This is a genomic window from Cupriavidus sp. C3SS-1 (genome assembly GCF_057073755.1).
This window is the reverse complement of sequence record NZ_CP172699.1, coordinates 3,105,561-3,216,927: the sequence shown is the minus strand read 5'-3', so window position 1 is coordinate 3,216,927 and position 111,367 is coordinate 3,105,561. Positions and strand designations below refer to the sequence as shown.

General features: G+C 64.8%; 116 protein-coding genes, 7 tRNA genes and 3 rRNA genes (2 of these 126 only partly in view). 88 read left to right on the top strand and 38 right to left on the bottom strand.

Annotated features, from left to right (window positions below):
- The 3 genes from ACIGJC_RS15070 to ACIGJC_RS15060 form a co-directional block, all read right to left on the bottom strand.
- Positions 1–95 carry the start of a hypothetical protein gene (locus ACIGJC_RS15070; protein WP_483709753.1) on the bottom strand. It extends 133 nt beyond the left edge of the window, so 95 of the gene's 228 nt are visible here — the first part of the coding sequence; it begins with the start codon at positions 93–95; its stop codon lies off the left edge, out of view.
- 186 nt (positions 96–281) lie between these two features.
- Positions 282–929: an exonuclease gene (locus ACIGJC_RS15065; RefSeq protein WP_483709752.1), complete on the bottom strand. Its 648-nt coding sequence runs from the start codon at positions 927–929 to the stop codon at positions 282–284.
- Between the two features lie 30 nt (positions 930–959).
- On the bottom strand, positions 960–1,610 hold the full coding sequence (locus ACIGJC_RS15060) for an MBL fold metallo-hydrolase (protein WP_483709751.1): 651 nt from the start codon (positions 1,608–1,610) through the stop codon (positions 960–962).
- A 260-nt stretch (positions 1,611–1,870) separates the two neighbouring features.
- On the opposite strand from ACIGJC_RS15060, the gene ACIGJC_RS15055 reads away from it, so the two are divergent.
- Complete coding sequence (locus ACIGJC_RS15055) at positions 1,871–2,617, top strand: septal ring lytic transglycosylase RlpA family protein (RefSeq protein ID WP_483709750.1); 747 nt, start codon at positions 1,871–1,873, stop codon at positions 2,615–2,617.
- Positions 2,618–2,708: 91 nt separating this feature from the next.
- Here ACIGJC_RS15055 and rsmI read toward each other — a convergent pair whose 3' ends face one another.
- Positions 2,709–3,605: a 16S rRNA (cytidine(1402)-2'-O)-methyltransferase gene (gene rsmI, locus ACIGJC_RS15050; RefSeq protein WP_483709749.1), complete on the bottom strand. Its 897-nt coding sequence runs from the start codon at positions 3,603–3,605 to the stop codon at positions 2,709–2,711.
- 11 nt (positions 3,606–3,616) lie between these two features.
- Between rsmI and ACIGJC_RS15045 the strand changes: the two genes are divergently transcribed.
- The 18 genes from ACIGJC_RS15045 (at position 3,617) to ACIGJC_RS14960 (ending at position 17,224) form a co-directional block, all read left to right on the top strand.
- Positions 3,617–4,000 (top strand): YraN family protein, encoded by a 384-nt coding sequence (locus tag ACIGJC_RS15045; protein WP_483709748.1) that lies wholly within the window; start codon positions 3,617–3,619, stop codon positions 3,998–4,000.
- A gap of 85 nt (positions 4,001–4,085) precedes the next feature.
- On the top strand, positions 4,086–4,673 hold the full coding sequence (locus ACIGJC_RS15040) for a phosphoheptose isomerase (RefSeq protein WP_483709746.1): 588 nt from the start codon (positions 4,086–4,088) through the stop codon (positions 4,671–4,673).
- A 31-nt stretch (positions 4,674–4,704) separates the two neighbouring features.
- Positions 4,705–5,523 (top strand): BON domain-containing protein, encoded by an 819-nt coding sequence (locus ACIGJC_RS15035; protein WP_483709744.1) that lies wholly within the window; start codon positions 4,705–4,707, stop codon positions 5,521–5,523.
- 129 nt (positions 5,524–5,652) lie between these two features.
- Entirely contained in the window at positions 5,653–5,979 is a 327-nt protein-coding gene (locus tag ACIGJC_RS15030; RefSeq protein ID WP_483709742.1) for a c-type cytochrome, read from the top strand.
- Positions 5,980–5,988: 9 nt separating this feature from the next.
- Positions 5,989–7,248 (top strand): FCSD flavin-binding domain-containing protein, encoded by a 1,260-nt coding sequence (locus ACIGJC_RS15025; RefSeq protein WP_483709740.1) that lies wholly within the window; start codon positions 5,989–5,991, stop codon positions 7,246–7,248.
- Between the two features lie 92 nt (positions 7,249–7,340).
- Complete coding sequence (locus ACIGJC_RS15020; RefSeq protein WP_483709738.1) at positions 7,341–8,240, top strand: EamA family transporter; 900 nt, start codon at positions 7,341–7,343, stop codon at positions 8,238–8,240.
- 73 nt (positions 8,241–8,313) lie between these two features.
- Complete coding sequence (locus tag ACIGJC_RS15015; protein ID WP_483709736.1) at positions 8,314–8,730, top strand: ArsR/SmtB family transcription factor; 417 nt, start codon at positions 8,314–8,316, stop codon at positions 8,728–8,730.
- A 69-nt stretch (positions 8,731–8,799) separates the two neighbouring features.
- Complete coding sequence (gene soxC, locus ACIGJC_RS15010) at positions 8,800–10,149, top strand: sulfite dehydrogenase (RefSeq protein ID WP_483709734.1); 1,350 nt, start codon at positions 8,800–8,802, stop codon at positions 10,147–10,149.
- Positions 10,133–11,167, top strand: a complete 1,035-nt coding sequence (locus ACIGJC_RS15005) for a c-type cytochrome (protein ID WP_483709733.1) — start codon at positions 10,133–10,135, stop codon at positions 11,165–11,167. Before soxC ends, ACIGJC_RS15005 begins: the two co-directional genes overlap by 17 nt.
- A gap of 117 nt (positions 11,168–11,284) precedes the next feature.
- Positions 11,285–11,611 (top strand): c-type cytochrome, encoded by a 327-nt coding sequence (locus ACIGJC_RS15000; protein WP_483709731.1) that lies wholly within the window; start codon positions 11,285–11,287, stop codon positions 11,609–11,611.
- 167 nt (positions 11,612–11,778) lie between these two features.
- On the top strand, positions 11,779–12,234 hold the full coding sequence (gene soxY, locus ACIGJC_RS14995; protein ID WP_011299383.1) for a thiosulfate oxidation carrier protein SoxY: 456 nt from the start codon (positions 11,779–11,781) through the stop codon (positions 12,232–12,234).
- Positions 12,235–12,280: 46 nt separating this feature from the next.
- Positions 12,281–12,592: a thiosulfate oxidation carrier complex protein SoxZ gene (gene soxZ, locus ACIGJC_RS14990; protein ID WP_483709730.1), complete on the top strand. Its 312-nt coding sequence runs from the start codon at positions 12,281–12,283 to the stop codon at positions 12,590–12,592.
- 79 nt (positions 12,593–12,671) lie between these two features.
- Entirely contained in the window at positions 12,672–13,130 is a 459-nt protein-coding gene (locus ACIGJC_RS14985; protein WP_483709729.1) for a DsrE family protein, read from the top strand.
- A 76-nt stretch (positions 13,131–13,206) separates the two neighbouring features.
- Complete coding sequence (soxA, locus tag ACIGJC_RS14980) at positions 13,207–14,034, top strand: sulfur oxidation c-type cytochrome SoxA (protein ID WP_483709727.1); 828 nt, start codon at positions 13,207–13,209, stop codon at positions 14,032–14,034.
- Between the two features lie 18 nt (positions 14,035–14,052).
- On the top strand, positions 14,053–14,727 hold the full coding sequence (gene soxX / locus ACIGJC_RS14975; protein WP_483709726.1) for a sulfur oxidation c-type cytochrome SoxX: 675 nt from the start codon (positions 14,053–14,055) through the stop codon (positions 14,725–14,727).
- A gap of 10 nt (positions 14,728–14,737) precedes the next feature.
- Positions 14,738–15,235: a TlpA disulfide reductase family protein gene (locus ACIGJC_RS14970; RefSeq protein ID WP_483709725.1), complete on the top strand. Its 498-nt coding sequence runs from the start codon at positions 14,738–14,740 to the stop codon at positions 15,233–15,235.
- A gap of 118 nt (positions 15,236–15,353) precedes the next feature.
- A complete protein-coding gene (gene soxB, locus ACIGJC_RS14965; RefSeq protein WP_483709724.1) occupies positions 15,354–17,075 on the top strand; it encodes a thiosulfohydrolase SoxB in 1,722 nt (573 codons plus the stop codon).
- A gap of 73 nt (positions 17,076–17,148) precedes the next feature.
- Positions 17,149–17,224 (top strand) — tRNA-Ala (locus ACIGJC_RS14960).
- A 77-nt stretch (positions 17,225–17,301) separates the two neighbouring features.
- On the opposite strand, the gene ACIGJC_RS14955 is transcribed toward ACIGJC_RS14960, so the two are convergent.
- On the bottom strand, positions 17,302–17,553 hold the full coding sequence (locus ACIGJC_RS14955; RefSeq protein ID WP_483709723.1) for a hypothetical protein: 252 nt from the start codon (positions 17,551–17,553) through the stop codon (positions 17,302–17,304).
- A gap of 121 nt (positions 17,554–17,674) precedes the next feature.
- Positions 17,675–19,210, bottom strand: coding sequence for a DHA2 family efflux MFS transporter permease subunit (locus ACIGJC_RS14950; RefSeq protein WP_483709722.1), 1,536 nt, complete (start codon positions 19,208–19,210; stop codon positions 17,675–17,677).
- Between the two features lie 126 nt (positions 19,211–19,336).
- Between ACIGJC_RS14950 and ACIGJC_RS14945 the strand changes: the two genes are divergently transcribed.
- From ACIGJC_RS14945 to ACIGJC_RS14935, 3 genes are all read left to right on the top strand, one after another.
- Positions 19,337–19,780 (top strand): MarR family winged helix-turn-helix transcriptional regulator, encoded by a 444-nt coding sequence (locus ACIGJC_RS14945; protein ID WP_483709721.1) that lies wholly within the window; start codon positions 19,337–19,339, stop codon positions 19,778–19,780.
- A 6-nt stretch (positions 19,781–19,786) separates the two neighbouring features.
- Positions 19,787–20,716, top strand: a complete 930-nt coding sequence (locus tag ACIGJC_RS14940) for a cation diffusion facilitator family transporter (protein WP_483709719.1) — start codon at positions 19,787–19,789, stop codon at positions 20,714–20,716.
- 395 nt (positions 20,717–21,111) lie between these two features.
- Positions 21,112–21,339: a hypothetical protein gene (locus tag ACIGJC_RS14935; protein WP_483709718.1), complete on the top strand. Its 228-nt coding sequence runs from the start codon at positions 21,112–21,114 to the stop codon at positions 21,337–21,339.
- Positions 21,340–21,369: 30 nt separating this feature from the next.
- Here ACIGJC_RS14935 and ACIGJC_RS14930 read toward each other — a convergent pair whose 3' ends face one another.
- The 3 genes from ACIGJC_RS14930 to ACIGJC_RS14920 form a co-directional block, all read right to left on the bottom strand.
- Positions 21,370–21,996 carry a DNA-3-methyladenine glycosylase I gene (locus ACIGJC_RS14930; protein WP_483709717.1) on the bottom strand — a complete coding sequence of 209 codons (627 nt, stop codon included), beginning with the start codon at positions 21,994–21,996 and terminating at the stop codon, positions 21,370–21,372.
- A 136-nt stretch (positions 21,997–22,132) separates the two neighbouring features.
- Entirely contained in the window at positions 22,133–23,128 is a 996-nt protein-coding gene (locus ACIGJC_RS14925) for a hypothetical protein (protein WP_483709716.1), read from the bottom strand.
- A gap of 159 nt (positions 23,129–23,287) precedes the next feature.
- Entirely contained in the window at positions 23,288–23,689 is a 402-nt protein-coding gene (locus tag ACIGJC_RS14920) for a hypothetical protein (RefSeq protein ID WP_483709714.1), read from the bottom strand.
- A gap of 180 nt (positions 23,690–23,869) precedes the next feature.
- Between ACIGJC_RS14920 and ACIGJC_RS14915 the strand changes: the two genes are divergently transcribed.
- Complete coding sequence (locus ACIGJC_RS14915; protein WP_483709712.1) at positions 23,870–24,757, top strand: DODA-type extradiol aromatic ring-opening family dioxygenase; 888 nt, start codon at positions 23,870–23,872, stop codon at positions 24,755–24,757.
- 2 nt (positions 24,758–24,759) lie between these two features.
- Here the strand turns inward: ACIGJC_RS14915 and ACIGJC_RS14910 are convergent, their stop codons facing one another.
- The 4 genes from ACIGJC_RS14910 to ACIGJC_RS14895 form a co-directional block, all read right to left on the bottom strand.
- Complete coding sequence (locus ACIGJC_RS14910) at positions 24,760–25,881, bottom strand: MFS transporter (protein WP_483711565.1); 1,122 nt, start codon at positions 25,879–25,881, stop codon at positions 24,760–24,762.
- A 192-nt stretch (positions 25,882–26,073) separates the two neighbouring features.
- Positions 26,074–27,351: an MFS transporter gene (locus ACIGJC_RS14905; protein ID WP_483709710.1), complete on the bottom strand. Its 1,278-nt coding sequence runs from the start codon at positions 27,349–27,351 to the stop codon at positions 26,074–26,076.
- 78 nt (positions 27,352–27,429) lie between these two features.
- Positions 27,430–27,840 (bottom strand): VOC family protein, encoded by a 411-nt coding sequence (locus tag ACIGJC_RS14900; RefSeq protein WP_483709709.1) that lies wholly within the window; start codon positions 27,838–27,840, stop codon positions 27,430–27,432.
- A 21-nt stretch (positions 27,841–27,861) separates the two neighbouring features.
- Entirely contained in the window at positions 27,862–28,212 is a 351-nt protein-coding gene (locus tag ACIGJC_RS14895; RefSeq protein ID WP_483709706.1) for a GFA family protein, read from the bottom strand.
- A gap of 145 nt (positions 28,213–28,357) precedes the next feature.
- Here ACIGJC_RS14895 and ACIGJC_RS14890 point away from each other — a divergent pair, with 145 nt between their 5' ends.
- The gene (locus ACIGJC_RS14890; RefSeq protein WP_483709704.1) at positions 28,358–28,969 is read left to right on the top strand and encodes an HD domain-containing protein; all 612 of its coding nucleotides are present in this window, start codon (positions 28,358–28,360) and stop codon (positions 28,967–28,969) included.
- Between the two features lie 70 nt (positions 28,970–29,039).
- Here the strand turns inward: ACIGJC_RS14890 and ACIGJC_RS14885 are convergent, their stop codons facing one another.
- Positions 29,040–32,633 (bottom strand): indolepyruvate ferredoxin oxidoreductase family protein, encoded by a 3,594-nt coding sequence (locus tag ACIGJC_RS14885; protein ID WP_483709702.1) that lies wholly within the window; start codon positions 32,631–32,633, stop codon positions 29,040–29,042.
- Between the two features lie 346 nt (positions 32,634–32,979).
- Here ACIGJC_RS14885 and ACIGJC_RS14880 point away from each other — a divergent pair, with 346 nt between their 5' ends.
- The gene (locus ACIGJC_RS14880; protein ID WP_483709701.1) at positions 32,980–34,257 is read left to right on the top strand and encodes an NYN domain-containing protein; all 1,278 of its coding nucleotides are present in this window, start codon (positions 32,980–32,982) and stop codon (positions 34,255–34,257) included.
- Positions 34,258–34,292: 35 nt separating this feature from the next.
- On the opposite strand, the gene gspF is transcribed toward ACIGJC_RS14880, so the two are convergent.
- The 11 genes from gspF to gspG form a co-directional block, all read right to left on the bottom strand.
- A complete protein-coding gene (gene gspF, locus ACIGJC_RS14875; protein WP_483709700.1) occupies positions 34,293–35,510 on the bottom strand; it encodes a type II secretion system inner membrane protein GspF in 1,218 nt (405 codons plus the stop codon).
- Between the two features lie 12 nt (positions 35,511–35,522).
- On the bottom strand, positions 35,523–37,049 hold the full coding sequence (gene gspE / locus ACIGJC_RS14870) for a type II secretion system ATPase GspE (RefSeq protein ID WP_483709699.1): 1,527 nt from the start codon (positions 37,047–37,049) through the stop codon (positions 35,523–35,525).
- Positions 37,050–37,057: 8 nt separating this feature from the next.
- Entirely contained in the window at positions 37,058–39,466 is a 2,409-nt protein-coding gene (gene gspD / locus ACIGJC_RS14865; protein ID WP_483709696.1) for a type II secretion system secretin GspD, read from the bottom strand.
- Between the two features lie 35 nt (positions 39,467–39,501).
- Complete coding sequence (locus tag ACIGJC_RS14860; RefSeq protein ID WP_483709695.1) at positions 39,502–40,308, bottom strand: type II secretion system protein N; 807 nt, start codon at positions 40,306–40,308, stop codon at positions 39,502–39,504.
- Entirely contained in the window at positions 40,308–40,910 is a 603-nt protein-coding gene (locus tag ACIGJC_RS14855; protein WP_483709694.1) for a type II secretion system protein M, read from the bottom strand. The genes ACIGJC_RS14860 and ACIGJC_RS14855 overlap by 1 nt, the downstream gene beginning before the upstream one ends.
- A gap of 8 nt (positions 40,911–40,918) precedes the next feature.
- Complete coding sequence (gspL, locus tag ACIGJC_RS14850) at positions 40,919–42,310, bottom strand: type II secretion system protein GspL (RefSeq protein ID WP_483709693.1); 1,392 nt, start codon at positions 42,308–42,310, stop codon at positions 40,919–40,921.
- Positions 42,311–42,565: 255 nt separating this feature from the next.
- Complete coding sequence (gene gspK, locus ACIGJC_RS14845; RefSeq protein ID WP_483711564.1) at positions 42,566–43,579, bottom strand: type II secretion system minor pseudopilin GspK; 1,014 nt, start codon at positions 43,577–43,579, stop codon at positions 42,566–42,568.
- Positions 43,580–43,581: 2 nt separating this feature from the next.
- Complete coding sequence (locus tag ACIGJC_RS14840; RefSeq protein WP_483709691.1) at positions 43,582–44,298, bottom strand: PulJ/GspJ family protein; 717 nt, start codon at positions 44,296–44,298, stop codon at positions 43,582–43,584.
- Positions 44,276–44,683: a type II secretion system minor pseudopilin GspI gene (gspI, locus tag ACIGJC_RS14835; protein WP_483709690.1), complete on the bottom strand. Its 408-nt coding sequence runs from the start codon at positions 44,681–44,683 to the stop codon at positions 44,276–44,278. Before gspI ends, ACIGJC_RS14840 begins: the two co-directional genes overlap by 23 nt.
- Positions 44,680–45,180, bottom strand: a complete 501-nt coding sequence (locus ACIGJC_RS14830; RefSeq protein ID WP_483709689.1) for a prepilin-type N-terminal cleavage/methylation domain-containing protein — start codon at positions 45,178–45,180, stop codon at positions 44,680–44,682. Before ACIGJC_RS14830 ends, gspI begins: the two co-directional genes overlap by 4 nt.
- Positions 45,181–45,195: 15 nt before the next feature.
- Positions 45,196–45,669, bottom strand: coding sequence for a type II secretion system major pseudopilin GspG (gene gspG, locus ACIGJC_RS14825; protein ID WP_483709687.1), 474 nt, complete (start codon positions 45,667–45,669; stop codon positions 45,196–45,198).
- A gap of 198 nt (positions 45,670–45,867) precedes the next feature.
- On the opposite strand from gspG, the gene ACIGJC_RS14820 reads away from it, so the two are divergent.
- The 5 genes from ACIGJC_RS14820 to ACIGJC_RS14800 all read left to right on the top strand — a co-directional run bounded on the left by ACIGJC_RS14820 (position 45,868) and on the right by ACIGJC_RS14800 (position 50,041).
- Complete coding sequence (locus ACIGJC_RS14820; protein ID WP_483709685.1) at positions 45,868–46,320, top strand: RrF2 family transcriptional regulator; 453 nt, start codon at positions 45,868–45,870, stop codon at positions 46,318–46,320.
- A 101-nt stretch (positions 46,321–46,421) separates the two neighbouring features.
- On the top strand, positions 46,422–47,642 hold the full coding sequence (locus ACIGJC_RS14815) for a globin domain-containing protein (RefSeq protein WP_483709683.1): 1,221 nt from the start codon (positions 46,422–46,424) through the stop codon (positions 47,640–47,642).
- A 71-nt stretch (positions 47,643–47,713) separates the two neighbouring features.
- Positions 47,714–48,418: a type II secretion system protein N gene (locus tag ACIGJC_RS14810; protein WP_483709682.1), complete on the top strand. Its 705-nt coding sequence runs from the start codon at positions 47,714–47,716 to the stop codon at positions 48,416–48,418.
- A 173-nt stretch (positions 48,419–48,591) separates the two neighbouring features.
- Entirely contained in the window at positions 48,592–49,167 is a 576-nt protein-coding gene (locus ACIGJC_RS14805) for an EF-hand domain-containing protein (protein ID WP_483709680.1), read from the top strand.
- Between the two features lie 382 nt (positions 49,168–49,549).
- Complete coding sequence (locus ACIGJC_RS14800) at positions 49,550–50,041, top strand: Lrp/AsnC family transcriptional regulator (RefSeq protein WP_211946200.1); 492 nt, start codon at positions 49,550–49,552, stop codon at positions 50,039–50,041.
- Between the two features lie 84 nt (positions 50,042–50,125).
- Here the strand turns inward: ACIGJC_RS14800 and ACIGJC_RS14795 are convergent, their stop codons facing one another.
- Positions 50,126–50,821: a GNAT family N-acetyltransferase gene (locus ACIGJC_RS14795; RefSeq protein ID WP_483709679.1), complete on the bottom strand. Its 696-nt coding sequence runs from the start codon at positions 50,819–50,821 to the stop codon at positions 50,126–50,128.
- A gap of 354 nt (positions 50,822–51,175) precedes the next feature.
- On the opposite strand from ACIGJC_RS14795, the gene kefF reads away from it, so the two are divergent.
- Together kefF and kefC are read left to right on the top strand one after the other, a co-directional pair.
- Positions 51,176–51,745 carry a glutathione-regulated potassium-efflux system oxidoreductase KefF gene (gene kefF / locus ACIGJC_RS14790; RefSeq protein ID WP_483709677.1) on the top strand — a complete coding sequence of 190 codons (570 nt, stop codon included), beginning with the start codon at positions 51,176–51,178 and terminating at the stop codon, positions 51,743–51,745.
- Positions 51,742–53,553: a glutathione-regulated potassium-efflux system protein KefC gene (gene kefC / locus ACIGJC_RS14785; protein WP_483709676.1), complete on the top strand. Its 1,812-nt coding sequence runs from the start codon at positions 51,742–51,744 to the stop codon at positions 53,551–53,553. The genes kefF and kefC overlap by 4 nt, the downstream gene beginning before the upstream one ends.
- 19 nt (positions 53,554–53,572) lie before the next feature.
- Here the strand turns inward: kefC and ACIGJC_RS14780 are convergent, their stop codons facing one another.
- The 7 genes from ACIGJC_RS14780 to paaA form a co-directional block, all read right to left on the bottom strand.
- A complete protein-coding gene (locus tag ACIGJC_RS14780; protein ID WP_483709674.1) occupies positions 53,573–54,208 on the bottom strand; it encodes a TetR/AcrR family transcriptional regulator in 636 nt (211 codons plus the stop codon).
- 44 nt (positions 54,209–54,252) lie between these two features.
- Complete coding sequence (locus ACIGJC_RS14775) at positions 54,253–55,047, bottom strand: DUF1835 domain-containing protein (protein WP_483709672.1); 795 nt, start codon at positions 55,045–55,047, stop codon at positions 54,253–54,255.
- A 107-nt stretch (positions 55,048–55,154) separates the two neighbouring features.
- Positions 55,155–56,243: a 1,2-phenylacetyl-CoA epoxidase subunit PaaE gene (gene paaE / locus ACIGJC_RS14770; RefSeq protein WP_483709671.1), complete on the bottom strand. Its 1,089-nt coding sequence runs from the start codon at positions 56,241–56,243 to the stop codon at positions 55,155–55,157.
- 31 nt (positions 56,244–56,274) lie between these two features.
- Complete coding sequence (paaD, locus tag ACIGJC_RS14765) at positions 56,275–56,829, bottom strand: 1,2-phenylacetyl-CoA epoxidase subunit PaaD (protein ID WP_483709670.1); 555 nt, start codon at positions 56,827–56,829, stop codon at positions 56,275–56,277.
- 30 nt (positions 56,830–56,859) lie between these two features.
- Positions 56,860–57,702, bottom strand: a complete 843-nt coding sequence (gene paaC / locus ACIGJC_RS14760; RefSeq protein ID WP_483709669.1) for a 1,2-phenylacetyl-CoA epoxidase subunit PaaC — start codon at positions 57,700–57,702, stop codon at positions 56,860–56,862.
- 12 nt (positions 57,703–57,714) lie between these two features.
- Positions 57,715–58,002, bottom strand: a complete 288-nt coding sequence (paaB, locus tag ACIGJC_RS14755) for a 1,2-phenylacetyl-CoA epoxidase subunit PaaB (RefSeq protein WP_483709668.1) — start codon at positions 58,000–58,002, stop codon at positions 57,715–57,717.
- 22 nt (positions 58,003–58,024) lie between these two features.
- Complete coding sequence (gene paaA / locus ACIGJC_RS14750) at positions 58,025–59,038, bottom strand: 1,2-phenylacetyl-CoA epoxidase subunit PaaA (RefSeq protein WP_483709667.1); 1,014 nt, start codon at positions 59,036–59,038, stop codon at positions 58,025–58,027.
- Positions 59,039–59,278: 240 nt separating this feature from the next.
- Here paaA and ACIGJC_RS14745 point away from each other — a divergent pair, with 240 nt between their 5' ends.
- Positions 59,279–61,483 (top strand): VTT domain-containing protein, encoded by a 2,205-nt coding sequence (locus ACIGJC_RS14745; RefSeq protein ID WP_483709666.1) that lies wholly within the window; start codon positions 59,279–59,281, stop codon positions 61,481–61,483.
- Positions 61,480–62,223, top strand: coding sequence for an endonuclease/exonuclease/phosphatase family protein (locus tag ACIGJC_RS14740; RefSeq protein ID WP_483709665.1), 744 nt, complete (start codon positions 61,480–61,482; stop codon positions 62,221–62,223). The genes ACIGJC_RS14745 and ACIGJC_RS14740 overlap by 4 nt, the downstream gene beginning before the upstream one ends.
- A 5-nt stretch (positions 62,224–62,228) precedes the next feature.
- On the opposite strand, the gene ACIGJC_RS14735 is transcribed toward ACIGJC_RS14740, so the two are convergent.
- Complete coding sequence (locus ACIGJC_RS14735) at positions 62,229–62,882, bottom strand: Vgb family protein (RefSeq protein ID WP_483711563.1); 654 nt, start codon at positions 62,880–62,882, stop codon at positions 62,229–62,231.
- A gap of 37 nt (positions 62,883–62,919) precedes the next feature.
- Complete coding sequence (locus tag ACIGJC_RS14730; RefSeq protein ID WP_483709664.1) at positions 62,920–64,143, bottom strand: helix-turn-helix domain-containing protein; 1,224 nt, start codon at positions 64,141–64,143, stop codon at positions 62,920–62,922.
- Positions 64,144–64,293: 150 nt separating this feature from the next.
- Between ACIGJC_RS14730 and ACIGJC_RS14725 the strand changes: the two genes are divergently transcribed.
- Positions 64,294–64,764: a universal stress protein gene (locus ACIGJC_RS14725; protein WP_483709663.1), complete on the top strand. Its 471-nt coding sequence runs from the start codon at positions 64,294–64,296 to the stop codon at positions 64,762–64,764.
- A gap of 17 nt (positions 64,765–64,781) precedes the next feature.
- Here ACIGJC_RS14725 and ACIGJC_RS14720 read toward each other — a convergent pair whose 3' ends face one another.
- From ACIGJC_RS14720 to ACIGJC_RS14710, 3 genes are all read right to left on the bottom strand, one after another.
- The gene (locus tag ACIGJC_RS14720; RefSeq protein WP_483709662.1) at positions 64,782–65,060 is read right to left on the bottom strand and encodes a DUF1488 family protein; all 279 of its coding nucleotides are present in this window, start codon (positions 65,058–65,060) and stop codon (positions 64,782–64,784) included.
- 498 nt (positions 65,061–65,558) lie between these two features.
- Positions 65,559–66,803: a nucleoside recognition domain-containing protein gene (locus ACIGJC_RS14715; protein WP_483709661.1), complete on the bottom strand. Its 1,245-nt coding sequence runs from the start codon at positions 66,801–66,803 to the stop codon at positions 65,559–65,561.
- A gap of 104 nt (positions 66,804–66,907) precedes the next feature.
- Positions 66,908–67,294, bottom strand: coding sequence for a DUF488 domain-containing protein (locus ACIGJC_RS14710; protein WP_483709660.1), 387 nt, complete (start codon positions 67,292–67,294; stop codon positions 66,908–66,910).
- Between the two features lie 673 nt (positions 67,295–67,967).
- Here ACIGJC_RS14710 and ACIGJC_RS14705 point away from each other — a divergent pair.
- The 53 genes from ACIGJC_RS14705 to dsbD all read left to right on the top strand — a co-directional run.
- A 16S ribosomal RNA gene (locus ACIGJC_RS14705) occupies positions 67,968–69,499 on the top strand.
- Positions 69,500–69,563: 64 nt separating this feature from the next.
- Positions 69,564–69,640: transfer RNA gene (locus tag ACIGJC_RS14700), tRNA-Ile, on the top strand.
- A gap of 11 nt (positions 69,641–69,651) precedes the next feature.
- Positions 69,652–69,727 (top strand) — tRNA-Ala (locus ACIGJC_RS14695).
- A gap of 307 nt (positions 69,728–70,034) precedes the next feature.
- Positions 70,035–72,915: ribosomal RNA gene (locus ACIGJC_RS14690) — 23S ribosomal RNA — on the top strand.
- A gap of 126 nt (positions 72,916–73,041) precedes the next feature.
- Positions 73,042–73,155 (top strand): 5S ribosomal RNA (gene rrf, locus ACIGJC_RS14685).
- The 16S, 23S and 5S rRNA genes sit together here with 5 tRNA genes alongside, the layout of an rRNA operon.
- 322 nt (positions 73,156–73,477) lie before the next feature.
- Positions 73,478–73,563, top strand: a tRNA-Tyr gene (locus ACIGJC_RS14680).
- A gap of 50 nt (positions 73,564–73,613) precedes the next feature.
- A tRNA-Gly gene (locus ACIGJC_RS14675) sits at positions 73,614–73,687 on the top strand.
- Between the two features lie 40 nt (positions 73,688–73,727).
- Positions 73,728–73,802, top strand: a tRNA-Thr gene (locus tag ACIGJC_RS14670).
- Between the two features lie 43 nt (positions 73,803–73,845).
- Positions 73,846–75,036, top strand: a complete 1,191-nt coding sequence (tuf, locus tag ACIGJC_RS14665) for an elongation factor Tu (protein ID WP_464221500.1) — start codon at positions 73,846–73,848, stop codon at positions 75,034–75,036.
- Between the two features lie 86 nt (positions 75,037–75,122).
- A tRNA-Trp gene (locus ACIGJC_RS14660) sits at positions 75,123–75,198 on the top strand.
- A gap of 59 nt (positions 75,199–75,257) precedes the next feature.
- The gene (gene secE, locus ACIGJC_RS14655; protein WP_483709659.1) at positions 75,258–75,638 is read left to right on the top strand and encodes a preprotein translocase subunit SecE; all 381 of its coding nucleotides are present in this window, start codon (positions 75,258–75,260) and stop codon (positions 75,636–75,638) included.
- 10 nt (positions 75,639–75,648) lie between these two features.
- The gene (nusG, locus tag ACIGJC_RS14650) at positions 75,649–76,230 is read left to right on the top strand and encodes a transcription termination/antitermination protein NusG (RefSeq protein WP_039011257.1); all 582 of its coding nucleotides are present in this window, start codon (positions 75,649–75,651) and stop codon (positions 76,228–76,230) included.
- A gap of 160 nt (positions 76,231–76,390) precedes the next feature.
- Positions 76,391–76,822, top strand: coding sequence for a 50S ribosomal protein L11 (gene rplK / locus ACIGJC_RS14645; RefSeq protein ID WP_010810467.1), 432 nt, complete (start codon positions 76,391–76,393; stop codon positions 76,820–76,822).
- Positions 76,823–77,518: a 50S ribosomal protein L1 gene (gene rplA, locus ACIGJC_RS14640; protein WP_483709657.1), complete on the top strand. Its 696-nt coding sequence runs from the start codon at positions 76,823–76,825 to the stop codon at positions 77,516–77,518.
- A gap of 391 nt (positions 77,519–77,909) precedes the next feature.
- A complete protein-coding gene (gene rplJ / locus ACIGJC_RS14635) occupies positions 77,910–78,431 on the top strand; it encodes a 50S ribosomal protein L10 (protein ID WP_483709656.1) in 522 nt (173 codons plus the stop codon).
- Positions 78,432–78,497: 66 nt separating this feature from the next.
- A complete protein-coding gene (rplL, locus tag ACIGJC_RS14630; protein ID WP_011299320.1) occupies positions 78,498–78,872 on the top strand; it encodes a 50S ribosomal protein L7/L12 in 375 nt (124 codons plus the stop codon).
- Between the two features lie 417 nt (positions 78,873–79,289).
- Positions 79,290–83,396 (top strand): DNA-directed RNA polymerase subunit beta, encoded by a 4,107-nt coding sequence (gene rpoB / locus ACIGJC_RS14625; RefSeq protein ID WP_483709654.1) that lies wholly within the window; start codon positions 79,290–79,292, stop codon positions 83,394–83,396.
- A gap of 114 nt (positions 83,397–83,510) precedes the next feature.
- On the top strand, positions 83,511–87,755 hold the full coding sequence (gene rpoC / locus ACIGJC_RS14620; protein WP_483709653.1) for a DNA-directed RNA polymerase subunit beta': 4,245 nt from the start codon (positions 83,511–83,513) through the stop codon (positions 87,753–87,755).
- 227 nt (positions 87,756–87,982) lie between these two features.
- Complete coding sequence (gene recQ / locus ACIGJC_RS14615; RefSeq protein ID WP_483709651.1) at positions 87,983–89,830, top strand: DNA helicase RecQ; 1,848 nt, start codon at positions 87,983–87,985, stop codon at positions 89,828–89,830.
- A 330-nt stretch (positions 89,831–90,160) separates the two neighbouring features.
- A complete protein-coding gene (gene rpsL, locus ACIGJC_RS14610; RefSeq protein ID WP_006576501.1) occupies positions 90,161–90,538 on the top strand; it encodes a 30S ribosomal protein S12 in 378 nt (125 codons plus the stop codon).
- A gap of 204 nt (positions 90,539–90,742) precedes the next feature.
- The gene (rpsG, locus tag ACIGJC_RS14605; RefSeq protein ID WP_010810459.1) at positions 90,743–91,213 is read left to right on the top strand and encodes a 30S ribosomal protein S7; all 471 of its coding nucleotides are present in this window, start codon (positions 90,743–90,745) and stop codon (positions 91,211–91,213) included.
- Between the two features lie 117 nt (positions 91,214–91,330).
- Positions 91,331–93,439 carry an elongation factor G gene (gene fusA / locus ACIGJC_RS14600; RefSeq protein ID WP_483709650.1) on the top strand — a complete coding sequence of 703 codons (2,109 nt, stop codon included), beginning with the start codon at positions 91,331–91,333 and terminating at the stop codon, positions 93,437–93,439.
- Between the two features lie 78 nt (positions 93,440–93,517).
- On the top strand, positions 93,518–94,708 hold the full coding sequence (tuf, locus tag ACIGJC_RS14595; protein ID WP_464221500.1) for an elongation factor Tu: 1,191 nt from the start codon (positions 93,518–93,520) through the stop codon (positions 94,706–94,708).
- A gap of 78 nt (positions 94,709–94,786) precedes the next feature.
- Complete coding sequence (gene rpsJ / locus ACIGJC_RS14590; protein ID WP_006160488.1) at positions 94,787–95,095, top strand: 30S ribosomal protein S10; 309 nt, start codon at positions 94,787–94,789, stop codon at positions 95,093–95,095.
- A 466-nt stretch (positions 95,096–95,561) separates the two neighbouring features.
- The gene (gene rplC, locus ACIGJC_RS14585) at positions 95,562–96,212 is read left to right on the top strand and encodes a 50S ribosomal protein L3 (protein ID WP_483711562.1); all 651 of its coding nucleotides are present in this window, start codon (positions 95,562–95,564) and stop codon (positions 96,210–96,212) included.
- A gap of 12 nt (positions 96,213–96,224) precedes the next feature.
- Entirely contained in the window at positions 96,225–96,845 is a 621-nt protein-coding gene (gene rplD, locus ACIGJC_RS14580) for a 50S ribosomal protein L4 (protein ID WP_483709649.1), read from the top strand.
- Positions 96,842–97,156, top strand: a complete 315-nt coding sequence (gene rplW, locus ACIGJC_RS14575) for a 50S ribosomal protein L23 (RefSeq protein WP_006576245.1) — start codon at positions 96,842–96,844, stop codon at positions 97,154–97,156. The genes rplD and rplW overlap by 4 nt, the downstream gene beginning before the upstream one ends.
- 2 nt (positions 97,157–97,158) lie before the next feature.
- Complete coding sequence (rplB, locus tag ACIGJC_RS14570; RefSeq protein ID WP_483709648.1) at positions 97,159–97,989, top strand: 50S ribosomal protein L2; 831 nt, start codon at positions 97,159–97,161, stop codon at positions 97,987–97,989.
- A gap of 22 nt (positions 97,990–98,011) precedes the next feature.
- Complete coding sequence (rpsS, locus tag ACIGJC_RS14565) at positions 98,012–98,287, top strand: 30S ribosomal protein S19 (protein ID WP_483709647.1); 276 nt, start codon at positions 98,012–98,014, stop codon at positions 98,285–98,287.
- Positions 98,288–98,296: 9 nt separating this feature from the next.
- Positions 98,297–98,626 carry a 50S ribosomal protein L22 gene (rplV, locus tag ACIGJC_RS14560; protein WP_224081396.1) on the top strand — a complete coding sequence of 110 codons (330 nt, stop codon included), beginning with the start codon at positions 98,297–98,299 and terminating at the stop codon, positions 98,624–98,626.
- A gap of 9 nt (positions 98,627–98,635) precedes the next feature.
- The gene (rpsC, locus tag ACIGJC_RS14555; RefSeq protein WP_483709646.1) at positions 98,636–99,433 is read left to right on the top strand and encodes a 30S ribosomal protein S3; all 798 of its coding nucleotides are present in this window, start codon (positions 98,636–98,638) and stop codon (positions 99,431–99,433) included.
- Between the two features lie 2 nt (positions 99,434–99,435).
- Positions 99,436–99,852 carry a 50S ribosomal protein L16 gene (gene rplP / locus ACIGJC_RS14550; protein ID WP_010812391.1) on the top strand — a complete coding sequence of 139 codons (417 nt, stop codon included), beginning with the start codon at positions 99,436–99,438 and terminating at the stop codon, positions 99,850–99,852.
- Between the two features lie 11 nt (positions 99,853–99,863).
- The gene (gene rpmC / locus ACIGJC_RS14545; RefSeq protein ID WP_483709644.1) at positions 99,864–100,058 is read left to right on the top strand and encodes a 50S ribosomal protein L29; all 195 of its coding nucleotides are present in this window, start codon (positions 99,864–99,866) and stop codon (positions 100,056–100,058) included.
- Complete coding sequence (gene rpsQ / locus ACIGJC_RS14540) at positions 100,055–100,333, top strand: 30S ribosomal protein S17 (RefSeq protein ID WP_011299307.1); 279 nt, start codon at positions 100,055–100,057, stop codon at positions 100,331–100,333. The genes rpmC and rpsQ overlap by 4 nt, the downstream gene beginning before the upstream one ends.
- A gap of 275 nt (positions 100,334–100,608) precedes the next feature.
- On the top strand, positions 100,609–100,977 hold the full coding sequence (gene rplN, locus ACIGJC_RS14535) for a 50S ribosomal protein L14 (protein WP_019451025.1): 369 nt from the start codon (positions 100,609–100,611) through the stop codon (positions 100,975–100,977).
- 9 nt (positions 100,978–100,986) lie between these two features.
- Positions 100,987–101,295 (top strand): 50S ribosomal protein L24, encoded by a 309-nt coding sequence (rplX, locus tag ACIGJC_RS14530; RefSeq protein WP_011299306.1) that lies wholly within the window; start codon positions 100,987–100,989, stop codon positions 101,293–101,295.
- A 25-nt stretch (positions 101,296–101,320) separates the two neighbouring features.
- A complete protein-coding gene (gene rplE, locus ACIGJC_RS14525) occupies positions 101,321–101,863 on the top strand; it encodes a 50S ribosomal protein L5 (RefSeq protein ID WP_211949839.1) in 543 nt (180 codons plus the stop codon).
- A gap of 9 nt (positions 101,864–101,872) precedes the next feature.
- A complete protein-coding gene (gene rpsN, locus ACIGJC_RS14520; protein ID WP_483709643.1) occupies positions 101,873–102,178 on the top strand; it encodes a 30S ribosomal protein S14 in 306 nt (101 codons plus the stop codon).
- 27 nt (positions 102,179–102,205) lie between these two features.
- The gene (rpsH, locus tag ACIGJC_RS14515; RefSeq protein WP_010812384.1) at positions 102,206–102,601 is read left to right on the top strand and encodes a 30S ribosomal protein S8; all 396 of its coding nucleotides are present in this window, start codon (positions 102,206–102,208) and stop codon (positions 102,599–102,601) included.
- Positions 102,602–102,610: 9 nt separating this feature from the next.
- On the top strand, positions 102,611–103,144 hold the full coding sequence (rplF, locus tag ACIGJC_RS14510; RefSeq protein WP_171516800.1) for a 50S ribosomal protein L6: 534 nt from the start codon (positions 102,611–102,613) through the stop codon (positions 103,142–103,144).
- An 11-nt stretch (positions 103,145–103,155) separates the two neighbouring features.
- Positions 103,156–103,512 (top strand): 50S ribosomal protein L18, encoded by a 357-nt coding sequence (gene rplR, locus ACIGJC_RS14505; RefSeq protein ID WP_211949841.1) that lies wholly within the window; start codon positions 103,156–103,158, stop codon positions 103,510–103,512.
- 21 nt (positions 103,513–103,533) lie between these two features.
- Positions 103,534–104,052 carry a 30S ribosomal protein S5 gene (rpsE, locus tag ACIGJC_RS14500; protein WP_483709641.1) on the top strand — a complete coding sequence of 173 codons (519 nt, stop codon included), beginning with the start codon at positions 103,534–103,536 and terminating at the stop codon, positions 104,050–104,052.
- A 10-nt stretch (positions 104,053–104,062) separates the two neighbouring features.
- Positions 104,063–104,245 (top strand): 50S ribosomal protein L30, encoded by a 183-nt coding sequence (rpmD, locus tag ACIGJC_RS14495; RefSeq protein ID WP_010812381.1) that lies wholly within the window; start codon positions 104,063–104,065, stop codon positions 104,243–104,245.
- Between the two features lie 22 nt (positions 104,246–104,267).
- The gene (gene rplO, locus ACIGJC_RS14490; protein ID WP_483709640.1) at positions 104,268–104,702 is read left to right on the top strand and encodes a 50S ribosomal protein L15; all 435 of its coding nucleotides are present in this window, start codon (positions 104,268–104,270) and stop codon (positions 104,700–104,702) included.
- Between the two features lie 43 nt (positions 104,703–104,745).
- The gene (gene secY, locus ACIGJC_RS14485; RefSeq protein WP_483709638.1) at positions 104,746–106,089 is read left to right on the top strand and encodes a preprotein translocase subunit SecY; all 1,344 of its coding nucleotides are present in this window, start codon (positions 104,746–104,748) and stop codon (positions 106,087–106,089) included.
- Positions 106,090–106,176: 87 nt separating this feature from the next.
- Complete coding sequence (gene rpmJ, locus ACIGJC_RS14480; RefSeq protein ID WP_008642959.1) at positions 106,177–106,293, top strand: 50S ribosomal protein L36; 117 nt, start codon at positions 106,177–106,179, stop codon at positions 106,291–106,293.
- Positions 106,294–106,312: 19 nt separating this feature from the next.
- Positions 106,313–106,678 carry a 30S ribosomal protein S13 gene (gene rpsM / locus ACIGJC_RS14475; RefSeq protein WP_010812377.1) on the top strand — a complete coding sequence of 122 codons (366 nt, stop codon included), beginning with the start codon at positions 106,313–106,315 and terminating at the stop codon, positions 106,676–106,678.
- 24 nt (positions 106,679–106,702) lie between these two features.
- Positions 106,703–107,101, top strand: a complete 399-nt coding sequence (gene rpsK / locus ACIGJC_RS14470; protein ID WP_010812376.1) for a 30S ribosomal protein S11 — start codon at positions 106,703–106,705, stop codon at positions 107,099–107,101.
- 292 nt (positions 107,102–107,393) lie between these two features.
- Complete coding sequence (rpsD, locus tag ACIGJC_RS14465) at positions 107,394–108,017, top strand: 30S ribosomal protein S4 (protein ID WP_483709637.1); 624 nt, start codon at positions 107,394–107,396, stop codon at positions 108,015–108,017.
- 176 nt (positions 108,018–108,193) lie between these two features.
- Positions 108,194–109,174, top strand: coding sequence for a DNA-directed RNA polymerase subunit alpha (locus ACIGJC_RS14460; protein WP_011299297.1), 981 nt, complete (start codon positions 108,194–108,196; stop codon positions 109,172–109,174).
- Positions 109,175–109,317: 143 nt separating this feature from the next.
- Entirely contained in the window at positions 109,318–109,713 is a 396-nt protein-coding gene (rplQ, locus tag ACIGJC_RS14455; protein ID WP_130393142.1) for a 50S ribosomal protein L17, read from the top strand.
- Positions 109,714–109,821: 108 nt separating this feature from the next.
- Complete coding sequence (gene cutA / locus ACIGJC_RS14450) at positions 109,822–110,154, top strand: divalent-cation tolerance protein CutA (RefSeq protein ID WP_483709636.1); 333 nt, start codon at positions 109,822–109,824, stop codon at positions 110,152–110,154.
- Between the two features lie 83 nt (positions 110,155–110,237).
- Positions 110,238–111,367, top strand: the 5' portion of a protein-coding gene (gene dsbD, locus ACIGJC_RS14445; RefSeq protein WP_483709635.1) for a protein-disulfide reductase DsbD. It continues 787 nt past the right edge of the window; 1,130 of the gene's 1,917 nt are visible here — the first part of the coding sequence; its start codon is at positions 110,238–110,240; its stop codon lies off the right edge, out of view.

The window sequence follows — 111,367 nt, the reverse complement described above, 5'->3', positions numbered from 1 at the left end:
TGGCGGTGCTGGATCTGCGTTTCATGGCGCGCCGGATGCGGCCAATGGATCCGGCCGGCCAGTTCCCTGAAGTGCAGGTCGGTTGGAATACGCATGATCAACTCCTCCTCGATGGGAGCCGCGCAGGCCGGGTGACAGGATCAGGCTGGCAGATGGTGTTGATTGCGCTGGGTCCGCGCATCGCAAGTCGTCTGGTTTCACCCGGTGTCGCCACCTGCATCTTTACTATAGGCGGGCTGGGCGCAGATGCCAGTCCGCGCACATGCAGTGCGGCCCCGGACCTACGGAGCGAGGGGTGGAGGTGAGGGTTCGCTTGCTTCAAAAACCTCGCCAGAGGCCAATCGGGCTTCTCGCGCACGGACTTCAGCGAGCATGTTGCAGAACAAGGCGCCTTGCTCCAGCGCGTCGTCCAGCGCCACGTGGGTATGGGGTAGCGGGTCCTTCCAGGCGTCCGGGAAGGCCGGCTTGATGGTCTTGCGGTACGGCAGGCCAGTCAGCGCGAAGCCCAGCGTCTTGACGTCGAGCGCGGCCCAGCCGAACGGCGAACGGCCCGCGAAGCGCATCATGTACCAGAACATCCACGTGAAATCGAAGCCGGCCGGGAAGGCCACGAAGACCGGCTTGCCAGGCAGGCTCTCGACCCATTCGACGTAGCGCACGAGGGCCAGCTCGGGCGGCTGCAGGTCGCGCCGGCAGGCGGTCCAGGCTTCGGGCTGGGTCTCCCACCATTGCATCTGGACCGGATGGCCCACCGCGCCCGGCAGGGTTTCAAGGTTCGCCGAGAAGGTGCCCACCACGGTCTTGTCGGCCAGCATGGCGGCCGAGGCGAACGACAGCATCGAGTGGGGGCCGGGAATCGGCCCGTCGGCCTCGATGTCGGTGCTGACGTAGATTTCCGGGCGGGTATCGGGGGCTTGTCGTTTGGCCATGGCGCTTGCGCTTGCGGACTGGCCTGCCGGTCAGGCCGCGTCGATGAGGTGATCGGCGACGTACGGGTTGTTGCGGCGCTCTTCGCCGAACGTCGATACCGGGCCGTGGCCGGGGATGAAGGTCACGTCCTCGCCCAGCGGCCACAGCCGCGTGCGGATCGAGCGGACCAGGTCGGCATGGTTGCCGCGCGGAAAATCGGTGCGGCCGATCGAGCCGGCGAACAGCACGTCGCCCACCACCGCGAGCCGGTTCCCGCGCGAAAAGAACACCACGTGGCCCGGCGTGTGGCCGGGGCAGTGGTAGACCTCCAGCGTTTCGCCGCCGAACTGGACGCTATCGCCGTCCTGCAGCCAGCGATCGGGCTCGAACACCTCGGCCTGGCCAAAACCGAAGCGGCGTGTCTGTTCCGGCAACTGTTCGATCCAGAAGCGTTCATCCTCCTGGGGGCCTTCAATCGGGATGCCGAGCTGGCGCGACAGCGCCGCGGCACCGGCGCAATGGTCCACGTGGCCATGCGTCAGGAAGATCTTTTCCAGCGTCACGCCCTGTTCCTTCACCGCCTCCAGGATACGATCCAGGTCGCCGCCGGGATCGCACACGGCCGCCTTGCCGGTGTGCTCGTCGATCAGCAGCGAACAGTTTTGCTGGAAGGGCGTGACGGGGATCAGCAGGACTTTCATGAGTGTCTTTTCGTAGGCCGCGACGGGGCTCGGTCGCATGCGGCGGGTTGTGCCGGCATTGTAGCGCCGGCCGACCTCGAGGCTCGTTCATCGCCACGAATGTGATTATTGAGTTACCTACATCCCGCACTCGCCATCGCCCGCAATCCCTTGCCAGGCGGTGGATTCCGGGGAATTGAGGGGCCGTTCGTGCGAGATCGCACATAATTCGTAACAAAATCAATGGTATAGCTGCAGCGGTACGATGTTAGACTCCCGCGATGAATTGGATTCTGCCGATCACCTCCGGCTGGCAGCGGCTGGCAAAACTGGGCACATGCACGGCATGCGCCGTAGTGCTGGCCGCCTGTGCAACGCCGCCCGAAGGCGGCGATTCTTCGAGCGCCGGCACTTCCGGCGCTGTGCCGACCAAGGCTGCGCGCACCCCGAAAACGGCCCAGGCCGACAAGCCGGATACCGGCAGCTGGAACCTGTTCGGTGTCGAGCAGGAAGACAGCAGCCTGAGCGGCCGGTCGCTGGACGGCCTGCGCGCCGACATGGGCTCGTTCGAGCAGCGCGGCATGGCTTCCTGGTATGGCAAGGGCTTCCATGGCCGCAAGACCGCCAATGGCGAACGCTTCGACATGCGCGCGATGACCGCGGCCCATCCGTCGCTGCCGCTCGATAGCTGGGTGCTGGTGCGCAACCTGCGCAACAACAAGGTGGCCGTGCTGCGCATCAACGACCGCGGCCCGTACCACGGCAACCGCGTGCTGGACGTGTCCTACGGCGCCGCGCGCCGCCTGGGCTTTGTCGACCACGGCGCCACGCAGGTGGAGATCCGCCGCCTGTCGCGCACCGAAGTGGCCGCGCTGGGCCCGCAGTTCGACGCCGGCGGCAATGAAGCCGGCGACGGCGCCGGCGATGACGATGTCGCGGTGCCCGAACTGGCGAACTCGCTCGCGCCCGCCAAATCGCACAAGGCGTCCGCGAAGGGCCACTCGACGGCCAAGCGCAAGCGCCACTGAACAACGCGGGCCGAGCATGCCGCCGCGCGCGCCGGTCCTACCTTCCGCCTGTCTCTGCCTTTCCCGCCTTCCCGGCCTTCCCCGCTTTTCCTCAGTCCCCGCCGCGCTGCGCCAGTGCCAGCTTGTAGAGCGCATCGGTATCCGCGCCGGTGATCGCGGCGGCCAGCTTGGCCGCGCGCTTCGCGGGCAGCTCGGCCAGCAGCAACGACAGGACGCGCTGCGCTTCGGCGTCGGGCGCGCCATCGTCCGCGGTTCCCGCCGCGCCTTCAACCACCAGAACGAATTCGCCTTTGGCGCGCGTGGCCTCGGCGGCCAGCCATGCGGGCGCCTCGCCAACGGTTATCACCGGGGTTTCCTCGAACAGCTTGGTCAGCTCGCGCCCGATCAGCAGCCGGCGCGTGCCCGGCAGGCCGGCGGCCAGCGCGGCCAGCGTTTCGGCAATGCGGTGCGGCGCTTCGTACAGGACCCAGGCGTGGTCAAGCGCAGCGAGCGTGGCGATCGCCTCGGCGCGCGCCTTGGCCTTGCTCGGCAGGAAGCCGACAAAGGTGAAACGGCCCGCGCCGGGTTCGAGCATTTCGCCGGCGACCGACAGCGCCGCCACGGCGGCACTCGGGCCGGGCAGCGGCACCACGGGCAGGCCGGCGGCGCGCGCCGCCTCGACCAGCCGCGCGCCGGGATCGGAAATGCCCGGCGTGCCGGCGTCCGACACATAGGCAATGCGCTCGCCGGCGGCCAGGCGCTGCACAATGCGGCCGGCGGCCTCGCGCTCGTTGTGCTCGTGCACCGCGACCAGCGGGCGCTGCAGGCCAACGCGCGACAGCAGCTGCCCCGTATTGCGGGTGTCTTCGCAGGCAATGGCATCGGCCAGGCCGAGCACATGCAGCGCGCGCAGCGACAGGTCCGCCACATTGCCGATCGGGGTCGCCACGACATACAGCGTGCCGGCCGGGTACGACTGGCCGGCCGCCAGCGAGATCCAGTCACTCATGAGAACTTCCGTTGATTCGATCATTCAAAAGCACGACGCAGGCGCGTGGTGCGCTGGCCGAAGACCGCGCGCTTGCCCACCTGCAGCGGCACGGCTTGCAGCCCGTGGTGCGCAATTATCGCTGCAAAGGCGGGGAGATCGACCTGGTGATGCGCGCACCGGACGACACGCTGGTGTTTGTCGAGGTGCGCCAGCGCAGCGCGGCCGCGTTTGGCGGCGCGGCGGCCAGCGTGACGCCGGCCAAGCAGCGGCGCCTGGTGCTGGCGGCGCTGCACTACCTGGGTACGCTGGCGCAGCAGCCGCCATGCCGGTTCGACGTAGTGGCCCTGGCGCCAGGCCGGCTCGAATGGCTGCCGCACGCCTTCGACCTGGATGCCGCGGGCGACCTTTTCTGAGCGCGGCTGGCGGCCGCGCTGGTTCATAATGCGCGATATCGCGCGGCACGTGCCGCGACAGCAACAACAAGACCCCCATCGAGCGATGAGCATCGAAAGCATTCAGCAGCAATTCCTGGACAGCGCCGACACCAAGCGCCAGGCCGCGGACATGATGGCGCCGCACATCGACGCCGCCATCGAACGCATGGTCGGCGCGCTGACCAGCGGCAACAAGATCCTGGCCTGCGGCAATGGCGGTTCGGCCGCCGACGCCCAGCATTTCGCCGCCGAACTGGTGGGCCGCTTCGAACGCGAGCGGCCCGGCCTGGCGGCGATCGCGCTGACCACCGACAGCTCGATCCTGACCGCCATCGGCAACGACTATGACTTCAGCATGGTGTTCTCCAAGCAGGTCGAGGCGCTGGGCCAGCCCGGCGACATCCTGCTGGCGCTGTCCACGTCAGGCAATTCCGCCAATGTGATCGCCGCGATCGAAGCCGCGCGCCAGCGCGACATGAGCGTAATCGCGCTGACGGGCAAGGGCGGCGGCCAGATCGGCGCCATGCTCGACGAATTCGACATCCACCTGTGCGTGCCGAGCGAGCGAACGGCGCGCGTCCAGGAAGTCCACCTGCTCACCCTGCATTGCCTGTGCGATGGTATCGACGAGGCATTGCTCGGCGAAGCCTGACCCACTTACCCCAAGCACCAGCAAGGACAGCATGAAGAAACTGCCTTTCCAAGCCTCCCGGCTGACCCGCATCGCGCTCACCGCAGCCGTGCTCGCCGTCGGCACCACGCAGCTCGCCGGCTGCCTCCCGGTCATGGCCGGCGCCGTGGCCAGTGGCGTGGCGGTTGCCACCGACCGCCGCCCGACTGCCACGCAGACCGTTGACCGCGGCCTGCAGATGGAGGCCGACAGCACGCTCAGCTCGCGCTACAACGGCCAGGCGCGCGTAAGCGTCACTGTATTCAACCGCAAGGTGCTGCTGACGGGCGAGGCCGCCAACGACAACGTGAAGCAGCAGGTCGACCAGTACGTGCGCGGTCTGCCCAATGCGCGCGTGGTGATCAACGAGCTCGAGATCGCGTCGTCGCCGTCGTTCATGACGACGAGCGAGGACACCTACCTGACCAGCAAGGTCAAGACCCAGCTGATGGCCGCCGAGGGCGTGCCATCCAACTCCATCAAGGTCACCACCGACAAGGGTGTGGTCTACCTGCTGGGCATCGTCACCACGCCCGAAGGCGACCGCGCCACCGAAGTGGCCCGTAACACCAGCGGTGTCACCAAGGTCGTCAAGGCGTTCGACTACGTGAACGAAGCCGAGCGCGCGCGCCTGGACCAGGCCTCCACCTCGCAGAACCCGCAGCTGGATGGCACCGTCGGTACGCCGGCGCCCGTGCAATCGGTGCCGGGCGTGGGTGGCCCCGTCAATGCGCCGGCCGACTCCTCTGCCGCCAATGGCGCTGTTGCAACGCCGGTGACGTCGCCCGTGGCTTCCCCGGTGGCGCTGCCGCCGGGCCGCAACCTGCCCTGAGCAGGTACCTTGCCTCGCCGTCGGGCAGCAACGCCTGCCTGACATCATGCGGATTTCGTTCCGCCCGCCCGCGCGCAATGTGATATGGTAGTCACGCGCCGCCCGCCGGGCGGACCCCGGAGCGTGACCATGACCAGGATCCCCTTGCCCGCGGCGCTGGCCGCGCTGGCCTTGCCGATCGCGTGCGGCACCGCCTCCGCGGCCGACACGGATGCATCGGCGCTGCGCGCGCGCAACCATGCCGCGGCCTGCGCCAACTGCCATGGCCCGCAGGGCCGGCCGCCCGCCGGCAGCCCCATTCCGGCGCTGGCCGGACGCTCCCAATCCGAACTCGTCTCCCAGATGCAGGCATTCAAGGCCGGCAAGCGCCCGGCCACCGTCATGCAGCAGATTGCCAGGGGCTACAGCGACGACCAGATCACGGCGATTGCGGGCTGGTTCGCCGCCGTCAAATAAGGGGACGCCATGCAACGACGTAACTTCCTGAAGGCGGTGGCCGGCGCCGCTGCACTGGGTACGCTGGGCGCGCACGCCGCTGCGCCGGCGAAGGTGGTGGTGGTCGGCGGCGGCTATGGCGGCGCCACCGCGGCGCGCTACCTGCGCGAGTGGAGCCGACACACCATCGACGTCACGCTGGTAGAGCCCGATGCCGCCTTCATCTCGTGTCCGCTGTCCAATCTTGTGATCGGCGGCAGCCGGCGGATAGAGGACATCACCGTGCCGTACGACGCGCTGGTCCGCCGCCATGGCGTGAAGCTGGTGCGCGACCGCGCGCTGGCCATCGACGCCGCCAGGCGCACGGTGCGCCTGGCCAGCGGCGCGACGTTGCCCTATGACCGCCTGGTGCTGTCGCCCGGCGTCGACATGATGAGCGACGCACTGCCGGGGCTGCAGCAGCCCGGCGGCGACCAGATCCTGCATGCCTGGAAGGCGGGTTCGCAGACACTGGCGCTGCGCCGCCAGCTCGAAGCCATGCCGGACGGCGGCACCTTTGCCATCAGCATCCCGCTGGCGCCTTACCGCTGCCCGCCGGGGCCCTACGAGCGCGCCTGCCAGGTGGCGCACTATTTCAGCCGGCACAAGCCGCGCAGCAAGGTGCTGGTCCTCGATGCCAATCCGGACATCACCTCGAAGGCGGCGCTGTTCCGGCAGGTCTGGAGCACACAGTACAAGGGCATGGTGGAGTACCGGCCGCAGTACAACGCCGTCGACGTCGACGCCGCCACGCGCACACTCAGGTTCGACGTGCAGGACGACGAGCGGGCCGACGTGCTCAACGTGCTGCCGCCGCAGCGGGCCGGTGCGATCGCCGTGTCGGCCGGGCTGGCCACGGCCAATGGCCGCTGGTGCGAGGTGGATTTCCTGACCTTCGAATCTATCGCGGTACCGAATATCCACGTGCTCGGCGATGCCATCCAGATTGCGCCGCTGATGCCTAAATCGGGGCACATGGCCAACCAGCATGGCAAGGTCGCGGCCGCGGCCATTGTCGCGCTGCTCTCGGGCGGCACGCCTGACGCCGAGCCGCTCTACAACAACACCTGCTACAGCTTCACGTCGGATCGCGAAGCAGTGCATGTTGCAAGCGTGCATCGCTACGATGCCGCGCAGAAGACTATGGTGACGGTGCCCGGATCGGGGGGACTGTCGGCGGCGCCCAATGTGCCGGAGGGGGATTTCGCCCTGGCATGGGCGAAGGGTATCTGGGCGGATATGTTGAGCTAGCTGGCTCCGCAATAACCGCAAGAACATGCAACGCGGCGCCCGAGCCGGCTGATACGCTTGAGGGTTTCCAGGACAAATTATCCGGGCCCCCAATGCAAGCCAGAGACCGCCTCCTCGCCCTAGCCATCGTCTGCGTCTGGGGCGTCAACTTCGTTGTCATCAAGGTCGGCCTGGCCGGCGTTCCGCCGATGTTGCTCGGCGCGCTGCGCTTCTGTCTGGTTGCCTTTCCTGCCATCTTCTTCGTCCCGCGCCCGCGCGTGCCGCTGCGCATGTTGCTGGCCTATGGCGCGACCATCAGCCTCGGGCAGTTCGCCTTCCTGTTCTATGCCATGGCGGTCGGCATGCCGGCGGGACTGGCGTCGCTCGTGCTGCAGTCGCAGGTCTTCTTCACGGTGGGCATCGCCGCGCTGTGGCTGGGCGAGCCGGTGCGCTGGCACAATGTGGCCGGCATGCTGGTGGCCGCTTGCGGACTGGTGCTGATCGGTTCGGGCGCGGCAACGGGTACGGCACCCGGCGGCATGAGCGTCGCCGGATTCCTGCTGACGCTGTGCGGCGCGGCCTGCTGGGCGAGCGGCAATATCGTGAGCAAGAAGATCGGTCCGGTCGACCTGCTGGGCCTGGTCGTGTGGGCGGCGCTGATCCCGATCGTGCCGTTCGCGCTGCTGTCGCTGTGGTTCGAGGGGCCGGCGCGCATCGCCGCAAGCCTCACCCATGTCTCCGGCGGCGCGGTGTTCGCGGTGCTGTACCTGGCCTTCGCCGCGACCATCTTCGGCTACACCATGTGGGGTAGGCTGCTGACCCGGTATCCGGCCAGCCAGGTGGCGCCGCTCACGCTGCTGGTGCCGGTGGTCGGGCTCCTGGCCGCGCACGGGCTGCTCGGCGAAGACTTGTCGCTGGCGCAGTGGGCCGGCGCCGCCGTGGTGATGGCGGGGCTGTTGCTCAATGTCTTCGGTGGCCGTTTGTGGGTCGGCCGGCGCTTCGCACGCCGCTGAAGAAGCGCGGGTTCTCGTGCCGCCATGCCACTGGCGCACATCATGCTGTTCTGCATCAATGGGTAAACACTATATGCGCAATCACGCATATACGAATATATTGGACGCCATGGAAGAGCTGGATCGCGTGTTCGAAAAGGTGTCGGGTTATTTCAGCCTGCTGGCGGAGCCTACGCGGCTGAAAATCCTGCACGCCCTGTGCGACGGCGAGAAGCCGGTGAATACGGTGGTCGAGACGGTGGGTTCGTCCCAGACCAACGTGTCGCGGCATCTCAACGCGATGTACCGCTCGGGCGTGCTATCGCGCCGCAAGGAGGCGAACCTGGTGTACTACGCCATTGCGGACGAAAGCGTGGTGGAGCTGTGCCGCACGGTTTGCGTGCAGGTGGCCAGCCGGCTGGAGGACAATGCCCTGACCTCCGGCGCGGTGGACCGCTTCATGGCCCAGCCTGAACCGCCACCGGCCCGGCGTCGCAAGGCCGCGCAGTAGCCTGGCTCTTCCTGCAGACCGCATCAGAACAGGCGCGCCGCCGTGGCGAGCGTGCCGGAGGAGACGGCATTGCAGGAACGGAATCCGCGCGGGCGCATCGTGCCAGCGCCCGAACACTTCGTCAGCCCCACGCTGCAGCAGGACATCGACCGGCACGGCCTGGACAGTCCGCGCCGTGACTTCCTGCGCAAGAGCTTCCTTGGCGCAGCCGCCGGCATCGCCGCGGCCGGACTGGGCCGGCGCGCGCTGGCCGCCGACGGCGATCCCGCCATCCTTGAGCCGCAGCCGTGGGCCACGACACTGGGCCAGCCGGTGGCGGCGCGGCCTTACGGACAGCCTTCGATCCATGAGAAGAACCTCGTGCGGCGCGAGTCTCCGGGCCTGACGCGCGTCTCGGCGGCCTCGGTCGCATTCGCGCCGCTGCAGGGGCTGTTCGGCATCATCACGCCCAGCGGCCTGCATTTCGAGCGGCACCACCAGGGCTGGCAGGACATCGACCCCGCCCGCCACCGCCTGATGATCAACGGACTGGTCAAGGCGCCGCGCGTCTATACGATGGACGACCTGATGCGCCTGCCGTCGGTGTCGCGCATGCATTTCATCGAGTGCGGCGCCAATACCGGCATGGAGTGGGGCAACGTGGCGGTGCCGACGGTGCAGTACACCCACGGCATGCTGTCGTGCTGCGAATTCACCGGCGTGCCGCTCAAGGTGCTGCTGGACGACGCCGGCGCCGACCTGCGCCGCGGCAAATACCTGCTGGCCGAGGGCGGCGACGGCTCCGGCATGACGCGCACCATCCCGATGGAGCTGGCCGACGAGATCATCGTCGCCTGGGGCATGAACGGAGAAATGCTGCGCCCGGAGAACGGCTATCCGCTGCGGCTGGTGGTGCCGGGCGTGCAGGGCGTGTCGTGGGTCAAGTGGCTGCGCCGGCTCGAACTGGGCGAGCAGCCCTGGAACGCCAAGGACGAGACCATCCATTACGTGGACATGATGCCGGACGGCAAGCTGCGCCAGTATTCCTCGATCCAGGAATGCAAGTCGGTCATCACCTCGCCATCGGGCGGGCAGCAGATGGTCGGCAAGGGCTTCTACAACATCAGCGGGCTGGCATGGTCCGGACGCGGGCGCGTGCGCCGCGTGGATGTCTCGACCGACGGCGGGCGCAACTGGCGCACGGCACGGCTGGAAGCGCCGGTGCTGTCGAAGTGCCTCACGCGCTTCAACCTCGACTGGGACTGGGACGGGGGGCCGGCCATCCTGCAAAGCCGCGCGATTGACGAGACCGGCTACGTGCAGCCGAAGATGGCGCAGCTGCGCGCGGTGCGCGGCACGCGCTCGATCTATCACAACAACGCCATCCAGAGCTGGCAGGTGGCCCAGAGCGGGGAGGTGTCCAATGTCCACGTGGGCTGACACGACGCGGGCGCTGGCGCTGGCGGCCTGCTGCCTGGCCTCGGCGGCTTGGGCCGGTACGGCAGACACGGCGCGCGCGGCATTGGGCCGCACCGCGACCGCGGCGGAAGTTGCGGCCTGGGATATCGACGTGCGCCCCGATTTCAAAGGACTGCCCAAGGGCAGCGGCACGGTGGCCCAGGGTCAGAAGGTCTGGGACGGCAAGTGCGCATCGTGCCACGGCGACTTCGGCGAATCGAACGAAGTGTTCTCGCCTATCGTGGGCGGCACCACGGCCGACGATATCCGCAGCGGCCGCGTCGCGGCGATGACCGGCAACCAGCCGTACCGCACCACGCTGATGAAAGTCAGCACGGTGAGCACGCTGTGGGACTACATCCATCGCGCCATGCCGTGGAATGCGCCGCGCAGCCTGAGCGCCGACGATGTCTATGCCGTCACGGCGTACCTGCTGAACCTGGGCGAAATCGTCCCGAACGACTTCACGCTGTCGGACACGAACATCGCCGAGGTGCAGCGCAAGATGCCGAACCGCAACGGCATGACCACGGACCACGGCATGTGGCCGGGCCGGGGCCGGCCGGATACGCACAATACGGCGTGCATGAAGAACTGCGAAGCGACGGTGAAGGTAGTCTCGGCCATGCCGGACTACGCGCGCGATTCTCACGGCGACCTGTCGCAGCAGCAGCGTGCCTTCGGGCCGACGCGCGGCGTGGCGGCGCAGGCTTCCGCGCAAGCGGTACCGGTGGCGGCGGGGCCGGTAGCGCCCGGCGCCCGACTAACCGGCCAGTACCAGTGCATGGCGTGCCATGCACTCGACCGTAAAGTGGTGGGACCGTCATTTTCGGATATCGCCGGCAAGTATCGCGGGCAGGGTGACGCCCACGCCGCGCTGGAACGCAAGGTCAAGGCGGGCGGGCAGGGCGCCTGGGGCAGCATGCCGATGCCGCCGCAGCCACAGATACCCGATTCGGACATCCGCGCCATGGTGGGGTGGATTCTTGAGGCAAAATAGCGGGCTGGCCGCTGGAGTGCCCCCAGGCGGCGGCCAGCGTGTGTTGCGCCGCAGCGCGGTCCGGTTGTGGCGTTGCCTTTGCCGTCCCCACGGCTTTACAAAGCTTGGAGCTTAATAATGAAGCAGTTTGTCATCGCAGCGCTGATGCTTGGCGCCGCCGCATCGGCCCACGCGGTCGATGCCGCCAAGGCACAGGAGATTGCCAACAAGAACGCCTGCATGGGTTGCCACCAGGTCGACAAGAAGCTGGTCGGTCCCGCCTACAAGGACGTGGCCGCCAAGTACAAGGGCGACAAGAACGCCCTGGCGACCCTGGTCAAGAAGGTCAAGACCGGTGGTTCGGGCGTCTGGGGTCCTGTGCCGATGCCCGCCAACACCGGTCTGAGCGACGCCGAGGCGAAGACCGTGGTGGAGTGGGTCCTGGCTGGCGCGCCGGCCAAGTAAGCACCGGCCCGCAAGGGCCAGCGCACCGATGCAACAGGCCCGCGGGCATCCGCCGCGCGGCCCTGGACACAGAGCACAGCGGCCGGCCAAGCACCGGCCGCATGCAGCAAGCACCGCCCTGGCGGTCAACCACGACTGGGAACGGAGTAGCCGGAGAGCAAAGCCCAATGAATTCCAAACGAAGAGAAGTACTGCGGGTCACCGCTGTCCTGTCGCTGATGGCCGCAACGGGCCTGATCACCGAGGCGCAGGCAGCCGAGTGGAACAAGACCGCCTTTGACGGCAAGAGCGTGGCCGACGTCATCAAGGCCCTCGGCGGCAGTGGCACCGAGAAGAGCACCGCGATCACCTTCAACGCCCCGGATATCGCCGAAAACGGCGCCGTGGTGCCGGTGGCCGTGACCAGCACGATCCCGGATACCGAGCAGATCGCCATCCTGGTCGAAAAGAATCCGAACACGCTGGCCGCGGATTTCGTGATCCCGGCGGGCACCGAACCGTTCGTCTCCACGCGCGTGAAGATGGGCCAGACCTCCGTGGTGCATGCCGCGGTCAAGGCCGGCGGCAAGTGGTACGTGGCATCCAAGGAAATCAAGGTCACCTTGGGTGGCTGCGGCGGCTGAGCCCCGCGCCCCGCGACACCACGAACATCTGCAACAGGAGAGAACCATGGCAGACCCGATGCGCGTACGCGCCACCGAAAACGGCGGCGTGACAGACGTCAAGATTCTGATGAAGCACGACATGGAAACCGGCCAGCGCAAGGACAGCGCCGGCAAGACCATTCCGGCGTGGCATATCCAGACTGTGATCGCCCAGTGCAAGGGCAAGGAAGTGTTCCGTGCCCAGTTCGGCCCGGCGGTGTCCAAGGACCCGTTCCTGAACTTCAAGTTCAAGGGCGGCGCCAAGGGCGACAAGGTCACCGTGACCTGGGTCGACAACCGCGGCGACAAGCGCACCGACGAAGCGACGATCGCCTGATCATCGACGGATAGGCGGCCCGGCGCGCACGGCTGTCGTCTGCTATGGTTCGGGTCGGAAAATGACCTCGGGAACAATCATGCGGCGAGCATTCATTCGGGCATCGGCGGCACTGGCCGCCATCGGACTGGCGGCCAAGGCGGCGGCGCAGACAGCGCCGGCCGCGCCGGCAGGCAAGGGCAGGCCCGTCAAGGTGGTGTACCAGCTTTCGGAAGGCATCGACCAGGCAGTGCGCGCCATGGGCAACCTGCGCAACCACCTGAACGGCGCACCGGGGGCCAAGATCGTCGTGGTCGCATTCGGCTACGGCGTGGATTTCCTGGTGGAAGGCGCCAAGGATTCGCGCGGCAACACCTTTGAAGGGCCGGTGGGCGCGCTGGCTTCGGCCGGCGTGGAATTCCGCGTCTGCCGCAATACGCTGAACGCACGCAAGATCTCCGAATCGAGCCTGCTGATGGAGTCGAAGATCGTACCGGCCGGCGTGGTGGAAATCGCCCGCCTGCAGTTTGACGAAGGCTACGCCTACATCAAGCCTTGAGGATGCCCCGGGCAAGGGACGGCCCGGCAACAGAAGAATGACCCGGCGCACGAGCGGCCGGGAGGAGAAGCCCCCAATGACCAAGATCCGACGCCTTGCCACGGGCGCCGCGCTGGCCGCGGCCGGTGCGGCTGCGCTGACCCTGGCGGCCGCCGTGCACGCGCAGGGCAGCACCGCCGACGAAATCGCCAAGTACCGCCAGATGCTGGCCGAAGGCAACCCCGCCGAGTTGTGGGAAGCCGCCGGCGAAGAGCTGTGGAAAAAGCCCGCCGGCCCGAAGAACGTCTCGCTCGAACAGTGCGACCTGGGCAAGGGCCCGGGCGTGACCAAGGGCGCCTACGCCGAACTGCCGCGCTACTTCAAGGACACCGGCAAGGTGATGGACCTGGAGCAGCGCCTGGCTTATTGCCGCGTGACGCTGCAGGGCCTGACCCAGGAACAGGCGATGGCCAATCCGTTCTCGTCGTCGGGCAAGCCGTCGGACATCGAGCGCCTGGTCTCGTACCTGAGCGCCGAATCGCGCGGCGTGAAGATGAACGTGCAACTGAGCCACCCCGAAGAGCAGCGCACTTACGCGCTCGGCCAGAAGATGTTCTTCTACCGCGGCGGCGCCTATGACTTTGCCTGCGCCACCTGCCACGCGGTGGACGGCCAGCGCATCCGCCTGCAAGACCTGCCCAACCTGCTGACCGAGAAGGGCGCACAGGCGGCCTACACGACGTGGCCGGCCTACCGTGTCTCGCAGGGCGAGGTACGCACCATGCAGCACCGCCTGTATGACTGCCTGCGCCAGCAGCGCTTTCCCGAACCGGCCTACGGCTCGGACGTGATCACCGCCCTCACCATGTTCCTGGCCAGGAACGCCAACGGCGGCACCTACGATGGCCCCGCCATGAAGCGCTGACCAGCACGGGAGACAGACATGCAACGATTCACCAAGCAACACGGGGTGTGGGCGGCTGCCGCGCTGGCGCTGGCCGCGAGCACCGGCGCGATCGCGCAGGACAGCGCCAGGACCAGGCCGGCGGCGAAGGCCAAGGTCGCCGCCGTCAGCAGCGCCGACATGAAGCACCTGATCGAAGGCTCGTTCACTTCGAAGGGGCCGGCCACGGTCGAGGGCGTGCTCAGCCAGGACGCCATGCAGCAGGCCTGCAGCCAGTACCCGGACCGCTCCAAGGTGGCGGCGGCGACGGCCAAGAAGATCGAAGCCGCAGAGCTGAAGCAGGTCAGGTATCCGGCCGACGGCAAGTGGCTCGGCGACTGGAAGGAAGGCGAGAAGGTTGCGCAGAACGGCCGTGGCATGCAGTTCACGGACCAGGTCGGGGGCACCAACGGCGGCAATTGCTATGCCTGCCACCAGATGACCAAGGCGGAGATCTCGTTCGGCAATATCGGCCCGTCGCTGTACCAGTACGGCAAGCTGCGCGGCAATTCCGAAGACGTGGTCAAGTACACCTGGGGCAAGATCTGGGACTCCAGCGCCTATGCGGCCTGCTCCAACATGCCGCGCTTCGGCCACAAGGGCATCCTGACCGAAACGCAGATCCGCGACGTGATGGCGCTGCTGCTGGACCCGGCTTCGCCGGTCAACCAGTAAGGGCACGGGCATGCTGCGCGCTCGCACCGCCTTCATCGCGTGGCTGCTGGCCGTTGGCCTGATGGCAGGCGCCGGCGGCGCGGGCGCGCTGGAGGTCGGCGACACCGTGCGGCTGCCCGATATGCAGACGCTCGATGGCCGCACCGTCAGCGCCGCGTCGCTGGCCGGCAAGCCGCTGATCGTCGAGGTGTGGGCCTCGTGGTGCCCGTTCTGCGCCATGCAGAACCCGCGCCTGCAGAAGCTCTACGAGCGCACGCGCGGCACGCCGCTGCAAGTGCTGACCATCAGCATCGACAAGGATCCGCGCGAGGCGGCCGAGTACCTGCGCAAGCGCAGCTACACCTTTCCGGTCACGATGGATTCGCCGGCATTGCGCAGCGCCATCAGCCCGCGCAAGGGCCTGCCGGAGCTGTATGTGATCGACGCGCGCGGGCGCGTGGTGCAGAAGGAAGTGGGTGAGATGCTCGAAGACGAGGTCGCGGCGCTCGACCGGTACGCGAAGCCCTGAACATTGCCTTGCCGCGCGCGGACGCCGATCCGCGCTCGGCCAACTTGAAACGATGCCGTGACGCCCCGCATGCCTTGCAGGGGCGCGAACCGGCACGCCGATTCCAGGAAGAGACGACATGAACCGACGCGAGTTCCTGCAGGTGCTGGCCATCGCCGGCGCCGGTGGCATGAGCTTTCCTGCCAGCGCGGCCCAGGCGGCGAAGTCCGCCGAGGCCATGTACGACCTGCCGCGCTTTGGCAATGTCCACCTGCTGCATTTCACCGACTGCCATGCGCAGCTGCGGCCGGTGTACTTCCGCGAGCCCAACGTCAACCTTGGCATCGGCACCTATGCCGGCAAGCCGCCGCACCTGGTCGGCGACGCGCTGCTGCGCCACTACGGCATCCGCCCCGGCACGCCGCAGGCGCATGCGTTCACCTACCTGGACTTCAACGAGGCCGCGCAGCGTTATGGCAAAGTCGGCGGGTTTGCGCACCTGGCCACGCTGGTCAAGCGCATGAAGGCCAGCCGGCCTGGCGCGCTGCTTCTCGATGGCGGCGACACCTGGCAGGGCTCCGCCACCGCGTTGTGGACCAAGGGCCAGGACATGGTCGACGCGGCGCTGGCACTAGGCGTCAACGTCATGACGCCGCACTGGGAAATGACGCTCGGCGCCGACCGCGTCAAGGAAATCGTCGAGAAGGACTTCAAGGACAAGGTCTCGTTCCTGGCGCAGAACATCAAGACCAACGACTTCGGCGATCAGGTCTTCGATCCATACGTGATGCGCGACATCAATGGCGTGGCCGTGGCCATCATCGGCCAGGCCTTCCCGTACACGCCGATCGCCAACCCGCGCTACTTCGTGCCGGACTGGACCTTCGGCATCCAGGAAGAGAATCTGCAGCAGGTCATCGACGATGCGCGCAGCAAGGGTGCGCAGGTGGTGGTGCTGCTGTCGCACAACGGCATGGATGTCGACCTGAAGCTGGCGTCGCGCGTGCGCGGGCTCGACGCGATCCTGGGCGGCCATACGCATGACGGCATGCCGGCGCCGGTGCCGGTGAAGAATGCCGGCGGCACCACGCTGGTCACCAACGCGGGCTCCAACGGCAAGTTCCTCGGCGTGCTGGACTTCGACGTGAAGAACGGCAGGGTGACGGATTTCCGCTACCGCCTGCTGCCGGTGTTCGCCAACTACCTGCCGGCCGATCCTGCCATGGACGCGCTGATCAAGAAGGTCCGCGCGCCGTATGAACAGAAGCTCGGCGAAGTGCTTGCCGTCAACCGCGGGCTGCTGTACCGGCGTGGCAATTTCAACGGCACCTTCGACCAGCTGATCCTGGACGGACTGATGGAGGTGCAGGGCGCGCAGATCGCGTTCTCGCCGGGCTTCCGCTGGGGCACCACGCTGCTGCCGGGCGAGGCCATTACCATGGAGCACCTGATGGACCAGACCGCCATCACCTATCCGTACACCACGGTGACGGACATGAGCGGCGAGACCATCAAGACCATCCTCGAAGACGTGGCCGACAACCTGTTCAACCCGGACCCGTATTACCAGCAGGGCGGCGACATGGTGCGGGTGGGCGGCCTGCAGTACACCATCGATCCGAACGCCGGCATGGGCAAGCGCATCAGCGACATGCGCCTGAACGGCCAGCCACTGGATGCAGGCAAGACCTACAAGGTGGCCGGCTGGGCGCCGGTGGCCGAAGAGGCGCGCCAGACCGGCGGCGCGCCGATCTGGGATGTCATGGCCCAGTGGCTACGCCAGAGCAAGGAAGTCAGCGCCCGCCCGCTGAACCAGCCGCGCGTGGTCGGCATGGAGCGCAATCCGGGCATGGCGGCGTGATGTTGCGTGCGGTCATCACCCGGCCGGTACGGATTGAAGCGCCAAACGGAAGTAAGCTACAATCATCCGCGACGGGCCGATAGCTCAGCTGGGAGAGCGCTGCGTTCGCAATGCAGAGGTCGGGAGTTCGATCCTCCTTCGGTCCACCAGATACAAGAAGGGCTCGGAATTCGTTCCGAGCCCTTTTGCTTTTTGGCTTTTTGCCTACCGCTTTCTTCGCCGTGCCTCACGCCACCCGCGGTCCCCGCCGCGCCTTCAGCGCCGAAGGCCGTACCTGTTGCAGCGCCCGCAACGACTGCAGCGCATCCTCCACCGCCTCGATCCCGTCACGCAGCCGTGCCGTGGCATAGCCCAGCCGGCTTTGCATATCCGGGTCCGGCGCGGACAAATGCTCGAGCGCATCGACCTCAGCCTGCATCTGGCCGACCAAACGGCGCAATTGGGATGTGCTATGCGAAGCAAGCGACCGGATTGCCATGCGAACTCCTTGGACGTCGACATCGGGGGCGCAATTTGTACGGTAGTACGTCACAGCAGGATCGCCAGTGCTGTTACGTCTCCATACACCTGTCTCGTCTCTTGCAGGCGACGGCAGCCGCTCAGTCCATCGCCGCGTGCGCCACGTCGGCCGGAACCTGCCGCGCGGGGCGAATCAGCAGGATCAGCGGCACGACCAGCAGCGTGGCGATGAACATCAGCTTGAAATCGTTGAGGTAGGCGATCATCGATGCCTGCTGGTTGATGGCATGGTTCAACGCCAGCAGGTCGGTGCGCGAGCCGTTCGCGACCATCGACTGCAGGTTCGGGTTGAAGACGCTGACATGCGCGGCCAGGTCGGCGTGCGCGACCTGCGTGTTGCGCGTCATCAGCGACTGGATCACGGAGATTCCGATGCTGCTGCCGATATTTCTCACCAGGCTGTAGGTGGCAGTGCCATCGGCACGCAGATCCGGCCGCAACGTGGAAAATGTCAGCGCGCTGAGCGGCACGAATACCAGCCCAAGCCCGAAACCCTGGATCACGCCGGGCCAGACGATATCGGACATCGACAGCACAATGGTGTAGTGCATCATCTGCCACAGGGCAAACGCGGAGATCAGGAACCCCGACAAGAGCAGCAGCCGCGCGTCGATGCGACGCAGCAGGCGGCCCGCCAAGAGCATCGCCACCATGGTGCCGGCGCCGCTTGGCGCGGTGACCAGGCCGGTGGTGGCCACGGGATACTGCATCAGGCCCTGCAGCATCGGCGGCAGCAGCGCGCGCGTCGCGTACATGACCGCGCCGATGACGAAGATGAAGCAGGTGCCGGTGGCGAAGTTGCGGTCCTTCAGCAGTTCATAGCGGAAGAAGGACTTCGAACCGGCGGTGGCCGTGTGCACGACGAAGTAGGCGAAGCTCACGACCGCCAGCAGCGCCTCGATGCGGATTTCGAGCGAGCTGAACCAGTCGAGCTGCTCGCCGCGGTCCAGCATGGCCTGCAAGGCGCCGATGGCCAGGCTCAGCGTGGCAAAGCCGAACGCGTCGAACCGGACTTCCCGGCGCGGCGGCCGGTCGGGCAGGAAGGTCATGACCCCGAACATCGCAAACGCGCCGATCGGCACGTTGATGAAAAACACCCAGCGCCAGTTGTAGCTGTCGGTCAGCCAGCCGCCCAGCGTCGGGCCGAGGATCGGGCCGACCATCACGCCCATGCCCCAGACCGCCATGGCCTGGCCTTGCCGCGAGGGCGGGTTGATGTCGAGCAGGATGGACTGCGACAGCGGCACCAGCGACGCCCCGAAGATCCCCTGCAGCAGGCGCGCTGCCACGATCTGCGGCAGCGTGTCGGCCAGTCCGCAAAGGGCCGAGGCCACGGTGAAGCCGCCGATGGCGAGCAGCAGCAGCTTTTTCACGCCCAGGCGGTCCGACAGCCACCCGGTCAGCGGCGTGGCGATGGCCGCCGCCACGATGTACGAGGTCAGCACCCACGTGATTTCGTCCTGCGATGCCGACAACGCGCCCTGCATATGGGGCAGCGCGACGTTGGCGATGGTGCTGTCCAGCGTCTGGATCAGCGTGGCCAGCATGATCGATACCGTGATCATCGGCCGGTTCAGTGGCGTGTCGGCGCCGGCCTGCCGGGCAATGGAAGACATGGAGGGCGTGGGGTGTGCGATTGATAAGCGTGCTTATTATATGGCCGGTCAGGCCTTGTACGCCGGCTTCCAGCGAGCCGTGTGCCGGCCCGTTCACTGTCATGGTTCTTCGGCTATAGTCGCGCGATGGAATCGGAATCGGAAAAACGCCTTGGCTTCCTGGTCACCGACGTGGGCCGCCTGTGCGGCAAGCGCTTCGACGACCTGGCGAAGTCCACGCTGGACCTCACGCGCGCGCAATGCCGCGCGCTCGCCTACCTGGCTCACCACGGCGAGATCAACCAGGCCAGCCTGGCCGACATTCTCGAGGTGGCGCCGATTTCGGCGGGGCGGCTGCTCGACCGCATGGAGGAGGGCGGCTGGATCCTGCGCCGGCCCAACCCCGACGACCGCCGCGAGCGTCTCGTGCAGATGACCGGCAAGGCCCGCAAGGCGCTGGACCGGGCGCGGCGCGTCGGCGACGAGATCGCCGGCGAAGCCATGCGCGGCTTCACGCCCCAAGAGCAAGAACAACTGATCACCCTGCTGCAGCGCGTGCGCGCCAACCTGGTCGACGCGGTGGAGCGCTGAATCATCATGCCCCTTCAGGATCCTTCCGTGCGCCGCGCAGCGGACGCACACGCCGATTACCTTGCCGGCCGGCGCAGCACGCTGGTCAGTGTCGCGCTCAATATCGGGCTAAGCCTGGCCCAGGCCGTGGCCGGGCTGTGGGCGGGCTCGCAGGCGCTGCTTGCCGACGCGCTGCACTCGCTGTCCGACCTGGTGTCGGACTTCGTGGTCCTGCTGGCCGGGCACCACGGCCGCAAGGACCCGGACTCCGATCACCAGTACGGCCACCGACGCTACGAAACCGCCGCCTCGCTGGTACTGGGCTGCCTGCTGCTGGCGGTCGGGTTGGGCATGCTGTGGTCGGCAGTCGGCAAGATCCAGCATCCGCAGGGTGCCCAGGCGGTCAAGCCGATCGCGCTATGGGTGGCCGCGGTCGCGCTGCTGTCCAAGGAGCTGCTGTTCCGCTACATGCTGGCCGTGGCCAAGCGGGTGCGCTCTGGCATGCTGGTGGCCAATGCCTGGCACGCGCGCTCGGATGCCGCGTCCTCGCTGGTGGTGGCGCTGGGCATTGGCGGCAACCTGCTCGGCTATCACGTGCTCGATCCGGTGGCCGCCGTCGTGGTGGGCCTGATGGTGGCGCGCATGGGCGCGAAGTTCGGCTGGGATGCGCTCAATGACCTGATGGACCGCGCCGCCGATGCCGAAACCGTCGAGGCTATCCGGCACACCATCCTCGAAACGCCGGGCGTGCTGGGCGTCCATGACCTGCGCACGCGCAAGATGGGCGACCAGATACTCGTCGACGTGCATCTGGAAATCGATGCCACCCTCACGGTTGCCCAGGGCCATGCCATCGCGGCCGAAGCGCATCGGCGCACCGTGGTCGCCCACGGCGTGCTGAACGTCATGACCCATGTCGATCCGGTATACACCTTCGCGTCCCGGGCGCCGCGCTGAGCGTCCTGTGGATATCTACGCTCCGGCCTGGGGATAACTCCACGGGAAAGCTGTGCCCCGCCTGGGGGTGCGCTGTGAGCCGTATACGAACAAGACGAGCGTCGTTTTTGCCGACGTATACGGATGGTCCCGGATATCCCGGTGCACCGGCCATCGCTCCAAAGGGTTATCTCTATTGCAACCTCTTGATCCGAAAGGGAAAAGAGAGGTTATCCACGCCAAGGGAGACGTTTACCTACTACTACTATCTACGTATACGTAAACAGTATTAAAGACAGCAGGCAGATCATTCCTGTCGCCGAAGAATCAGGTTTACAGATTCGTGCCTAAACGCGGCGTATACGTGCCGCGCCTCTTCTTTCCAAGCGTTGCTCCCTAAAGCTTGCCGCGCGGTGTTGCCGCAATCGGGCACGCTCAGCTTTGACCTGTCGGTGCGCGAAGTCGTGGCGATCAACCTGGCGGCACGTTGGTGCGGCCGCCTGCTGCTGCTTTCAAAGGGCCGCACGGTAGCGCATGACGTGCCGGCGCAGGCGCTGACGCCGCAGATCCTCGAAAGCGTCTACTCGATGCCAGCGCCGGTGTCAGTGGGGGATGTCCCGGCGGTCACGTTCTGCCTGCCCTGAGTACCGGGCAGTCTGCCGGCATGAGGTTCCCTAGCGCGGCACCTTGAACGCCTTGCGCGCGCGCAGTGCTTCGGCCCGGGCCCAGCAGCCGTCCTGGTGGTCGTTGACGAGCCCCATCGCCTGCATCAGCGCGTACATCGTGGTCGGTCCGACAAAGCGCCAGCCGCGCCGCTTCAGGTCCTTGGACAGCGCCGCCGATTCCGGCGAGGTCGCCATGGTGCGCAGGACTTCCGGCGTCAGCACCCTGGGCCGGCTGGCCGGGTCGGGCTCGTAGCGCCAGAAATAGGCCGCCAGCGACGATTCCGTTTCGAGCAGTTCCGCCGCCCGCTGCGCATTGTTGATGGCGGCTTCGATCTTGCCGCGGTGGCGCACGATGCCAGCATCGCCGAGCAGGCGCTGGATATCGCGCTCGCCAAAGCGGGCCACCTTCTCGATGTCGAAATTGGCGAACGCCTTGCGGAAGGACTCGCGCTTGCGCAGGATGGTCAGCCAGCTCAGCCCGGCCTGGAAGCCTTCCAGGCAGAGCTTCTCGAACAGCCGGCGATCATCGTCGACCGGATAGCCCCATTCGTTGTCGTGGTAGTGGCAGTAGTCTTCCAGCGTGCCGCACCAGCCGCAGCGCACGCGTTCGGCGGCGGCTTCCTGTTTACTCGTCATGCGTGCCTTTCCATGGCCCCGGGTTTGTCATGGCCGGCGGCGCGCTTGCGCGGTGCCGGCGCCAGCCGGTGATCATGCTCCTGGCCAGCTGTTTGCGGAAGGCCGGAATCGGACATGCGGATTGCGGCAATGGTGCTCAGAAGCTTGCCGCGAGCCCGAACGACACGCCAGAGACGTTATTGCCGAACACATACCGCACCACCGCCCGGATCCGCGTGACGAAAACCTCATGGGCGCTGGTGTCCAGTTCCAGCCCGGTGCCGAGCGTGGTCAGGTAGTTGAAGCCGAGCACGCCGGCCTGGCTGCCGAGATAGTGCGAATGGGAAAGCTCCAGCACATAGCGCACGGGCCGGTCCAGCGCATGCCAGCCTGTCGGCGCACGCCAGCGGGCGTACAGGTTGGCGGTTTGCGCGGTGGCCGTGCCCGTCACGCCGGAGGACGAGCCGCCAAAGCTCTGCAGGTGGATATTGGTGTAGCGCAGTTCCAGGTCGATCTCGTGGGTATCGCGGTAGTGCTCCCAGTCGAGCATGACGGAGCCGCCGAGGCCGTAGGCGTTCAGGGATCCGTGCTCAAGGAAATTGATGCTGGCATCGGTGTTCCGCTCGATCACGAGTTCGCCCACGCGGAGGTCGCTGGAGACGTTGCCGAGCGAAGCGTTGAAAATCGGCCGGAACACCAGTTCCTTGTTCTCGGTCAGCGGGAAGTCCCATCCGACGCCGATGGTCCCGGAAAACGTGTTCCACCTGACCGGCAGCGGGCGGGATTCGGCGCCCCGGGTGGCGACGAAGGTCGGGTCGTAGCGGCTGTAGGCGATCGCCCCTTCCAGGTAGAGCGGGAACGACTTGCTCCAGGTGAAACCGCCGCCCAGCTGCCACATGAAGACGCCGGGATTGTCGGTGGCCGCGTTGTTGATCGACAAAGAGCTGGAAGCCAGGTCCGGCACGACCGAGTACGACATCAGCGTGAGCACGCCGTTGGCATGCTTCTGCACATTGGTGCCGATGACCTGGAAGCCGTTCGAACCCTGCGCCTGTGCCCATACCTGCCCCGGAATCAGCGAGAGCGAACCCGATAGGGCCAGGCAGGCCGGCAGGGCCGCCGCGGCCCTGCGAATTTGCTGGAATGCGGACATTCGAGTTGCCGGGTAGGGTTCCGAATCCGGCGCCGTGCCGCGCGCGCCTCACCGGTGGTGCATTCTAGCTAGGGATGATGCCTGCTGTATGAGGTCTGGTGCGCCTGCACGAATCTTTTCAGATCACCCGTCGCAAGGTTTCACATGGATGCTGCGCGGCTATCCCGCAGGGCGGCGGCGTGGCGGATGGGATGCCGGGTCCGGCTCGGCCTGCGGCGGCAGCGCGGCGCGCTTGCGCGTGAACCACAGCAGCGCGGCGCTGGCCAGCCACCCGGCGACGAATACCGTGTCTCCCGCATGGTTGATCCAGTAGGACGCGCCGGGCGTGCCGAAGACGGCATACAGGACGGTGGCGGGCATCCGCGCGGCAATCCATAGCGCGACAGCCGGCGCGCTGGCATAGGCGCCCGGCCGCCACCAAGGGGCGGGGATTGGTGCGGGCCGCCTGTGGCGGCGCGGAATGCGCTGGACCACGAAGATCTCCCTCTCGCCGGGTGATGGTTGGCGGCGTGCGTCGTGGGCCGCGCGCCGGATGAGCCGGAGCAGGCTCCTCGCAGGCATCGTATGCCTTCTGCCCGGCCCCCGGGACACAGGGACGATGCGCTGTGTGGGACACCCCACGAACGCTGATGCAAGCCCATTCAATTTTTTTGCACGAAGTGTCCGCAAATGCGATCTGCCGGGCAGCCCCTTCTTTGTCAAACTGAGTTCATTCCACGAAAGGCTTTGAAGGTGATTGCCATGCTTCCCTCGATCTACGTCTCCCACGGTTCGCCCATGCTGGCGATCGACCCGGGCCCGACCGGGGCCATCTTCGACGCGCTTGGCGCCAGCTTGCGCGCGCAGCGGCCGCGCGCGGTGCTGGTGATCTCGGCGCACTGGATCTACAGCACGCTGGCGGTCAGCACGCGTGAACGGCAGGAGGCGTGGCACGACTTCGGCGGGTTTCCGCGCGAACTCTACGCGCTGCGCTATGACGCACCGGGCTCGCCCGACCTGGCCGCGCGCGTCAAGGCGCTGGTCGAAGCCGCCCACATTCCGGGCGCGGGCTTTGTCGGCTTTGACGAAGAGCGTCCGCTGGACCACGGCGCCTGGATGCCGATGCGCCACTTTGTCCCCGATGCCGACATCCCCGTGGTGCAACTGGCGCTGAACCCGTACCTGGCGCCGGCCGTGCAGATCGAGATCGGCCGGGCGCTGGCGCCGCTGCGCGACGAAGGCGTGCTGGTGCTTGCCTCGGGCAGCTTCACGCACAACCTGCAGGAAGTGTTCGGCGGCGGCCGGCGCGCCCAGCACGGCCCCGCGACGGAGCCGTATGTCGATGCCTTCCGCAACTGGATGCTCGACGCGCTCGACGAGGCGCTGGCGACCGGCGATACCAGCCGCATCGCCGATTACCGCGCCCAGGCGCCGCACGCGCGCCGCGCGCATCCGACCGACGAGCATTTGCTGCCCTTCTACGTGGCGCTCGGCGCCGCGCTGGGCCCGCGCGAGGCCGGCATTGCGCAAGCGCCCGCGGATGTGGCGCGCGTCGCGGACGAAGTGACATATGGCGTGCTGGCCATGGACACCTTCGTGTTCAACGGCCTGGGCGCCGGTGCGCAGCCACCCGTGCGCGCCGCCGCCTGAGTCTAGCGCTTGCGCGCAGGCAGGTAGCGTCGCGCCGAGCGGGCGCCTGCCAGTGCGATCCACCCCATGGTCAGCGCCACCACGGCCAGTCCGGCGCGCAGGCTGGCCAGGTGCGCCACGCCGCCGATCAGCACGGGGCCCAGCAGCAGGCCCAGGTACGCAAAGCGCGCCACGCGCGCGATCGCCTCGGCCGGGGCCACGCCCGGCAGGCGCGACGCCGCCACGAAGAAGATCGGCACCATATTGGCCGCCCCCAGCCCCATCAGGCTGAAACCCGCCAGCGCCGCCACGGGCACCGGCACGGCCAGCGCCAGCGCGATGCCGGCAAAGCCCAGCCAGGCGCTGGCGGTCAGCGTACCGGCTTCGCCGAAACGCGCGCGCAGGCGATCGCCGCCGAAGCGTCCGCACGCCATCCCGCCCGAAAATGCCGCATAGCCAAAGCTGATCCAGTCCGTCGGCGCCATGGCGACCTCCCGCATGTAGACGCTGGACCAGTCGTACATCGCGCCTTCGCCGATCAGTCCCAGGAACGCCAGCAGGCCGAGCAGCCACAGCGCGCGCACCGCGTGATCCCGATGGTGGCCGGCCGTCGGCAGCACCGGATGGTCGGCCAGCAGCCCCGGCGCCGTACCAAGAGCGATAGCGGCGGTCAGGCCCGCCATCATCGCGGCATGGACCAGCGGCGGCACGCCCAGCGACAGCATCAGCCCGCCAAACGCAGCGCCGGCCATGCCGCCCAGGCTGAACATGCCATGCAGCGCCGACATCACGGGCCGGGTGCGGCTGGCCTCCACGGTCGCGGCCTGCGCATTCATGCCCACGTCGAACGCCGCGTTGGCCATGCCGAAGACCAGCAGGGCGGGCAGCAGCAGGCGGAAGTCGGGCATGGCCAGGATGACCACCGTCGCCAGCGCGTAGGCCAGCCCGCTGGCCATCGACGCCCGCGCGCTGCCCACGCGCGCGACCCAGCGCCCGACCGGCCCCATCGCGGCGATCGCGCCGCCGGCCACGGCCAGCATGGCGATGGACAGCATCGCGTCGGACAGGCCGAAGCGCGCCTTGATGGTGGGGATGTGCACGCCCCACGTCGCGAACGTGGCGCCGTTGACGAAGAACAGCGCCATGGTGCCCCGGGTGGCGCGGGACACGCGTTGGGGCGATGCGGCGGGAACGGTGGACGGCGGCGATACGCCGGGACTCGACTCGGACATGGCGAGAACTGCATGGCGCGCGCGCCAGGCGCGGCCTTTGGCAAAGGGGCCATTGTCCCGCATTGCCATGATGGCCGTGTGAAAGGGAAAGCGCAAAAACCCGCTTCAGTCCATCACGCGCAGCAGGCCGCGCCGGTGCAGCGCGAACGCAAACGACAGCAGGGCCGCCAACGCCAGCGCCACCATGGCCCACAGCATCAGCCAGTAGCCCCCGGCCGCGCGCCAGAGTAGCGCGCCCAGCCACGGCGAGGCGGCCTGCATCAGCAGCACGGGCGTCATCATCAGGCCGTTAAGGGTGGCGTAGTGATGGCGCGAGATCAGTTCCGGCATGGCCATGGCGCGCAGCATGGTGTTGACGCCATTGGCACAGCCGTAGAGCACCGCCGCGACCATCAGCCAGGCACCGTGCCCGAGCGCCATGCACAGCAAGCCGGTGGTCATCAGCGCGTAGACCGGCACGGACAGCCGCACCGGGTGCCGCACAGAAGCGCGCATCATCAGCAGGCGGCCCACCACCTGCGCCGGGCCGATCAGCGCGGCGACCGCGAGCTGCTGGCCCAGCGGCAGGCCCTTTTCGGTCAGCATCGGGATCAGGTGCGCGCCGAGCAGCGACGCCACCATGATCGTTGCCGTGAAGGCCAGCACGACCGCCCAGAACACCGGCTGGCGCAGCGTGGCGCGCGCGATGCTGTGGCCGGCGGCATCGCCCGTGGGCAACGGCGAGGCCGGCTGCACGGCCGCGTAGCTGGCGTGCAGCGTGTAGCGCAGGCGCGCATGCAGCGGCGCGCAGACCAGCAGGTTGAGCGCGGCAAAGCCGATCAGCGTGAGCCTCCAGCCGACCAGCAGCACCAGCCATTGCGCCAGCGGCACGAAGATCGTGCTGGCAAAGCCGGCCATCAGCGTGACCGTCACGATCGGCTTCTGGTAGCCATCTCCGTACGCCTGGCGCAGTACCACGAAGGCGGGTTCATAGAGCGTCGTGGCCATGGCCAGGCCCAGCGGTACCCACATCAGCAGGAACATCGTGGGAGAGGGCGACCACGCCCAGAGCAGCAGCCCGGCCGCGCCCAGGAGCGAGCCGGCGCCCATCACGCGATTCGCCGGCATGCGGTCCAGCAGCCGGCCTACGGCAAACGAGCATAGCGCCCACACCAGCAGCCCGAGCGAATAGCCGCCGGCCAGGAACGGTTTGGAATAGCCCAGCGTGCGCGTCATGGGCTCGATGAAGACCGTGAAGGCGAAGTACAGGGTGCCCCACGAGATGGTCTCGGTCAGCCCGAGAATCCAGACCAGCCGGCGTGGCGGCGCGGCTGTGCTCGCGGTGTCGGCGGGAACGGCAGGCGGGGCGGAGTCCGCGTCGGGCGTGGCGTCGGTTCGGATCATGGCGCGCCCGGCGCTTGGGGAACTGGCGCTGCGGGCTAAGCGGAAATTGTAGCGACCACCGGCGCGCCGTGGTGACGCTCAGGCACTTTCGGCCGGGCCTTTGAGTTCGACCACATTGCCATCCGGGTCCTTCAGGTACAGCGACGGCCCCTTGCCCTCGGCGCCGAAACGCTGCTCCACGGCACCGGTCTCCACGCCGTGGCGTGCCAGCGCGGCACGGATGGCGTCGGCATCGAACGGGTCGATGCGCAGGCAGAAATGGTCAAGGTTGCGGCCCTCCGCGCCGGGGCCCGCACCGCCGGCGCGGCCAAGCGGGCCATCGAGCGAGACCAGGTCGATCAGTCCGCTGCCCGCGCGCAACTGTGTCAGGCCGAACGCGGGCTGCTCGCGCTCCACGCTGCAGCCAAGGACATCGACGTAGAAACGCCGCAGCCGGTCCACGTCGGCGGTACGCAGCACCAGGTGGTCGATACCGAGGATGCGGAACATATCAGGCTCCCGGTGCGGCGTTCAGTGGTGCAGGCCGTCGTAGTCGATGACCTTCAGCGCGTCCAGGTCGACGTTGTCGAGGCAGCGCACATTGATCGCCGCCATCGGCTTGCCGTCCTTGTCCTGCCCATCCGCATACGGCCCGCAGCCGCATACCGCGCAGAAGCGGTGCGCGATCTTCATGGTGTTGAAGCGGTAGGTCGACGCGTTTTCTTCCGGCGTCGCGAGCTTGAACTCCAGGCGCGGCACGAACCACAGCAAGTGCCCGCGCCGGCGGCAGATCGAACAATTGCAGCGAATCACGCTGGGGATGTTGTCGGCCTCCACCTCGAAGGCGATGGCTCCGCAATGACAGCTGCCGTGGAAAGTCATGTCGTCTCCTTGTTTTGGCCGGACGGATGATGCGTCGCATCAATCCGCGCATTGTTCAGTTTTTGACAGTTTAGTCGCGCGGCCAGTGCCACAATGCCCGCACGCATCAATCACGACAGGCGACCCAGCCGCCAAGGAGACCAGCATGAGCGACACTCACGTGCCCGCGCACGCCACTTTCAGCCACATGGAGCACGGCACCCGTGAGGACTGGGCCGCCATCTCCGCCGAGTTCATGCCGTTCGCCAAGGCCCTGCCGGACCGCGTGCTCGCGCACCTGCGCCTGCTCGAAGGCGATTGCGGCGGCTTTCCCGTGGACCGGCTCACGCACTCGCTGCAGACCGCCACGCTCGCGCACCGCGATGGGCGCGATGAGGAATACGTGGTGTGCGCCCTGCTGCATGACATCGGCGACACGCTCGGCAGCTACAACCACCCCGATATCGCCGCCGCCATCCTCAAGCCCTTCGTCAGCGCGGAGAACCTGTGGATGGTTGAGAAGCACGGCGTGTTTCAGGGCTACTACTTCTTCCATCACCTGGGGCTGGACCGCAACCTGCGCGAGCAATTCCGCGGCCAGGAAGAACTGTTCGAGCGTACCGCGGAGTTTTGCCAGAAATATGACGCGGCCGCTTTCATGACGGATTACGACACGTTGCCGCTGTCGTTCTTCGAGCCGATGGTGCGGCGCGTGCTTTCCCACCCGCGCAACTCGATGTATGTGAAGCCAGGGGAGAAGGCGCTGGCGAAGGCGTAGGGAAAGCCGCAACCGCAAGCCGACCGTTTGTGTTCCCTCTCCCCTCAGCGGGAGAGGGAGCCACCGGTCATCACGCCACGCGCTGCGCCGTCTCCGGATGGCGGAACTGCTCCAGCAGCTTTGCCCAGCGCGCACGCACAGCCTTCAGGTTGTTGTCCTTCACGTGGCCAAAGCCGCGGATATCATCCGGCAGGTTGGCCAGTGCTACGGCGGTGTCATGGTTGGCCGCATTCAAGCCAGCGGTCAGCTCATCCAGCAACGCACGGTATTCGCCGATCAGCGCGCGTTCCGTGCGGCGTTCCTCGGTGCGGCCGAAGATATCGAGCATGCCGCCACGCAGGCCCTTCATCTTTGCGAGCAAGCGGAACAGCGTCATGGTCGACGGCCCGAACTTGCGCTTGACCAGCTGGCCCTTGTCGTCGCGTTTGGCGGTGGTCGGCGGCGCCAGCCAGAAATTGAGCTGGTAGTCCTTGCCCGGCTCGCCTTCGAACTGCTCGCGCAGCTTGTCCAGGAAGACCGGGTCGGTGTACAGGCGCGCGACCTCGTACTCGTCCTTGTAGGCCATCAGCTTGGCCAGGTTGCGCGCGGCCGCTTCGGTCAGCGGCAGCGGCTTGCCGCTGCCCGCCAGCGCGCTTTCGGCCGCGCGCACGCGGTCGATGGCTTCGCGATAGGTGCGTGCGTAGGCCGCGTCCTGATAGGCGGTCAGATGCTCGACGCGTCGGACAATCAGCTTTTCCAGCAGCGCGCCCGACGCAGTCGGCAGCTTCACCACGTCCGCACCTTCGGCCGACACCTTCAGCTTGCCGGTCAGCGACAGCACATGCTCGGGGTCATGCGCCATGTGGCGGCCCCAGTCGAAGGCGGCCTTGTTCTTTTCCACGGCCACGCCGTTGAGTTCGATCGCACGCTCCAGCGCCTGCAGCGTCAGCGGAATCCATCCCTTCTGCCAGGCATAGCCGAGCACCAGCGGATTGGTATAGATGGCATCGCCCAGCAACGCCACGGCCAGTGCGCTCGCGTTGATGAAGTCGCACTGCGCGCCGACGGCGTTGCGGATGTCCTGCTCGGCCGACAGCCCCGGGAATTGCCACTTCGGGTTCTTGATGAACTCGGCGGTCGGCGTCTGCGATGTGTTGACCACCGCGCGCGTGCGGCCCTGCTGCGTCTTCGAGATGACTTCGTCGTTGGCCGAGACGATCGCGTCGCAGCCGATGACCAGGTCCGCCTCGCCCATCGCGATGCGCGTCGCATGCAGGTCTTCCGGCCGCGTCGCGACTTGGACGTGCGAAAGCACCGCGCCGCCTTTCTGCGCCAGGCCCGCCATGTCGAGCACCGTGACGCCCTTGTTCTCAAGGTGCGCGGCCATGCCGAGCAGGCCGCCGATGGTCACCACGCCCGTGCCGCCTACGCCGGTCACCAGGATGCCGTACGCGCGACGGATCTCGGGCAGCGCAGGCTCTGGCAGCGCGGGCAGGCTGTCCATCGCCACGCCGTGCTGCTCGGGCTTGCGCACCTGCGCGCCTTCGGCCGTGACAAAGCTCGGGCAGAAGCCGTTCACGCACGAGAAGTCCTTGTTGCACGACGACTGGTTGATCTGCCGCTTGGTGCCGAATTCGGTCTCCAGCGGTTCCACCGACAGGCAGTTGGACTTGACCGAGCAGTCGCCGCAGCCTTCGCAGACCGCATCGTTGATGAAGGCGCGGCGCGGCGGGTCTTCCATGATGCCGCGCTTGCGGCGGCGCCGCTTCTCGGTGGCGCAGGTCTGGTCGTAGATCAGGATCGTGCAGCCCGGGATCTCGCGCAGTTCGCGCTGGACCGTATCGAGCTGGTCGCGATGGTAGACCGTGATGCCGTCCGGCAGCTTGATCGCCGCGTTGTACTTCTCCGGCTGGTCCGTGACGATGACGACCTTCTTCGCGCCTTCGCTGTGGACCTGCCAGGCGATGTCCTGCACCGAGAGCTGGCCATCCAGTGGCTGGCCGCCGGTCATGGCCACCGCGTCGTTGTACAGGAGCTTGTAGGTGATGTTGACCCCGGCGGAGATCGACGCGCGGATGGCCAGAAGCCCCGAGTGCATGTAGGTCCCGTCGCCGAGGTTGGCGAACACATGCTTGTCGCCGGCAAACGGCGCCTGGCCGATCCACGCCACGCCTTCGCCGCCCATCTGGCTGAAGGTGCTGGTATTGCGGTCCATCCACACCGTCATGTAGTGGCAGCCGATGCCGGCCAGCGCGCGCGATCCTTCGGGCACGTTGGTCGAGGTATTGTGCGGGCAGCCGGAGCAGAACCACGGCTTGCGTTCCGCTGTCACGCGCGGCGTGGCGAGCGCCTTTTCCTTGGCCTCGATGATCGCCAGCCGCGCGGCGATGCGCGCGCGCACATCCACGGGCAGGTCGAACTTCTCCAGCCGCGTGGCGATGGCCTTGGCGATGATCGCCGGCGACAACTCGTAGTGCGCCGGCAGCAGCCAGTTGTTCTGCGGGATCGACCATTCGCCACCCGCGTTGTCCTTCTCGTCGAACTTGCCGTAGACCTTCGGGCGCACGTCGTCGCGCCAGTTGTACAGCTCTTCCTTGAGTGCGTACTCCATGATCTGGCGCTTTTCCTCGACCACCAGGATTTCCTGCAGGCCTTCGGCAAACGCGCGCGCGCCATGGGCTTCGAGCGGCCAGACGCAGCCGACCTTGTACAGGCGGATGCCGATCTGCGCGCACATGGCATCGTCCAGGCCCAGGTCGGCCAGCGCCTGGCGTGTATCCAGGTAAGCCTTGCCGCCCGTCATGATGCCGAAGCGCGCATGCGGCGAATCGATCTCGATGCGGTCGATCTGGTTGGCGCGCACATAGGCCAGGCCCGCGTACCACTTGTAGTCGAGCAGCCGCGCCTCCTGCTCCAGCGGCGGATCGGGCCAGCGGATATTGAGGCCGCCCGGCGGCAACGCGAAATCGTCGGGCAGCACGATCTGCACGCGGTGCGGATCGAGTTCCACCGATGCGGAAGACTCCACCACATCGGTGACGCACTTCATCGCCACCCACAGCCCCGAGTAGCGGCTCATGGCCCAGCCGTGCAGGCCGTAGTCGAGGTATTCCTGCACGTTCGACGGATACAGCACCGGCAGGCCGCAGGCCTTGAAGATGTGCTCCGACTGGTGCGCGAGCGTCGACGACTTGGCCGAATGGTCATCGCCCGCCAGCACCAGCACGCCGCCGTGGCGCGAGGAACCCGCGGAGTTGGCGTGCTTGAACACGTCGCCGGTACGGTCCACACCCGGCCCCTTGCCGTACCACATGCCGAACACGCCATCGAACTTCGCATCCGGATACATGTTGACCTGCTGCGAGCCCCATACCGACGTGGCGGCAAGGTCCTCGTTCAGGCCGGCCTGGAACACGATGTTGTGCGCGGCGAGATGCTTCTTGGCCTTCCACAGCGACTGGTCCAGCGCACCCAGCGGCGACCCGCGATAGCCGGAGATGAAGCCGGCCGTGTTCAGGCCGGCGGCGTGGTCGCGTTCCTGCTGCAGCATCGGCAGGCGTACCAGCGCCTGCGTGCCGCTGATGTAGATGCGGCCACGCTCCAGCGTGTATTTGTCGTCGAGGGAAACGTTAGCGAGCGCGCGGCGGATGGCGTCGCTGACCGGGGTGGTCAGGGGGGCATTCATAGGTGCTCCTCTATGGGGTGTGTGGTCGGGATCACCGACTCCTACATGCGTGGGGCAACCGACCTTAGCCTCTTGTGAAGGGTTCGGCAGGTTGTGTCTCTGCGGGGCATGGTAGCACCGCTGAAATTGCCGGGGCACCTTGCAATGCAGCAATACAGGCGCGCCAGCCGCCCGTGGTTTCCCGTATGGACAAGGCTTCGCGTGTACACTGCGTTGCATCCAACGCGGCGCCCGCATGCACTACGATGTGGCCCAAGGCGCCCCTGTGACGGACCGGCGCGCGCTTGGTCCGGTGCAACCTTCACCCGGCAACCTGGCCGGGAATCTCCTCCGAGCAGGACAGAACATGACCAACTCCCCCCGCCAGGGCACCGCGACCCTGGCCGTACTGATCGACGCCGACAACGCGGCGCCGGCCATCATCGAAGGACTGCTGGCCGAAGTCGCCAAATTTGGCGTCGCCGCCGTCAAGCGCATCTACGGCGACTGGACCAAGCCCAACCTGTCCGGCTGGAAGGATTGCCTGCTGTCGCACTCGATCCAGCCGATCCAGCAGTTCCGCTACACGGTCGGCAAGAACGCCACCGACAGCGCGATGATCATCGACGCCATGGACCTGCTGTACACCGGACGCTTCGACGGCTTCTGCCTGGTGTCGAGCGACAGCGACTTCACGCGCCTGGCTTCGCGCATCCGCGAACAGGGGCTGACGGTCTATGGCTTTGGCGAACGCAAGACGCCCAAGCCGTTCGTGACGGCGTGCGACCGGTTCATCTATTCCGACGTGCTGCGCGCCGAAACCGAGGTGGACGAGGCGGCCCCGCCGCCGCGCCGCCGCAGTACCGGCGAACTGCGCCAGGATTCGCGCCTGGTGCGGCTGCTGCAGAGCGCGTCGCAGGCGGTGTCGGATGAAGACGGCTGGTCGACGCTCGGCGGCATGGGCAACCACATCGCCAAGCAGGCGCCGGAGTTCGATTCGCGCAACTACGGCTACGGCAAGCTATCGGAACTGGTGGTCGCCACGGGCCTGTTCGAGGTCGAGACGCGCAACGGCGGCAACAACAAGACCATCTGGGTGCGCTTGAAGAAGCGCGGCAAGGGCGGCCAGGACGGCGATGGCCGCGCTGTTGCGGGCCAGCGTCAGCCGGAGAAGCAGCAAGGCCAGCCGCAGCAGCCGCAGCAGCAGCCGCAGCAATCCCAGACTGCGCCGCGGCCGGACAATCGCCGGCCGGTGGCTCAGGTGGAAGCCGTGGCGGCCCCGGTTTCCGTGCCCGAACCGGAACCTGTGGGCGCAGCTGTGGAAGTGGCTCCGGTTGCTCCGGAGGCCGTACCCGAACCTGCGCCCGCGCCGGTTGCAGAACCTCAGCCTCCGGTCGTCGCGGATGCCGTTCAGGAGGAACCGGCTGCTCCGGCCAGGAAAACCCGCAAGCGGTCGCCGCGCCGGCCTGATGTCAGCCTCAGCGAGACACCCTGGCCGATCGACCAGTCGGTTTTCGCTGCACCCGGTGATACGGTCTTGACCGCGCAGGTGCAGGAAGCGTTTGAAGGGTTTGCCGAAGCGCCGGCGGTGGTCGAAGAAGAAGCCAAGCCTGCAAGGAAGCCACGCAGGAAAGCGAAGGCCTGAACGTCAGGCGTCGTGCCCGGCATGCCGGGCACGATTCATCTGACCAGCTGGTTGATCTCGATAATCGGCATCAGCACTGCCAGGACAATCAGCAGCACCACAACCCCCATCGTCAGGATCAGCAGCGGCTCAAGCAAGCTGGTGAGAAACAGCGTGCGCCGCTCCAGTTCCTGGGCTTCGCCTTGCGCGGCACGGTCGAGCATCGTTGGCAGGTTGCCGGTGGCTTCTCCGGACCGGATCAGGTGCACCAGCACCGGCGGGAACTGGTTCTGTGCCGCCAGCGCCCGCGCCAGCGATGCCCCTTCCCGCACCCGGGTGTTCGCATCCTCCACATTGGCCCGCAACGCCTCGTTGGTGAGCGTCTCGCCCGCGGCTTGCAGGGATCGCAGGATCGGCACGCCGGCCGATACCAGGATCGCCAGCGTGCCGGCGAAGCGTGCGGTGTTGTAGCCGCGGATCAGCTTGCCCAGCAGCGGCGCGGTCAGCAGCCAGCGGTGCCATTCCAGCCGCACGGCGGGCCGCCTGAGCAGGCTGCGCACGATCGCGGCGAGGATGCCGATCACGATCAGCGCCGCCCACCACCAGTTCCGCACGAAATCCGACAGCGCCAGCATGATGATCGTCAGCGTCGGCAGCTTCTGCTTGGTGTTGGCGAACACGCTGACCACCTGCGGCACCACATACGACAGCAGGAAGATGACGATGGCGAACGCCACTACCGTGACGATGGCCGGGTAAGTGAACGCCAGCCGGATCTTCGACGTCAGCGCATTGCGCGATTCGATGTAGCCGGCCAGCCGCTCCAGCACCAGGCCAAGGTGGCCGGAATGCTCGCCGGCGGATACCAGCGCGCGGTAAATGTCCGGGAAATCGCGCGGATGCTGGGCCAGCGCCACCGACAGCGCGCTGCCGCCCATCACCTCGGCGCGGATGCCGGCCAGCAATTCGTGCACGTACGGGCGCTCGGACTGGTCGGCCAGCGCGCCGAGCGCTTCGTCCAGCGGCAGGCCCGAAACGATCAGGCTGGCCAGCTGGCGCGTGAACAGCGCCTGTTCCTGCGTGGACAGCCGGCGCGTGAACAGCTGCGTGCCGCTGCGCGGCGCCTGCCCGGCGCCGGCGAGCGCGTCGACTGTCAGCGGCGTCAGCCCGCGCGCGCGCAGTTGCGTGCGCGCCTGCCGCGGGCTGTCGGCCTCGATCACGCCGCGGTCGGTCTTGCCCCGGGCGTCGGCGGCTTCGTAGCGGAATGCGGGCATGGCGGCGTCCCGTCAGTCGCGCGTGACGCGCAGCACTTCTTCCAGCGACGTGGCGCCGCTGTCGATCCAGCGCTGCGCATCGCCGCGCATGGTCTGCATGCCGTGCGCCAGCGCGACCTGCTTGATCTCCGATTCGGGCTGCTGGCGGTGGATCATGGTGCGGATCTCATCGTCGACGGTGAGCAGTTCGTACACGCCCATGCGCCCCTGATAGCCCGAGTTGCCGCACTTGTCGCAGCCCACCGCATGCCATACATGCTGCAGTGGCTTGCCCTGTGTATGCAGGGTTTCCGCCTCACCGGCGGTGACTTCGATGACTTCCTCGCGCTTGCAATGGGGGCACAGCCGCCGTACCAGCCGCTGCGCCAGCACACCCAGCAGCGACGACGACAGCAGGAATGGCTCGATGCCCATGTCCACCAGCCGCGTGATGGCCGAGGCCGAATCATTGGTGTGCAGCGTAGCCAGCACCAGGTGGCCGGTCAGCGACGCCTGCACCGCGATCTGCGCGGTCTCCAGGTCCCGGATTTCGCCGATCATCACCACATCCGGATCCTGGCGCAGGATCGCGCGCAGGGCCTTGGCGAAGGTCATGTCGATGCGCGCGTTGACCTGGGTCTGGCCGATGCCGTCGAGGTCGTACTCGACCGGATCTTCCACCGTCATGATGTTGGTGGTGCGCGAATCCAGGCGCGACAGCGCCGCATACAGCGTGGTGGTCTTGCCCGAACCGGTCGGCCCGGTGACCAGCACGATGCCGTGCGGCTGGCGGATCAGGTCGTCGAAGCCGCCCAGCGTGCGCGGCGACATGCCGAGCTTGGCCAGGTCGAGGCGGCCCGCCTCCTTGTCCAGCAGGCGCAGCACCGCGCGTTCGCCATGGCCGGTGGGCAGCGTCGACACCCGCACGTCCACCGGACGCCCGCCCACGCGCAGCGTGATGCGGCCGTCCTGCGGCAGGCGTTTTTCGGCGATGTCGAGCTGCGCCATGATCTTGATGCGCGAGATCAGCGCGCCATGCAGCGCCTTCTTGGGCCGCACCACATCGCGCAGCGTGCCATCGACGCGGAAGCGCACCACCGACGCCGATTCGAACGGCTCGATGTGGATATCCGACGCGCCCTCGCGCGCGGCCTGCGTGAGCAGCGCGTTGATCATGCGGATGATCGGCGCATCGTCTTCGGATTCGAGCAGATCTTCCACGGCGGGAATGTCTTGCATCAGGCGCGACAGGTCGACTTCGCCTTCCACTTCGCCCACCACTTGTGCGGCGCTGCCGTCCTGGCGGTTGTAGGCATCGGACATGGCCCGCTCCAGCGCGTCGGGCTCCATCACCCTCAGGCGCAGCGCGCCATGCACGCGCGCCACTTCGGCCAGTGCCGCCGGCGAGGTCGCGCGGCTGACCCAGACTTCCAGGCCGTCAGGGCGCTGGTGCGCGATCAGTAGCGGCGCTTCGCGCGCAAAGCTGTACGGGACCAGTCGCGCCGCGATCGGTGACGGCGGCTCCTGGAGTTCGGTGACGGCTGGGGCTTCGCTTGCCATGATGGGGTTCAGTTGCCGCGTCCGGACGCCGTCCCGGCGAACGCACCGTTGCTGCCTTGCTGGGTCAGCGGCTGCGGCACGGGTTGCGGGGACTGCGGTGCTGTCTGCGGAACCGATTGCGGCACCGATTGCGGCAAGGGCAGCGGGCCCGGCACCGGGCCGGTATTGCGCGGGTCCACAAATGGCGTGGCGGGCGCATCTGCCGGCGGCAGCACCGGCGTGTTTTCGTCGCGCACCATGATGTTAGGCGAGATGAAGCTGCCCTGCTGGTTGCGCATGTAGTCGTAGCGGTCCGCCGTCAGGCGGTCGGCGGCGCCCGCCGTGCGCATTACATACGGGCGCAGGAACACCAGCAGGTTGGTCTTGGAGCGGTTCTTGTTCTCATAGCGGAACAGGCCGCCGATCCAGGGGATATCGCCGAGCACCGGCACCTTTTGCACGCCGTCGCCGTAGGAGTCTTCGATCAGCCCGCCCAGCACGATGATCTGGCCGTCGTCGACCAGCACATTGGTCTCGATCGAACGCACATTGGTGGTCGGGCCCTGCACCTGTGCCAGCGTGCCCGGCACCACCGATGACGATTCCTGGAAGATCTGCATCTTGACGCTGCCGCCGGCAGTGATCTGCGGCCGCACGCGCAGCGTGATGCCGACGTCCTTGCGGTCGAAGGTCTGGAACGGGGTGACCGAAGCCGCACCGCCGGTCTGCGCATAGGAGCCGGTCGTGATCGGGATATTCTGGCCGATCAGGATCTTCGCTTCCTCGTTTTCCATCGTGATCAGGTTCGGCGTCGACAGCAGGTTCACGCTGCCGTTGGTGCCTAGCGCGCGCAGCAGCGCGCCCAGGCCGAGCGCCTTGTTGACGACGCCCAGGTTCAGGCCGCCGAGGTCGGGCACCAGCTGCGTGGCCGCTGCAATGCCCGCAGCATGGTTGGCGTTGTAGGCGGCGCCGGCCAGGGTCAGGTTAACGATGTTCTGGCCGCCCTTGCCAAAGTTGGTGCCGGCGAAGACATTGTTGTTGCCGCTGTCCGAACGGATCAGCCCCTGCCACTGGATGCCCAGCTCGCTGGCTTGCGTGGAGGTGACTTCGACGATCATCGACTCGATGTAGACCTGCGCGCGGCGCGCGTCGAGGTCTTCGATCACGCCGCGCAGGTTCCGATAGACCGGCTCGCTGGCCGTGATGATCAGGGAGTTGGTGGAGGGGTCGGCCTGGATGATGCCGCCCGTGGTCGGCTGGGTGTTCTGGTTGAACGATGCAGCAAATGCTGAATTGCCATAGGCGCCGCCAGAACCGGAACCGCTGGTGCCGCTGGCGCGCATGCCGGTCTGGTTCGCCGTGGTGCCGCCGGTAAACTGGCTGCCGGCCGGCGTGGAAACGTTGGTCAGGCCGCCCGCGCCGGCGGCACCGGCCGCGCCGGGCTGGGTGCTGGCGGCAAAGCTGCTGTCCGCGGCGACGATGGCGCGCAGCGTCGCGGCCAGCTTGACCGCATCCGCGTTCTTGAGCGGCACGACCCAGATATTGCCGGGCCGCGCATAGGGCTGGTCGAGCTTTTCGATCAGCATGCGTGCCTGCTGCAGCCGCGCACGGCTCGACGCGCGGATCATCAGCGAGTTGCTGCGCGGTTCGGCCACCACGGTCGTGCGCAGGCTGCTGTCGACGCCCGCTGCGCCGCCCGCACCGGTCGCGGACGCTGCCGGATCGAGCAGCTTCTGCAGGACCAGCGCGGTGTCGCTGGCGATGGCGTTCTTCAGCGGTACCAGTTCGACCTCGCCGGAGGCCGGCGCGTCGATCGCGGCGATGATGCGGCCCAGACGGCGCAGGTTCTCGGCATAGTCCGTGATGACCAGCGTGTTGTTGGCCGGGTAGGCGGTGATCGTGTTATTGGGCGCGATCATCGGCCGCAGCACGGGCACCAGGTTGTTGGCCGACTCGTAGTTCAGGCGGAAGACCTGCGTCACCACCTGGTCGCCGCGCCCGCCGGCGCCGCCGGCCACGATCGGCGAGCCTTGCAGCTTGGCGTCCGCTTCGGGCACGACCTTGGTGAAGCCGTTGCTTTCCACCATCGCATAGCCCTGCATGCGCAGCACCGATCCGAGCGTCTCCAGCGCCTGGGCGCGCGAAACCGGCTGCTCGGTCACCAGGTTGACCGTGCCCTTCACGCGCGGATCGATCACGAAATTCTTGCCGGTGGCCTGGCCCACGGCCTTGACGACGGATTCGAGGTCGGCGTTGACGAAGTTGAGCACCACCTGGTCCCGGTTGCGCGGCGTGATGTCCGGGGGCGGGGGCACGCCAGCGCTGGCGGGCTGTTGCGCCCACAGCGGCGCGGGCGCCAGCAGTGAAAGCCCGCATAGCAGGACCACGGCGCGGGCACTGGCGGTGTGGAAAAAGGGTCGGGTGGCTTCGGTTTTCATGTTTGGTTCCGGTCGGCTCCTGGCGTAGGCAGGCATCAGAAGCTCAGCCTTGTCACATTGTTCTCTCTTCGTCCCAGCAGGCTCAGCAGGCTGTTCAGCGGGGTGGCGGCTTCGGGCTCGGCATGGGCCGTGCCTTCAAAGCGCGCCTGCCGGCCCAGCGTGCCGCTGCCATCGAGGTGCAGCGGACCGGCAATGGTGCTCAGCGCGAGCTTGCCATCGGCGCCGTTCCAGTCGATTTCGGCACGGTAGCTGCCCAGCGGGCGCAGCCGGCTGACCGACGACGATACTTGTTCGATGCGCAGCGTGATATGGCCGTACAGCAGTCCGCCGGCGAACTTGCCCTGCAGCGCGGACCAGTCCGCGCGCATCAGGCCGTCCGGGCGCAGCGTGTTGAACGGCGCGCCCACGCCTTCCAGCAGCGCGGCCGGCAGGCGGATGGCGCCGGACTGCGCGGTCCAGCCGCCCGGCGTGACGGTCAGTGCGACTGGCGCGGGCATGGCTTCGGTATGCGTGAGGACCAGGCGCGCACGGCCCGTCAGCAGCGGCCAGAAGGCCAGCGACCATTGCAGCCGGCCCGGCAGCACCGCCGCGGTCTGGCTGCCCGCGCCCGCCGACAGTGCCAGCGTGGCGCTGCCGTGCCAGATCGACCCGGAGGCGTCGGCGAGCAGCACCCGGCGTTGCGTCCGGGCTGCCACCGTATCGGCAATCCAGGCCGCCGGCAGCATGGCCAGCACGGTAATGCCGGCAGTGGCCAGGCCCAGCAGCAGCCAGCCGGCGCTGCGCCAGCCCGCCGGCTGGCGCAGCTTGCGTCGGGGCAGCCGCAGGGACTCCAGGCGTACCATCAGCTGCGGCCGCCCGGACCCTGCAGGGTCGCGCTGACATTGACCAGCGCGGTGGCGCCGACGTAGACGATGCGCGCATCCGTGACTTTCAGGCGCTGCTGCTGGCGCACGTCCTGCAGCCAGCCCGCCACCGCGCCGAACGGCGCCTTGTCGAGCTGTACCTGGACGCTGTTGTCGGCCCCGGCGGCCAGCCGTGTCGCCTTGAGGCCATATTTGCCGAGGCTGTCCTGCAAGGCCTGGGTAAGGGCCTCGCCGCGCAAGGCAGGCGCGGGGCTCGCGTTCAGGCCGCGGGCCTCTTGCGCAAGGGTTTGCATTTCCGCGAGTTCGGCGCGCAGCGCCGGCAGGCTGCGCGACAGTCGCGCCCGGCCATCCGCGGCGGGCTCCCACAGCACGGTATAGATGAGCACCAGTCCCAGTACCGCGGCGCCCCCCGCGAGGATGGCCTGCTCGCGCGGATTGCGCGCGGACCAGAACGCGTCGAACTGGTCGCGCCAGGCTTGCGGCACGCGCGGCTTCATGCGCGTGAACCAGGCGGCGGCGGGGCGGCGCTTCGCGGAGCCCTGTGATGTCTGTGGGCGGAGGTTGTCTTGGCTCGGGCTCATGATTCGGTTCACAGGCCTGGCTTGATGAGCCAGCGCGAGCCGGCAGGGCCGGCGGGGCGCGTGGCCACGTCCGTCTTGTCTTCTTCCATCTGCAGGCCGGCCTGCCGCACGGCGCCACGCAGCGCGGCGGTATCGGTGCCGGGCTTCAGTGTGGCAACCAGCGCGTGCCCGCGATATTCGAGCGCCTGCAGCGCATCCGGGGCGAGATGGCGGGCCGCCTGGCCAAACCGGTCGGCCAGCGGCAGGAAGTCGTCCGGCGTGCTGCGCCCGCTGGCCAGGCGAAGCTGTTCCACCTGCCGCCGCATCTGCAGCGGGGCATCGAGGACGGTCTGGATCTGCGGGAAGGCGGTGTGCAGGGTCTGCAGCTGTGCGGCTTCCAGTCGCTGCTGTTCGTGGCGCAGCATCAGCCAGTGCACGTTCATGCCGAGCAACTGGACCAGCACGACGCCGGCAGCCAGCGCCAGCGGCAGACGCCACGCCAGCAGGTTCCAGCGATCGGCGCGGCCCTGGGCAAACTCGAACTGCGCGAGGTCGAGCCCGGGTTCTTGCAGGCAGCCCTGGGCGCCGGCGATCCACAGGCGCCAGTCGGCGGCGGGAGCCTGGCGCAGCGCTGGCGCAGGTGCACTGGCCACGGCGCTGGCGTCGCCATGCCAGTTGCCATCGGGCGCAAGCGCCTGCCATGCGGCAAGCGCGTCATTGCCAAGCAACAGGCCATAGCCTTCATGGGGACCGGTGCGTACCGTGAGTTGCCACTGGCCGCTGCCAGGCGCGGTCGAAGGCGCCAGCGTCGGCTCGACCAGGCCTTCGGGCTGGGCCAGCGAAGCGGCCGCGGCTTCGACGACCAGCGTGGCCGGCTGCGCCGGGACGCTCTCGTCGTCTCCGGCTTGCGGCGGCGTCGCCAGCGGCAGGCACATCTGTGCCGGCAGGATATGGCGGCGTCGATGGCGGTGTTCGGCAAAGGCATCAAGTACCGCGCGCAGCCAGGCCCGGTCAGCCACCATCAGCAGGCGGCGCTGCGGGCCGCGCGCGGTCCGCGCGGCGTCGGCGTCCAGCGCCGGCCCCACGCCGATGTGGCATGGCTGTGCGTCGGTGGCCAGCGCATCTTCCACCAGGTTGGGCAAGGCCTGCTTCAGGCGCGCCGGCGGCAGCGGGGGTACGGTGGCCGTGGTGAGCAGTACGTCACTGGCGGCGAGGATGAGCACCAGGCGCTCCGCGGCGGGCAGTGCAGCAATCTGGGCGTGGCCTTCGCGCAACACTTCCGGCGCCTGCGCGGCGCCCGTGCGCCGGGCGGCCGGCTTAGCCGGGTCGCGTACGAGGGCAAACGGCAGTGCGCCAAAATGCCAGGGCTGCGGTTGGTCGTGCGGCCGGTGCGGCAGGCGAACGTACAGGGTGGTACTCAAGGTTTCCTAGCGTTGACGTCAGTGAGGCCGTGAGTTGGGGTGGCGTGCCGGGGCAGCGGGAGTGCCGGGGTACGGAGATGCCGACCGGCGGATACGGACTGGCGTGGCGCCGCTCGGCATGGCGCCACGGTCGCGGCAGCGCCGCAGCATACCTTGCCTGTGTGACTAATCCGCGTCAATAGCATTCTCCCCCGGTATCCCGGCCGCCAATATCGGTAGCAGCCCGCCTGGTCGCGCGCAAATCGCGGATATGGGTCATCGCAGGTCGGGCAGGCGGTCGGTGTCGTGGATCCACAGCACGCGCGTGGTGTTGGCGTTGCCCAGGACCTCGCCCCGGTAGACCAGCGAGACCTGCAGCCGGCTCGCCCGCTCATGGCGCACCAGGCCGTAGATCAGGAAATAGTGCGTGCGCACGTCCAGCATGGCGCTCAGGGTGCTGGTGTCGGCCTGCGGCGCCACGCTGGCCAGCTTGGTCTGCAGGTCGCCGACGTTATTGAAGTAGGCGCGGTCGCGCACGCGGACCAGTTCGCGCGCGCGATCCAGCGCCAGGTTGTTGATCACGGCCGACAGCACTTCGGGATCGGCCGTATTGGCGTTGACCAGGGTGCGCTCGGGCAGCACCGTGATGAACGGCTCCAGTGCGGTGACCATCTCCGGCGTGTAGCCGGGGATCGCGAGCAGGCTCTGGGCGCTGTCGGGCGGGCGCGGCACGGGCTGGCCGTCGGTGCCGCCTTGCGCGGCACGCAGCATGAAGCGGCCCGTGGTGTCGGCCAGCGACGGATTCAGGCCCACGGTCTGCAGCAGGCGGCGGTAGACCGCCAGCCCGGCCGGGTCCACCGTGGCGGCGCGGCCCCCGGTCGGCGTGGCGGTCCACAGCACCAGGTTGGTCAGGTTGAAGCGCGCCTGTGCGTCCAGGATGCGCCCGGACAGGAACGAAGTCTCGCCCGACTGGTCGGTGCGCAGCGCCGCCCCAAGGAAGTCCGACAGCCGGGTCTCGGCGATCGGCACGGCCCAGGGCTCGCCCAGCTCGTCCACGCTGCTGCGGCGCTGGTCGTCGCGCAGGATCAGCCGCGCCCAGTCCACGGCCGCGCGCTCGATCCACGTCGCCTGCGCCAGCAGGCGCTGGTTCTCGATCGAACGGATCTGCACCTGCTGGCGCCACAGCATGCCGGACACCACCACCACCGCCAGCGTGACCATCAGCAGCGCCGTGACCACGGCGGCACCGCGAGCACGGCGGCGGGGCAGGGACGGGAAGCATTGGCGCATGGTCACAGGCCCGTCATGCAGATCTTGAGGAAGTTACGCGGTGCGTCGCCGTCGCCCATGCGCGCCTGGACCGACAGCTCCACGGCCCGGACGACCGCGCTGGTCGGTGTGGGCGCCGCTACGGCGCTGGCACCGGAACTGGCATTGGCATTGGAACTGGAGGGATTGAACAGCGCGCTGCGGATGCGGCCGTTGTCCGCCAGCCAGCCCTGCGGATCGATCCATACGCGCGTGCCCAGGCTGTCCACATCGGACAGCACGCGGCGCACCTGCACGTTATTCTGGCGGCCGGCCTGGCGCAGTCCGAGCAGCGCGGACTGCACGGCGGCGCGGCTGTCGACCGGCGGGGCCGCGAGGCGGACCAGCGCGTTGCCGTCCAGCCTGTAGCTGAGCGCCTGCCACATTGGCGGCTGGTTCTCTTCGCGGCGGTCGCGCACCATCAACACCTGGCCGTTCCCGACTTCCACCGGGCTGGCCTGCAGCAGGTCCGCGCTGGCCAGGTGTTCGCAGTCGGACTGGAACTGGCCATAAAGCACCTTGAGGGCGTCAAGCCGGGCGTCATGGTCGATGAGCCGTTCGCGGCTGCGCGTCATGCTGTCCAGCGCGCGCCAGCCGATCACGGCCATGACCGCCAGCAGCGTGATGGCCACCAGCATCTCGAGCAGCGTGAAGCCGCGCCCGGCCGCCTGGCGGCGCTCAGAGCAGGTTGCGCGTTTCATTGGGGATGATGGTGACCAGCCACGCCAGGCGCACCGAGCGGTCGGCGGCGGACGGATAGACCGCGACTTCCACGCGCCGGAACACGGGATTGGGCGTGCCGGAGACGGTCTGCTCGCAATAAAGCGGCGTGCCGCCCTGCGGGCAGGCATAACCGCTGACACCGGGCTCGGGCCAGGTCTTGGTCAGGCGCAACGTGGCCAGCTGGTTCTCGGCACTGAATTCGGCCAGCATGCGCGACTGCAGCGCCGCGCTGGCATCGACCATGCTGCCCATGGCCCGCATGGCTGCGGTCAGCGCGACGGCCAGGATGGTGAGCGCCACCAGCACTTCGATCAGCGTGAAGCCGCCTGCCTCGCGGTGGCCGGGATGCGCGCGCTGCATCATGGCGCGCTGGCGAAGTAGCGGCCGCCGCCATCGCCGGCGACCTCCACGCGGATATCGCCGCGCACCAGGATCAGCCGCTGCGGCCCGTCGATCAGCTCGCGCCCGAAGACCAGGCGGAGCGGGCCGCCCGTGCCGGCGTTGCGGCCGCCTTCGGCGACGATCACTTGGTCCGGCATCAGGCGCCAATGACCCGGCGCGAACACATCGGTGCGCATGGGGACCCAGCCGTTGGGGGTGGATTCAAGGAAGCGCCAGCCGCTGGTGTTGCCTTCCCAGGCGATCGGCCGGGCGCCGAGCTGGGCTTCTTCCTGCGCCAGCTCGAACAGGCGCGCGATGCGCTGGCCGTCGTCCAGCAGGCGCCCGCGCTCATTGGGTGATGCATTGACGGCCACCAGCGAAATGACGATGCCGGCGATCACCATGACCACCAGCAGTTCCAGCAAGGTGAAGCCCCGTGGCCGGCAAGCGGCGGCGCGGCGGCGCGGGGCCGGTTTCATGCTGCGGGGGCGGCGTTATTCCCAGTTGCCGATGTCGGCGTCATTGCCGCTGCCGCCGGCCTGGCCGTCGGCACCGAAGCTGAAGACGTCGATCTCGCCGCGCACGCCAGGGTTCAGGTACTGGTACGGATGTCCCCACGGGTCCTTGGGCAGCTTCTCCAGGTAGCCGCCACCCTTCCAGTTGTTGGGCACGGGCTCGGTGGTCGGCTTGGCCACCAGCGCGGCCAGGCCCTGCTCGGTGGTCGGGTAGCGGCTGTTGTCGAGCCGGTAGAGCTTGAGCGCCTGCATGATCGACGAGATGTCCTGGCGCGCCGCCACGATGCGGGCTTCGTCGGGACGGCTCATGATCTTGGGCACCACCAGTGCCGCCAGCACCCCCAGGATCACGATCACCACCATGATTTCGATCAGGGTGAAGCCACGGCTGCCGCGGGCGCGGAGCGAACTCGAGGAGCGGGTGTTGGCGGAAAGGGGTGAGAGTCTGCGCATCGTATCTGGGCCTCTTGCTGGATCTCGGGGCGGCCCGCTGGCCGCGCGCCCGGCGTTCGACAGCCAGTATAACCGCCGGCCATGACTGTTTTTTGTGGCGTCCGATTCTCGCACGCCGTAGTCTGGTGGATGTCGTGGCATTGCGCGGCGCAACAATAACTTGCATTCCAAATACTGTTTATCTACCATGTCACCACGATGCAACTGACCCGCTTCTCCGACTACGCACTGCGGCTGCTTATGTACGTCGCGCGCGCCGACGGCAGCCGGCAAATCACCATTGCCGAGGTGGGGCAGCAGTTCGAGATCTCGCACCATCACCTCGTGAAGGTGGCGGCGCGCCTGTCGAAGCTGGGGTGGATTACCGCTACGCGCGGTCGCCACGGCGGTCTGGAACTGGGTCCGCAAGCCCAGCAACTGACCATCGGCACGATCCTGCGCGAGCTGGAAGGCCACAAGCCGGTGATCGACTGTGACAACCCGCCCTGCGCGCTGAACGGCAATTGCCGTCTGCGCCGGGCGCTGGATGTGGCAGAGCAGGCGTTCTACAGCGCACTCGACACCGTCACCCTGGCGGATGTCACCGGCAGCCAGACCGCCGAGTCGATCATCCGGCTGCATCGCGATTTTATGAGCCGGCGTACGGCCTGAACGGTACTCCCTGAGTCGTCCGTTCAGACGCCCCGCGCGCCGGCTTTGTTGTGAGTAAAAACATGCATTTAATTTGCATGAATTAAACGGAGCCTTACCTGATGTTGTCTGCTGCTTCCCGCCCCTACATTGATGCCAGCGTACCGGTGTTGCGCGAACATGGCCTCGCCATCACCACCCATTTCTACCGCGAGATGTTCGCGGACCGGCCCGAACTGACCCAGCTCTTCAACATGGGCAACCAGGCCAACGGTTCGCAGCAGCAGTCGCTCGCGTCCGCGGTATTCGCCTACGCCGCCAATATCGACAACGCGAGCGCGCTCGCGCCGGTGGTCGATCGCATCGTGCACAAGCATGCGGCCGTGGGCCTGACGCCCGCGCACTATCCGATCGTCGGGAAGCACCTGCTGGGCGCCATTTCCGCCGTGCTGGGCGGCGCCGCCACGCCTGACCTGCTGGCCGCCTGGGACGAAGCCTACTGGCTGCTGGCCGGCGAACTGATCGCGGCCGAAGCGCGCCTGTACCAGAGCACGGGCCTGGCCGCCGGCGAGCGCATCGCAGTGCGCGTCGAGCGCCGCGATGTGCAGAGCGACAACGTGGTCGCGCTCACCCTGGCGGCCGTCGACGGCCAGCCGCTGCGCGATTTCCGCCCGGGCCAGTACGTCAGCGTCGAAGTCACGCTCGCCGACGGCAACCGCCAGCAACGCCAGTATTCGCTGTCCGCCGAGCGCGGGCTGCCGACGTGGCGGATCTCGGTCAAGCGCGAGGATGGCGACCATGCCACGCCGGCGGGCGCCGTGTCCAACTGGCTGCACGCCAACGCCCAGCCCGGCACCGAGCTGCGGGTGAGCGCACCGTTCGGCGAATTCGCGCCGCGCCTGGACGGCCACCGCCCGCTGGTGCTGCTGTCGGCCGGTATCGGCATCACGCCGATGCTGTCGGTGCTGCGCACGCTGGCCCTGCAGGGCTCCAGGCGTGAAATCCTTTTCGCCCATGCCGCGCGCGACGGCCGCCACCACGCGCACCGCGCCGACGTGGCGTGGGCCAGGGAGCGCCTGCCGCAACTGCGTACCCATGTCAGCTATGAACAGCCGCAGGCCGCCGACGTGGCCGGCCGCGACTACGACCATGCTGGCACCATGCCGGTTGCCGCGCTGCTGGGCGCGCCCGAGACCAGCCTGTTCGTCGATGGCGACTTCCACCTGTGCGGTCCGCTCGGCTTCATGCAGGCACAGCGTCATGCGCTGATCAGCGCCGGCGTTCCGGTCGGGCATATCCACCGCGAAGTGTTCGGCCCCGATCTGCTCGACGATCTGCTGTAAGCCGTCACAGACACGGTCATGGGCCTCTGGTACGCTTGGCGCGTTCCTTTCGAGCGTACCGCGCCCATCCCGTGCAACTCTCCGTCCGGCCTGTTTTCCGTCTCGATGCCGCGGCCTGGCTGCCGCGCGCAGCGGCCCTGGTTCTCTTCGTCGCGCTTTGCGCGCTGGCGACACGCTGGATGCTGACCTTCAGCGCGATGCGGACCATCCCGGTCCCGCAAGCCGCGCGCGTGGCGCAGACCGAAGCGGTGGAGACGGGCGCCGTGGCCACGCTGTTCGGCGGCTCGGCCCAGGGCGGCGTGCGCGACGTGCAGCTGATCGGCGTCGTGGCGGATGTGTCCGACGGCGCGGGCGCCGCGATCGTGTCGCTCGACGGCGGCCCGCCCAAGGCCGTGCGGGCGGGCACGGCACTGTCGCAGCAGATTCGCCTGGTGGAAATCCACGGCCGTTCCGTGGTGATCGAGCGCAATGGCGTGCGCCAGGAAATCGTGCTGCCGTTGCAGGCCGGCGTGCCGAAGGCCGGTGCGGCGCCGCTGCCCGCTACGCCCCCCTCGGGCGCGGCGGCGCCCCTTGCCACGCCGATGCCGCCACCCGCGCCTGCACCTGCACCCGCGGTGAGCCAGCCGCCTGCGCAGACGCCGCAGCCGGTACCACCACCGGCGACCATGTCGCAGCAAGCGCCGGCACAACCGCAGATGCAAGACATCGACCCGCACCAGCTGCAGCCCGCCGTGGCGCCACACGCGCCCCTGAACCCGCTCGTGCCCAAGAACTGAGTCCGGCCGCGCTGCCGGTGCCGGCACGTATTCACATATTCGTCATCGCTTGCGATCGCTTACGCCAGGTAGCCCTTTCTGTGAGCCGCGTAACATCGTATTAAAAGCGCCAACTTCGCTGCATCGTCCGCGTTCTAATCCGTACATGCCCACGTGATGAAAAGGAGCAAGACATGCAAGGCAAATCCAAGTCGCAGATCCTCAAGCACTTCCTGGCCGCGTCTGCCGCATTCCTCGTTGCCGGCGGGGCGTTCGCCCAGGCCGCGGCGCCTGCACCGGGAACCGCGCCCGCACCGGGGCAACGCGGCGACATGCACCGCCACATGGAACACGGCGGTGGCATGTGGATGAAGTCGATCGACACCGATGGCGATGGCACGATTTCCAAGGCTGAAGCCGACGCGCTCTTCAACCGTATCGACACCAACCACGACGGCAAGCTCGACAAGAGCGAACTGTCGGCCTTCCGCAAGGCTTCGATGGAGCAACGCCGCGCCGAGATGCAGAAGGAGTTCGAGGCCAGGTTCAAGGCCGCCGACAAGAACGGTGACGGCGCGCTGACCAGGGATGAAGTCAAGGCCGGCCTGCCGCGCCTGGCGCAGCGCTTCGATCAGCTCGACGCCAACCACGATGGCAAGCTGACCCTGGACGAAATCAAGGCAGGCATGGAGAAGATGCATCAGGAACGCATGCAGCGCATGCCGCGCGGACCGGGCGCGCCGTCGGCGCCTTCCAGCAGCGGCGGCTGACCAGCCACGCGCGCCCTGTCCCGGGGCGTTGCCTGATACGGACGCGCGACCTTCGCCGGTCGCGCGTTTTTGTTTTCGTGCGTCGCGATGGTCGAAATACGGGATGGCATGCCGGAAAACCGCCGAACAACCGTAGAATGCCCGCTGCCCGTGCAACAGGCCTGGCGTCCTCCCTGGCCTGCACCCGAGTGGTTTTGCCGCGGCAGGCCGGTCCCGCGAAAGCGTGTACGGCAGACCGGTATCTCGTCATCCATTCCGCCCCAAGAGTGATCGATGCGGCCGCAAATCTGAAGAGATGCCACAAAAAATTGCGTACTTGTGCACAACTTGCTAAATTTGCGCAAAAAAATTGCCAATAAACATATTGCGGAGCAACGAAATCGTGAGCAAGGTGGAGTTGGACAAGATCGACCGGAAGATCCTTGAGGTCCTGCAGACCAACGGCCGGTTGACCAACCTGGAGGTTGCCGAGCGCGTGAACCTCTCGCCGAGTCCGTGCCTGCGGCGCATCCGCCGGCTGGAGGAGATCGGCGTGATCCGGCAGTATGCGGCGCTGCTGGAGCCCGGCAAGATCGGCCTGGGCCTGCTGGCCTATATCAACGTCCGGCTGGAGAAGCATGGGGGCGCGCCCAAGGGCAAGGCACCGCTGGACTTGTTCCGCGCTTCCATCTCCACGTGGCCGGAGGTGGCCGCGTGCCATGCCATGACGGGCGAGATGGACCTGCTGCTCAAGGTCTACGTGGAAGACATGGAGCACTTCGCGCGCTTCATGCAGGAACAGTTGCTGGCCCACCCGTCGGTCATCGACGTGCGTTCGAGCTTTGCGCTGGAAAGCATCAAGGACACCACGGCGCTGCCGGTTGCTGGCGGCTGAGCTGCCGCGCCAAACAAAAACGGCGCATCGTCACGATGCGCCGTCTGGCGTGGGGTCGGGGCTGGCCGGCGCTCGGCGACCGGATCAGGCGGTGCCCTTCTGCGGCACCATCGAGCGCCAGAAGCGCAGCCCGAAGCGGCGCGCGTCGCGCAGGTTGCGGCGCACCAGGTAGTCGAGGTCGGCGACTTGCTCGTCCAGGGCCTCGGTCAGGCGGCTCATGGTGTCTGCGGGCGGCAGTTCCAGGTAGGCGTCGGCCTCGCCGTACGCGTACTGCACCTTCATGCCGGCCTTCTTGGCGATGTGCATCATCGCCGCGTTGCGCGACAGGCAGTGCATGTACAGCGTGCGCACGCTGGTGTTGCGGCCGTGCATGGCGGCGCGCTCGAACAGCGCACTGCCGATGCCGCGACCGCGCGCGCTCTTGGACACCGACACGCCGAATTCCGCCACGCGGCCCTGCGCGTTGTCGCGCAGGTTGGCGAAGTGGCCGACGCCGACCAGTTCGAGCTTTTCGTCGTACACGCCGAACACGGAGTCGTGGTCGAAGTCGATGCTGTCGACATACGCTTCAATCACGTGATCGCCAACCGACTGGCCGAAACGGAGCAGGCGATCCTCCTCGCCCAGGGCGAGGAAATGCTTCAGCAGGCGCGACCGGTGATGGGCGGCCAACTCGCGCACCAGAACGGTGGCGCGCTGTGCGGCCTGTGCGGCGGCTGCCTTGCGCAGATCTTCGTCGGTAACGGCGCCGACGGCCTTGCTCAGTTCGAGCGGATTCACGATGTTTCCTTCCCGGTGCAATCCGGTGCAATCAGCGATAAAAATAGCATTGTCGCGGTGTTTCGCCAGGCACTTTTTGCTTCCGGATATGCCGGATTGGGGAAAACACTATATTGATGCGACGTGAAAAGTATTGTAGCGGAACTGTCAGTTAGGCGTAAGCTTCCTGCGCCGCAACAGGTTCTATCGGGTCGGTTTTTTCAAAAAATAATGAGTAAAATCAAAAGTTTGGGAAAATGTGATGAATTGTTGCACCGTTCTGCCTGTGGATTTGGTGCAACGCCGCATTCCTCTGGCCGCGGCGCTCGCGCTGAAGCGGGTACGCCTGATATTCCAGACTGAACCTCCGTGCCGATGACCGAATCCCCCATCGTTGTGATCTACGCGCACCCGAAGCCGCGCCATTCGCGTGTCAACCGTCCGCTGGCGGAAGCGCTGGCGTCGCTGCCACACGTCGCTGTCCATGACCTCTATCGCCGCTATGTCGACTACGACATCGACGTCGTCACCGAACAGCGCGCGCTGGCCGCCGCGGAGACGGTTGTCCTGCAATATCCGGTGCACTGGTACAGCGTGCCCGCGCTGCTCAAGCTCTGGCTGGACGAGGTGCTCGAATATGGCTGGGCCTACGGCCCGGGCGGCACGGCGCTGCGCGGGAAATCCGTGCTCGCGGTGGCGAGTACCGGCGGCACGTTCGATTCCTATGGGCCCGAAGGCAACCATGGCCACGCGATCGAAGCCTTCCTGCTGCCGCTGGAGCAGACCGCGCGGCTGTGCGGCATGGACTGGCTGCCGCCGCTGGTGCTGCACGATGCCGACAACACCGACGCCCACGTCCTGGCCGAGCACATTGCCCATGTCTGCCGGCGCATCGGCGCCCAAGAAGGCGGCCCGGCAGCGGCAGGCGCGGAGGTGCGCGCATGAACCAGCATGATTTCCTGATCGCGCTCGTGGTTTTCCTGGTGGCGGCCGTGGTGGCGGTACCGCTGGCGCGCCGCACCGGGCTGGGCGCCGTGCTGGGCTACCTGCTGGCCGGCGCGGCGATTGGCCCGTTCGCGCTGCGGATGGTGACCAATGTCGAGTCGATCCTGCATTTCTCGGAATTCGGCGTCGTGCTGATGATGTTCGTGATCGGGCTGGAGCTGGAACCGCGCAAGCTCTGGGCGCTGCGGCGGAGCATCTTTGGCTATGGCGGTGTCCAGCTTGCCGCCTGCGCGCTGGTGATCGGCATCCTGGCGGTGCTGGTCGGGGCGCCGTGGCCGGTGGCGCTGGTGGCGGGGCTGGGACTGGCACTGTCGTCCACCGCCATCGCCCTGGCCACGCTGGCCGAGCGCAACCTGTTCGGCACGCCCGCGGGCGGGGCCAGCTTCGGCATCCTGCTGTTCCAGGATATCGCGGCCATCCCGATGATCGCGCTGTTGCCGCTGCTGGCGGCGGAAAGCGCGACCGACGCCAGCGGCGCAGGCGGCTGGCAGGCGGCGGCCAAGGGCGTGGCGGTGATTGCCGCCGTGGTGTTCGGCGGCCGCTACCTCGTGCGCCCGGCCCTGCGTTTCATCGCCCGCACGGACATGCGCGAGATGTTCACCGCGTTTGCGCTGCTGCTGGTGGTGGGCATTGCGCTGATGATGGACGCAGTGGGCCTGTCGATGGCGCTGGGCACCTTCGTGGCCGGCGTGCTGCTGGCCGATTCCGAGTACCGCCACGCACTCGAGGCCGACCTGGAGCCGTTCAAGGGCTTGCTGCTCGGCATGTTCTTCATGGCGGTCGGGATGTCGATCGACTTCGCGGTGCTGGCGCGGTCGCCGGCGACTGTGCTCGGCCTGGTGGCGGCATTCGTCGTCGCCAAGACCGCCGTGCTGGTGCTGCTGGCGCGGTACTTTGCCATTGCGCGCGGCCAGCGGCTGCTCTTTGCGCTGCTGATCTCGCAGGGTGGCGAGTTCGCCTTCGTCGTGTTCGGCGTGGCCGGCTCCGCCGGCCTGCTGCCACGCGAAACCGAAGCCTTGCTGGTGCTGATCGTGGCCTTGTCGATGGTGGCCACGCCGTTGCTCCTGCTTGCCTATGACCGCCTGGTAGCACCGCATGTCGGCGCCATGAACCGGCGCCCCGACGATGCCATCACGCCGCAGGACAACCCCGTGCTGATCGCCGGCTTCGGGCGCTTCGGCCAGATCATCGGCCGTTTGCTGTATGCGCAGGGCATCGGCGTCACCGTGCTGGACCATGATCCCGACCAGATCGAGTTCCTGCGCCAGTACGGCTTCACGATCTTCTATGGCGATGCCACCCGGCTCGACCTGCTGGAGGCCGCCGGCATCGCCAAGGCGCGCATCCTGGTCGTGGCCATCGACGGCATGGACGACAGCCTGCAACTGATCGACCGCGTGCGCGAACGCTATCCGGACCTGCAGATCTACGCCCGGGCGCGCCATGTGTCGCATATCTACCAGCTCAAGGACCGCGGCGTGCAGCTGTTCGAGCGCGAGATGTTCGAGGGCTCGCTGATGCTGGGCCGGCGGGTGCTGGAAGGATTGGGGTTTGACCCGGCGCAGGCGCGCAGCGTCGCGCTGCGTTTCCGCCGCCACAACATCCAGGCCATCGACCGCTTCTATCCGCACTACACCGACCAGAAGAAGCTGGTGTCGCTGGCGCGCCAGGCGCGCGACGAGCTGGAGGAAATGTTCCGCCAGGACCGCGAGCAGCGGCGCCAGCAGGAAGAGGCGGAGTGGTCTTGATCCCGTGGACGGCCCGCCTTCAGCGGCGGGCCAGTGCTTCGGCGGGGGCGCCCGTCTTGCCCGGCAGGCCGCCTTCGAGCAGGTCCACCACCATGTCGGCGAACGCCGCGTAGGACAGCTTGCCGCCCGGCTTGAGCCAGGTGAAGGTCCAGTTGATCATGCCGAACACGGTCATGGTCAGCGCGGTCTGGTTCTCGCGCGTGACGCGTTCCGGGTACGCACGCCGCAGCATGCGCGAGAACGCCGCGACCACGTCGCGCTCGCGGCCGAGGATGACCACACGCTGCTCTTCGGCCAGGAATTTGACGTCATTGATCAGCGCGATATGGCGCGTCTGGGAGTTCTCGTACTCGGCCAGGAACGCGCGGATCAGGCTGGCGAAGCTTTCGCGGTCGGTGCGGCCCTGGCGCTCGGAATCGGCCTCGACCTCGGTGACGATCAGCATCAGCCGGCGCGTGTAGCGGTCCAGCAGGTCGAACAGGATCGCTTCCTTGCTCTCGTAATAGTGGTACAGGCGCGCCTTGGAGGTGCCGCAGGCGGCGGCCAGGTCGGCCATCGAGGTGCTCGGATAGCTGCTGTTGGCAAAGGCGGCGGCCGCCAGTTCCAGGATTTGCTCGCGCTGTGCTTCGAAGTCGGGGGCCTTGGTTCGCGCCATATCGGTCCGGCAGGGTGTCCGGGGAGGGGGAAGGGAAGGGCGCGTTATTCCGCGCCGGACGTCAGGTGCCGGCGCAGTTCGCAGGTGTCGAGGGAATCCGCGTTGCCGCGCAGGACCAGCCGGCCCGTGGAGATCAGTTCCCGGCAGCGCCAGAATACGAACCAGTCGCTGGCCAGCAAGCCTTCGATAGCGCCCATCACGCTGCCCACCACCTGGGCGGCGGGTGTCCAGTCGGCCGGGGCCCGGTCCATGATGATGTCGTCGATGCTGTGGTAGGCCGCCGGTACCAGCGTATTGCCTTTCCACAGCCGCACGTCGGCATTCTCGCGCACGTTCTGCTGCCATTCGTAGCCGAGCCGCCCCAGGCGCAGCACCGACACCGGCGCGATGGTCGAGAAGCGCCGCGCCAGCCGCGCCGGCGAGTACATGCCGATCGCGGCCAGGCCGGCCTGCGGCGGCAGTTCCAGCTCGCGCAGGTCCATGGCCACTTCATTGATGCGCTGGGGCGCCTGGTACAGGTGGAACACCACGCGGCGCAGCATCAGCTGGTCGGCGGCGCTCTGTCCGTGCCAGATCGCGATTTCCATTTCGCTCTGGCGCAGCATCTGCAGCTGCTCCAGTGCCTGGCGCATTTCGGCGGGAAAGTCGATGTCGGTGTGCGGAGCGACCCGTTGCCAGAAGCCGGCGCGGATCTGGCCAATGCCGTCCACGTCGACAAGCGGTCCCACGGCCAGGTCGTCGCGCAGCACGATCACGGGATCGGGCCGGGCAGCCTGGGCCAGCGCCTGGCGCAGGGTATTTCCGGCGACATCGCCGTTGACGACGTGGATATATTGCATGGCCGTGATTGTATATGCGTGGGACGGTTCTCAGTCACCTTGCGTGGGCCGGCAATGCGCCCCATTCTTATTGTAATCACGGCGCAACTTCGCTAGATGGTGCAGCTTCAGCGTTCGTCGTAGCTGACCACGACCCGCGGCGTGAGCGCACGGGCCTGGCAGGTCAGCACGAAGCCCTTCTCCATTTCCCACGGTTCCAGCGTGTAGTTCTTCTCCATCTCGACCTGGCCTTCCAGCACCTTGGCGCGGCAGGTGCAACAAACGCCGCCCTTGCACGCATATGGCAGGTCCAGGCCTGCGGCCAGCGCGGTGTCGAGCACTTTGCCGTCTTCCATGGGCAGGCGCATGGTGTGCTGCTTGCCGTCCAGCACGACGACGAGCTCGGCCGTGCCGGCATGATCGGCGTGGGCGGGGGCCGGGGCGCGCTTCTGGCGATCCAACGGCACGCCAAACCGTTCGGCGTGGATGCGGTGCGGGTCCAGCCCGGCGTCGCGCAGCGCGGCTTCCACCTCGTCGATCATCGACGCCGGGCCGCACACGAAGGCGGCGTCGATATCGTCCACCGGGATCAGCGTTGCCAGGAAGGCAGAGACGCGGGCATGGTCCAGGCGTCCGTGCAGCAGGTCGACTTCCTGCGGCTGGCGCGACAGCACGTGGTACAGCGTGAAACGCGCCAGGTACTGGTTCTTCAGGTCTTCGAGCGCTTCGGAAAAAATGATGCTGTCGACGTTGCGGTTGCCGTAGACCAGCGTGAAGCGGCTGCGAGGCTCCGCCGCCAGCGTGGTGCGGATCAGCGACAGCACCGGCGTGATGCCGCTGCCCGCGGCAAAGGCGACATAGTGGCGCGCCGCGCTGGCGTCGAGCGGCACGTAGAAGCGGCCGTCCGGCGTCATGACGTCGACGAGCTGGCCGGGCGCGAGGGAGTCGTGCAGGTGGCTGGAAAACACGCCGTCCTCCACCAGCTTGACCGCCACGCGCAGTTCGCCGCGCTCGGCGTAGTCCTGGACCCCGCAGCAGATCGAGTACGAGCGGCGCAGATCCTGGCCATCGACCGGGGCCTTCAGCGTCAGGAACTGGCCCTGCGTAAAGCGGTAGGCGTCGCGCAGGGATTCCGGCACCTCGAACGCGATGGAGATCGTGTCGGCCGTCTCGGGGCGCAACTGCGCCACGCGCAGCGGATGGAACTGTGGGGTCATGGCAGCTCGCTCGGGACGGTGGATCAGTGGTTTAGTAGGGTTTGAAATAGTCGAATGGCTCGCGGCAGTCCAGGCAGCGGTAGAGCGCCTTGCAGGCCGTCGACGCGAAGCGCGAGATTTCCTGCGTGTGGAAGCTGCCGCAGCGCGGGCACGCGACCGTGTCAGGCGCCCCCGCGCGTGCCGCGCGTGGGACGAAGTTCAGTGGCTGCACGGCGGGCGTGGCTGCCGCTGCGCCGCACGGCTGCGGCGGGGCAATGCCGAACTTGCGCAAGCGTTCGCGCGCAGCGTCGCTGATCCAGTCGGTCGTCCATGCCGGCGACAGGGCGGTGCGGATCCGCCACGGCCCGAGCCCGGCCGCGTCCAGCGCGTGGCCGATATCCTCCGCGATCTGCGACATGGCCGGACAGCCGGAATAGGTCGGCGTGATCGTGATTTCGAGCACGGCACCGTCAGCCACCGCGATCTCGCGCAGGATGCCGAGGTCGCGGATCGACACCACCGGGATTTCCGGGTCGGGGACAGCCTCCAGCACCATCCAGGCACGCGCGGTGCGTTTGGCATGGTCGGATTTGGCCACGGTACTCATGTCGGCTCCCCGTTCGCTGCCGCTCGCGCGCTACCACTGCGCGCCGGGATGGGCGCGCGCCAGGCTCTGCATCTCGGCCAGCAGGTAGCTCATATGCTCCGAATGCAGGCCGTGCTTGCCGGTGGACACGAAGGCGCTCGGCACCGGCTTGTCGAGCGTGGCGACCTCCAGGGTCTCGTCGACCGTTGCCTCCCATGCGTCGCGCAGGTCCGAGGTGGGCACGGCCACGCCCTGCGCGGCAGCGATCCGCTCCACGTCATCGCCCGCAAAGCACTCGTTCATATACGGCATCAGATGGTCGAGCGCGCGCTGCATGCGCCGGTGCGAGTCCCCGGTGCCGTCGCCAAGGCGGACCATCCAGCCGGCGGCGTGGTGCAGGTGATAGCGCGCTTCCTTGGCCGACTTCGCCGCGATGGCGGCCAGCCCGGAGTCGGTGCTGGCCTGCAGCACGTTCCACAGCTCGACCATCAGCGCGCTGTACAGGAAATTGCGCGTGATGGTGACGGCGTAGTCGCGGTCGCTGCTCGCGGTGCCGGCCAGCGGGCCGCTATGCGGCAGCTCGGCCAGCGTCCAGTTGCCGAACTCGCGTTCGCCGCGCCAGTACGCGTAGTCGTCCTCATGGCGCGGCCGGCCGGTCAGTGCGCCTTCGAGTTCGCCGGCGTGGGCGTAGAGCAGCCGGGACTGGCCGATCAGATCCAGGCTGATATTGGCCAGCGCGATGTCCTCTTCGAGCACCGGGCCGTGGCCGCACCACTCGGCATTGCGCTGGCCCAGAATCAGCGCATTGTCGGCGAGCCGCAGCACGTAGCGCAGCGCCGCGGTGCGCTCGGGCGGCAGGTGCGACAGCGCGAGGTCGGGCGTCGGGGTCGTCATGGTGGCGGGCCCTTACATGTGATTGACTTCGTCGGGCAGCTGGTAAAAGGTCGGATGCCGGTAGATCTTGTCGGCCATCGGGTCGAACAGCTCGGCCTTTTCCTCGGGCGCGCTGGCGGTGATGGCGGTCGACGGCACCACCCAGATCGACACGCCTTCCTGGCGGCGCGTATAGACGTCGCGCGCCATGTGCAGCGCCTGCTGCGCGTCGGCCGCATGCAGGCTGCCGCAATGCTTGTGCTCCAGGCCCTGCTTGCTGCGCACGAACACTTCCCACAGCGGCCATTCGTTCCGGGTCATGCTGGTCTCCTTGTCCGTTGCCTCAGGCGGCTTCACGCCGCGCCGCGCGCGCAGCCTGCTTGGCGGCGTGAGCCAGCGCGGCTTCGCGCACCCACGCGCCATCGTCATGGGCCTTCACGCGCGTAGCCAGGCGCTCGCGGTTGCACGGCCCGTCGCCGTTGATCACGCGCCAGAACTCGTCCCAGTCCAGCGGACTGTAGTCGTAGTGGCCGCGCTCGTCATTCCATTGCAGGCCCGGGTCGGGCAGCGTGACGCCGAGTACCTTGGCCTGCTCGACCGTCGCATCGACGAATTTCTGGCGCAGGTCGTCATTCGAGATGCGCTTGATGCCCCAGGCCATGGTCTGGGTGCTGTTGGTGGAGGCGGCGTCAGGCGGCCCGAACATCATCAGCACCGGGAACCACCAGCGGTTGACGGCGTCCTGCACCATCTCGCGCTGGGCGTCGGTGCCGCGCATCATCGCCAGCAGCGCGTCGAAGCCCTGGCGCTGGTGGAACGACTCTTCCTTGCAGATGCGGATCATCGCGCGCGCGTACGGCCCGTACGAGCAGCGGCACAGCGGAATCTGGTTCATGATCGCGGCGCCGTCGACCAGCCAGCCGATCACGCCGACGTCGGCCCAGGTCAGCGTCGGGTAATTGAAGATCGACGAATACTTGGCCCGGCCGGTGTGCAGCGCATCGATCATTTCGTCGCGCGAGGCGTTCAGCGTTTCGGCGGCGGAATAGAGATAGAGGCCATGGCCGCCTTCATCCTGCACCTTGGCCAGCAGGATGGCCTTGCGCTTGAGCGATGGCGCGCGGCTGATCCAATTGCCTTCGGGCAGCATGCCGACAATTTCCGAGTGCGCGTGCTGGGAGATCTGCCGGACCAGCGTCTTGCGGTACGCCTGCGGCATCCAGTCCTGCGGCTCGATCTTGCTGTCGGCGGCCATGCGTGCATCGAACGCCGCCTGGCGGCTGGCGTCGTCGAGGCCAGGCTCGGATGGAGCGACCGTAGCGGGATTGCCGGGCAAGTCCAGACTCTGCGTGTACATGGGAGCCTCCTTTGGCGGCGCCCGGTTCTCGCGACCGGCTTGCGCCCGGGTTCGGCCCCATTATATATAAGCCGACCGGTCGGTCAATTAAACGGAATGCGCGCCACGCGACCTGGCTCGGAAGCAGCGTCCTGGCAACTTTTACAAAGACAAGCAAAGCCGGCGCGACATGGGCTCGCGTGCGGGCTCGCTTCAATGACTGGGCGATCGGTACGAAACTTGCGCGGCGTACTGTTCGCCATGACAAACGATGCTCAAGCTTCGCTGCTACGTCCCGGGCACAACTGCTGGCGCGTGAAGCCATGCGCGCGCTTTGCGATGCTGGTCGATGCGGATGCCTACTTCACCGCGCTGCGCGAGGCGTTCATGCGTGCCGAGCAAACCATCTTCATCCTCGGGTGGGACATCGACAGCCGAATGCGACTGACGCACGACGCGCCGGACGATGGCTTGCCGGCCGAGCTTCGCGACTTTCTCAATGCCCTGTGCGAGCGCCGCAGCGGCCTGCACATCTATGTGCTGAGCTGGGATTTCGCCATGGTGTTTGCGTTCGAGCGCCAGTTCCTGCCCGCGGCGCGGCAGCACTGGCAGGCACACCGCCGGCTGTCGTTCTGCCTGGATGGAAGTCACCCTGCCGGCGCATCGCACCACCAGAAGGTGGTGGTCATCGATCACTGTCTTGCGTTCGTGGGCGGGCTGGACCTGACCATCCGCCGCTGGGATACGCCGGACCACCGTGCCGACGACCCGCGCCGGATCGATCCGGACGGCAAGCCTTACGCGCCGTTCCATGACGTGCAGTGCATGGTCGACGGCGCGGCCGCGCGCGCCTTGGGCGACCTCGCGGCCGAGCGTTGGCTGCACGCGACGGGACGCCATCCGCACGTACCGGAGATGCCGCAGTCGGACCCTTGGCCCAGCGCGGTCTCACCGGACGCCACCGAGATGCCGGTCGGCATCAGCCGCACGTATCCGGCCCGCGACGATGCGCCCGCCGTCAGCGAAGTTCGCGCACTCCACGCCGATGCGATCGCCGCCGCGCAAAGCAGCCTCTATCTCGAAAACCAGTACTTCAGTTCGGGACTGATTGCCGACGCCTTCGCGTCGCGCCTGCGCGACCCCGAGGGGCCCGACATCGCCCTGGTCTCGCGCCGCTCGGAAAGCGGCTGGCTGGAGGAGGCCACCATGGGCGTACTGCGGGCGCGACTCTGCCGGGACCTGCGCGCGGCCGACGCGCATGGTCGTTTCCGGCTCTATTGTCCGGAAGTGCCCGGCTTGCGAAGCGCCTGCGTCAACGTCCACAGCAAGGTGATGGTCGTGGACGACCGCCTGCTGACGATCGGCTCGGCGAACCTCAGCAACCGGTCCTTCGGGCTCGATACCGAATGCAACCTGGTTATCGAATCGAACGGCGACGCCCGTATCGCGGCTTCGATCCGCGCGATGCGCGACCGGCTGCTTTGCGAACACCTTGCGGTCACGCCCGAGGTCCTGCATCGGGCGATGGCAACGCATCCCCGGCTGCATGAAGCGCTGCGCGCGCTGCATCGGACCGAAGGCCGCACGCTGGAGCCTTTTACGCCGAGCGTTGCCGAAGATGTCGACGCCGTGCTGCCCGACGCCACGCTGCTCGACCCGATCGAGCCCGTCGACACCGACCAGGTGATGGCGGAGTTCATCGGCCACGAGACGCGGCCGCGCGCAGCCAGCCACGTGGCCATGCTGGTGGCTTTCGTGCTCGCGCTGGCCGGCGTGGTGTTCGCATGGCGCTATACGCCGCTGCGCGAGTGGACCGACTTCCGGCATCTGCTGGCGCTGATGGAACGGGTCGACGACATGCCCCTGGCCCCGCTTGTCATGTTGGGAGCGTATGTCGTTGGCGGGTTGATGATGTTCCCCGTGACCGTGCTGATCGTGGTGACGGTGGTGGTGTTCGGGCCGTTGTATGGGGCCGCGGTGGCGCTGGCCGGCACGGTGCTGGGCACGGCAGCGGGCTACACGGCCGGACGCCTGCTCGGTCGCGATGCGGTGCAGCGCTTTGGCGGCCGGCGGCTGAACCGGCTCAGCCAGCGGGTCGGCCAGCACGGCGTGCTGGCGATGGTGGCGCTAAGACTCGTGCCGGTGGCGCCGTTCACGCTGGTCAATCTCGTGGTCGGCGCGTCGCGCATCCGCCTGCGCGATTGCCTGCTGGGGACCGCCATCGGCATGTCGCCGGGCATCATCGTGTCGGCGTCATTGGTCGACCGCATCGCCGCCGTGGCGCACAATCCCGGCGCCGCGACATTCGCGCTGCTGGGGCTTGTGTTATTGCTGCCGGCCGGCCTGTGGCTGTTCCTGCGGCGAAGACGGCAGCGCCGCACACGGGCCCGGCAAGGCCCTGCATGCGGCACAGGCGTCGTCCACACGAGCGGCACGCGCGCCGCATCGAGCGAGCGGCCGCAATGAACGCGCCCACCCCGGCCGTGGCGGCCAGGCATGCCGAAATCATGGTGGCCAGCTACAACATCCACGGCGGCGTCGGTACTGACGGGCATTTCGTACCCAAGCGGATCTGCGAAGTGCTGCGCGAACTGCGCGCCGACCTGGTCGCGCTGCAGGAGGTGGAAACCCGCGCCACCGGCTTCGACATGCTGCGCTTTCTGTCCGAACATACCGGGCTGCACGCGATACCGGGACCGACGCTGGTGCGCGATGGCGGCGACTATGGCAATGCCTTGCTGACGCGCTACCCACCGATGGCCGTTCGTCATATCGATCTCAGCGTGAACGGGTACGAACCACGCGGCGCGATCGATGCGCAGCTCGCCTGCAATGCGGTCGAGTCCGGCACCTTCGCGTTGCGCGTGATCGCCACGCACCTCGGCCTGCGACCCGGCGAGCGCCGTGCGCAGGTGCGCAAGCTGCTTACAGCGCTGGCCGAAGTCCCGGCCCAGCCGACCATCCTGCTGGGCGATGTCAATGAATGGTTCCTGTGGGGCCGGCCGTTGCGCTGGTTGCATGCGTATTTCGAACGCACGCCGCATGTCTCGACGTTTCCGTCGCGCTGCCCGCTGCTCGCGCTCGATCGGATCTGGACCTCGCCGCGCGCGCACCTGGTCGCGGTGGCAAGCCACCGCAGCCCGCTCGCGCGGCTCGCCTCCGATCACCTGCCGCTGCTGGCGCGCATGCAGCTCAGTTCAAGGTAGGTGGGTCATGCCTGCGCGGCATCCTTCCTAGGGCGGCGCACCGCTCTGAGCTTTCCGCTGCTGCCGCCGCCACAGTAGAACTGGTCCCCGCCATCGGATTCGAGCCCGCTCACGCTGACACCCGCTGGCATCTCGAGCCGCTCCAAGACTTCGCCGGAGCGAGGATCAATGCGCCGCAGATCGCTGGCTTCGCCTTCCCATGTGCCGTGCCATAGTTCGCCATCGACCCATGTGACGCCGGTTACGAAGCGGTTCGACTCCAGGGTGCGAAGCACTTTGCCGGTTTCCGGGTCAAGCTGGTGGATCTTTCGCTCGCGATATTGCCCCACCCAGAGAGATCCTTCCGCCCAGGCCAGACCCGAGTCGCCTCCGCCGCCGGGCGCGGGAATGGTGGCAAGCACGCGGCCGGTCTGTGGATCGATTTTCTCGATGCGGCTCTCGGAGATCTGGAACAAGTGTTGTCCGTCGAACGCTGTTCCCGCATGCGCGGGCAATTCGATGGCGCGCACTGTCTGCCCGCTGGCCGGATCGAGCGCGTTGAGCTTGTCGCCGGAGGCGAACCATACCTGGCGTCCGTCGTAGGTGACGCCGTGGATGGCGTCGACGCCCGGGAACGGGCCGTATTCCCGAATGATTTCCGCTGCTGATGATCGCTTCATGTTCCTGTCCTCGTCACGGGTTGATGTGCGTTTCATGCTAGCTGCCTGGCAGCGGCGCAGGGAGTAACAAGGTCGTCGCGAATCCGGGGATAGGGGGCGTCATCCAGCGACGCGCGCGGCCGTGGCCGACGGGCTGCACCTTGCCCGTTGCCGCCAGGGCATCGAGGGCGCGCTGCATGGTGCGCTGGCTGGCGCCGAGCGCAAGCGCCAGAGCTGAGCTTGACCACGACTCGCCATCGGCCAGGCAGGCTAGTACGGTGGCGTAGGCGTCTTCGACGGGGAGTGCCAGCACGGCGACATCGGTTGCATCGCGGGGCCCGAGCGCGAATCCGCGGCCAGTCGCCGTGATGTCACCCAGCGGCCCGAGCGCCGCGCGAAGCCGGCCGATCTCCACGCGCAGCCGCGCACGGTGTGAAGCATCGGAGAACTTCGTGCGGAACGCGCGCGCGATCAGCGTGTCGCGCGGCACATCGTCCGGCCACGCTTCTCCAAGCATGCGTGCAAGGGCGAACAACACCGGGCGCCGGGCAAGCGCGACCACGCTGTGGTTGTTGCGCACGACGAGGCGACACGCATCGACCACCAGTGTTCCGGAGGCCAGTAGCGTTTCCACTTCGTCGAGCCGGAGCAACCGCTCGCTGCCGCGCGTGAGCAAGCGTGCAGCAGGCGTATCGAGGACGACGGAAGCGTTTTCCACCTCGGCCATCAAGGCAGGAATGCCGGCCTGACGCGCCGCGTCGGCGGCCCGGCCGAGCGCGACGCGGGCCGCCGTCGTCCGCAGGCGCCGGATTGCGATGCCGGCCGCGACAAGTTCGTGCGCGGCCCGCAGGGCGGGCGGCAGGGGCGTAGCGAGATCCAGTCCGGCAAGCCGGTGTTCAGCCTCATCGAGATGGCCGGTCAGCAGCAGGCGACGGACCTGCAGATAGTGGGCATGCGCTGCGTTGGCTCGGTCGCCGTGCGCTTCCAGCGTGGCGCGCGCCGCGTCCAGCGCCCGGACTGGGCAGCCCAGGTCTCGCGAGGCGAGGGCGATCTCGGCCTCGGCGACGATGCAACGCGCGCCAGCCACTGCCTCCTTCGGGCCGAACGCGCGCGCGGCGGCACGCAACAGTGCCTTGGCCCGGGCAAAATCGCCCAGTTGCGCCATGGCGATCCCGCGGAGCGCCAGCGCCGGTGCATCGTCACGGAGGGCGACGCGGTTGAGCGCGCCGAGCGGATCACCTGACGCAAGCGCGCAAGCGGCAGCTGTGATTAGCGAGTCCATCCGGATTCCGCCACGCTTCTCATCTCATCGTTGGTGATCGCGCGTAATCTAGCATGCGGCTGTCCGCCGCGTGCCGCAGGCAGCACGTGTAGTATGGGAAAGGCGGCTTGCAGCCGCCATTCCCTTTTCCTGTCCACGGAGGTAACGAAGATGACCGGCGCGGCGTACAACAAGATCGTGGTAGCGGTGGACGGCAGCAGCACGTCCACCCTGGCCCTGGATGAGGCGGTTCGGGTGGCGGGCCCGGGCGGCGCAACCGTGCTCGCTCTCTATGTCGTGGACAGCGCGACGCCGCTTTTCGATGCGGGCTTCTACGATCCAAGCCAGGTTCAGAAGGCGTTCGTAGAGAGTGGGCAGCGCGCGCTCGAAGAGGCCGCCAGGCACCTGGCCGCCGTCAATGTGAAGCACGAAACCAGGCTGGTGAGCGAAGCACCCGTACCGGGCGACATCGGGGCCTCCATCAATGAAGCGGCGCATCAGTGGGGGGCCGATTTGCTCGTGATTGGCACGCATGGGCGGCGCGGCGTGCGCCGGCTGGTGCTCGGCAGCGTGGCCGAGGCGGTGATCCGGCAATCCACCATGCCGGTGCTGCTGGTGCGTGGTGAAGGCGCCGCGGACTGAGTTACAGGGGCCGGCGGTCAGCCCGCGAAGCGGAAATGTCCGCTGCGCAGCACGATCTCGCGGGCTTCGGTCAGTTCGAACAGGCTTTCCGCCAGTTGCTCGATGCGCTGGCGATTGCTGGTAAACGCAGCCAGCAGGTCCTCCTCGCGCGGCGAACGCGCGCCGAAGTGCGCTTCGAGCGCTTCGGCTGTGACGGAATACCGGGTTGGACTGCCGTTGACCGTTGCCGGGCAGGACAGCCTCAGGCTGACCGCGCAGTAGGTCGGGGTGGCGCGAGGAAACGAGACAGCGGACATGGCGTACCCCTCGTGCGGTCGACGAATCAATGACAACAGTCTAGGACATTGGTCGGCGTGGTAAAGGCTGCAAATCGCCCTTGCGTCGAATCGGGCACGGTGAAACAACTGGCTCCGCTCCGCGACGGCAGAATTGGTGCGATGCGGCAAATCAGCGAATCCATGTGTCGTCCGCAACGATCCGCAGCACTGTTGCATCATCGCGAGGCAATCGCCTCAAGTTCGGGCCGCGTCCGGATTGCGCCTGTGGTCGCGGCGGAAAGCCAATGACGGGGTCAGCTTTGTCAGATTTCGGGCAAAAAAAACCCGCGCAGTGTTCTGCGCGGGTTGGAATCCACCGAGGTGGTGGAGGAGACAGACTTCACTATACACGTCTTGTTGCGACGCACCAAGTAGTGATCAGGGAATGTTCTGCTTTTGACACATTGTGTTGTGTCACTACAACGAGCGCGGCCGAATCTTGCTGTCTTGTGGCGAACGCGGCGCTTCTTTCAAGTTCTATCGAAACAGATACGCAGCCCCGACAGCGCAGAACAAGCCGGCGACATCGGCCACCAGCGCGCATGCGAGCGCCTGCCGCGTATTGCGCACGTTGACGCTGCCGAAATAGACCGCCAGGACATAGAACGTGGTCTCGGTCGATCCCTGGATGATGGCTGCAAGCCGGCCCTGGAAGGAACCTACGCCATAGGTCGTCATCACATCCACCATCAGTCCGCGGGCGCCGGCGCCGGAGAGGATCTTCATTAACCCGACGGGCAGCGCGGGCACGAACTCCGTATCAAGGCCCAGCCAGGCGAAGCCGGCGGTCAGGCCGTGCATCAGAATGTCCATACAGCCGGTAGCTCGGAATAGCCCGATTGCCACCAGGATCGCAACAAGGTATGGAATGATTTGCACGGCGACGCCGAAGCCTTCCTTGGCGCCATCGATAAAGGCTTCATAGACGTTGATGCGGCGTATGGCGCCGCACACCAGGAAGAGGGTGATCAGCGAAAGAATGAAGCCGCTGCCTGCCAGTGCTGTGAGCTGGCTCACCTTGTCCGGTGACGCATGACGAAGCCAGGCCAGGAGTCCACCCAGGCCTAGCGCGGCCATGGCAAAGGCGGCGAGCACCGCCGGCCGGAACAGGTTCAGCCGCTGGACCCATGCAACCGCCAGCAGGCCTGCCACGAACGAGCCACCGGTGGCCAGCAGCGTTGGAAGGAAGATATCCGCCGCATTGAACCCGACCAGCCCTTGCTTGATCGCAATGGCCTGCCGCATGGCGATGACCGAAGTCGGGATCAGCGTCAGGCCAGCGGTATTCAGTACGATGAACATGATCTGGGCATTGGTCGCCACTTCAGGACGCGGGTTCAGTGTCTGGAGTTCGCGCATCGCGTTGAGGCCCAGCGGCGTCGCGGCGTTGTCCAGCCCGAGCAGGTTGGCCGAGATGTTCATCATCATTGCGCCCTGGGCCGGATGGCCTTGCGGCACGCCGGGGAAGAAGTGACGCAGCAGCGGGTTGACCAGCCGCGCAAAGGCATCCACGACGCCGGCGCGCTCGCCAATCCGCATGATGCCGAGCCAGAGGCTCATGATCCCGGCCAGTCCCAAAGCGATCTCGAATGCTGTGCGGGCGCTGTCAAACAGGCTGGCCAGCATCGCCGGGAACACTGCAACGTCGCCATTGGCGAGCCGTATGCACGCCGCCAGGAAGGCAGTCAGGAAGAAACCGAGCCAGACGAAGTTCAGGACCATCGGAAGTCAGGGCGAAGAAGGGATGGCCGGGTCGGATTTGCGGCCCCGGACCCGGACAAGCGTCGCATCATAGCCGCGCGCCGTTGCGGGTGGCAGGATCTTCGTCAGGCGATTTGTGCGCCGCGCTCGGCGAGCAGTTCGCGCAGTACCGAGCGGTGACAGTGCGCCTCGTCTTCGCAATAGCAGCCCACGGAGAAATTGGCCTTATGCGAGAGCGCTGCCAGCAGGTCCAGCGTATGGCTGGCATCGGGCTCGGCCATCTCCTTGCGGAAATGCCTGACGAAGGTGCGCCAGGCTTTATCGTCCTCGGCGGAAAGTGCCTCGGCGACCAGTTCAGCCGAGGGCGACAGGACGGGATACCAGACGTCGTAGTAATCGCGGCTGGCAAACTCTGCCTTGGGGACGCCCCGAGGCGGGCGTCGGACCGTGCCAATGCGAAGGCCTTCATCCGCGGCGCGCGGGGAACCCAATCGAACAATCCGGATGGTCATGGAAGTCTCCGCACGGCAGTAGCGAGATGCTGAAGTCTTCGATGATGAATCATCGTGTCGCGCATGACAAACGCCTGCATGTGGCGCTTGGGGCGGTCGTCTGTTCGGAACATCCTTATATATATATGTGCACTGGCATTTGGAGGGCGTCCGAACAGTGAGCGGATAGCGGATCCCAACGCGCGCTTTCTCATGCTTCATGTGCCGTCTTTCTGTCGCCTGGAATTATTTTCCGGAATGACTTGCCAAAGCCGGCGGGCCGCCGTAATATTCGCCCCCTCGCAACACAACGCGGCGCTGCAAAGCAGGCGCAGCAAGGGTTGCGGGGTGGATCGGGTGGTTCGGCGGCGCGAAGTTGGCGCGACGAACGGAGCAAAAAAGATTGCTGGCCTGGTTGACGAAACGAAGAAAGTGCTACATAATCTCGTTTCTCTGCTGCAGACAACGCAGCGCGCTGAACGGCAAAGCCGGCAGCGAAGTTCTTTAACAACCAAACAACCGATAAGTGTGGGCGCTGGGTAGCGGACGCACGAAGTCTTCGACTTCGGAGCTTCACAAGTTATACAGTGCTCGCACAGCAAAACGTGACTGGATTTTCGGATCTGGTCAGTCAGTTTTCTGAGAGTGAGCGACCGCTCGAAAGAGCGAGGACCTTCGGGTCCACACAGAGATTGAACTGAAGAGTTTGATCCTGGCTCAGATTGAACGCTGGCGGCATGCCTTACACATGCAAGTCGAACGGCAGCACGGGCTTCGGCCTGGTGGCGAGTGGCGAACGGGTGAGTAATACATCGGAACGTGCCCTGTCGTGGGGGATAACTAGTCGAAAGATTAGCTAATACCGCATACGACCTGAGGGTGAAAGCGGGGGACCGCAAGGCCTCGCGCGATAGGAGCGGCCGATGTCTGATTAGCTAGTTGGTGGGGTAAAGGCCTACCAAGGCGACGATCAGTAGCTGGTCTGAGAGGACGATCAGCCACACTGGGACTGAGACACGGCCCAGACTCCTACGGGAGGCAGCAGTGGGGAATTTTGGACAATGGGGGCAACCCTGATCCAGCAATGCCGCGTGTGTGAAGAAGGCCTTCGGGTTGTAAAGCACTTTTGTCCGGAAAGAAAACCTCTGCCCTAATACGGCGGGGGGATGACGGTACCGGAAGAATAAGCACCGGCTAACTACGTGCCAGCAGCCGCGGTAATACGTAGGGTGCGAGCGTTAATCGGAATTACTGGGCGTAAAGCGTGCGCAGGCGGTTTGATAAGACAGGCGTGAAATCCCCGAGCTTAACTTGGGAATGGCGCTTGTGACTGTCAGGCTAGAGTATGTCAGAGGGGGGTAGAATTCCACGTGTAGCAGTGAAATGCGTAGAGATGTGGAGGAATACCGATGGCGAAGGCAGCCCCCTGGGACGTCACTGACGCTCATGCACGAAAGCGTGGGGAGCAAACAGGATTAGATACCCTGGTAGTCCACGCCCTAAACGATGTCAACTAGTTGTTGGGGATTCATTTCTTCAGTAACGTAGCTAACGCGTGAAGTTGACCGCCTGGGGAGTACGGTCGCAAGATTAAAACTCAAAGGAATTGACGGGGACCCGCACAAGCGGTGGATGATGTGGATTAATTCGATGCAACGCGAAAAACCTTACCTACCCTTGACATGCCACTAACGAAGCAGAGATGCATTAGGTGCCCGAAAGGGAAAGTGGACACAGGTGCTGCATGGCTGTCGTCAGCTCGTGTCGTGAGATGTTGGGTTAAGTCCCGCAACGAGCGCAACCCTTGTCTCTAGTTGCTACGAAAGGGCACTCTAGAGAGACTGCCGGTGACAAACCGGAGGAAGGTGGGGATGACGTCAAGTCCTCATGGCCCTTATGGGTAGGGCTTCACACGTCATACAATGGTGCGTACAGAGGGTTGCCAACCCGCGAGGGGGAGCTAATCCCAGAAAACGCATCGTAGTCCGGATCGTAGTCTGCAACTCGACTACGTGAAGCTGGAATCGCTAGTAATCGCGGATCAGCATGCCGCGGTGAATACGTTCCCGGGTCTTGTACACACCGCCCGTCACACCATGGGAGTGGGTTTTGCCAGAAGTAGTTAGCCTAACCGCAAGGAGGGCGATTACCACGGCAGGGTTCATGACTGGGGTGAAGTCGTAACAAGGTAGCCGTATCGGAAGGTGCGGCTGGATCACCTCCTTTCCAGAGGCGCGCGTTCTGCGTGTCCAGTGTCCACACTTATCGGTTTGTTTGCTGTTACAGCCAAGGGTCTGTAGCTCAGGTGGTTAGAGCACCGTCTTGATAAGGCGGGGGTCGTAGGTTCAAGTCCTACCAGACCCACCAAGTTATCCGAGGGGGGATTAGCTCAGCTGGGAGAGCACCTGCTTTGCAAGCAGGGGGTCGTCGGTTCGATCCCGTCATCCTCCACCATCGCTCTGACGAGTGAGTTGCGGAAAACCTGGAATTGGTTGTCAAAGGAAAGCATTTATTGAGTGCTTCCCTTTGGCATTGCCAAGCGATCGCGGGTCTGCCCTGCGAATCGGCTGTTCTTTAACAATATGGGATGTAGTAAAGGTGTCGCGCGAGCGTTGATGAGACGCTGCAGTAACCAACGCGATACCGGGTTGTGATTGTATCAACCAAAATGTATTTAAGTGATCGAAAGATGACTTGGAATACGGCACAAATGCGAGAACTCACCTGTAGCGACTGTCTCACTGAGACACACTCGTTATAGGGTCAAGCGAACAAGTGCATGTGGTGGATGCCTTGGCGATCACAGGCGATGAAGGACGCGGTAGCCTGCGAAAAGCTTCGGGGAGCTGGCAAACAAGCTTTGATCCGGAGATGTCCGAATGGGGAAACCCGGCCCGCATGGGTCATCCCTGGCTGAATACATAGGCCAGGGAAGCGAACGCGGCGAACTGAAACATCTAAGTAGCTGCAGGAACAGAAATCAACCGAGATTCCCAGAGTAGTGGCGAACGAAATGGGAAGAGCCTTGTACTCTTTAGCAGTGTTGTTAGCAGAACGGGATGGAAAGCCCGGCCATAGCAGGTGATAGCCCTGTATGCGAAAACAGCGTTGTGGAACTAGGTGTACGACAAGTAGGGCGGGACACGTGAAATCCTGTCTGAAGATGGGGGGACCATCCTCCAAGGCTAAATACTCGTGATCGACCGATAGTGAACCAGTACCGTGAGGGAAAGGCGAAAAGAACCCCGGGAGGGGAGTGAAATAGATCCTGAAACCGCATGCATACAAACAGTCGGAGCCTGGAAACGGGTGACGGCGTACCTTTTGTATAATGGGTCAGCGACTTACATTCAGTGGCAAGCTTAACCGATTAGGGCAGGCGTAGCGAAAGCGAGTCCGAACAGGGCGTTCAGTCGCTGGGTGTAGACCCGAAACCAGATGATCTATCCATGGCCAGGTTGAAGGTGCGGTAACACGTACTGGAGGACCGAACCCACTAACGTTGAAAAGTTAGGGGATGAGCTGTGGATAGGGGTGAAAGGCTAAACAAATCTGGAAATAGCTGGTTCTCTCCGAAAACTATTTAGGTAGTGCCTCGTGTCTCACCTTCGGGGGTAGAGCACTGTCATGGTTGGGGGGTCTATTGCTGATTACCCCGCCATAGCAAACTCCGAATACCGAAGAGTGCAATCACGGGAGACAGACATCGGGTGCTAACGTCCGGTGTCAAGAGGGAAACAACCCAGACCGCCAGCTAAGGTCCCCAAATATAGCTAAGTGGGAAACGAAGTGGGAAGGCTAAAACAGTCAGGAGGTTGGCTTAGAAGCAGCCACCCTTTAAAGAAAGCGTAATAGCTCACTGATCGAGTCGTCCTGCGCGGAAGATGTAACGGGGCTAAGCTATATACCGAAGCTGCGGACGCACAGCAATGTGCGTGGTAGGAGAGCGTTCCGTAAGCCTGTGAAGGTGTCTTGTAAAGGATGCTGGAGGTATCGGAAGTGCGAATGCTGACATGAGTAGCGATAAAGGGGGTGAAAGGCCCCCTCGCCGTAAGCCCAAGGTTTCCTACGCAACGTTCATCGGCGTAGGGTGAGTCGGCCCCTAAGGCGAGGCAGAGATGCGTAGCTGATGGGAAGCAGGTTAATATTCCTGCACCGTCGTATGATGCGATGGGGGGACGGATCGCGGAAGGTTGTCCGGGTGTTGGAAGTCCCGGTCCCTGTAGTGGAGAAGGCGCTTAGGCAAATCCGGGCGCGTAATTCAAGGCTATGGGGCGAGCGGCCTAGTGCTGCGAAGCAATTGGAAGTGGTTCCAAGAAAAGCCTCTAAGCTTCAGTCATACGAGACCGTACCGCAAACCGACACAGGTGGGCGAGATGAGTATTCTAAGGCGCTTGAGAGAACTCGGGAGAAGGAACTCGGCAAATTGGTACCGTAACTTCGGGATAAGGTACGCCCTGGTAGCTTGACTGGCCTGCGCCAGAAGGGTGAAGGGGTTGCAATAAAATGGTGGCTGCGACTGTTTAATAAAAACACAGCACTCTGCAAACACGAAAGTGGACGTATAGGGTGTGACGCCTGCCCGGTGCCGGAAGATTAAATGATGGGGTGCAAGCTCTTGATTGAAGTCCCGGTAAACGGCGGCCGTAACTATAACGGTCCTAAGGTAGCGAAATTCCTTGTCGGGTAAGTTCCGACCTGCACGAATGGCGTAACGATGGCCACACTGTCTCCTCCCGAGACTCAGCGAAGTTGAAGTGTTTGTGATGATGCAATCTCCCCGCGGCTAGACGGAAAGACCCCATGAACCTTTACTGTAGCTTTGCATTGGACTTTGAACCGATCTGTGTAGGATAGGTGGGAGGCTTTGAAGCGTGGACGCTAGTCTACGTGGAGCCGTCCTTGAAATACCACCCTGGTTTGTTTGAGGTTCTAACCTTGGCCCGTGAATCCGGGTCGGGGACAGTGCATGGTAGGCAGTTTGACTGGGGCGGTCTCCTCCCAAAGTGTAACGGAGGAGTTCGAAGGTACGCTTGGTACGGTCGGACATCGTACCTAAAGTGCAATGGCAAAAGCGTGCTTAACTGCGAGACCGACAAGTCGAGCAGGTGCGAAAGCAGGACATAGTGATCCGGTGGTTCTGAATGGAAGGGCCATCGCTCAACGGATAAAAGGTACTCTGGGGATAACAGGCTGATACCGCCCAAGAGTTCATATCGACGGCGGTGTTTGGCACCTCGATGTCGGCTCATCTCATCCTGGGGCTGTAGCCGGTCCCAAGGGTATGGCTGTTCGCCATTTAAAGAGGTACGTGAGCTGGGTTTAAAACGTCGTGAGACAGTTTGGTCCCTATCTGCCGTGGGCGTTGGAATCTTGACGGGGGCTGCTCCTAGTACGAGAGGACCGGAGTGGACGTACCGCTGGTGTACCTGTTGTCTCGCCAGAGGCATCGCAGGGTAGCTATGTACGGAAGAGATAACCGCTGAAAGCATCTAAGCGGGAAACTCGCCTGAAGATGAGGATTCCCTGGCGGCTTGACCGCCTTGAAGGGTCGTTCGAGACCAGGACGTTGATAGGCTGGGTGTGGAAGCGCAGTAATGCGTTAAGCTAACCAGTACTAATTGCCCGTAAGGCTTGATCCTATAACCAGTGTGTTTTAGCCTGGTGAGAGAATCGCCTGTGCCGTGCGTTGACAAGCACAACCCAAGACTACAGAACTACATCCCGAATTGGTGAGGTTGACCGCGTCAGCCTCACAACCCCTTATGCCTGGTGACCATAGCGAGTTGGAACCACCCCTTCCCATCCCGAACAGGTCCGTGAAACGACTCCGCGCCGATGATAGTGCGGATTACCCGTGTGAAAGTAGGTCATCGCCAGGCTCTTACAATGCAAAACCCCTCGACAGCATGTGCTGCGAGGGGTTTTTGCTTTGGCGGCCTTCCGCATGGCGCCACCTGGTGGCGCGCTCAACGCTTCTTTGCTGCTCTGGAACCCAGCCCGAAGCCATCTGCGGGCCCCCAGAGCGTCGATATGCGTCTCCCTATAGGGTGAGAACGCAGAAATTAAAACTGTGTTTGTGGGTTGCTACAGCCAGCGTCAGATCGCCAGGCAGTGGCCAGCTCGATGGTCCGGTCGATGCATTCCGCAACGGAAAGTGCTTGACAGGCGAGACGAGAGGTCCCATAATCGATAGTTCTCTGCGGAGAGGTGCCCGAGTGGCTAAAGGGGGCAGACTGTAAATCTGTTGGCTTACGCCTACGCTGGTTCGAATCCAGCCCTCTCCACCAGAATGCAAGACAGCGACCGGCTAACAGGCCGGTGAAGCAGAAAGAACCAGGCGGGTGTAGCTCAATGGTAGAGCAGAAGCCTTCCAAGCTTATGACGAGGGTTCGATTCCCTTCACCCGCTCCAAATCGCGTGGTTGCTGTCGACAAGTAGTACTTCTAGTTTTGCCCATGTGGCTCAGTGGTAGAGCACTCCCTTGGTAAGGGAGAGGTCGGCAGTTCGATCCTGCCCATGGGCACCAAATACCGCACTGGCAATATCGCTGCCGACACAGGAGTCGTGAAATGGCAAAGGAAAAGTTCGAGCGGACCAAGCCGCACGTGAACGTTGGTACGATTGGTCACGTTGACCATGGCAAGACCACGCTGACCGCAGCGATCGCCACGGTGCTGGCAGCGAAGTTTGGCGGTGCCGCCAAGAAGTACGACGAAATCGACGCAGCGCCGGAAGAAAAGGCACGCGGTATTACCATCAATACCGCCCACGTCGAGTACGAAACGGCCAACCGCCACTACGCGCACGTTGACTGCCCGGGCCACGCCGACTACGTGAAGAACATGATCACGGGTGCCGCCCAGATGGACGGCGCGATCCTGGTTTGCTCGGCCGCTGACGGCCCGATGCCGCAAACGCGCGAGCACATCCTGCTGGCCCGCCAGGTTGGCGTGCCGTACATCATCGTGTTCCTGAACAAGTGCGACATGGTGGACGACGCGGAACTGCTCGAGCTGGTCGAGATGGAAGTTCGCGAGCTGCTGTCGAAGTACGAGTTCCCCGGCGACGACACCCCGATCATCAAGGGTTCGGCCAAGCTGGCGCTGGAAGGCGACAAGGGCGAGCTGGGCGAAGTGGCCATCATGAACCTGGCCGACGCGCTGGACACCTACATCCCGACGCCGGAGCGCGCCGTGGACGGTACGTTCCTGATGCCGGTGGAAGACGTGTTCTCGATCTCGGGTCGCGGCACCGTGGTGACCGGCCGTATCGAGCGTGGCGTGATCAAGGTCGGCGAAGAAATCGAAATCGTTGGTATCAAGCCGACGGTCAAGACCACCTGCACCGGCGTGGAAATGTTCCGCAAGCTGCTGGACCAGGGCCAGGCTGGCGACAACGTCGGTCTGCTGCTGCGCGGCACCAAGCGTGAAGACGTCGAGCGCGGCCAGGTGCTGTGCAAGCCGGGTTCGATCAAGCCGCACACCCACTTCACCGGCGAGGTGTACATTCTGTCGAAGGACGAAGGCGGCCGTCACACCCCGTTCTTCAACAACTACCGCCCGCAGTTCTACTTCCGTACCACCGACGTGACCGGCTCGATCGAGCTGCCGGCGGACAAGGAAATGGTGATGCCGGGTGACAACGTGTCGATCACCGTCAAGCTGATCGCCCCGATCGCCATGGAAGAAGGCCTGCGCTTCGCAATCCGCGAAGGCGGCCGTACCGTCGGCGCCGGCGTCGTGGCAAAGATCCTCGACTAAGCACGCAGCATCAGGCGAACGCGGTACCAACCGGCCGCGTTCGTTGCCAGAGGGATTGGCTTCATTGCTGATCCCAAAGTAGTTTTAGGGGTATAGCTCAACTGGCAGAGCGTCGGTCTCCAAAACCGAAGGTTGGGGGTTCGATTCCCTCTGCCCCTGCCAAATCAATCAGCCGCGTCGCGAAGATCCTTCGTGACGCGGCTTAGTCTCGTTTGCGAAACATGGCCAATCCCAATGTCGAAACCGTAAACGCCAATAGCGGCAAGTGGTTGCTTGGCGTCGCGGTCCTGCTTGTGGTTGCAGGCGTCATCGGTTTCTATGCACTCGCGCAGCAACCGTCTTATGTACGTGGCGCCGCGCTGTTCGCGGGTATCGCGCTGGGCGTTGTCGTGGCGCTGGTGTCGGTGCCGGGCAAGGATTTCATCGGCTTCGCCAAGGAATCGTACCGGGAAGTTCGCAAGGTCGTCTGGCCGACGCGCAAGGAAGCTGGACAGATGACGGGCCTGGTGTTCGCCTTCGTCGTTGTGATGGCCTTGTTCCTGTGGTCGGCAGACAAGCTCATCGAGTGGGTCATCTTTTCGCTCGTACTGGGCTGGAAATAAGAGGTAGCGCATGACGGATAACGTCCAGCAGGAAACCACCGCCGCGGAATCGCCTTCCTCGAAGAAGCGCTGGTATGTCGTGCACGCATACTCCGGCATGGAGAAGAGCGTGCAGCGCGCGCTGCAGGAACGCATCGAGCGCGCCGAGATGCAGGACAAGTTTGGCCGCATCCTGGTGCCTTCGGAAGAAGTCGTGGAAATCAAGGGTGGCCATAAGTCGGTCACCGAGCGTCGTTTCTTCCCGGGCTATGTCCTGGTCGAGATGGAAATGACCGACGAAACGTGGCACCTGGTGAAGAACACCAGCAAGGTGACTGGTTTCGTGGGCGGCGCCCGCAACCGCCCGAGCCCGATCTCGCAGCGCGAAGTCGACAAGATCATGACCCAGATGCAGGAAGGGGTCGAGAAGCCGCGTCCCAAGACGCTGTTCGAAGTGGGCGAAATGGTGCGCGTCAAGGACGGCCCGTTCACCGACTTCAACGGCAACGTGGAAGAAGTGAATTACGAGAAATCGCGCCTGCGCGTCTCGGTCACGATCTTCGGACGTGCGACGCCGGTCGAGCTGGAGTTCGGCCAGGTCGAGAAGGTGTAAGGAATTTGCCGGTTGCCTGCTGCAAGGCGAGCAACCGGCAAAGGCGCAGCCAAACGGCTGAGCCAAGAGGAGCGTGAGGCCGCGCGACAGTGCGGCGACAGCGCGTTACGACTCAACAGGATCATCTCCGTGAAACGGAGTGATCTGGATTGGAGTAGAAATGGCCAAGAAGATTATTGGCTTTATCAAGCTGCAGATTCCGGCTGGTAAGGCAAATCCCTCCCCGCCCGTTGGTCCCGCACTGGGTCAGCGTGGTCTGAACATCATGGAGTTCTGCAAGGCGTTCAACGCCCAGACCCAGGGCATGGAACCCGGTCTGCCGGTGCCGGTGGTGATTACCGCCTTCGCCGACAAGAGCTTCACCTTCGTGATGAAGTCGCCGCCCGCGACCGTGCTGATCAAGAAGGCCGCCGGCATCACCAAGGGTTCGCCGAAGCCGCACACCGACAAGGTTGGCAAGATCACCCGCGCCCAGGCTGAAGAAATCGCCAAGGCCAAGAACGCTGACCTGACCGCTGCCGATCTGGACGCCGCCGTGCGTACCATCGCCGGTTCGGCTCGCTCGATGGGCATCACCGTGGAGGGTCTGTAAATGGCTAAGGTTTCCAAGCGCGTCGCTGCCAACAAGGCAAAGATCGAGCGTACCAAGTTCTACCCGATCGACGAGGCCCTCGGCCTGGTGAAGGGCTGCGCCTCGGCGAAGTTCGACGAGTCGATCGACGTGGCCGTGCAACTGGGCATCGATGCCAAGAAGTCGGACCAGGTTGTTCGTGGCTCCGTGGTGCTGCCTGCCGGTACCGGCAAGTCGGTGCGCGTGGCTGTGTTCGCTCAGGGCGACAAGGCCGAGGCCGCCAAGGCCGCTGGTGCCGACATCGTTGGCATGGAAGACCTGGCTGAGCAAGTCAAGGCCGGCAACCTGAACTTCGACGTCGTGATCGCTTCGCCGGACACGATGCGTATCGTCGGTACGCTGGGTCAGATCCTGGGCCCGCGCGGCCTGATGCCGAACCCGAAGGTTGGCACCGTGACCCCGGACGTCGCCCAGGCAGTGAAGAACGCCAAGGCCGGTCAGGTTCAGTTCCGCGTCGACAAGGCCGGTATTATCCACGCCACCATCGGTCGTCGTTCGTTTGAAGATACCGCCCTGAAGAGCAACCTGGCAGCACTGCTGGAAGCTCTGGTCAAGGCCAAGCCGGCTACGAGCAAGGGTGTGTACCTGCGCAAGATCGCCGTGTCGTCGACCATGGGCGTTGGCGTGCGGGTCGAGCAGGCTTCGCTGTCGGCCTGAGCTGACGGCACTCGGCTGACCGGAGCCCGATAACGCCGGTCAGCAAAAAGAATTGAAGGTTCCTGCCGACGGCAGGAACTGTCTCCGGACCGCAAGGGATGGAGCAAGGCTTTGGGCAGTGATGCCCGTCGCAGGCGCAAGCCGCGGCAGGCATCACTGGTTATCAAAGACCGCTGGTGTCCGCGTTGCTGCAGTCAGGGAACGCGGGCTTAATCGGACGGTACGTACGCGACGGGGCAACCCGCTGCGACGGCTTCCGGCCCGCCAGCGCAGATGGCGCACCCGAAGGGATTGATGAAGCCGGGCCAGACCCGGATGATTCGGGCCAATCGGTCGCCGTTCGTATGGACTGATGTGCGTCGCAAGACAAGCATCGTTTTGGAGCTAAACCGTGCCACTCAATATTGAAGATAAGAAGGCCGTCGTTGCTGAGGTTTCGGCGCAAGTCGCCAAAGCCCAGACCATCGTCGTCGCCGAATATCGCGGCATCGCGGTTGGCGATCTGACCAAGCTGCGCGCGACCGCCCGCCAGCAAGGCGTCTACCTGCGCGTTCTGAAGAACACGCTGGCCCGCCGCGCTGTGGAAGGTACGCCGTTTGCTGGCCTCGCAGAGCAAATGACCGGTCCGCTGATCTACGGTATTTCCGAAGATGCAGTGGCCTCGGCCAAGGTTCTCAACGACTTTGCCAAGACCAACGACAAGCTGGTCCTGCGCGCTGGGTCGTATGACGGCCGTGTGCTCGATGCTGCCGCCGTCAAGGCGCTGGCCTCGATCCCGAGCCGCGACGAACTGATTGCTCAGCTGCTTGGCGTGATGCAGGCACCGGTGTCGGGCTTTGCCCGTCTGCTGGCCGCCCTGGCTGCCAAGAATAGCGAAGGCGCTCCCGCAGAAGCGGAAGCCCCGGCTGCTTAAGGCTGCGTACAGATCGGGCATACCGATCGCAATACCGATACCGAATCAAATTTAGGAGTAATCCAAATGGCAATCACTAAAGACGACATCCTGGAAGCCGTTGGCGCGATGTCCGTGATGGAACTGAACGACCTGGTCAAGGCGTTCGAAGAAAAGTTTGGCGTGTCCGCCGCTGCTATGGCCGTGGCTGCTGCCCCGGGCGCTGGCGGTGCTGCCGCTGCTGAAGAGCAGACCGAGTTCAACGTGATCCTGGCCGAAGTCGGCGCTAACAAGGTTGGCGTGATTAAGGCTGTTCGCGAAATCACCGGCCTGGGCCTGAAGGAAGCCAAGGACCTGGTCGATGGCGCACCGAAGGCTGTCAAGGAAGGCGTGGACAAGGCTGCTGCTGCCGAAGCCAAGAAGAAGCTGGAAGACGCTGGCGCGAAGGTCGACGTCAAGTAATGCATCGCTCGCGTGCCTTTTCGGCACGCGAATGGGGCTGGCAAAGGGAAACTCCCGGCGCCAGCCTTTTTGCGCTTGTGCGAGTGTGTTTAATTGGCCACTCGCGGCAGCCGAATGTGATGAAAAAGGTGTGTGAGGCGGGTTAAAAGCCCGATGTCTCAGCAGACGCCAAACATCAGTGGCAAACTACCGTGTTGCTGCTGATGTTTGTCTTCTGAACCGACTGCAGAAGACAAGTTTGGTCGGGTGTCCCCCGGGCGAGTGCAGGCTTTGCGCTAATGCATTGACCACACCGCCCGCAGCGTGCGGACACCGTCAGCCAGAGGTTGGTAGCGGCCAACCGCCAAATCCCCTCCCAGTCGCTGAACACCTCAGGCGCGGCCAGGTCCAGCTGCCCTGCGATGATTCGGAGATCCCATGGCGTACAGCTTCACCGAAAAGAAGCGCATTCGCAAATCCTTTGCGAAGCGCGCGACGGTTCATCAGGTTCCATTCCTGCTTGCAACCCAGATTGAATCCTACACCCAGTTCTTGCAAGCGGAAACGCCGACCGCGCGTCGCAAGACCGAAGGCCTGCAGGCCGCTTTCAACGCGATTTTCCCGATTGCCTCCCATAACGGGCTTGCCCGTATGGAGTTTGTCTCGTATCACCTGTCCAATCCGCCGTTCGACGTCAAGGAATGCCAGCAGCGTGGCCTGACGTTCCATTCGGCCCTGCGCGCCAAGGTTCGCCTGATCATCAACGATCGCGAGAACCCGGGCAAGGTGAAGGAAGTGAAGGAGCAGGAAGTCTACATGGGCGAGATTCCGCTCATGACTTCCACCGGTTCGTTTGTGATCAACGGCACCGAGCGTGTCATCGTGTCGCAGCTGCACCGCTCGCCGGGCGTGTTCTTCGAGCACGACAAGGGCAAGACCCACAGCTCGGGCAAGCTGCTGTTCTCGGCACGTATCATTCCCTACCGCGGTTCGTGGCTGGACTTCGAGTTCGACCCGAAGGACATCCTGTACTTCCGCGTCGACCGCCGCCGCAAGATGCCGGTGACGATCCTGCTGAAGTCGATCGGCCTGACGCCGGAGCAGATCCTGGCGCACTTCTTCGTGTTCGACAACTTCACGCTGCAGTCGGAAGGTGCGCAGCTCGAGTTCGTGCCCGAGCGCCTGCGCGGTGAAGTCGCGCGCTTTGACATCGCCGACAAGAACGGCCGTGTCGTGGTCGAGAAGGACAAGCGGATCAACGCCAAGCATATCCGTGACCTGGATTCGGCTGGCACCAAGCTGATCAGCGTGCCCGAAGACTACCTGGTGGGCCGCGTGCTGGCGAAGAACATCATCGACCCGGATACCGGCGAGGTGATTGCCAACGCCAACGACGAGCTGACCGAGACCGTCCTCGAAAACCTGCGTGAAGCCGGCGTCAAGCAGATCCAGACGCTGTACACCAACGACCTGGACCAGGGCCCGTACATGTCGCAGACCCTGCGCGTGGACGAGACCGCCGACCAGACCGCTGCGCGTATCGCGATCTACCGCATGATGCGCCCGGGCGAGCCGCCGACCGAAGACGCCGTGGAAGCGCTGTTCCAGCGCCTGTTCTACAGCGAAGAGTCGTATGACCTGTCGCGCGTTGGCCGCATGAAGGTCAACAGCCGTCTGTCGCGCCCGACCGGCGAGGGCAGCATGGTGCTGCAGGACGAGGACATCCTCGAGACCATCAAGATCCTGGTCAACCTGCGCAACGGCAAGGGCGAGGTCGATGACATCGACCACCTGGGGAATCGTCGCGTGCGCTGCGTCGGCGAACTGGCCGAGAACCAGTTCCGTGCCGGCCTGTCGCGCGTGGAGCGCGCCGTCAAGGAACGTCTGGGCCAGGCCGAGACCGAGAACCTGATGCCGCACGACCTGATCAACTCGAAGCCGATTTCGTCGGCGATCCGCGAGTTCTTCGGTTCGTCGCAGCTGTCGCAGTTCATGGACCAGACCAATCCGCTGTCGGAAATCACCCACAAGCGCCGTGTTTCGGCTCTTGGCCCGGGCGGTCTGACGCGCGAGCGCGCCGGCTTTGAAGTCCGCGACGTGCACCCGACCCACTACGGCCGCGTGTGTCCGATCGAAACGCCGGAAGGCCCGAACATTGGCCTGATCAACTCGCTGGCACTGTATGCCCGCCTGAACGAGTACGGCTTCCTGGAAACCCCGTACCGCAAGGTCGAGAACAGCAAGCTGACCGACCAGGTCGACTACCTGTCGGCGATCGAGGAAGGCAAGTACGTGGTGGCCCAGGCCAATGCGACCGTCGACGCCGAAGGCAACCTGACCGACGAACTGGTGTCGGCGCGTGAAGGCTCCGAGCGTGAAACCCGTATGGTGACGCCGGACCGCGTGCAGTACATCGACGTGGCGCCGTCGCAGATCGTGTCGGCCGCTGCGTCGCTGGTGCCGTTCCTGGAACACGATGACGCGAACCGTGCACTGATGGGCGCGAACATGCAGCGTCAGGCCGTGCCTTGCCTGCGTCCGGACAAGCCGCTGGTCGGTACCGGCATCGAGCGCACCGTTGCGGTCGACTCGGGCACCGCCGTGCAGGCGATGCGCGGCGGCGTGGTCGACTATGTCGACGCGATGCGTATCGTGATCCGCGTGAACGACGACGAAGCCGTGGCCGGTGAAGTCGGCGTGGACATCTACAACCTGATCAAGTACACGCGTTCGAACCAGAACACGAACATCAACCAGCGTCCGATGGTCAAGGTGGGCGACCACGTGGCCCGCGGCGACGTCGTGGCCGATGGCGCCTCGACCGACCTGGGCGAGCTCGCGCTCGGCCAGAACATGCTGGTCGCGTTCATGCCCTGGAACGGCTACAACTTCGAGGATTCGATCCTGATCTCGGAGCGCGTGGTGGCCGAAGACCGCTACACCTCGATCCACATTGAGGAACTGTCGGTCGTTGCCCGCGACACCAAGCTCGGACCGGAAGAAATCACGCGCGACATCTCGAACCTGGCCGAAGCCCAGCTGGCTCGCCTGGACGAGTCGGGCATCACCTACATCGGCGCCGAAGTCGAAGCCGGCGACGTGCTGGTGGGCAAGGTCACGCCGAAGGGCGAGACCCAGCTGACGCCGGAAGAGAAGCTGCTGCGCGCGATCTTCGGCGAGAAGGCTTCGGATGTGAAGGACACCTCGCTGCGCGTGCCGTCGGGCATGAGCGGCATCGTGATCGACGTCCAGGTCTTCACCCGCGAAGGCGTGACCCGTGACAAGCGTGCCCAGTCGATCATCGACGACGAACTGAAGCGCTACCGCCTGGACCTGAACGACCAGCTGCGTATCGTGGAAGGCGACGCGTTCCAGCGTCTGGAGCGTCTGCTCGTCGACAAGACCGTCAATGGCGGTCCGAAGAAGCTGGCCAAGGGCGCGAAGCTGACCAAGGAATACCTGGCGGAAATCGACAAGTACCACTGGTTCGACATCCGTCCGGCCGACGAGGAAGTGGCTGCCCAGCTGGAAGCCGTCAAGGAAGCCATCGAGCAGAAGCGCCACGAGTTCGACCTGGCCTTCGAAGAGAAGCGCAAGAAGCTCACGCAGGGCGACGAACTGCCGCCGGGCGTGATCAAGATGGTCAAGGTTTACCTGGCCGTCAAGCGCCGCCTGCAGCCTGGCGACAAGATGGCAGGCCGTCACGGCAACAAGGGCGTCGTGTCCAAGATCACGCCGATCGAAGACATGCCCTACATGGCCGACGGTACGCCTGCCGACATCGTGCTGAACCCGCTGGGCGTGCCTTCGCGGATGAACGTGGGTCAGATTCTCGAGACCCACCTGGGCTGGGCTGCGCGCGGTCTGGGCGAACGCATCGGCAACATGCTCAAGGCGCAAGCCAAGGCAGCCGAACTGCGCAAGCTGCTCACGCAGATCTACAACGAGAGCGGCAAGGTCGAAGACCTCGACAGCCTGTCGGACTCGGAAGTCCTGGAACTGGCCGAGAACCTGAAGAAGGGCGTGCCGTTCGCGACGCCGGTGTTCGATGGTGCGCATGAGGATGAAATCCGCCGCATGCTGGACCTCGCTTATCCGGAAGAGATCGCGAAGGAGAAGGGCCTGACCGCTTCCAAGCAACAGGTCACGCTGTTCGACGGCCGCACCGGTGAGGCGTTCGAGCGTCCGGTTACGCTGGGTGTGATGCACATGCTGAAGCTGCACCACCTGGTCGACGACAAGATGCACGCGCGTTCGACCGGCCCGTACTCGCTCGTCACGCAGCAGCCGCTGGGTGGTAAGGCGCAGTTCGGTGGCCAGCGTTTCGGTGAGATGGAAGTGTGGGCGCTGGAAGCCTACGGCGCATCGTACGTGCTGCAGGAAATGCTGACCGTCAAGTCCGATGACGTGAACGGCCGTACCAAGGTGTACGAAAACATCGTCAAGGGCGAGCACTCGATCGATGCCGGCATGCCGGAATCGTTCAACGTGCTGGTGAAGGAAATCCGCTCGCTGGGTATCGACATCGACCTCGATCGCTACTGATCGAGACGATCGGGCGCCGGCCACGGCGGGCGCCCACCAGCGCAGGATTTCCCACAGGATTGAATGCCGCTGCACCGGACAGACTCCGGGGCGGCGGCGAAACAAGGAGTTGCAATGAAAGCATTGCTCGATCTCTTTAAGCAGGTACAGCAGGAAGAGCAGTTCGACGCGATCAAGATCGGCCTGGCATCGCCCGACAAGATCCGTTCGTGGTCGTATGGCGAAGTAAAGAAGCCGGAAACGATCAACTACCGTACGTTCAAGCCGGAACGCGACGGCCTGTTCTGCGCCAAGATCTTTGGACCGATCAAGGACTACGAGTGCCTGTGCGGCAAGTACAAGCGCCTGAAGCACCGCGGCGTCATCTGCGAGAAGTGCGGCGTTGAAGTGACGCTGGCCAAGGTGCGCCGCGAGCGCATGGGCCACATCGAACTGGCCGCGCCGACCGCGCACATCTGGTTCCTGAAGTCGCTGCCGTCGCGTCTGGGCATGGTCCTGGACATGACGCTGCGCGATATCGAGCGCGTGCTGTACTTCGAGGCATTCGTGGTGCTCGAACCCGGCATGACTCCGCTCAAGAAGAGCCAGATCATGTCGGAAGACGACTACCTGGCGAAGTGCGACGAGTACGGCGAGGGCGAGTTCGTCGCCATGATGGGTGCCGAGGGCATCCGTGAATTGCTGCGCGGCATCGACATCGAGAAGCAGATCGAACAGATCCGCGCCGAACTGCAGGCCACCGGCTCCGAAGCCAAGATCAAGAAGTTCGCCAAGCGCCTGAAGGTGCTCGAGGCCTTCCAGCGTTCGGGCATCAAGCCCGAGTGGATGATCCTCGAAGTGCTGCCGGTGCTCCCGCCCGAGCTGCGCCCGCTGGTGCCGCTGGACGGCGGCCGCTTCGCGACCTCGGACCTGAACGACCTGTATCGCCGCGTCATCAACCGTAACAACCGCCTGAAGCGCCTGCTGGAACTGAAGGCGCCCGAGATCATCGTGCGCAACGAAAAGCGCATGCTGCAGGAAGCGGTTGACTCGCTGCTGGACAACGGCCGTCGCGGCAAGGCGATGACCGGCGCCAACAAGCGTCCCCTGAAGTCCCTGGCCGAAATGATCAAGGGCAAGGGCGGCCGTTTCCGTCAGAACCTGCTGGGCAAGCGCGTCGACTACTCGGGCCGTTCGGTCATCGTGGTGGGCCCGACGCTCAAGCTGCACCAGTGCGGCCTGCCCAAGCTGATGGCGCTCGAGCTGTTCAAGCCGTTCATCTTCCACAAGCTGGAAACGATGGGCATCGCCACCACCATCAAGGCGGCGAAGAAGGAAGTGGAAAGCCAGACGCCGGTGGTGTGGGACATCCTCGAAGAGGTGATCCGCGAGCACCCGGTGATGCTGAACCGCGCGCCGACGCTGCACCGCCTGGGCATTCAGGCGTTCGAGCCGGTGCTGATCGAAGGCAAGGCCATCCAGCTGCACCCGCTGGTCTGCGCAGCGTTCAACGCTGACTTCGACGGTGACCAGATGGCTGTTCACGTCCCGCTGTCGCTGGAAGCGCAGATGGAAGCCCGCACGCTGATGCTGGCCTCCAACAACGTGCTGTTCCCGGCCAACGGCGACCCGTCGATCGTGCCGTCGCAAGACGTGGTGCTGGGTCTGTACTACACGACCCGCGACAAGATCAACGGCAAGGGCGAAGGCATGACCTTCGCCGACATCAGCGAAGTGATCCGCGCCTACGAGAACAAGGAAGTCGAACTGGCTTCCCGCGTGAACGTGCGTATCACCGAGTATGAGCTGGTCGACAAGGACGCCGAAGGCGACGCGCGTTTCGCACCGAAGATCACGCTGCAGGCGACCACGGTTGGCCGCTCGATCCTGTCCGAGATCCTGCCGAAGGGCCTGCCGTTCTCGGTGCTGAACAAGCCGCTGAAGAAGAAGGAAATCTCGCGCCTGATCAACACCGCGTTCCGCAAGTGCGGCCTGCGCGAGACCGTGATCTTCGCCGACAAGCTGCTGCAGTCGGGCTTCCGCCTGGCGACGCGCGCCGGTATCTCGATCGCGATCGACGACATGCTGGTGCCGCCGCTGAAGGAGAAGATCATCTCCGAGGCCTCGGCCAAGGTGAAGGAATACGACAAGCAGTACATGTCGGGTCTGGTGACGGACCAGGAGCGTTACAACAACGTCGTGGACATCTGGGGCGCCGCCGGCGACCAGGTGGGCAAGGCGATGATGGAGCAGCTCCAGCACGAAGACGTGGTCGACCGCAACGGCAACACCGTCAAGCAAGAGTCGTTCAACTCCATCTACATGATGGCCGACTCGGGCGCACGGGGTTCCGCAGCGCAGATCCGCCAGCTGGCCGGTATGCGTGGCCTGATGGCAAAGCCGGATGGCTCGATCATTGAAACGCCGATTACGGCGAACTTCCGTGAAGGCCTGAACGTTCTGCAGTACTTCATCTCGACCCACGGCGCCCGTAAGGGCCTGGCCGATACGGCACTGAAGACCGCGAACTCGGGTTACCTGACCCGTCGTCTGGTCGACGTGACGCAGGACCTGGTCGTGGTGGAAGACGATTGCGGCACCTCCAACGGCGTGGCCATGAAGGCCCTGGTCGAAGGCGGTGAAGTGATCGAAGCCCTGCGCGACCGAATTCTGGGTCGTGTGACAGTGGCCGACGTGGTGAACCCTGAAACCCAGGAGACCGCGATCGAGACCGGCACGCTGCTGGACGAAGACCTGGTCGACCTGATCGACGCGATCGGCGTGGATGAAGTCAAGGTGCGCACGCCGCTGTCGTGCGATACGCGCTACGGCCTGTGCGCCAAGTGCTATGGCCGTGACCTCGGCCGCGGCGTGATGGTGAACTCCGGCGAAGCGGTGGGCGTGATTGCCGCCCAGTCGATCGGTGAGCCGGGCACGCAGCTGACCATGCGTACGTTCCACATCGGTGGTGCGGCATCGCGTGCGGCCGTGGCATCGAGCGTGGAAGCGAAGGCAACCGGTACCGTGCGTTTCACGGCGACCATGCGCTATGTCACCAATGCGAAGGGCGAGCTGATCGTCATCTCGCGTTCGGGCGAAGCGCTGATCACCGACGACCACGGCCGCGAGCGCGAGCGCCACAAGATCCCGTACGGCGCCACGCTGCTGGTGCAGGACGGCCAGGCCATCAAGGCTGGCACGCAGCTGGCTACCTGGGATGCACTGACTCGACCGATCGTTTCGGAATACACCGGCACGACCAAGTTCGAGAACGTGGAAGAAGGCGTGACCGTCGCCAAGCAGATGGACGAAGTCACCGGCCTGTCGACCCTCGTGGTGATCGACGCCAAGCGCCGCACGGCTGCCACCAAGGGCATTCGCCCGCAGGTGAAACTGCTCGACGCGAACGGCCAGGAAGTGAAGATCCCGGGCACGGACCACTCCGTGACCATCGGCTTCCAGGTTGGCGCGCTGATTACCGTGAAGGACGGCCAGCAGGTTCACGTCGGTGAAGTGCTCGCACGTATCCCGACCGAATCGCAGAAGACCCGTGACATTACCGGTGGTCTGCCGCGTGTGGCCGAACTGTTCGAAGCGCGTTCGCCGAAGGACGCCGCCGTGCTGGCGGAAGTCACCGGCACGACCTCGTTCGGCAAGGACACGAAGGGCAAGCAGCGCCTGGTCATCACCGACCTGGACGGCAATGCCCACGAGTTCCTGATCGCGAAGGAAAAGCAGGTGCTGGTGCACGACGGCCAGGTGGTGAACAAGGGCGAAATGATCGTGGAAGGTCCGGCGGATCCGCACGACATCCTGCGCCTGAAGGGCATCGAAGAGCTGGCGCACTACATCGTCGACGAAGTCCAGGACGTGTACCGTCTGCAGGGCGTGAAGATCAACGACAAGCACATCGAGGTGATCGTTCGCCAGATGCTGCGTCGTGTTCAGGTCGCTGACGTAGGCGACACCAAGTTCATCCCGGGTGAACAGGTGGAGCGTTCGGAGCTGCTCGACGAGAACGATCGCGTGATCGCCGAAGGCAAGCGTCCGGCGACCTACGAGAACCTGCTGCTGGGTATTACCAAGGCGTCGCTGTCGACCGACAGCTTCATCTCGGCGGCATCGTTCCAGGAAACCACGCGCGTGCTGACCGAAGCCGCGATCATGGGCAAGACCGACGACCTGCGTGGTCTGAAGGAAAACGTGATCGTTGGCCGTCTGATCCCGGCCGGTACCGGCCTGGCCTACCACCGTGCCCGCAAGGCACGCGAATCGGCCGAACGCGAACGCGCCCAGGCGATCTCCGAAGAAGAGCAGTCGCTCTTCATCGAGCCGCCGCCAGTGGTGCAGGCGACGGAGGGTGAAGGCGACAACGCCTGATCCATGCAGTAGCGCTCCGCCGCCAAGGCGGACCAGAAGCCCGGCTGATCCAGCCGGGCTTTTTTTTCGTCTGGGATATCGCCCCTACGGCCGGTGCTTGCCGGCAGCCTTGTATTGCAGTGCTGACATGGCAGTAAGAAACCTCCGACAGTTGGTCCTGCAAGGGCGGTGCGCCGCGTTCTTAGTGTATGGTTACGGCTTTTCCGGCTACCGCTATTCCGTTGTCCATGTCGCAAGCACTGGCGATCCTCAAGGATGTCTTCGGCTACCACGCCTTCCGCGGACGCCAGGGCGAAATCATCGATCACGTCGCGTCGGGTGGCGATTGCCTCGTCCTGATGCCGACCGGCGGCGGCAAGTCGCTTTGCTACCAGATCCCGGCGCTGCTACGGCAACGCGCCGGCCAGGGCGTCGGTATCGTGGTGTCGCCGCTGATCGCGCTGATGCAGGACCAGGTTGCCGCGCTGACCGAAGCCGGGGTGCGTGCCTCCGCACTCAATTCCACGCTGACCGGGTCAGAGGCTTCCGCGCTCGAGCGCGACCTGCTGGCAGGCCGCCTCGAAGTTCTCTACGTCGCGCCGGAACGTCTCATGACGCCGCGCTTTCTCGATCTGCTTGAACGCACGCGTGTCGGTCTGTTCGCGATCGACGAGGCGCACTGCGTGTCGCAGTGGGGCCATGATTTCCGGCCCGAATACATCCAGCTGTCGGTGCTGCACGAGCGTTTCCCGCACGTGCCGCGCATCGCACTGACCGCCACGGCGGACGCGGTAACGCGCGACGAGATCATCGAGCGCCTGGCGCTGGATGACGCGCGAGTCTTCGTCTCCAGCTTCGACCGCCCGAATATCCGCTACCGGATCGTCGAGAAGGACAATGCCCGGCAGCAGTTGCTGGCCTTCATCAAGGCCGAGCACACCGCCGCAGATGGCACGCATGACAGCGGCATCGTCTATTGCCTGTCGCGCAAGAAGGTGGAGGACACTGCCGAGTGGCTGCAGGGGCATGGCGTCAATGCGCTGCCGTATCACGCCGGCATGGAGGCAGCCACGCGACAGCGCCACCAGGCGCGCTTTCGCGAAGAGGAAGGCCTGGTGATGGTCGCTACGATCGCCTTCGGCATGGGCATCGACAAGCCTGACGTACGCTTCGTCGCTCACCTGGACCTGCCCAAGAGCATGGAGGGCTACTACCAGGAGACCGGCCGCGCCGGCCGTGATGGTCTGCCGGCCAATGCCTGGATGGCTTACGGTCTCGGCGACGTGGTGCAGCAGAAGCGCATGATCGACGAATCCGAAGCCGACGACGCCTTCAAGCGCGTGTCATCGTCGAAGCTCGATGCGTTGCTGGGATTGTGCGAGACGGCGGGCTGCCGGCGTGTGCGCATCCTGGCCTACTTCGACGAGGCCAGCGAACCTTGCGGCAACTGCGATACCTGTCTGGAGCCGCCCGCCACCTGGGACGGCACGCGCGAAGCGCAGATGGCGCTGTCCTGCGTCTACCGCACGGCGCAGGCCAGCCGGCTGCATTTCGGCGCTACCCACCTGATCGATGTGCTGCGTGGCAATGCCTCGGAAAAGATCAGGCAGTGGGGCCACGACAAGGTCTCGACCTTCGGCATCGGCAAGGACCGCACCGTCCACGAATGGCACACCGTCTTTCGCCAGCTGATTGCCCAGGGTTTGCTCGTGATCGACCATGGCGGCCACGGCGCGCTGCTGCTGGGCGAGGGCGCGCGCGAAGTGCTCAAGGGTGGGCGGCAGATCATCCTGCGCCGGCAGGCGACGAAACCCGGCAAGTCCGGGGAGCGTGCCGCACGTGGCGCCCGCACCGACCATACCGCCGACATGGACGCCGGCACGCTGGCCAATTGGGAAGCCCTGCGCCGCTGGCGCACCGATGCTGCGCGCGAGCATGGCGTGCCGGCCTACGTCATCTTCCACGACGCCACGCTGGCCGAACTGGCCCGCACCGCGCCGGATTCGCTGTCGGCCATGGAGGGCATTCCCGGGATTGGGGCATCGAAGCTCGAACGCTACGGCCAGGCCATCGTCGATACGCTGAACCGCGTTTAGGCGCGTCGGACAGCATCGGGTATACGGCTTGACCGTATACGATTCCGCTGCTACCATGCCAGATTCGAGTTTTTGGCTTTGGATTTCGCTCGCCCGTCGGCTATGTGGACTTTGATCCGCTGCCCGGCAAGCCTTCCGGATCGCTTCGGCAGTCCGGCGGCGGCAGATGCGGGATCCGGGTGCCGGCTCGCGCTCTTTGGAATGCTGTTACCGCACAGTCCCCTCCCTTGAGCGCCCGCTCACCTCTCCCGCCCAAAACCCGTAGTTGCCTCTTTCCCGGTTCTGCCGGGCGTAAGAGGTGTTTTTCGTAAAACCAAGCTGGATTGAACAATGCCAACTATCAACCAACTGGTTCGCAAGCCGCGCGTCTCTGAAGTCATCAAGAGCAAGAGCCCGGCACTTGAGAACTGCCCGCAGCGTCGCGGCGTGTGCACCCGCGTGTACACCACGACGCCGAAGAAGCCGAACTCGGCACTGCGTAAGGTCGCCAAGGTGCGCCTGACCAACGGTTTCGAAGTTATTTCGTACATCGGCGGTGAAGGCCACAACCTGCAGGAACACTCGGTCGTGCTGATCCGCGGCGGTCGTGTGAAGGACTTGCCGGGTGTGCGTTACCACATCGTCCGTGGCTCGCTGGACCTGCAAGGCGTGAAGGACCGCAAGCAGGCCCGTTCGAAGTACGGTGCGAAGCGTCCGAAGGCTGCCTAAGCTTTTATCGCAAGCAACAAGCGACAGTCGGTGGCAAGTGTCACGGAACTGTCAAAAGGCGGCGGTACAACGGAGCGTTTTTGTGCGCCGTGCCGTCGAGTAAGTGGTCACCCGGCGAATTTGCTGTTCATGCATGCAAGCTAGTTGGTGGCCGGAGAGCGGAGACAACAAACCGCGCTCTCAACTGAATCTAAAGGAAAGAAGATGCCACGTCGTCGTGAAGTCCCCAAGCGGGACGTTCTGCCTGATCCGAAGTTCGGTAACGTTGAAGTTGCCAAGTTCATGAACGTGCTGATGCTGGACGGCAAGAAGTCGGTTGCCGAACGTATCGTGTACGGCGCGTTCGACCAGATCGAAAAGAAGGCAGGCAAGGCCCCCATCGAAGTGTTCTCCGTTGCGATCAACAACGTGAAGCCGGTGGTGGAAGTGAAGAGCCGTCGCGTGGGCGGCGCCAACTATCAGGTTCCGGTCGAAGTCCGTCCGTCGCGTCGTTTGGCATTGGCGATGCGTTGGCTGCGCGAGGCCGCGAAGAAACGCAGCGAGAAGTCGATGGCGCTGCGCCTGGCAGGTGAGCTGCTGGAAGCATCGGAAGGCCGTGGCGGCGCGATGAAGAAGCGCGACGAAGTGCACCGCATGGCCGAAGCCAACAAGGCGTTCTCGCACTTCCGCTTCTAAAGCGCGCGAAAACACTGTTGGTTGCCGGGCGGGCTGTGTTTTTACACATCTCGCCCGTTTGTGTTAAGGGCGCGCGGCATGAGATGCCGGCGCCTCACGAACGAATAGAGGATTAAAGTGGCTCGTAAGACTCCTATTGAGCGCTACCGCAATATCGGTATTTCCGCTCACATTGACGCGGGTAAAACCACCACGACCGAACGTATCCTGTTCTACACCGGTGTGAACCACAAGATCGGTGAAGTGCACGACGGCGCGGCCACCATGGACTGGATGGAGCAGGAGCAGGAGCGTGGCATCACGATCACCTCGGCTGCGACGACTGCCTTCTGGAAGGGCATGGCGGGTAACTACCCGGAGCACCGCTTCAACATCATCGACACCCCGGGACACGTGGACTTCACCATCGAGGTGGAGCGTTCCATGCGCGTGCTGGACGGTGCCTGCATGGTGTACTGCGCCGTGGGTGGTGTGCAGCCCCAGTCGGAAACCGTGTGGCGCCAGGCCAACAAGTACAAGGTGCCGCGTCTGGCGTTCGTCAACAAGATGGACCGTACCGGCGCGAACTTCTTCAAGGTCTACGATCAGCTGAAGACCCGCCTGAAGGCCAACCCGGTGCCCGTCGTGGTGCCGATCGGCGCTGAAGACGGCTTCCAGGGCGTTGTCGATCTGCTGGAAATGAAGGCGATCGTCTGGGACGAAGCCAGCCAGGGCGTGAAGTTCGAATACCAGGACATCCCGGCCGAGCTGCAGGACACCGCTGCCGAATGGCGCGAGAAGATGGTCGAGTCCGCCGCCGAAGCCAGCGAAGAGCTGATGGAAAAGTACCTGGGCGGCGAAGAGCTGACCCGCGCCGAGATCGTCAAGGCGCTGCGTGACCGTACCATCGCCTGCGAAATCCAGCCGATGCTGTGCGGCACCGCGTTCAAGAACAAGGGCGTGCAGCGTATGCTGGACGCCGTAATCGACTTCCTGCCGTCGCCGGTCGACATTCCGCCGGTTACGGGTACGGACGAAGACGACAGCGAGAAGAAGCTCGAGCGCAAGGCTGACGACACCGAAAAGTTCTCGGCACTGGCGTTCAAGATCATGACCGACCCGTTCGTGGGCCAGCTGATCTTCTTCCGCGTCTACTCGGGCAAGATCAACTCGGGCGACACCGTCTACAACCCGGTCAAGGGCAAGAAGGAACGCCTGGGCCGTATTCTGCAGATGCACGCCAACCAGCGCGAAGAAATCAAGGAAGTGCTGGCCGGCGACATCGCCGCTGCAGTGGGTTTGAAGGACGCCACCACGGGCGACACGCTGTGCGATCCGGCTGCACCGATCGTGCTCGAGCGCATGGTGTTCCCGGAGCCGGTGATCTCGCAGGCTGTCGAGCCGAAGACCAAGGCTGACCAGGAAAAGATGGGCATCGCCCTGAACCGCCTGGCCGCCGAAGATCCGTCGTTCCGCGTGCGTACCGATGAAGAATCGGGCCAGACCATCATTTCGGGCATGGGCGAGCTCCACCTCGAAATTCTGGTCGACCGCATGAAGCGCGAATTCGGCGTGGAAGCCAACATCGGCGCGCCGCAAGTGGCCTACCGCGAAACCATTCGCAAGACGGCCGAAGGCGTCGAAGGCAAGTTCGTCAAGCAGTCGGGCGGCCGCGGCCAGTACGGTCACGCTGTCATCACGCTGGAACCGCAAGAGCCGGGCAAGGGCTTCGAGTTCATCGACGCCATCAAGGGCGGTGTGATTCCTCGCGAATACATCCCGGCAGTCGAAAAGGGTATCGTCGACACGCTGCCGAACGGCATCCTGGCTGGCTTCCCGGTGGTGGACGTGAAGGTCACGCTGACGTTTGGTTCGTACCACGACGTGGACTCGAACGAAAACGCGTTCCGCATGGCCGGCTCGATGGCTTTCAAGGAAGCCATGCGCAAGGCCAGCCCGGTTCTGCTCGAGCCGATGATGGCCGTGGAAGTGGAAACGCCGGAAGACTACACCGGTACCGTGATGGGCGACCTGTCGTCCCGCCGCGGCATCGTGCAGGGCATGGACGACATGGTGGGCGGCGGCAAGATCATCAAGGCCGAAGTCCCGCTGTCGGAAATGTTCGGTTATTCCACGTCGCTGCGCTCGGCCACGCAAGGCCGCGCCACGTACACGATGGAATTCAAGCACTACGCTGAAGCACCGAAGAACATCGCCGAAGCCGTGATGACGGCCAAGGGCAAGTAATTGGAAGTTCGCCGCCGCGCCAGCCGGTGCGGCGGCGCGATGAAACAACAAGATTGCATTCCTATCAGGAGCTGAAAAATGGCAAAGGAAAAGTTCGAGCGGACCAAGCCGCACGTGAACGTTGGTACGATTGGTCACGTTGACCATGGCAAGACCACGCTGACCGCAGCGATCGCCACGGTGCTGGCAGCGAAGTTTGGCGGTGCCGCCAAGAAGTACGACGAAATCGACGCAGCGCCGGAAGAAAAGGCACGCGGTATTACCATCAATACCGCCCACGTCGAGTACGAAACGGCCAACCGCCACTACGCGCACGTTGACTGCCCGGGCCACGCCGACTACGTGAAGAACATGATCACGGGTGCCGCCCAGATGGACGGCGCGATCCTGGTTTGCTCGGCCGCTGACGGCCCGATGCCGCAAACGCGCGAGCACATCCTGCTGGCCCGCCAGGTTGGCGTGCCGTACATCATCGTGTTCCTGAACAAGTGCGACATGGTGGACGACGCGGAACTGCTCGAGCTGGTCGAGATGGAAGTTCGCGAGCTGCTGTCGAAGTACGAGTTCCCCGGCGACGACACCCCGATCATCAAGGGTTCGGCCAAGCTGGCGCTGGAAGGCGACAAGGGCGAGCTGGGCGAAGTGGCCATCATGAACCTGGCCGACGCGCTGGACACCTACATCCCGACGCCGGAGCGCGCCGTGGACGGTACGTTCCTGATGCCGGTGGAAGACGTGTTCTCGATCTCGGGTCGCGGCACCGTGGTGACCGGCCGTATCGAGCGTGGCGTGATCAAGGTCGGCGAAGAAATCGAAATCGTTGGTATCAAGCCGACGGTCAAGACCACCTGCACCGGCGTGGAAATGTTCCGCAAGCTGCTGGACCAGGGCCAGGCTGGCGACAACGTCGGTCTGCTGCTGCGCGGCACCAAGCGTGAAGACGTCGAGCGCGGCCAGGTGCTGTGCAAGCCGGGTTCGATCAAGCCGCACACCCACTTCACCGGCGAGGTGTACATTCTGTCGAAGGACGAAGGCGGCCGTCACACCCCGTTCTTCAACAACTACCGCCCGCAGTTCTACTTCCGTACCACCGACGTGACCGGCTCGATCGAGCTGCCGGCGGACAAGGAAATGGTGATGCCGGGTGACAACGTGTCGATCACCGTCAAGCTGATCGCCCCGATCGCCATGGAAGAAGGCCTGCGCTTCGCAATCCGCGAAGGCGGCCGTACCGTCGGCGCCGGCGTCGTGGCAAAGATCCTCGACTAAGCAACTTCCTGGGACATGCCCGCGGGCATGTCCCCTTTGATCCGGGCACATTGCCCATCGCTCTTTTAAGGAAATATCATGCAGAACCAGAAGATCCGTATCCGCCTGAAGGCTTTCGACTATCGCCTGATCGACCAGTCGGCAGCCGAAATCGTGGATACCGCCAAGCGTACCGGTGCGATCGTCAAGGGCCCGGTGCCCCTGCCGACCCGCATCCAGCGCTTTGACATCCTGCGTTCGCCGCACGTCAACAAGACCAGCCGTGATCAGTTCGAGATCCGCACTCACCAGCGCCTGATGGACATCGTCGACCCGACCGACAAGACCGTCGACGCGCTGATGAAGCTCGACCTGCCGGCAGGCGTGGACGTCGAGATCAAGGTGTAATGGCTTCGGGCCGTCCGCGGCCCGGTGCAGAAAGAAACGGCGAACTTCGGTTCGCCGTTTTTGTTTTGTGGCTGACGCCACCGTTTGCGATGGTTGGCCGTGCCTATCAGCCGCGCCCGCATCGTCGCAAGGACGCGCAGGCGGGGATTTCATTCTGCTCGCGGCCTGAACTGCGTGCTTCGGCGGCCATCACGCCGCCGAAAGTCGACTTTGCGCCGCAATTCCACGGGATGCCGTTGCTCCGAACGCAATTCACGGCGGAATTCGGCAATTCATGTTGCCCTTTCCAAAGCACTGGGCTATAGTGTAAGGCTACCCGTTTCTCCGGGTAGTGGGTTGGCCATTTTGGCCTCGCGCAGTCTTCTTTAGCGCAGCCCTTTTAAGCGCAAATGCAGCGCAACTGCGCAAACACAGTTTTCGTGTATCAATCAGCCCCGGCCAATCGCAGCTGGGAATGGAGCAAACCATGAGCCTAGGCCTTGTAGGTCGCAAGGTTGGCATGACCCGTATTTTCACGGACGACGGTGATTCGATTCCCGTTACCGTGGTCGAGGTCGGCGACAACCGCGTGACGCAAATCAAGACGGACGAGACCGACGGTTATACCGCCGTTCAAGTCACCTTCGGCGCCCGACGCGCAAGCCGCGTTACCAAGCCGCTGGCGGGTCACCTCGCCAAAGCCGGTGTGGAAGCTGGCGAAATCATCCGCGAATTCCGTATCGATGCAGCCAAGGCTGCCGAACTGCAAGCTGGCGGTTCGCTGTCGGTCGACCTGTTCGAAGTCGGTCAGAAGATCGACGTGCAGGGCGTGACGATCGGTAAGGGCTACGCCGGTACCATCAAGCGTCACCACTTCGCATCCGGCCGTGCCACCCACGGTAACTCGCGCTCGCACAACGTGCCGGGCTCGATCGGTATGGCGCAGGATCCGGGCCGCGTGTTCCCGGGCAAGCGCATGACCGGTCACCTGGGCGATGCCACCCGCACCGTGCAGAACCTGGAGATCGCCAAGATCGACGCAGAGCGCAAGCTGCTGCTGGTCAAGGGCGCGATCCCTGGCTCCAAGGGCGGCAAGGTCATCGTTACCCCGGCCGTCAAGGCCAAAGCCAAAGCTTAAGGAGCGGAAGCAATGGAACTCAAGCTCCTCCAGGACAATGGCCAGATCGGCGCGGGCGTAGACGCCTCTGCCGAAGTGTTTGGCCGTGACTACAACGAGGCCCTCGTTCACCAGATCGTCGTCGCTTACCAGGCCAACGCTCGCAGCGGCAACCGTAAGCAGAAGGATCGTGAAGAGGTCAAGCACACGACCAAGAAGCCGTGGCGCCAGAAGGGTACGGGCCGTGCTCGTGCCGGTATGTCGTCCTCGCCGCTGTGGCGTGGGGGTGGTCGTATCTTCCCGAATTCGCCGGAAGAGAACTTCACCCAGAAGGTCAACAAGAAGATGTTCCGTGCCGGTATGCGCTCGATTTACTCGCAGCTCGCACGTGAAGGCCGTATCAATGTGGTGGACGGTTTCACCGTCGAAGCGCCCAAGACCAAGCTCTTGGCCGACAAGTTCAAGGCCATGGGCCTGGACTCGGTGCTGATCATCACCGACAGCCTCGACGAAAACCTCTACCTGGCTTCGCGCAACCTGCCGCACGTGGCAGTTGTCGAGCCGCGCCAGGCCGACCCGCTGTCGCTCGTGCACTACAAGAAAGTGCTGGTGACCAAGGCAGCCGTCGCGCAGATCGAGGAGTTGCTGAAATGACGCAAGTAGCCAAGAACGATCATCGTTTGATGCAGGTGCTGCTCGCGCCGGTGGTTTCCGAAAAGGCAACCCTGGTCGCCGACAAGAACGAACAAGTCGTGTTCGAAGTGGCTCGCGATGCCAACAAGGCAGAAGTGAAGGCCGCCGTCGAACTGCTGTTCAAGGTCGAGGTGCAGTCCGTTCAGATCCTGAACCAGAAGGGCAAGCAAAAGCGCTTTGGCCGTTTCATGGGGCGTCGCAACCACGTGAAGAAGGCCTACGTTTCGCTGAAGCCGGGTCAGGAAATCAATTTTGAAGCGGAGGCCAAGTAATCATGGCACTCGTCAAGACCAAGCCGACTTCCCCGGGTCGTCGCTCGATGGTGAAGGTGGTCAACAAAGACCTTCACAAGGGCGCCCCCCACGCTCCGCTGCTGGAAAAGCAATTCCAGAAGTCGGGCCGTAACAACAACGGTCATATCACCACCCGCCACAAGGGCGGTGGTCATAAGCACCACTACCGCGTGGTCGACTTCAAGCGTAACGACAAGGACGGCATCGCCGCCAAGGTCGAGCGCCTGGAATACGATCCGAACCGCAGCGCGAACATTGCGCTGGTGCTGTTCGCCGACGGCGAGCGCCGCTACATCATCGCGACCAAGGGCATGATTGCCGGTCAGGCGCTGATGAACGGTGCAGAAGCCCCGATCAAGGCTGGCAACAACCTGCCGATTCGCAACATTCCGGTTGGTACCACGATCAACAACGTGGAAATCATGCCGGGCAAGGGCGCTCAGGTTGCCCGTGCCGCTGGCGGTTCCGCCGTGCTGCTGGCTCGTGAAGGTCTGTACGCCCAGGTGCGTCTGCGCTCCGGTGAAGTGCGTCGCGTGCATATCGAATGCCGCGCCACCATCGGTGAAGTGGGCAACGAAGAGCACAGCCTGCGCGTCATCGGCAAGGCCGGTGCGACCCGTTGGCGCGGTATCCGCCCGACGGTCCGCGGCGTTGTGATGAACCCGGTCGACCACCCGCACGGTGGTGGTGAGGGCAAGACCGCTGCTGGTCGCGATCCTGTGTCGCCGTGGGGTACCCCGGCCAAGGGCTACCGCACCCGCAGCAACAAGCGCACGGACAGCATGATCGTCCAGAAGCGCCACAAGCGCTAATCGGTAGGTAGGAGCTAAAGATATGACTCGTTCCGCTAAAAAGGGTCCGTTCTGCGACGCCCACCTGCTGAAGAAGGTGGAAGCGGCTGTAGGCGGCAAGGACAAGAAGCCCATTAAGACATGGTCGCGCCGCTCGACCATCATGCCGGATTTCATTGGCCTGACGATCGCCGTGCACAACGGCCGTCAACACGTGCCGGTGTATGTCACGGAAAACATGGTTGGCCACAAGCTCGGCGAATTTGCGCTCACCCGCACGTTCAAGGGCCACGCGGCTGACAAGAAAGCGAAGAGGTAAGGTGCCATCATGGAAGTGAAAGCGATTCATCGCGGTGCCCGCATCTCCGCCCAGAAGACGCGCCTGGTCGCTGACCAGATCCGTGGTCTGCCGATCGAGCGTGCGCTCAACGTCCTGGCCTTCAGCCCGAAAAAGGCTGCCGGGATCGTGAAGAAGGTGGTCGAATCGGCCATCGCCAACGCCGAGCACAACGAAGGCGCCGACATCGACGAACTCAAGGTCAAATCGATCTACGTCGACAAGGCAACCTCGCTCAAGCGCTTCACGGCACGGGCAAAGGGCCGCGGCAACCGCATCGAGAAACAAACGTGTCACATCACTGTGACGCTCGGCAACTAAGGAGTCACGATGGGACAGAAGATTCATCCGACTGGCTTCCGTCTGGCCGTCAGCCGTAACTGGGCTTCGCGTTGGTACGCCAACAACACGAAGTTTGCCGGCATGCTGAAGGAAGACATCGAAGTTCGCGACTTCCTGAAGAAGAAGCTGAAGAACGCATCGGTTGGCCGCGTGGTCATCGAGCGTCCGGCCCGCAATGCACGCATCACCATTTACAGCTCGCGTCCGGGCGTGGTGATCGGCAAGAAGGGCGAGGACATCGAACTGCTGAAGGCCGAACTGCAGCGTCGCATGGGCGTGCCCGTGCACGTGAACATCGAGGAAATCCGCAAGCCGGAAACCGATGCTCAGCTGATCGCCGATTCGATCACCCAGCAGCTCGAACGCCGCATCATGTTCCGCCGCGCCATGAAGCGCGCCATGCAGAACGCCATGCGTCTGGGCGCCCAGGGCATCAAGATCATGAGCGCCGGCCGTCTGAACGGTATCGAAATCGCACGTACCGAGTGGTACCGCGAAGGCCGTGTGCCCCTGCACACCCTGCGCGCCGACATCGACTACGGCTTCTCCGAAGCAGAAACCACCTACGGCATCATCGGTGTCAAGGTGTGGGTCTACAAGGGTGATCACCTCGGCCGCAATGACGCGCCGGTGGTGGAAGAGCCGCAAGACGACCGTCGTCGTCGTCCGGGTCGTCCGGAAGGCCGCCGCCGTGAAGGCGAAGGCCGCCCGGGTGGCAACCGTCGCGGTGGCGCCGGTGCCGGTCGCCGCGCTGCGCCTGGCGCAGATGCGAAGAGTGGAGAATAACGATGCTGCAACCTAAGCGCAGAAAGTACCGCAAGGAGCAGAAAGGCCGCAACACGGGTAAGGCTACCCGTGGCAACGCCGTGTCTTTCGGCGAATTCGGCCTGAAGGCCATGGGCCGTGGCCGCCTGACCGCTCGTCAGATCGAGTCGGCACGTCGTGCGATGACCCGTCACATCAAGCGTGGCGGCCGCATCTGGATCCGTATCTTCCCGGACAAGCCGATCTCGAAGAAGCCCGCTGAAGTCCGTATGGGTAACGGTAAGGGCAATCCGGAGTACTACGTGGCTGAAATCCAGCCGGGCAAGATGCTCTACGAGATGGATGGTGTGAGCGAAGATCTGGCACGTGAGGCGTTCCGCCTCGCCGCTGCCAAGCTGCCGATCGCCACCAATTTCGTGGTGCGCCAGGTCGGGACGTAAGGAGAGCAGGGATGAAAGCATCCGAACTTCGCGGCAAGGACGCCGCAGGCCTGAACCAGGAGCTCTCCGAGCTGCTGAAGGCCCAATTTAGCCTGCGCATGCAAAAGGCAACCCAACAGCTGCAGAATTCCAGCCAGCTGAAGAAGGTTCGCAAGGACATCGCGCGAGTGCAAACCGTGCTGACTGAAAAGGCGAACGCGAAATGACTGAAGCTGCAAAAACGGAAACGTCGCTTCGCCGCACCCTCGTCGGTCGTGTGGTAAGCGACAAGATGGACAAGACCGTTACGGTCTTGGTTGAAAACCGCGTCAAGCACCCCCTGTACGGCAAGTACGTGCTGCGTTCCAAGAAGTACCACGCACACGACGAAGCCAACCAGTACAAGGAAGGCGACAAGGTCGAAATCCAGGAAGGCCGTCCGCTGTCGCGGACCAAGTCCTGGGTGGTTTCCCGGCTGGTAGAGGCTGCACGCGTCATCTAAGAACCACACGTTCTTAGCTTGACTTGCAAGTCCAGGATTATGTAGCTATAATCCTGGACTTCCGCTTTATTGCGTTCGCCTTAGCTGTACCACCCGGGCGGACCTGTTGAGCGAGCCAGGGCCAGGTGGCCCGACGTCAGTCGGGAGTGCCAGGTTCCTACCGACTCAAAGTTGATCAACCCATACGGAGCTGGCGCAAAGCCGGAGCCTACGGGACCAAGACTGACCGGCAGGCGTTTTTGCACCTGGCGGATTAAGTTGGGAAGACAAACACCATGATTCAGACAGAAAGCCGGCTCGAAGTGGCCGATAACACTGGTGCGCGCGAAGTGCTGTGCATCAAAGTGCTGGGTGGGTCCAAGCGCCGCTACGCGAGCGTGGGCGACATCATCAAGGTGACCGTCAAGGACGCAGCGCCTCGCGGTCGCGTGAAGAAGGGCGACATCTACAACGCCGTTGTGGTGCGTACTGCCAAGGGCGTGCGCCGTGCAGACGGTTCGCTCGTCAAGTTCGACAGCAATGCCGCCGTCCTGCTGAACAACAAGCTCGAGCCGATCGGCACCCGTATCTTCGGGCCGGTGACTCGTGAACTCCGTACCGAGCGCTTCATGAAGATCGTGTCGCTCGCTCCGGAAGTGCTGTAAGGAGCCGACATGAACAAGATTCGCAAGGGCGACGAAGTCATCGTCCTGACCGGCAAAGACAAGGGCAAGCGCGGTACCGTGCAAGCCGTGCTCGGCGACAAGGTTGCAGTGGAAGGCGTGAACGTTGCGAAGAAGCACGCCCGCCCGAACCCGATGCTGGGCACCACCGGTGGCGTGGTCGACAAGGTCATGCCGCTGCATATTTCCAACGTTGCGCTCGTGGATGCCAATGGCAAGCCGTCGCGCGTCGGCATCAAGGTGGAAGACGGCAAGCGCGTGCGCGTGCTGAAGACCACCGGCGCCGTCGTGGCAGCTTGATTCTGGGCACGTTTAGGAGTTGAGCATGGCAGCACGTCTGCAAGAGTTCTACAAAGATAAGGTTGTGCCGAAGCTGATCGAGCAGTTCGGTTACAAGTCGGTCATGGAAGTGCCGCGCATCACCAAGATCACCCTGAACATGGGTCTTGGCGAAGCCATCAATGACAAGAAGATCATTGAAAACGCCGTTGGCGACCTGACCAAGATCGCTGGTCAGAAGCCCGTGGTGACGAAGGCCAAGAAGGCCATCGCCGGCTTCAAGATCCGCCAGGGCTACCCCATCGGTGCGATGGTGACCCTGCGTGGCGAGCGCATGTTCGAATTCCTCGATCGTTTCGTCACCGTGGCCCTGCCGCGCGTGCGTGACTTCCGTGGTGTGTCGGGCCGTTCGTTCGACGGTCGTGGCAACTACAACATCGGTGTGAAAGAGCAGATCATTTTCCCCGAAATCGAGTACGACAAGATCGACGCACTGCGTGGTCTGAACATCAGCATCACGACGACGGCAAAGAACGACGAGGAAGCCAAGGCACTCCTCGGTGCGTTCAAGTTCCCGTTCCGCAATTAAGGGGTAACCGTGGCTAAACTGGCTCTGATTGAACGTGAGAAGAAGCGCGCCAAGCTGGTGGCGAAGTATGCCGCCAAGCGCGCCAACCTCAAGGCCATTATTGACGACCAAGAAAAGTCGGAAGAAGAGCGTTACATGGCGCGCCTGGAGCTGCAACAGCTCCCGCGCAACGCGAACCCGACCCGCCAGCGTAACCGCTGCGCGATCACCGGTCGTCCCCGCGGTACCTTCCGCAAGTTTGGCCTGGCGCGTAACAAGATCCGCGAAATCGCCTTCAAGGGCGAAATCCCGGGTCTGACGAAAGCCAGCTGGTAATTACGCACAGGCTACAGGAGAAACAGTATGAGCATGAGCGATCCTATCGCCGATATGCTGACGCGCATCCGCAACGCCCAGGGCGTGCAGAAAGCGTCGGTTGTCATGCCGTCGTCGAAGCTGAAAGTGGCAATCGCCAAGGTCCTGAAGGACGAAGGCTACATCGACGACTACGCCGTCCAGGAAGATGGCGGCAAGGCACAACTGAGCATCGGCCTCAAGTACTACGCCGGCCGTCCGGTGATCGAGCGCATCGAACGCGTCTCGAAGCCCGGCCTGCGCGTGTACAAGGGCCGCAGCGACATCCCGCAAGTGATGAACGGCCTCGGTGTGGCGATCATCTCGACCCCGCAGGGTCTGATGACCGACCGCAAGGCTCGCGCCACTGGCGTGGGTGGCGAAGTTCTCTGCTACGTCGCTTAAGGAGAGAACATGTCCCGTGTAGGTAAGGCTCCCATCGCGCTGCCCAAAGGCGCGGAAGTGAATGTGGCAGCTGGCGTGCTCTCCGTGAAGGGTCCGCTGGGTACGCTGTCGCAACCGATTCACAGCCTGGTCAAGGTCAATGTCGAGAACGACACGCTGACCTTCGCACCGGCTGACGAGTCGCGTGAAGCAAACGCCCTGCAAGGCACCATGCGCGCCCTGGCGGCAAACATGGTCAAGGGTGTGACCACCGGTTTCGAGCGCAAGCTGAACCTCGTTGGCGTGGGCTACCGTGCCCAGCTGCAAGGCGCTGCGCTGAAGCTCCAGCTTGGTTTCTCGCACGACGTGATCCATGAGATGCCGGAAGGCGTAACGGCTACGACGCCGACGCAGACCGAGATCATCATTAAGGGTGCGGACAAGCAGAAAGTCGGTCAGGTTGCCGCGGAAGTTCGCGCGTACCGTCCGCCTGAGCCCTACAAGGGCAAGGGTGTTCGCTACAGCGACGAGCGCGTCATCCTGAAGGAAACCAAGAAGAAGTAAGGGGTGCAATGATGAACAAGAAAGACGCTCGTTTGCGCCGTGCACGTCAGACCCGCGCCAAGATCGCGGAGATGAAAGTCAATCGTCTGACCGTGTTCCGTACGAATTCGCATATTTACGCCCAGGTCTTCTCGGAGTGCGGCACCAAGGTGCTGGCTTCGGCTTCGACCGCGGAGGTGGAAGTGCGCAAGGAACTGGATGGCAAGGGCGCTACCGCCGCTGCCGCTACCGCAGTGGGCAAGCGCATCGCCGAGAAGGCGAAGGCTGCCGGCGTGGAAACCGTCGCGTTCGATCGCGCCGGCTTCCGTTTCCATGGCCGCGTGAAGGCCCTGGCAGACGCCGCCCGCGAAGCCGGCCTGAAGTTCTAAGCGCATAAAGAGAGATACGTCATGGCAAAGATGCAAGCAAAAGTCCAACAGGACGAACGCGACGACGGCCTCCGCGAGAAGATGATCTCGGTCAACCGTGTCACCAAGGTGGTGAAGGGTGGCCGGATTCTCGGTTTCGCAGCGCTGACCGTGGTTGGTGACGGCGATGGCCGCATCGGCATGGGCAAGGGCAAGGCCAAGGAAGTGCCGGTGGCAGTTCAGAAGGCAATGGACGAAGCCCGTCGCAGGATGGTCAAGGTCTCGCTGAAGAACGGCACGCTGCAACACGAAGTCGTTGGCAAGCATGGCGCCGCCAAGGTGCTGATGATGCCCGCGAAGGAAGGTACCGGCGTGATCGCCGGCGGCCCGATGCGCGCGATCTTCGAAGTGATGGGCGTCACCAACGTGGTGACCAAGTCGCACGGCTCCACCAACCCGTACAACATGGTTCGCGCCACGCTGGACGGCCTTCAGAAGATGAGCACGCCGGGCGAAATCGCCGCCAAGCGTGGCAAGTCGGTCGAAGACATCCTGGGTTAAGGTGAACGCAATGTCGCAGAAAACCGTAAAAGTGCAACTCGTGCGCAGCCTCATCGGCACGCGCGAGGATCATCGCGCCACCGTGCGTGGTCTGGGCCTGCGCCGCATCAACTCGGTGTCGGAGCTGCAGGACACGCCCGCCGTGCGCGGCATGATCAACAAGGTCTCGTACCTGGTCAAGGTTCTGGCCTGATACCGGGACTTCGGAGAGCAAGATGCAACTGAACAACCTGAAACCGGCCGCCGGTTCGAAGCACGCCAAGCGTCGCGTCGGCCGCGGTATCGGCTCCGGCCTGGGCAAGACTGCCGGCCGCGGTCACAAGGGTCAGAAGTCGCGTTCGGGCGGCTTCCACAAGGTGGGCTTCGAAGGCGGTCAAATGCCGCTGTATCGTCGTCTGCCGAAGCGCGGCTTCACGTCGCTGACCAAGGCCTTCACGGCCGAAGTCTCGCTGCGTGACATCGAGCGCCTGGAAGCGACCGAAGTCGACCTGCTGGTCCTGAAGCAAGCTGGCCTGGTAGGCGAGCTGGTCAAGAGCGCCAAGGTCATCAAGGCCGGTGAACTGACCCGCAAGGTGTCGATCAAGGGTCTGGGCGCCACCGCTGGCGCCAAGGCAGCGATCGAAGCCGCCGGCGGCCAGATCGCAGCCTGACAGGCATTTATCGCAGCATAGGCAGTCATAGTCGGAGCATCGTTTGGCCACGGCGAAACCCAATGCAAGCGCGCAAGCCCGGAACACGGCGAAGTACGGCGACCTCAAGCGCCGGCTGATGTTCCTGGTGATGGCCCTGATCGTTTACCGCATCGGTGCACATATTCCGGTGCCGGGAATCGATCCGGATCAGCTCGCGAAGCTTTTCCAGAGTCAGTCGGGTGGCATCCTCGGGATGTTCAACCTGTTCTCGGGCGGGGCGCTGTCGCGCTTTACCGTCTTCGCGCTCGGCATCATGCCGTACATCTCGGCATCGATCATCATGCAATTGCTGACGATCGTGCTGCCGCAGCTGGAGTCGTTGAAGAAGGAAGGGCAGGCAGGGCAGCGCAAGATCACGCAATACACGCGTTACGGCACCGTGGTTCTGGCCACGTTCCAGGCGCTGTCGATTGCGGTCGCACTGGAGTCGCAGCCAGGGTTGGTGATCGATCCGGGCCTGTTGTTCCGGGCGACCGCGGTGATCACGCTGGTGACCGGCACGATGTTCCTGATGTGGCTGGGTGAGCAGATCACGGAACGTGGTCTGGGCAACGGCATCTCGATCATCATTTTCGGCGGTATCGCGGCGGGCTTGCCCAACGCGATCGGCGGGCTGTTTGAACTGGTCCGCACGGGTTCCATGAGCATCATCGCGGCGATCTTCATCGTGGCGATCGTGATCGCTGTGACCTTCGCCGTGGTGTTTGTCGAGCGTGGCCAGCGCAAGATCCTGGTGAACTATGCCAAGCGTCAGGTCGGCAACAAGGTGTACGGCGGTCAGTCGTCGCACCTGCCGCTGAAGCTGAACATGGCAGGGGTGATTCCGCCGATCTTCGCATCGTCGATCATCCTGTTCCCGGCGACGATTGCAGGCTGGTTCACGTCCCAGTCGACCGGTGCGGTTGGCAGGTTCATCAAGGACCTGGCTGCCACGCTGTCGCCGGGCCAGCCGGTCTACATCCTGCTGTACGCTGCTGCGATTATATTTTTCTGCTTCTTCTATACGGCTCTGGTGTACAACAGTCGTGAAGTAGCGGACAACCTGAAGAAAAGCGGTGCCTTCATTCCGGGCATTCGTCCGGGCGAGCAGACGACGCGCTACATCGACAAGATTCTGGTGCGTCTGACGCTGGCTGGTGCGATCTACATCACACTGGTCTGCCTGTTGCCGGAATTCCTGGTGCTGCGCTGGAACGTTCCGTTCTATTTTGGCGGGACTTCGCTGCTGATCATCGTGGTCGTCACGATGGATTTCATGGCCCAGGTTCAGTCCTACGTCATGTCGCAGCAGTATGAATCGTTGCTGAAGAAAGCGAACTTTAAGGGCAACCTGACCCTGCGCTGATTCAGATCGGGACAGACAAGGTATGGCGCGCACGGATCGTCTTCCGGACGAAGTGAGCGAACAGGAATTGAAGGAAGAGGAAATATTATGAAAGTGCTGGCTTCTGTTAAGCGCATTTGCCGCAACTGCAAAATCATCAAGCGCAACGGTGTCGTGCGCGTGATCTGCTCGTCGGATCCCCGCCACAAGCAACGCCAAGGCTAATCGGAAAGAGGATTGACGAATGGCACGTATCGCAGGGGTTAACATCCCGAACCACAAGCACACCGAAATCGGCCTGACGGCTATTTATGGTGTCGGCCGCTCGCGCGCTCGCAAGATTTGCGAGGCCACCGGTGTACCGTTTGACAAGAAGGTCAAGGATCTGACCGACGCCGACCTGGAAAAGCTTCGTGACGAAGTGGGCAAGGTCACGGTCGAGGGTGACCTGCGTCGTGAAACCACGATGAACATCAAGCGTCTCATGGACCTTGGTTGCTATCGTGGCATGCGTCACCGCAAGGGCCTGCCCATGCGCGGTCAGCGTACCCGTACCAACGCACGTACCCGCAAGGGTCCGCGCAAGGCCGGCGTGGCTCTGAAGAAGTAAAGCCGAAGGCAGAGGAAGAAACTAATGGCAAAAGGTCCGAATAACGCCGCTCGCGCGCGTAAAAAGGTCAAGAAGAACGTTGCCGACGGCATTGCGCACGTCCACGCCTCGTTCAACAACACCATCATCACGATCACCGACCGCCAGGGCAACGCCCTGTCGTGGGCGACCGCCGGTGGCCAGGGCTTCAAGGGTTCGCGCAAGTCGACCCCGTTCGCTGCCCAGGTTGCTGCCGAGAATGCCGGCCGCGTGGCGCAAGACCAGGGTATCAAGAACCTGGAAGTGCGTATCAAGGGCCCCGGCCCGGGTCGTGAATCGGCTGTCCGTGCGCTGAACGCGCTGGGCATCAAGATCGCTATCATCGAAGACGTCACGCCGATTCCGCACAACGGCTGCCGTCCGCCGAAGCGCCGCCGCATCTGAGCGTTGGCGTGTCCGGGCCGGCGGGTTTACCTGCCGGTTTCGGATATGGTAGTATCGCGCGTTGACCTGCTGCATCTGATGCGGCAGGTTTTCGTTTTGCGCGGCGGGAATGCTGCATTCAGCGCATTCAGAATGCCTGCGCATTGGAAAATGCTTTTTGCGTCGTACCCGGCAACGGGGCGCGCGTCATAAGCCCACCGTCCGTCACGGTCTCCGGGATTCCCGGTAGCACAGCGTTGGCGGACTCGCGGCGCGTCAAGACAGGCGCCGTGATCGAACAAAGGAAGACAACGTGGCACGTTATACCGGCCCGAAGGCCAAACTTTCCCGCCGTGAAGGCACCGACCTGTTCCTGAAGAGCTCGCGCCGTTCGCTGGCCGACAAGTGCAAGCTGGACAGCAAGCCGGGCCAGCATGGCCGCACCTCGGGTGCCCGCACCTCCGACTACGGCAACCAGCTGCGCGAAAAGCAGAAGGTCAAGCGCATCTACGGTGTGCTCGAGCGCCAGTTCCGCCGCTACTTCGCTGAAGCCGACCGCCGCAAGGGCAACACCGGCGAAAAGCTGCTGCAACTGCTGGAATCGCGTCTGGACAACGTGGTGTACCGCATGGGCTTCGGCTCGACCCGCGCTGAAGCGCGTCAGCTGGTGTCGCACAAGGCGATCCTGGTGAACGGCCAGGCCCTGAACGTGCCGTCGGCCCAGGTCAAGTCGGGCGACGTGATCTCCATCCGCGAGCAGTCGAAGAAGCAGGTGCGTATCGCTGAAGCTCTGTCGCTGGCCGAGCAGTCGGGCTTCCCGACCTGGGTTGCCGTGGACGCCAAGAAGTTCGAAGGTACCTTCAAGCAGGCTCCGGATCGCGCCGACATCGCCGGCGACATCAACGAAAGCCTGATCGTCGAACTGTACTCGCGTTAATCCGCCGGACCGCCGAACAGAACGGTTCGAGCTTGCGATTCCCGCAAGGCCTCTCTTACAGCCCGCCGCGCTATATGCGCGGTCGGGCTTATTGCCCATCGCGCGATGGGTCTTTCAGGTTCCAAACGTCAGCCTTATCGGTGTAACGAGCCGAGGGTATTGAAAAGGACAACCTAATGCAAACAGCACTCCTCAAGCCAAAAATCATCGCCGTCGAGCCGTTGGGCGATCATCACGCCAAAGTCGTGATGGAGCCGTTCGAGCGCGGCTACGGCCATACGCTCGGTAACGCCCTGCGTCGCGTGCTGCTGTCATCGATGGTCGGCTATGCCCCGACCGAAGTGACGATCGCTGGGGTGGTCCATGAATATTCCACCATCGACGGTGTGCAGGAAGACGTCGTCAACCTGCTGCTCAACCTGAAGGGTGTCGTGTTCAAGCTGCACAACCGCGACGAAGTCACGGTTTCGCTGCGCAAGGACGGTGAAGGCATCGTAACGGCGGCCGATATCGAGCTGCCGCACGATGTCGAGATCATCAACCCGAACCACGTCATCGCCCACCTGTCTGCCGGCGGCAAGCTGGACATGCAGATCAAGGTCGAGCAAGGCCGCGGCTACGTGCCCGGCAACGTGCGCAAGTTCGGCGACGAGTCGAGCAAGGTGATCGGCCGTATCGTGCTGGACGCCTCGTTCTCGCCGGTGCGCCGCGTGTCGTACGCCGTCGAGTCCGCTCGCGTGGAGCAGCGTACCGACCTGGACAAGCTGGTGATGAACATCGAAACCGACGGCGTGATCTCGCCCGAGGAAGCGATTCGCCAGTCGGCCCGCATCCTGGTTGACCAGCTGTCGGTGTTCGCCGCGCTGGAAGGCACCGAGTCCGCCGCCGAGGCCGCTTCGAGCCGCGCACCGCAGATCGATCCGATCCTGCTGCGCCCGGTCGACGACCTGGAGCTGACGGTGCGTTCGGCCAACTGCCTGAAGGCCGAAAACATCTACTACATCGGCGACCTGATCCAGCGTACCGAGAACGAGCTGCTGAAGACCCCGAATCTGGGTCGCAAGTCGCTCAACGAGATCAAGGAAGTCCTCGCCTCGCGTGGCCTGACTCTGGGCATGAAGCTCGAGAACTGGCCGCCTGCAGGGCTGGACAAGTAATTGCGGCGCGAGGCCCTGGCCTCGCGTTGCGGTAACCGCCCCGGTTTCGGCCGGGGCATGTATGACTACCGGCCCGCGTCCCGAGGTTTGCGCCAGGGGGCGATAGAAGAGCTGGTCAAACACTTCATCTGAAAGGAATCATCATGCGTCACCGTCATGGTTTGCGGAAACTGAACCGCACCTCGTCGCACCGTCTCGCGATGCTGCGCAACATGTCCAACTCGCTGTTCCAGCACGAGCTGATCAAGACCACCCTGCCCAAGGCCAAGGAACTGCGCAAGGTTGTCGAGCCGCTCATCACGCTGGCCAAGAAGGACACCGTTGCCAACCGCCGTCTGGCTTTCGCCCGTCTGCGCGACCGCGACATGGTCACGAAGCTGTTCAACGAACTGGGCCCGCGCTACAACGCTCGTCCGGGCGGCTACACCCGTATCCTGAAGTTCGGCTTCCGTCAGGGCGACAACGCGCCGATGGCGCTGGTCGAGCTGGTGGATCGTCCGGAAATCACCGAAGCTCCGGCCGAAGAAGCCGCTGAGTAAGGTCGAGTTCCAGCCCGTCTTCCGACGGGTTCGGACACACCGCTTACAATCGAGCCAGGCAATTTGCCTGGCTCTTTTGTTTTGTGCGCCAGGATTCGGAGGGGCCGCATGAAAGCCAGTGCCAGTTCACAACACGCCGCCGAGGGCGACGATGCGGCGGTCATCGCCGTACTGACCAACCTGCCCGATGCGGACACCGCGACGCGGCTTTCACGGGCCTTGCTCGAGGCGCGTGTGTGCGCGTGCGTGAACCGTCTTGCTCCGGTGCAATCCGAGTACTGGTGGCAGGGCAAGCTGGAGCAGGCGACTGAATGGCCTCTGCTGGCCAAGACGACGCGGGCGCGCTATGCGGCGCTTGAGGCGGTCATCCGGGCGAACCACCCCTATGATGTGCCCGAGATCATTGCGTGGCCCATCAGCCAGGGTTTCGTGGGTGCGTGACGAAGTCGCCTGCGCCGTGGATGGTGCGGAATGAAAGCAGCGCCCCGCGTTACGAAAGTGACTGAAAAGATTCGGGACGGTCTATGAATATGGGTTTTGCTCTCTCCGAGCGATCAAACCGGTTGAGCTGGGCGCGGCATATTGCCGCAGTGCTGGCGATGATGGTGGCCTGGCTGTGCCTGGCTGCCGGTGCCAACGCGGCCACGGAAGAGGACTTCCTGCCGCCCGAGCAGGCCTTCCGCTTCGCCGCCCGGCAAGTGGACGCACGGACCATCGAAATCCGCTTCGACGTGGCCAGCGGGTACTACCTGTACCGCGAGCGCTTCGCCTTTGCCGTCCAGCCCGAAGCCGTACGCCTGGGCCAGCCCGAATTTCCACCCGGCAAGGTCAAGTTCGATGAGACCTTCGGCAAGGAGATGGAAACCTATCGCGACACCGTCGTCATCCGCGTGCCGGTGGAGTCTGCGCCCGCCGACGGCAAGTGGTCGCTGGTCGTGACGTCTCAGGGCTGCGCCGACAAGGGGCTGTGCTATCCGCCGATGGAGAGCGTCTACAAAGTGGGCGCCGTGTCGCTCGGCAGCCTGTTCGGCGGCACCCCGCGCAGCGAGTCGACGACTCCGCCGCGGGCTGTTGAGCCGGGTATCGCCGGTGCCACGCCCGCCGCACGCATCGACGAGAACGATCGCATTGCCGGTGTGCTTGCCAGCCGCAACCTCGGCATCGTCGCGGCACTCTTCTTCGGCCTGGGCCTGCTATTGACCTTCACGCCCTGCGTCCTGCCGATGGTACCGATCCTGTCGTCCATCGTGGTCGGGGAGCACGCCACGCGCAGTCGGGCGCTGGTGGTATCGCTGGCTTATGTCCTCGGCATGGCCGTGGTCTACACGGCGATCGGCGTGGCCGCGGGCCTGCTGGGCGAGGGCCTGGCCGCCGCCCTGCAGACGCCCGCTGTGCTCGTCGCGTTTGCAGGGTTGATGGTGGCACTCTCGCTGTCGATGTTTGGCCTCTATGAACTCCAGGTGCCGCAGCAGTGGCAGAACCGCCTGACGGCCACGTCGAACCGCCGGCGCGGCGGCCAGGTGGTCGGAGCCGCGGCCATGGGCGCGATCTCCGCGCTGATCGTGGGCCCTTGCGTGACGGCGCCACTGGCTGGTGCGCTGGCCTATATCGCCCAGACGCGCGACGCGCTGACCGGCGGCAGCGCGCTGCTGGC

Coding starts and splice junctions, on each gene's coding strand:
- ACIGJC_RS15005 (WP_483709733.1), top strand. CDS start 10,133: ATGTCCACGTGGGCTGACACGACGCGGGCGCTGGCGCTGGCGGCCTGC.
- recQ (WP_483709651.1), top strand. CDS start 87,983: ATGTCGCAAGCACTGGCGATCCTCAAGGATGTCTTCGGCTACCACGCC.
- rplO (WP_483709640.1), top strand. CDS start 104,268: ATGCAACTGAACAACCTGAAACCGGCCGCCGGTTCGAAGCACGCCAAG.
- rplX (WP_011299306.1), top strand. CDS start 100,987: ATGAACAAGATTCGCAAGGGCGACGAAGTCATCGTCCTGACCGGCAAA.
- rplV (WP_224081396.1), top strand. CDS start 98,297: ATGGAAGTGAAAGCGATTCATCGCGGTGCCCGCATCTCCGCCCAGAAG.
- ACIGJC_RS15060 (WP_483709751.1), bottom strand. CDS start 1,610: ATGAAAGTCCTGCTGATCCCCGTCACGCCCTTCCAGCAAAACTGTTCG.
- rsmI (WP_483709749.1), bottom strand. CDS start 3,605: ATGAGTGACTGGATCTCGCTGGCGGCCGGCCAGTCGTACCCGGCCGGC.
- ACIGJC_RS15000 (WP_483709731.1), top strand. CDS start 11,285: ATGAAGCAGTTTGTCATCGCAGCGCTGATGCTTGGCGCCGCCGCATCG.
- ACIGJC_RS14890 (WP_483709704.1), top strand. CDS start 28,358: ATGAGCGACACTCACGTGCCCGCGCACGCCACTTTCAGCCACATGGAG.
- paaA (WP_483709667.1), bottom strand. CDS start 59,038: ATGTACACGCAGAGTCTGGACTTGCCCGGCAATCCCGCTACGGTCGCT.
- paaE (WP_483709671.1), bottom strand. CDS start 56,243: ATGACCCCACAGTTCCATCCGCTGCGCGTGGCGCAGTTGCGCCCCGAG.
- rpsH (WP_010812384.1), top strand. CDS start 102,206: ATGAGCATGAGCGATCCTATCGCCGATATGCTGACGCGCATCCGCAAC.
- rpsC (WP_483709646.1), top strand. CDS start 98,636: ATGGGACAGAAGATTCATCCGACTGGCTTCCGTCTGGCCGTCAGCCGT.
- ACIGJC_RS15065 (WP_483709752.1), bottom strand. CDS start 929: ATGGCCAAACGACAAGCCCCCGATACCCGCCCGGAAATCTACGTCAGC.
- ACIGJC_RS14720 (WP_483709662.1), bottom strand. CDS start 65,060: ATGTCCGCTGTCTCGTTTCCTCGCGCCACCCCGACCTACTGCGCGGTC.
- ACIGJC_RS15025 (WP_483709740.1), top strand. CDS start 5,989: ATGCAACGACGTAACTTCCTGAAGGCGGTGGCCGGCGCCGCTGCACTG.
- gspE (WP_483709699.1), bottom strand. CDS start 37,049: ATGGCAAGCGAAGCCCCAGCCGTCACCGAACTCCAGGAGCCGCCGTCA.
- rplW (WP_006576245.1), top strand. CDS start 96,842: ATGACGCAAGTAGCCAAGAACGATCATCGTTTGATGCAGGTGCTGCTC.
- soxY (WP_011299383.1), top strand. CDS start 11,779: ATGAATTCCAAACGAAGAGAAGTACTGCGGGTCACCGCTGTCCTGTCG.
- ACIGJC_RS14885 (WP_483709702.1), bottom strand. CDS start 32,633: ATGAATGCCCCCCTGACCACCCCGGTCAGCGACGCCATCCGCCGCGCG.
- ACIGJC_RS14805 (WP_483709680.1), top strand. CDS start 48,592: ATGCAAGGCAAATCCAAGTCGCAGATCCTCAAGCACTTCCTGGCCGCG.
- ACIGJC_RS14730 (WP_483709664.1), bottom strand. CDS start 64,143: ATGGACTCGCTAATCACAGCTGCCGCTTGCGCGCTTGCGTCAGGTGAT.
- rplK (WP_010810467.1), top strand. CDS start 76,391: ATGGCCAAGAAGATTATTGGCTTTATCAAGCTGCAGATTCCGGCTGGT.
- tuf (WP_464221500.1), top strand. CDS start 93,518: ATGGCAAAGGAAAAGTTCGAGCGGACCAAGCCGCACGTGAACGTTGGT.
- rplB (WP_483709648.1), top strand. CDS start 97,159: ATGGCACTCGTCAAGACCAAGCCGACTTCCCCGGGTCGTCGCTCGATG.
- rpsQ (WP_011299307.1), top strand. CDS start 100,055: ATGACTGAAGCTGCAAAAACGGAAACGTCGCTTCGCCGCACCCTCGTC.
- ACIGJC_RS14895 (WP_483709706.1), bottom strand. CDS start 28,212: ATGACTTTCCACGGCAGCTGTCATTGCGGAGCCATCGCCTTCGAGGTG.
- ACIGJC_RS14880 (WP_483709701.1), top strand. CDS start 32,980: ATGACCAACTCCCCCCGCCAGGGCACCGCGACCCTGGCCGTACTGATC.
- rpmC (WP_483709644.1), top strand. CDS start 99,864: ATGAAAGCATCCGAACTTCGCGGCAAGGACGCCGCAGGCCTGAACCAG.
- rplR (WP_211949841.1), top strand. CDS start 103,156: ATGAACAAGAAAGACGCTCGTTTGCGCCGTGCACGTCAGACCCGCGCC.
- ACIGJC_RS14460 (WP_011299297.1), top strand. CDS start 108,194: ATGCAAACAGCACTCCTCAAGCCAAAAATCATCGCCGTCGAGCCGTTG.
- ACIGJC_RS14985 (WP_483709729.1), top strand. CDS start 12,672: ATGCGGCGAGCATTCATTCGGGCATCGGCGGCACTGGCCGCCATCGGA.
- ACIGJC_RS14860 (WP_483709695.1), bottom strand. CDS start 40,308: ATGGTACGCCTGGAGTCCCTGCGGCTGCCCCGACGCAAGCTGCGCCAG.
- ACIGJC_RS14940 (WP_483709719.1), top strand. CDS start 19,787: ATGCCCCTTCAGGATCCTTCCGTGCGCCGCGCAGCGGACGCACACGCC.
- ACIGJC_RS14855 (WP_483709694.1), bottom strand. CDS start 40,910: ATGAGCCCGAGCCAAGACAACCTCCGCCCACAGACATCACAGGGCTCC.
- rplA (WP_483709657.1), top strand. CDS start 76,823: ATGGCTAAGGTTTCCAAGCGCGTCGCTGCCAACAAGGCAAAGATCGAG.
- ACIGJC_RS14950 (WP_483709722.1), bottom strand. CDS start 19,210: ATGTCTTCCATTGCCCGGCAGGCCGGCGCCGACACGCCACTGAACCGG.
- paaC (WP_483709669.1), bottom strand. CDS start 57,702: ATGACGACCCCGACGCCCGACCTCGCGCTGTCGCACCTGCCGCCCGAG.
- ACIGJC_RS15040 (WP_483709746.1), top strand. CDS start 4,086: ATGAGCATCGAAAGCATTCAGCAGCAATTCCTGGACAGCGCCGACACC.
- rpsG (WP_010810459.1), top strand. CDS start 90,743: ATGCCACGTCGTCGTGAAGTCCCCAAGCGGGACGTTCTGCCTGATCCG.
- ACIGJC_RS14900 (WP_483709709.1), bottom strand. CDS start 27,840: ATGTTCCGCATCCTCGGTATCGACCACCTGGTGCTGCGTACCGCCGAC.
- ACIGJC_RS15055 (WP_483709750.1), top strand. CDS start 1,871: ATGAATTGGATTCTGCCGATCACCTCCGGCTGGCAGCGGCTGGCAAAA.
- ACIGJC_RS14745 (WP_483709666.1), top strand. CDS start 59,279: ATGACAAACGATGCTCAAGCTTCGCTGCTACGTCCCGGGCACAACTGC.
- ACIGJC_RS14820 (WP_483709685.1), top strand. CDS start 45,868: ATGCAACTGACCCGCTTCTCCGACTACGCACTGCGGCTGCTTATGTAC.
- soxA (WP_483709727.1), top strand. CDS start 13,207: ATGACCAAGATCCGACGCCTTGCCACGGGCGCCGCGCTGGCCGCGGCC.
- ACIGJC_RS14915 (WP_483709712.1), top strand. CDS start 23,870: ATGCTTCCCTCGATCTACGTCTCCCACGGTTCGCCCATGCTGGCGATC.
- ACIGJC_RS14715 (WP_483709661.1), bottom strand. CDS start 66,803: ATGGTCCTGAACTTCGTCTGGCTCGGTTTCTTCCTGACTGCCTTCCTG.
- ACIGJC_RS14830 (WP_483709689.1), bottom strand. CDS start 45,180: ATGAAACCGGCCCCGCGCCGCCGCGCCGCCGCTTGCCGGCCACGGGGC.
- soxX (WP_483709726.1), top strand. CDS start 14,053: ATGCAACGATTCACCAAGCAACACGGGGTGTGGGCGGCTGCCGCGCTG.
- rpsJ (WP_006160488.1), top strand. CDS start 94,787: ATGCAGAACCAGAAGATCCGTATCCGCCTGAAGGCTTTCGACTATCGC.
- cutA (WP_483709636.1), top strand. CDS start 109,822: ATGAAAGCCAGTGCCAGTTCACAACACGCCGCCGAGGGCGACGATGCG.
- gspD (WP_483709696.1), bottom strand. CDS start 39,466: ATGAAAACCGAAGCCACCCGACCCTTTTTCCACACCGCCAGTGCCCGC.
- ACIGJC_RS14905 (WP_483709710.1), bottom strand. CDS start 27,351: ATGATCCGAACCGACGCCACGCCCGACGCGGACTCCGCCCCGCCTGCC.
- rpoB (WP_483709654.1), top strand. CDS start 79,290: ATGGCGTACAGCTTCACCGAAAAGAAGCGCATTCGCAAATCCTTTGCG.
- ACIGJC_RS15015 (WP_483709736.1), top strand. CDS start 8,314: ATGCGCAATCACGCATATACGAATATATTGGACGCCATGGAAGAGCTG.
- paaD (WP_483709670.1), bottom strand. CDS start 56,829: ATGAGTACCGTGGCCAAATCCGACCATGCCAAACGCACCGCGCGTGCC.
- soxB (WP_483709724.1), top strand. CDS start 15,354: ATGAACCGACGCGAGTTCCTGCAGGTGCTGGCCATCGCCGGCGCCGGT.
- ACIGJC_RS14710 (WP_483709660.1), bottom strand. CDS start 67,294: ATGACCATCCGGATTGTTCGATTGGGTTCCCCGCGCGCCGCGGATGAA.
- rpmD (WP_010812381.1), top strand. CDS start 104,063: ATGTCGCAGAAAACCGTAAAAGTGCAACTCGTGCGCAGCCTCATCGGC.
- rplF (WP_171516800.1), top strand. CDS start 102,611: ATGTCCCGTGTAGGTAAGGCTCCCATCGCGCTGCCCAAAGGCGCGGAA.
- rpsE (WP_483709641.1), top strand. CDS start 103,534: ATGGCAAAGATGCAAGCAAAAGTCCAACAGGACGAACGCGACGACGGC.
- secE (WP_483709659.1), top strand. CDS start 75,258: ATGGCCAATCCCAATGTCGAAACCGTAAACGCCAATAGCGGCAAGTGG.
- ACIGJC_RS15020 (WP_483709738.1), top strand. CDS start 7,341: ATGCAAGCCAGAGACCGCCTCCTCGCCCTAGCCATCGTCTGCGTCTGG.
- gspI (WP_483709690.1), bottom strand. CDS start 44,683: ATGATGCAGCGCGCGCATCCCGGCCACCGCGAGGCAGGCGGCTTCACG.
- ACIGJC_RS14840 (WP_483709691.1), bottom strand. CDS start 44,298: ATGAAACGCGCAACCTGCTCTGAGCGCCGCCAGGCGGCCGGGCGCGGC.
- ACIGJC_RS15035 (WP_483709744.1), top strand. CDS start 4,705: ATGAAGAAACTGCCTTTCCAAGCCTCCCGGCTGACCCGCATCGCGCTC.
- kefF (WP_483709677.1), top strand. CDS start 51,176: ATGACCGAATCCCCCATCGTTGTGATCTACGCGCACCCGAAGCCGCGC.
- ACIGJC_RS14930 (WP_483709717.1), bottom strand. CDS start 21,996: ATGACGAGTAAACAGGAAGCCGCCGCCGAACGCGTGCGCTGCGGCTGG.
- ACIGJC_RS14740 (WP_483709665.1), top strand. CDS start 61,480: ATGAACGCGCCCACCCCGGCCGTGGCGGCCAGGCATGCCGAAATCATG.
- rpmJ (WP_008642959.1), top strand. CDS start 106,177: ATGAAAGTGCTGGCTTCTGTTAAGCGCATTTGCCGCAACTGCAAAATC.
- gspG (WP_483709687.1), bottom strand. CDS start 45,669: ATGCGCAGACTCTCACCCCTTTCCGCCAACACCCGCTCCTCGAGTTCG.
- nusG (WP_039011257.1), top strand. CDS start 75,649: ATGACGGATAACGTCCAGCAGGAAACCACCGCCGCGGAATCGCCTTCC.
- ACIGJC_RS14815 (WP_483709683.1), top strand. CDS start 46,422: ATGTTGTCTGCTGCTTCCCGCCCCTACATTGATGCCAGCGTACCGGTG.
- gspF (WP_483709700.1), bottom strand. CDS start 35,510: ATGCCCGCATTCCGCTACGAAGCCGCCGACGCCCGGGGCAAGACCGAC.
- ACIGJC_RS14920 (WP_483709714.1), bottom strand. CDS start 23,689: ATGCCTGCGAGGAGCCTGCTCCGGCTCATCCGGCGCGCGGCCCACGAC.
- rpoC (WP_483709653.1), top strand. CDS start 83,511: ATGAAAGCATTGCTCGATCTCTTTAAGCAGGTACAGCAGGAAGAGCAG.
- rplD (WP_483709649.1), top strand. CDS start 96,225: ATGGAACTCAAGCTCCTCCAGGACAATGGCCAGATCGGCGCGGGCGTA.
- ACIGJC_RS14955 (WP_483709723.1), bottom strand. CDS start 17,553: ATGGCAATCCGGTCGCTTGCTTCGCATAGCACATCCCAATTGCGCCGT.
- rplC (WP_483711562.1), top strand. CDS start 95,562: ATGAGCCTAGGCCTTGTAGGTCGCAAGGTTGGCATGACCCGTATTTTC.
- gspK (WP_483711564.1), bottom strand. CDS start 43,579: ATGCGCCAATGCTTCCCGTCCCTGCCCCGCCGCCGTGCTCGCGGTGCC.
- ACIGJC_RS14780 (WP_483709674.1), bottom strand. CDS start 54,208: ATGGCGCGAACCAAGGCCCCCGACTTCGAAGCACAGCGCGAGCAAATC.
- ACIGJC_RS14910 (WP_483711565.1), bottom strand. CDS start 25,881: ATGGCGCTGTTCTTCGTCAACGGCGCCACGTTCGCGACGTGGGGCGTG.
- rplQ (WP_130393142.1), top strand. CDS start 109,318: ATGCGTCACCGTCATGGTTTGCGGAAACTGAACCGCACCTCGTCGCAC.
- ACIGJC_RS14735 (WP_483711563.1), bottom strand. CDS start 62,882: ATGAAGCGATCATCAGCAGCGGAAATCATTCGGGAATACGGCCCGTTC.
- ACIGJC_RS14970 (WP_483709725.1), top strand. CDS start 14,738: ATGCTGCGCGCTCGCACCGCCTTCATCGCGTGGCTGCTGGCCGTTGGC.
- rplN (WP_019451025.1), top strand. CDS start 100,609: ATGATTCAGACAGAAAGCCGGCTCGAAGTGGCCGATAACACTGGTGCG.
- ACIGJC_RS15030 (WP_483709742.1), top strand. CDS start 5,653: ATGACCAGGATCCCCTTGCCCGCGGCGCTGGCCGCGCTGGCCTTGCCG.
- rplP (WP_010812391.1), top strand. CDS start 99,436: ATGCTGCAACCTAAGCGCAGAAAGTACCGCAAGGAGCAGAAAGGCCGC.
- paaB (WP_483709668.1), bottom strand. CDS start 58,002: ATGACCCGGAACGAATGGCCGCTGTGGGAAGTGTTCGTGCGCAGCAAG.
- rpsS (WP_483709647.1), top strand. CDS start 98,012: ATGACTCGTTCCGCTAAAAAGGGTCCGTTCTGCGACGCCCACCTGCTG.
- tuf (WP_464221500.1), top strand. CDS start 73,846: ATGGCAAAGGAAAAGTTCGAGCGGACCAAGCCGCACGTGAACGTTGGT.
- ACIGJC_RS14925 (WP_483709716.1), bottom strand. CDS start 23,128: ATGTCCGCATTCCAGCAAATTCGCAGGGCCGCGGCGGCCCTGCCGGCC.
- rpsK (WP_010812376.1), top strand. CDS start 106,703: ATGGCAAAAGGTCCGAATAACGCCGCTCGCGCGCGTAAAAAGGTCAAG.
- kefC (WP_483709676.1), top strand. CDS start 51,742: ATGAACCAGCATGATTTCCTGATCGCGCTCGTGGTTTTCCTGGTGGCG.
- rpsM (WP_010812377.1), top strand. CDS start 106,313: ATGGCACGTATCGCAGGGGTTAACATCCCGAACCACAAGCACACCGAA.
- rplE (WP_211949839.1), top strand. CDS start 101,321: ATGGCAGCACGTCTGCAAGAGTTCTACAAAGATAAGGTTGTGCCGAAG.
- ACIGJC_RS14945 (WP_483709721.1), top strand. CDS start 19,337: ATGGAATCGGAATCGGAAAAACGCCTTGGCTTCCTGGTCACCGACGTG.
- rpsL (WP_006576501.1), top strand. CDS start 90,161: ATGCCAACTATCAACCAACTGGTTCGCAAGCCGCGCGTCTCTGAAGTC.
- ACIGJC_RS14725 (WP_483709663.1), top strand. CDS start 64,294: ATGACCGGCGCGGCGTACAACAAGATCGTGGTAGCGGTGGACGGCAGC.
- soxZ (WP_483709730.1), top strand. CDS start 12,281: ATGGCAGACCCGATGCGCGTACGCGCCACCGAAAACGGCGGCGTGACA.
- ACIGJC_RS14775 (WP_483709672.1), bottom strand. CDS start 55,047: ATGCAATATATCCACGTCGTCAACGGCGATGTCGCCGGAAATACCCTG.
- rplL (WP_011299320.1), top strand. CDS start 78,498: ATGGCAATCACTAAAGACGACATCCTGGAAGCCGTTGGCGCGATGTCC.